The organism is Micromonospora sp. NPDC004551 (genome assembly GCF_040609975.1).
Lineage (GTDB): Bacteria > Actinomycetota > Actinomycetes > Mycobacteriales > Micromonosporaceae > Micromonospora.
This window is the reverse complement of the sequence record NZ_JBEXLM010000024.1, coordinates 1-109,403: the sequence shown is the minus strand read 5'-3', so window position 1 is coordinate 109,403 and position 109,403 is coordinate 1. Positions and strand designations below refer to the sequence as shown.

At 69.2% G+C, this 109,403-nt stretch carries 91 protein-coding genes and 4 pseudogenes; 52 read left to right on the top strand and 43 right to left on the bottom strand.

Translation table 11 applies throughout. The annotated features are described in order from the left end of the window. Window positions 1-1,240 precede the first annotated feature (1,240 nt). The 5 genes and pseudogenes from ABZW14_RS25165 (at window position 1,241) to ABZW14_RS25145 (ending at window position 5,126) form a co-directional block, all read left to right on the top strand. On the top strand, window positions 1,241-1,408 hold the full coding sequence (locus ABZW14_RS25165; RefSeq protein ID WP_355350917.1) for a hypothetical protein: 168 nt from the start codon (window positions 1,241-1,243) through the stop codon (window positions 1,406-1,408). Window positions 1,409-1,748: 340 nt separating this feature from the next. After that, a complete protein-coding gene (locus ABZW14_RS25160) occupies window positions 1,749-2,651 on the top strand; it encodes a hypothetical protein (protein ID WP_355350915.1) in 903 nt (300 codons plus the stop codon). 439 nt (window positions 2,652-3,090) lie between these two features. Then, window positions 3,091-3,493 (top strand): annotated as a pseudogene (locus ABZW14_RS25155) (transposase); the annotation flags it as partial. A 319-nt stretch (window positions 3,494-3,812) separates the two neighbouring features. Next, a complete protein-coding gene (locus ABZW14_RS25150) occupies window positions 3,813-4,322 on the top strand; it encodes a hypothetical protein (protein ID WP_355350913.1) in 510 nt (169 codons plus the stop codon). Between the two features lie 120 nt (window positions 4,323-4,442). Continuing rightward, complete coding sequence (locus tag ABZW14_RS25145) at window positions 4,443-5,126, top strand: hypothetical protein (RefSeq protein ID WP_355350911.1); 684 nt, start codon at window positions 4,443-4,445, stop codon at window positions 5,124-5,126. A gap of 726 nt (window positions 5,127-5,852) precedes the next feature. Here the strand turns inward: ABZW14_RS25145 and ABZW14_RS25140 are convergent. After that, window positions 5,853-7,565, bottom strand: a complete 1,713-nt coding sequence (locus ABZW14_RS25140; RefSeq protein WP_355350909.1) for a hypothetical protein — start codon at window positions 7,563-7,565, stop codon at window positions 5,853-5,855. Window positions 7,566-7,994: 429 nt separating this feature from the next. On the opposite strand from ABZW14_RS25140, the gene ABZW14_RS25135 reads away from it, so the two are divergent. From ABZW14_RS25135 to ABZW14_RS25115, 5 genes are all read left to right on the top strand, one after another. Further along, window positions 7,995-9,197 carry an IS110 family transposase gene (locus ABZW14_RS25135; RefSeq protein ID WP_355350907.1) on the top strand — a complete coding sequence of 401 codons (1,203 nt, stop codon included), beginning with the start codon at window positions 7,995-7,997 and terminating at the stop codon, window positions 9,195-9,197. A gap of 190 nt (window positions 9,198-9,387) precedes the next feature. Continuing rightward, window positions 9,388-10,629: an MFS transporter gene (locus tag ABZW14_RS25130; protein WP_355350905.1), complete on the top strand. Its 1,242-nt coding sequence runs from the start codon at window positions 9,388-9,390 to the stop codon at window positions 10,627-10,629. Between the two features lie 281 nt (window positions 10,630-10,910). Beyond that, complete coding sequence (locus tag ABZW14_RS25125) at window positions 10,911-11,693, top strand: alpha/beta fold hydrolase (RefSeq protein ID WP_355350903.1); 783 nt, start codon at window positions 10,911-10,913, stop codon at window positions 11,691-11,693. A gap of 143 nt (window positions 11,694-11,836) precedes the next feature. Continuing rightward, entirely contained in the window at window positions 11,837-12,016 is a 180-nt protein-coding gene (locus ABZW14_RS25120; protein ID WP_355350901.1) for a hypothetical protein, read from the top strand. Beyond that, a complete protein-coding gene (locus ABZW14_RS25115; protein ID WP_355350899.1) occupies window positions 11,977-12,192 on the top strand; it encodes a YbfB/YjiJ family MFS transporter in 216 nt (71 codons plus the stop codon). Before ABZW14_RS25120 ends, ABZW14_RS25115 begins: the two co-directional genes overlap by 40 nt. A 21-nt stretch (window positions 12,193-12,213) precedes the next feature. Here the strand turns inward: ABZW14_RS25115 and ABZW14_RS25110 are convergent, their stop codons facing one another. Beyond that, complete coding sequence (locus tag ABZW14_RS25110; protein ID WP_355350897.1) at window positions 12,214-12,585, bottom strand: hypothetical protein; 372 nt, start codon at window positions 12,583-12,585, stop codon at window positions 12,214-12,216. Window positions 12,586-13,891: 1,306 nt separating this feature from the next. Then, window positions 13,892-14,797, bottom strand: coding sequence for a hypothetical protein (locus ABZW14_RS25105; protein ID WP_355350895.1), 906 nt, complete (start codon window positions 14,795-14,797; stop codon window positions 13,892-13,894). 440 nt (window positions 14,798-15,237) lie between these two features. Here ABZW14_RS25105 and ABZW14_RS25100 point away from each other — a divergent pair, with 440 nt between their 5' ends. Both ABZW14_RS25100 and ABZW14_RS25095 read left to right on the top strand, forming a co-directional pair. Then, on the top strand, window positions 15,238-15,708 hold the full coding sequence (locus tag ABZW14_RS25100; protein WP_355350893.1) for a MarR family winged helix-turn-helix transcriptional regulator: 471 nt from the start codon (window positions 15,238-15,240) through the stop codon (window positions 15,706-15,708). A 111-nt stretch (window positions 15,709-15,819) separates the two neighbouring features. After that, entirely contained in the window at window positions 15,820-16,113 is a 294-nt protein-coding gene (locus tag ABZW14_RS25095) for a hypothetical protein (RefSeq protein WP_355350891.1), read from the top strand. A gap of 404 nt (window positions 16,114-16,517) precedes the next feature. Here the strand turns inward: ABZW14_RS25095 and ABZW14_RS25090 are convergent, their stop codons facing one another. The 6 genes from ABZW14_RS25090 to ABZW14_RS25065 form a co-directional block, all read right to left on the bottom strand. Continuing rightward, window positions 16,518-16,886, bottom strand: coding sequence for a hypothetical protein (locus ABZW14_RS25090; RefSeq protein ID WP_355350889.1), 369 nt, complete (start codon window positions 16,884-16,886; stop codon window positions 16,518-16,520). A gap of 283 nt (window positions 16,887-17,169) precedes the next feature. Then, window positions 17,170-17,676, bottom strand: a complete 507-nt coding sequence (locus ABZW14_RS25085; protein ID WP_355350887.1) for an NUDIX domain-containing protein — start codon at window positions 17,674-17,676, stop codon at window positions 17,170-17,172. A 287-nt stretch (window positions 17,677-17,963) separates the two neighbouring features. Then, window positions 17,964-18,722 (bottom strand): hypothetical protein, encoded by a 759-nt coding sequence (locus ABZW14_RS25080; RefSeq protein ID WP_355350885.1) that lies wholly within the window; start codon window positions 18,720-18,722, stop codon window positions 17,964-17,966. A 920-nt stretch (window positions 18,723-19,642) separates the two neighbouring features. After that, window positions 19,643-19,951 carry a hypothetical protein gene (locus tag ABZW14_RS25075; protein ID WP_355350883.1) on the bottom strand — a complete coding sequence of 103 codons (309 nt, stop codon included), beginning with the start codon at window positions 19,949-19,951 and terminating at the stop codon, window positions 19,643-19,645. Between the two features lie 46 nt (window positions 19,952-19,997). Further along, entirely contained in the window at window positions 19,998-20,732 is a 735-nt protein-coding gene (locus ABZW14_RS25070; protein ID WP_355350881.1) for a class I SAM-dependent methyltransferase, read from the bottom strand. Between the two features lie 247 nt (window positions 20,733-20,979). Continuing rightward, window positions 20,980-23,397: a beta-galactosidase gene (locus ABZW14_RS25065; protein ID WP_355350879.1), complete on the bottom strand. Its 2,418-nt coding sequence runs from the start codon at window positions 23,395-23,397 to the stop codon at window positions 20,980-20,982. Between the two features lie 119 nt (window positions 23,398-23,516). Here ABZW14_RS25065 and ABZW14_RS25060 point away from each other — a divergent pair, with 119 nt between their 5' ends. The 5 genes from ABZW14_RS25060 to ABZW14_RS25040 all read left to right on the top strand — a co-directional run bounded on the left by ABZW14_RS25060 (window position 23,517) and on the right by ABZW14_RS25040 (window position 29,242). Next, on the top strand, window positions 23,517-24,548 hold the full coding sequence (locus ABZW14_RS25060) for a LacI family DNA-binding transcriptional regulator (RefSeq protein WP_355350877.1): 1,032 nt from the start codon (window positions 23,517-23,519) through the stop codon (window positions 24,546-24,548). A gap of 190 nt (window positions 24,549-24,738) precedes the next feature. Beyond that, window positions 24,739-25,857 (top strand): sugar ABC transporter substrate-binding protein, encoded by a 1,119-nt coding sequence (locus ABZW14_RS25055; protein WP_355350875.1) that lies wholly within the window; start codon window positions 24,739-24,741, stop codon window positions 25,855-25,857. A gap of 1 nt (window position 25,858) precedes the next feature. Beyond that, window positions 25,859-26,821 (top strand): sugar ABC transporter permease, encoded by a 963-nt coding sequence (locus tag ABZW14_RS25050; protein WP_355350873.1) that lies wholly within the window; start codon window positions 25,859-25,861, stop codon window positions 26,819-26,821. A gap of 2 nt (window positions 26,822-26,823) precedes the next feature. Continuing rightward, window positions 26,824-27,672 carry a carbohydrate ABC transporter permease gene (locus tag ABZW14_RS25045; protein WP_355350871.1) on the top strand — a complete coding sequence of 283 codons (849 nt, stop codon included), beginning with the start codon at window positions 26,824-26,826 and terminating at the stop codon, window positions 27,670-27,672. A gap of 28 nt (window positions 27,673-27,700) precedes the next feature. Beyond that, window positions 27,701-29,242, top strand: coding sequence for a glucoamylase family protein (locus ABZW14_RS25040; protein WP_355350869.1), 1,542 nt, complete (start codon window positions 27,701-27,703; stop codon window positions 29,240-29,242). 214 nt (window positions 29,243-29,456) lie between these two features. Here the strand turns inward: ABZW14_RS25040 and ABZW14_RS25035 are convergent, their stop codons facing one another. Beyond that, on the bottom strand, window positions 29,457-31,310 hold the full coding sequence (locus ABZW14_RS25035) for a xylan 1,4-beta-xylosidase (protein WP_355350867.1): 1,854 nt from the start codon (window positions 31,308-31,310) through the stop codon (window positions 29,457-29,459). Between the two features lie 228 nt (window positions 31,311-31,538). Next, on the bottom strand, window positions 31,539-32,150 hold the full coding sequence (locus tag ABZW14_RS25030) for a hypothetical protein (protein WP_355350865.1): 612 nt from the start codon (window positions 32,148-32,150) through the stop codon (window positions 31,539-31,541). Between the two features lie 28 nt (window positions 32,151-32,178). Here ABZW14_RS25030 and ABZW14_RS25025 point away from each other — a divergent pair, with 28 nt between their 5' ends. The 3 genes and pseudogenes from ABZW14_RS25025 (at window position 32,179) to ABZW14_RS25015 (ending at window position 34,029) form a co-directional block, all read left to right on the top strand. After that, the gene (locus ABZW14_RS25025; RefSeq protein ID WP_355350863.1) at window positions 32,179-32,586 is read left to right on the top strand and encodes a helix-turn-helix domain-containing protein; all 408 of its coding nucleotides are present in this window, start codon (window positions 32,179-32,181) and stop codon (window positions 32,584-32,586) included. Window positions 32,587-32,593: 7 nt separating this feature from the next. Continuing rightward, a pseudogene (locus tag ABZW14_RS25020) lies at window positions 32,594-32,746 on the top strand (DUF664 domain-containing protein); the annotation flags it as partial. An 86-nt stretch (window positions 32,747-32,832) separates the two neighbouring features. Next, window positions 32,833-34,029 carry a M20 family metallopeptidase gene (locus tag ABZW14_RS25015; RefSeq protein ID WP_355350861.1) on the top strand — a complete coding sequence of 399 codons (1,197 nt, stop codon included), beginning with the start codon at window positions 32,833-32,835 and terminating at the stop codon, window positions 34,027-34,029. A gap of 271 nt (window positions 34,030-34,300) precedes the next feature. Here the strand turns inward: ABZW14_RS25015 and ABZW14_RS25010 are convergent. Further along, a pseudogene (locus tag ABZW14_RS25010) lies at window positions 34,301-34,372 on the bottom strand (transcriptional regulator); the annotation flags it as partial. A gap of 42 nt (window positions 34,373-34,414) precedes the next feature. Next, window positions 34,415-35,413 carry an EamA family transporter gene (locus ABZW14_RS25005; protein WP_355350859.1) on the bottom strand — a complete coding sequence of 333 codons (999 nt, stop codon included), beginning with the start codon at window positions 35,411-35,413 and terminating at the stop codon, window positions 34,415-34,417. A gap of 81 nt (window positions 35,414-35,494) precedes the next feature. On the opposite strand from ABZW14_RS25005, the gene ABZW14_RS25000 reads away from it, so the two are divergent. Beyond that, window positions 35,495-36,394: a LysR family transcriptional regulator gene (locus ABZW14_RS25000; RefSeq protein ID WP_355350857.1), complete on the top strand. Its 900-nt coding sequence runs from the start codon at window positions 35,495-35,497 to the stop codon at window positions 36,392-36,394. 2,221 nt (window positions 36,395-38,615) lie between these two features. Further along, window positions 38,616-39,059 (top strand): hypothetical protein, encoded by a 444-nt coding sequence (locus ABZW14_RS24995; protein ID WP_355350855.1) that lies wholly within the window; start codon window positions 38,616-38,618, stop codon window positions 39,057-39,059. Between the two features lie 184 nt (window positions 39,060-39,243). On the opposite strand, the gene ABZW14_RS24990 is transcribed toward ABZW14_RS24995, so the two are convergent. After that, a complete protein-coding gene (locus tag ABZW14_RS24990) occupies window positions 39,244-39,570 on the bottom strand; it encodes a DUF6204 family protein (RefSeq protein ID WP_355350853.1) in 327 nt (108 codons plus the stop codon). 515 nt (window positions 39,571-40,085) lie between these two features. Here ABZW14_RS24990 and ABZW14_RS24985 point away from each other — a divergent pair. Together ABZW14_RS24985 and ABZW14_RS24980 are read left to right on the top strand one after the other, a co-directional pair. Continuing rightward, window positions 40,086-41,057 (top strand): hypothetical protein, encoded by a 972-nt coding sequence (locus ABZW14_RS24985; RefSeq protein WP_355350851.1) that lies wholly within the window; start codon window positions 40,086-40,088, stop codon window positions 41,055-41,057. Between the two features lie 604 nt (window positions 41,058-41,661). Beyond that, the gene (locus ABZW14_RS24980) at window positions 41,662-44,151 is read left to right on the top strand and encodes a S8 family serine peptidase (protein ID WP_355350849.1); all 2,490 of its coding nucleotides are present in this window, start codon (window positions 41,662-41,664) and stop codon (window positions 44,149-44,151) included. Window positions 44,152-44,339: 188 nt separating this feature from the next. Here the strand turns inward: ABZW14_RS24980 and prfH are convergent, their stop codons facing one another. Together prfH and ABZW14_RS24970 are read right to left on the bottom strand one after the other, a co-directional pair. Then, a complete protein-coding gene (prfH, locus tag ABZW14_RS24975) occupies window positions 44,340-44,948 on the bottom strand; it encodes a peptide chain release factor H (protein ID WP_355350847.1) in 609 nt (202 codons plus the stop codon). After that, window positions 44,945-46,147 (bottom strand): RNA ligase RtcB family protein, encoded by a 1,203-nt coding sequence (locus ABZW14_RS24970; RefSeq protein ID WP_355350845.1) that lies wholly within the window; start codon window positions 46,145-46,147, stop codon window positions 44,945-44,947. The genes prfH and ABZW14_RS24970 overlap by 4 nt, the downstream gene beginning before the upstream one ends. 267 nt (window positions 46,148-46,414) lie before the next feature. Between ABZW14_RS24970 and ABZW14_RS24965 the strand changes: the two genes are divergently transcribed. Together ABZW14_RS24965 and ABZW14_RS24960 are read left to right on the top strand one after the other, a co-directional pair. Beyond that, window positions 46,415-47,575 (top strand): alkaline phosphatase PhoX, encoded by a 1,161-nt coding sequence (locus ABZW14_RS24965; protein ID WP_355350843.1) that lies wholly within the window; start codon window positions 46,415-46,417, stop codon window positions 47,573-47,575. Between the two features lie 270 nt (window positions 47,576-47,845). Further along, window positions 47,846-48,625, top strand: coding sequence for a methyltransferase domain-containing protein (locus ABZW14_RS24960; protein WP_355350841.1), 780 nt, complete (start codon window positions 47,846-47,848; stop codon window positions 48,623-48,625). A gap of 486 nt (window positions 48,626-49,111) precedes the next feature. Here ABZW14_RS24960 and ABZW14_RS24955 read toward each other — a convergent pair whose 3' ends face one another. Next, complete coding sequence (locus tag ABZW14_RS24955) at window positions 49,112-50,332, bottom strand: transposase (protein ID WP_355350839.1); 1,221 nt, start codon at window positions 50,330-50,332, stop codon at window positions 49,112-49,114. A 349-nt stretch (window positions 50,333-50,681) separates the two neighbouring features. Here ABZW14_RS24955 and ABZW14_RS24950 point away from each other — a divergent pair, with 349 nt between their 5' ends. Then, window positions 50,682-52,142: a S8 family serine peptidase gene (locus ABZW14_RS24950; RefSeq protein WP_355350837.1), complete on the top strand. Its 1,461-nt coding sequence runs from the start codon at window positions 50,682-50,684 to the stop codon at window positions 52,140-52,142. Window positions 52,143-52,555: 413 nt separating this feature from the next. Here the strand turns inward: ABZW14_RS24950 and ABZW14_RS24945 are convergent, their stop codons facing one another. The 3 genes from ABZW14_RS24945 to ABZW14_RS24935 form a co-directional block, all read right to left on the bottom strand. After that, on the bottom strand, window positions 52,556-53,776 hold the full coding sequence (locus ABZW14_RS24945) for a M23 family metallopeptidase (RefSeq protein ID WP_355350835.1): 1,221 nt from the start codon (window positions 53,774-53,776) through the stop codon (window positions 52,556-52,558). A 63-nt stretch (window positions 53,777-53,839) separates the two neighbouring features. Further along, on the bottom strand, window positions 53,840-54,709 hold the full coding sequence (locus ABZW14_RS24940; protein ID WP_355350833.1) for a hypothetical protein: 870 nt from the start codon (window positions 54,707-54,709) through the stop codon (window positions 53,840-53,842). Between the two features lie 201 nt (window positions 54,710-54,910). Next, complete coding sequence (locus ABZW14_RS24935) at window positions 54,911-55,456, bottom strand: heme-binding protein (RefSeq protein WP_355350831.1); 546 nt, start codon at window positions 55,454-55,456, stop codon at window positions 54,911-54,913. 72 nt (window positions 55,457-55,528) lie between these two features. Between ABZW14_RS24935 and ABZW14_RS24930 the strand changes: the two genes are divergently transcribed. The 3 genes from ABZW14_RS24930 to ABZW14_RS24920 all read left to right on the top strand — a co-directional run bounded on the left by ABZW14_RS24930 (window position 55,529) and on the right by ABZW14_RS24920 (window position 58,064). Beyond that, a complete protein-coding gene (locus ABZW14_RS24930) occupies window positions 55,529-56,767 on the top strand; it encodes a sensor histidine kinase (RefSeq protein WP_355350829.1) in 1,239 nt (412 codons plus the stop codon). Beyond that, entirely contained in the window at window positions 56,764-57,396 is a 633-nt protein-coding gene (locus tag ABZW14_RS24925; RefSeq protein WP_355350827.1) for a response regulator transcription factor, read from the top strand. Before ABZW14_RS24930 ends, ABZW14_RS24925 begins: the two co-directional genes overlap by 4 nt. Window positions 57,397-57,473: 77 nt before the next feature. After that, complete coding sequence (locus tag ABZW14_RS24920) at window positions 57,474-58,064, top strand: ankyrin repeat domain-containing protein (protein ID WP_355350825.1); 591 nt, start codon at window positions 57,474-57,476, stop codon at window positions 58,062-58,064. Between the two features lie 271 nt (window positions 58,065-58,335). Here ABZW14_RS24920 and ABZW14_RS24915 read toward each other — a convergent pair whose 3' ends face one another. Continuing rightward, a complete protein-coding gene (locus ABZW14_RS24915; protein WP_355350823.1) occupies window positions 58,336-59,211 on the bottom strand; it encodes an alpha/beta hydrolase in 876 nt (291 codons plus the stop codon). Between the two features lie 518 nt (window positions 59,212-59,729). Between ABZW14_RS24915 and ABZW14_RS24910 the strand changes: the two genes are divergently transcribed. From ABZW14_RS24910 to ABZW14_RS24900, 3 genes are all read left to right on the top strand, one after another. After that, window positions 59,730-60,176 (top strand): hypothetical protein, encoded by a 447-nt coding sequence (locus ABZW14_RS24910; protein ID WP_355350821.1) that lies wholly within the window; start codon window positions 59,730-59,732, stop codon window positions 60,174-60,176. A gap of 227 nt (window positions 60,177-60,403) precedes the next feature. Continuing rightward, the gene (locus tag ABZW14_RS24905; RefSeq protein WP_355350819.1) at window positions 60,404-60,562 is read left to right on the top strand and encodes a hypothetical protein; all 159 of its coding nucleotides are present in this window, start codon (window positions 60,404-60,406) and stop codon (window positions 60,560-60,562) included. A gap of 706 nt (window positions 60,563-61,268) precedes the next feature. Then, a complete protein-coding gene (locus ABZW14_RS24900; protein ID WP_355350817.1) occupies window positions 61,269-62,489 on the top strand; it encodes a low temperature requirement protein A in 1,221 nt (406 codons plus the stop codon). Between the two features lie 309 nt (window positions 62,490-62,798). On the opposite strand, the gene ABZW14_RS24895 is transcribed toward ABZW14_RS24900, so the two are convergent. The 3 genes from ABZW14_RS24895 to ABZW14_RS24885 all read right to left on the bottom strand — a co-directional run bounded on the left by ABZW14_RS24895 (window position 62,799) and on the right by ABZW14_RS24885 (window position 65,801). Further along, window positions 62,799-63,971, bottom strand: a complete 1,173-nt coding sequence (locus ABZW14_RS24895) for a zinc-dependent alcohol dehydrogenase (protein ID WP_355350815.1) — start codon at window positions 63,969-63,971, stop codon at window positions 62,799-62,801. Then, the gene (locus ABZW14_RS24890; protein WP_355350813.1) at window positions 63,968-64,453 is read right to left on the bottom strand and encodes a hypothetical protein; all 486 of its coding nucleotides are present in this window, start codon (window positions 64,451-64,453) and stop codon (window positions 63,968-63,970) included. Before ABZW14_RS24890 ends, ABZW14_RS24895 begins: the two co-directional genes overlap by 4 nt. A gap of 463 nt (window positions 64,454-64,916) precedes the next feature. Beyond that, entirely contained in the window at window positions 64,917-65,801 is an 885-nt protein-coding gene (locus ABZW14_RS24885) for a hypothetical protein (protein ID WP_355350811.1), read from the bottom strand. An 804-nt stretch (window positions 65,802-66,605) separates the two neighbouring features. Between ABZW14_RS24885 and ABZW14_RS24880 the strand changes: the two genes are divergently transcribed. Together ABZW14_RS24880 and ABZW14_RS24875 are read left to right on the top strand one after the other, a co-directional pair. Continuing rightward, a complete protein-coding gene (locus tag ABZW14_RS24880; RefSeq protein ID WP_355350809.1) occupies window positions 66,606-67,289 on the top strand; it encodes a TMEM175 family protein in 684 nt (227 codons plus the stop codon). 73 nt (window positions 67,290-67,362) lie between these two features. Then, on the top strand, window positions 67,363-67,770 hold the full coding sequence (locus tag ABZW14_RS24875) for a DUF2267 domain-containing protein (RefSeq protein ID WP_355350807.1): 408 nt from the start codon (window positions 67,363-67,365) through the stop codon (window positions 67,768-67,770). Between the two features lie 218 nt (window positions 67,771-67,988). On the opposite strand, the gene ABZW14_RS24870 is transcribed toward ABZW14_RS24875, so the two are convergent. Then, on the bottom strand, window positions 67,989-68,831 hold the full coding sequence (locus ABZW14_RS24870) for an aldo/keto reductase (protein ID WP_355350805.1): 843 nt from the start codon (window positions 68,829-68,831) through the stop codon (window positions 67,989-67,991). A 243-nt stretch (window positions 68,832-69,074) separates the two neighbouring features. Between ABZW14_RS24870 and ABZW14_RS24865 the strand changes: the two genes are divergently transcribed. Further along, window positions 69,075-69,656 carry a type 1 glutamine amidotransferase domain-containing protein gene (locus tag ABZW14_RS24865; protein ID WP_355350804.1) on the top strand — a complete coding sequence of 194 codons (582 nt, stop codon included), beginning with the start codon at window positions 69,075-69,077 and terminating at the stop codon, window positions 69,654-69,656. An 824-nt stretch (window positions 69,657-70,480) separates the two neighbouring features. Here the strand turns inward: ABZW14_RS24865 and ABZW14_RS24860 are convergent. Next, window positions 70,481-71,140: a DUF1345 domain-containing protein gene (locus tag ABZW14_RS24860; RefSeq protein WP_355350802.1), complete on the bottom strand. Its 660-nt coding sequence runs from the start codon at window positions 71,138-71,140 to the stop codon at window positions 70,481-70,483. 606 nt (window positions 71,141-71,746) lie between these two features. On the opposite strand from ABZW14_RS24860, the gene ABZW14_RS24855 reads away from it, so the two are divergent. Both ABZW14_RS24855 and ABZW14_RS24850 read left to right on the top strand, forming a co-directional pair. Beyond that, complete coding sequence (locus tag ABZW14_RS24855) at window positions 71,747-72,271, top strand: sigma-70 family RNA polymerase sigma factor (RefSeq protein ID WP_355350800.1); 525 nt, start codon at window positions 71,747-71,749, stop codon at window positions 72,269-72,271. A 42-nt stretch (window positions 72,272-72,313) separates the two neighbouring features. Beyond that, window positions 72,314-72,772 (top strand): peroxiredoxin family protein, encoded by a 459-nt coding sequence (locus tag ABZW14_RS24850; RefSeq protein WP_355350798.1) that lies wholly within the window; start codon window positions 72,314-72,316, stop codon window positions 72,770-72,772. 136 nt (window positions 72,773-72,908) lie between these two features. Here ABZW14_RS24850 and ABZW14_RS24845 read toward each other — a convergent pair whose 3' ends face one another. Both ABZW14_RS24845 and ABZW14_RS24840 read right to left on the bottom strand, forming a co-directional pair. Continuing rightward, the gene (locus ABZW14_RS24845) at window positions 72,909-73,376 is read right to left on the bottom strand and encodes an HPP family protein (protein ID WP_355350796.1); all 468 of its coding nucleotides are present in this window, start codon (window positions 73,374-73,376) and stop codon (window positions 72,909-72,911) included. A gap of 238 nt (window positions 73,377-73,614) precedes the next feature. Further along, window positions 73,615-73,839 (bottom strand): hypothetical protein, encoded by a 225-nt coding sequence (locus ABZW14_RS24840; protein WP_355350794.1) that lies wholly within the window; start codon window positions 73,837-73,839, stop codon window positions 73,615-73,617. A gap of 165 nt (window positions 73,840-74,004) precedes the next feature. On the opposite strand from ABZW14_RS24840, the gene ABZW14_RS24835 reads away from it, so the two are divergent. After that, complete coding sequence (locus tag ABZW14_RS24835) at window positions 74,005-74,499, top strand: GNAT family N-acetyltransferase (protein ID WP_355350792.1); 495 nt, start codon at window positions 74,005-74,007, stop codon at window positions 74,497-74,499. Between the two features lie 181 nt (window positions 74,500-74,680). After that, on the top strand, window positions 74,681-74,830 hold the full coding sequence (locus tag ABZW14_RS24830; protein ID WP_355350790.1) for a hypothetical protein: 150 nt from the start codon (window positions 74,681-74,683) through the stop codon (window positions 74,828-74,830). Between the two features lie 383 nt (window positions 74,831-75,213). On the opposite strand, the gene ABZW14_RS24825 is transcribed toward ABZW14_RS24830, so the two are convergent. From ABZW14_RS24825 to ABZW14_RS24815, 3 genes are all read right to left on the bottom strand, one after another. After that, window positions 75,214-76,173 (bottom strand): CU044_5270 family protein, encoded by a 960-nt coding sequence (locus tag ABZW14_RS24825; RefSeq protein ID WP_355350788.1) that lies wholly within the window; start codon window positions 76,171-76,173, stop codon window positions 75,214-75,216. Further along, complete coding sequence (locus ABZW14_RS24820; RefSeq protein WP_355350786.1) at window positions 76,170-76,811, bottom strand: RNA polymerase sigma factor; 642 nt, start codon at window positions 76,809-76,811, stop codon at window positions 76,170-76,172. The genes ABZW14_RS24825 and ABZW14_RS24820 overlap by 4 nt, the downstream gene beginning before the upstream one ends. A 1,059-nt stretch (window positions 76,812-77,870) precedes the next feature. Next, the gene (locus ABZW14_RS24815; RefSeq protein ID WP_355350919.1) at window positions 77,871-78,056 is read right to left on the bottom strand and encodes a hypothetical protein; all 186 of its coding nucleotides are present in this window, start codon (window positions 78,054-78,056) and stop codon (window positions 77,871-77,873) included. A 493-nt stretch (window positions 78,057-78,549) separates the two neighbouring features. On the opposite strand from ABZW14_RS24815, the gene ABZW14_RS24810 reads away from it, so the two are divergent. The 10 genes from ABZW14_RS24810 to ABZW14_RS24765 all read left to right on the top strand — a co-directional run bounded on the left by ABZW14_RS24810 (window position 78,550) and on the right by ABZW14_RS24765 (window position 89,604). Then, window positions 78,550-78,945, top strand: coding sequence for a phage holin family protein (locus ABZW14_RS24810; protein ID WP_355350784.1), 396 nt, complete (start codon window positions 78,550-78,552; stop codon window positions 78,943-78,945). Window positions 78,946-78,967: 22 nt separating this feature from the next. Next, window positions 78,968-79,564 (top strand): DUF3618 domain-containing protein, encoded by a 597-nt coding sequence (locus ABZW14_RS24805; RefSeq protein WP_355350782.1) that lies wholly within the window; start codon window positions 78,968-78,970, stop codon window positions 79,562-79,564. 560 nt (window positions 79,565-80,124) lie between these two features. Continuing rightward, entirely contained in the window at window positions 80,125-81,435 is a 1,311-nt protein-coding gene (locus ABZW14_RS24800) for an MFS transporter (protein WP_355350780.1), read from the top strand. 269 nt (window positions 81,436-81,704) lie between these two features. Then, entirely contained in the window at window positions 81,705-82,886 is a 1,182-nt protein-coding gene (locus ABZW14_RS24795) for a condensation domain-containing protein (protein ID WP_355350778.1), read from the top strand. Further along, on the top strand, window positions 82,883-84,214 hold the full coding sequence (locus ABZW14_RS24790; protein WP_355350776.1) for an MFS transporter: 1,332 nt from the start codon (window positions 82,883-82,885) through the stop codon (window positions 84,212-84,214). Before ABZW14_RS24795 ends, ABZW14_RS24790 begins: the two co-directional genes overlap by 4 nt. After that, complete coding sequence (locus ABZW14_RS24785; protein ID WP_355350774.1) at window positions 84,207-85,298, top strand: condensation domain-containing protein; 1,092 nt, start codon at window positions 84,207-84,209, stop codon at window positions 85,296-85,298. Before ABZW14_RS24790 ends, ABZW14_RS24785 begins: the two co-directional genes overlap by 8 nt. Next, on the top strand, window positions 85,276-85,506 hold the full coding sequence (locus ABZW14_RS24780) for a phosphopantetheine-binding protein (protein ID WP_355350772.1): 231 nt from the start codon (window positions 85,276-85,278) through the stop codon (window positions 85,504-85,506). The genes ABZW14_RS24785 and ABZW14_RS24780 overlap by 23 nt, the downstream gene beginning before the upstream one ends. Further along, on the top strand, window positions 85,503-86,711 hold the full coding sequence (locus ABZW14_RS24775) for a cytochrome P450 (protein WP_355350770.1): 1,209 nt from the start codon (window positions 85,503-85,505) through the stop codon (window positions 86,709-86,711). Before ABZW14_RS24780 ends, ABZW14_RS24775 begins: the two co-directional genes overlap by 4 nt. Then, complete coding sequence (locus tag ABZW14_RS24770; RefSeq protein ID WP_355350768.1) at window positions 86,708-88,090, top strand: amino acid adenylation domain-containing protein; 1,383 nt, start codon at window positions 86,708-86,710, stop codon at window positions 88,088-88,090. Before ABZW14_RS24775 ends, ABZW14_RS24770 begins: the two co-directional genes overlap by 4 nt. A gap of 44 nt (window positions 88,091-88,134) precedes the next feature. Then, a complete protein-coding gene (locus ABZW14_RS24765) occupies window positions 88,135-89,604 on the top strand; it encodes an aminotransferase class V-fold PLP-dependent enzyme (protein WP_355350766.1) in 1,470 nt (489 codons plus the stop codon). 118 nt (window positions 89,605-89,722) lie between these two features. Here the strand turns inward: ABZW14_RS24765 and ABZW14_RS24760 are convergent, their stop codons facing one another. From ABZW14_RS24760 to ABZW14_RS24750, 3 genes are all read right to left on the bottom strand, one after another. Further along, window positions 89,723-92,335 carry a tetratricopeptide repeat protein gene (locus ABZW14_RS24760; RefSeq protein WP_355350764.1) on the bottom strand — a complete coding sequence of 871 codons (2,613 nt, stop codon included), beginning with the start codon at window positions 92,333-92,335 and terminating at the stop codon, window positions 89,723-89,725. A gap of 411 nt (window positions 92,336-92,746) precedes the next feature. After that, window positions 92,747-94,138 (bottom strand): glycoside hydrolase family 6 protein, encoded by a 1,392-nt coding sequence (locus ABZW14_RS24755; protein WP_355350762.1) that lies wholly within the window; start codon window positions 94,136-94,138, stop codon window positions 92,747-92,749. A 180-nt stretch (window positions 94,139-94,318) separates the two neighbouring features. After that, on the bottom strand, window positions 94,319-95,653 hold the full coding sequence (locus ABZW14_RS24750; RefSeq protein WP_355350760.1) for an MFS transporter: 1,335 nt from the start codon (window positions 95,651-95,653) through the stop codon (window positions 94,319-94,321). A gap of 118 nt (window positions 95,654-95,771) precedes the next feature. On the opposite strand from ABZW14_RS24750, the gene ABZW14_RS24745 reads away from it, so the two are divergent. Next, window positions 95,772-96,863, top strand: a complete 1,092-nt coding sequence (locus ABZW14_RS24745; protein ID WP_355350758.1) for a DUF5937 family protein — start codon at window positions 95,772-95,774, stop codon at window positions 96,861-96,863. An 89-nt stretch (window positions 96,864-96,952) separates the two neighbouring features. Here ABZW14_RS24745 and ABZW14_RS24740 read toward each other — a convergent pair whose 3' ends face one another. The 9 genes from ABZW14_RS24740 to ABZW14_RS24700 all read right to left on the bottom strand — a co-directional run bounded on the left by ABZW14_RS24740 (window position 96,953) and on the right by ABZW14_RS24700 (window position 108,490). Continuing rightward, window positions 96,953-97,468, bottom strand: coding sequence for a DUF3995 domain-containing protein (locus ABZW14_RS24740; protein ID WP_355350757.1), 516 nt, complete (start codon window positions 97,466-97,468; stop codon window positions 96,953-96,955). Next, on the bottom strand, window positions 97,455-97,919 hold the full coding sequence (locus ABZW14_RS24735; RefSeq protein WP_355350755.1) for a hypothetical protein: 465 nt from the start codon (window positions 97,917-97,919) through the stop codon (window positions 97,455-97,457). Before ABZW14_RS24735 ends, ABZW14_RS24740 begins: the two co-directional genes overlap by 14 nt. Window positions 97,920-98,067: 148 nt before the next feature. Beyond that, window positions 98,068-101,361 carry a hypothetical protein gene (locus tag ABZW14_RS24730; RefSeq protein WP_355350753.1) on the bottom strand — a complete coding sequence of 1,098 codons (3,294 nt, stop codon included), beginning with the start codon at window positions 101,359-101,361 and terminating at the stop codon, window positions 98,068-98,070. A gap of 272 nt (window positions 101,362-101,633) precedes the next feature. Further along, the gene (locus tag ABZW14_RS24725; RefSeq protein ID WP_355350751.1) at window positions 101,634-102,515 is read right to left on the bottom strand and encodes a GtrA family protein; all 882 of its coding nucleotides are present in this window, start codon (window positions 102,513-102,515) and stop codon (window positions 101,634-101,636) included. A gap of 339 nt (window positions 102,516-102,854) precedes the next feature. Then, window positions 102,855-103,790, bottom strand: coding sequence for an NAD(P)-dependent oxidoreductase (locus ABZW14_RS24720; protein WP_355350749.1), 936 nt, complete (start codon window positions 103,788-103,790; stop codon window positions 102,855-102,857). Window positions 103,791-103,876: 86 nt separating this feature from the next. Then, window positions 103,877-104,818: an RNA polymerase sigma factor SigJ gene (gene sigJ, locus ABZW14_RS24715; protein ID WP_355350747.1), complete on the bottom strand. Its 942-nt coding sequence runs from the start codon at window positions 104,816-104,818 to the stop codon at window positions 103,877-103,879. Window positions 104,819-104,979: 161 nt separating this feature from the next. Then, a complete protein-coding gene (locus tag ABZW14_RS24710; RefSeq protein WP_355350745.1) occupies window positions 104,980-105,975 on the bottom strand; it encodes a cytochrome d ubiquinol oxidase subunit II in 996 nt (331 codons plus the stop codon). Beyond that, the gene (locus ABZW14_RS24705) at window positions 105,972-107,399 is read right to left on the bottom strand and encodes a cytochrome ubiquinol oxidase subunit I (protein ID WP_355350743.1); all 1,428 of its coding nucleotides are present in this window, start codon (window positions 107,397-107,399) and stop codon (window positions 105,972-105,974) included. Before ABZW14_RS24705 ends, ABZW14_RS24710 begins: the two co-directional genes overlap by 4 nt. Window positions 107,400-107,539: 140 nt before the next feature. Next, window positions 107,540-108,490, bottom strand: coding sequence for an NADP-dependent oxidoreductase (locus ABZW14_RS24700; RefSeq protein ID WP_355350741.1), 951 nt, complete (start codon window positions 108,488-108,490; stop codon window positions 107,540-107,542). Between the two features lie 691 nt (window positions 108,491-109,181). Here ABZW14_RS24700 and ABZW14_RS24695 point away from each other — a divergent pair. Beyond that, window positions 109,182-109,292: pseudogene (locus tag ABZW14_RS24695) on the top strand (nucleoside monophosphate kinase); the annotation flags it as partial. Between the last annotated feature and the right edge of the window lie 111 nt (window positions 109,293-109,403).

The following is a 109,403-nucleotide window of genomic DNA, read 5'->3' as shown; positions in this document are numbered from 1 at the left end:
ACGCGCCTTTTTTCCTCCTGCACGCCGCTTTTTTCGCGCCCCCCCCCCCCCGTCCCCCCCACCCCTCCCCCCCCCACCGCGGGGGCCCCCGGCCCCGGCAGGGCCGGGGCGACGGGTCGGCGCTGCTCGCCCACGCGCACCAAGCGCTGGACGCCGAGAACCTGCCCGCCTACCTGGAGGCCAGCAACCCCCACAACCGCGACCTGTACGTCCAACACGGCTATGAAGCCGGACCGCCGATGCAGCCCACATCGGGCCGGACCACCCTTCTGGCCCATGTGGCGCGGCCAGCTCAACGGCGGCATCCGCGCGTCGTTCCCGCCACCCAACCCGTACTACCGGCCGTTGCGGTGAACCCCGCCATGACCATGCCCGTACGCCGGGCGCGCCCGGCCGACGTCCCCGCCGTCACCGCACTGCTGGTCGACGCCCTGTCCCGGGACCCAGTCGCCGAATGGCTGGTGCCGGACCCTGACAACCGGCGGACGGCCTGCACCGACTCCTCGCCGTCGACATCGACCTCGCCATCGGGACCGGCCACGTCGACGTAGCGGGGGACTGGTCAGCGATCTGCCTGGGTGGTTCAGGTTTGCGGGCCTTGAACCGGGCGATGGGCTTGGTGGTGGTGCGGGGGACTTCGGTGAGGAGCTGGTCGCCGTCGTGGACGCGGAAGGTGGTGTCGGCGGCTTCGACGGTGAGTTGCTCCGGCGTGAGCGCTGCCGACGTGGATGCGTTGACCGGCGATGACCAGGGCTCCTCGGCAGCTGACGCGGCGTCGCACCCGCATGGGTTCCGGCTTCGGGGTGGGTGGTGGTCCAGCGGGGCGGGCGTCAACGACCGCCTCGTTGAGCTATGGGGCCTTCCAGCCAAGCCGCAGACGAAGTCTTAGGGCCGGCGTGCCCGAACCGTGCCCGACGCAGGGGTCAGCAAGGGCCAGCGGTGGGCTGGTCGACGCGGGGCGACGAGAGAACATTTCAACCCGCGCTGACAGACGCCTACCGACAGCAGTCTTGATCTTTGCGAGTCGGCGGTCGGATGGAAGGCTCGTAACGTGACCAGCAGCTACATCGAAGGCACCGAGCTTGACTTGGACGAGATCAACCAGTTGCTTAGATGGATGCTCGTTGCCGACCGTGCCTACGACGCGGCGGTGGACCTCTGAGATGAGTTGGGGCCTCCCGAGCTCGACGACGCGCTGAGAACGAGTCTGTACCTCCAGTGGGCGGCGCTCACTGACTGGGTGGAACTCAAGCCGGAGGAAGAGCAGCAGGCGAGCCTCGAGATGGTTCGTGCGGCACAAGAGTGGCTGGCTTTAGACCTCGCAGACGACGCGGCGTTGGACCGGTATTTCGATCATTGGCTCTACGAGGTTCTTGGGTACGCCCGCAACGAAAACCGGTCGACCTGACATCGGCTGAGCCAGGCGTCGGCCCCGACGTGGCGGTCCGCCTCTACTCCCCATGAGGCGGCGGGTTGCGGGGGAGTGGTGTCAGACGTCGGCAAGTGTTTCCGCTGCTAGACCGCCATGTGCTCACCTTGCCGGTCCCCAGTCTTGATCTATCAGATGAAGGTGGCCCTCACAGCGGGCCGCGCCGGCCTGGCCCCGCCCTGCTGGCGACCTCCGGCCGGCATCGGCCCGCCGGCCAGCCAAGGGCGGTCATCTGTTCCACAACCAGTTCGCAGACAGCCTGCTGTTGGTGGGTCGCCTAGATGAGGATGACTGCGGGTTGACGATTACCCTTGGCCCGGTGGCGTCCACGGTCTGGTTTGTTGGGGTGTCGACAGGCAAGTCGTTGATCCATGAGGCGTTCCCGGTCTGGATGGGCGACCTCGGCCTTGACGTACGTCTGGTCGGTCGCGATGTGCCCTTGGCCGCTCCGGGTGAGGCGTACCGCGCCTTGATGACCGAGTTGGCCGGCAGCGATGACGTGCTCGGCGCTGTCATCACAACGCACAAGGTGGCCGTGCTGCGTGAGGCGGGCGACCTGGTCGACTGGCTCGACCCGTTGGCGGCCGAGTGCGGCGAGGTCAACGCCCTAAGGCGTGAGGCGGGCAGGCTGGCCGGCTTCGCCCGGGACCCGATCTCGATCGGGCGAGTCGTCGATGACATTTGGCCCGACGGAGAACACGTCGTCTGTCTGGGAGCCGGCGGTAGCGCGATCGCGCTCGGCCGTCATCTGCTTGCCCGTCCCGTGCCACCGACCCGCCTGGTGTTCACCGACCGCAGTAGTGCTGCTGGCCGGCATCTGCGGGCCGTGCTCGGTCCGTGGGCCGAGTCCCGGCGAGTGCGCCTCGAGGTACATCTCGGCGCAGGGCCGTGGGATCACCTCGTCGCGTCCGGTCCGCCCGCAACGCTCGTCGTCAACGCCACCGGACTCGGCAAGGACCGTCCTGGCAACCCGGTGTCGCCAGCCGCCAAGTTCCCACCGAACGCCGTGGTGTGGGACCTGAACTACCGGGGCGACCTGGCCATGCTGCGGCAAGCCCGCACTCATGACGGGTTGGCCGTACACGACGGCTGGCAACTGTTCTGCCACGGATGGGCCGCAGCACTCGGCCCCATCCTCGATCTGCCGAACGAGATGAACACGGCCGGCCGGTTCGCCAGCCTCGCAGCACCCCTACGTGCACGGCCTGAAGCTGGCCGCTGATCGGCCACCGGACATGCGGCGCCGAGGTCCCAAACTTGCCGTACCGCTCACCGGCGCGTCTGGCCGCAGGCCAGCCGTGAAGGCCGTACGCCTGGCCGACGCCGCGCACGAGCTGGCCCGCGCTGCGGACGCCGCCGGCCGGGGTGCGGCAGCCGCGAAGCTGCGAGAGGCCTGACGGGGCAGTACGAGTCGGCGCAGGTGCTGGCCCTTGTTGCCTGGTCGGGGTAGGCAGACGCCGCCTGTCTTCCCCGCCCGCAAACCCCAACGGATTTATTGCAAGCGAAGCCACTCTGTGCAACGAGTCGGCCCTGGGCTGTCGCACACGGGGATGCTGATTCTCGTCGGCCCAACCTCGAGCACAGGGAGGGCACCATGGTCCCAACGCAGACGCTGCGGATCAGGAGCACGCTCCGAGCCGCCACCACCCTCGCCGCGATGGCAGCACTGGGACGCCATCGTCAAGGCTCTCAAGCCCGTCTATACAGCGGCGACCGAGGCCGCCGCTCCGGAGCGCGTCGCCGAGTTCGCGCAGGCGTGGGGCACGAAGTATCGGGCAGTCATCCGGTTGTGGGAGCAGGCGTGGGCAGAGTTCGTGCCGTTCCTGGCCTTCGACGCCGAGATCCGCACTGTCATCTGCTCCACCAACGCTATCGAGTCCGTCAACAGCCACATACGTCGAGCCGTACGAGCCCGCGGGCCACTTCCCCAACGAGGGCGCCGCCCTCAAGTGTGTCTACCTCGCGGTGATAAGCCTGGACCCGACCGGGCAGGGCCGCCGGCGGTCAACCATGCGTCGGAAAGCCGCCCTGAACGCCTTCGAGATGGCCTTCGAAGGACGCCTGTCCGCAGGCCGACCGGTCCATAGCGGGGATGAAAGGGATCTGCAACTACAGGTTCAGCGACTGGACGCAGTACGCCAACCTCCATGCTTTAAGCAGGCGAACGCCATGTGTGCGGCGGTGCGGATCGCAAGCAACTGGTCCAGGCTGTGAGCCAATCGACTCCAAACCTCTGCCACGCGGAGACTCGATTCAGCAATCTCCGTGGGGAATATTACATTCGTAGGCAGGCCGATTCCGCGCGAGCTCGATATTTGGCCGCGCCCGTTCGACGCCATCCTTCGTTGCGCACCGGCCCCGGCGGGAACAGAAAGGAACCGAAATGGCTAAAGGTATCGAAATGACAAAAATGGTGGCCGTCAGCCAACAGGAAGAACCAAGCCGGCGACGACGGATCACGAAGCGACGCATTGCGACCATGTTCGCGGCACTTGTAATTGCCGTCGGCGCAATGACGTTCGCGGCGGTCCAACCTGCCGCGGCTGACACGGTCAACGGCTATGCCGGAGCCGGCCTCGTGACCACCGTCAACACGGGCGCGAAGAATTACAACAACCGCACGCAGTATGTCGGCTCAATCTATGTACTCGACACGGCCGGATGGATCTGTGACAACTCTGACCCGACCGAGGCATGGGCGGGAAGCGTCTGGTACACCAGCGCTACGGGCTGCCCTCGCGGTTCGCTGTTCACCATCGATCGCTGGGTCCCTTCCGGCAGCGGTGTGTGCGGTTCGTATTACCGGTGGAAGAGCTTCCCTGGCACCTTCCCTTGGTCACCTCCACGGGTGGAGAGATTTCGATTCGTCGCGTGCATCACGATCTCGGTCTAGCGGCTTCGTGCTAGGGGATGTCCGTCGCACTAGCCCTCACGCGCCAGGGAGGAAGAACGCCAACTTCTGAATGCAGATGTATCCACCACATGGGGTGACCCGTTCACAAGAGGAGATATCATGCAAATCAAAAGGCGAGTCGCGGCCGGCCTGGTGCTGGCTCTTGCGGCCCTCGGCGGAGTGTTCACTGCAGCGCCCGCATACGCCTACCAATCACCGCTCATCTGGGTCGGATCGCCGGTCAACGCGAGATGGGGCGAGAGTCCGTCGAGCCACGTCTGCCTGTTCAAGGCCGCTCCGAAGAACGACTGGTGTACGGATCTCTACACGCCTGACGGCTCATCCGGGCAGCCGGCATACCTATACGTCGCACCGTCGGACTCCGCCTACAACAACGCTGTCACCACCCGGGTCACCCAAATTATCGACGACAGCGCCTGCCGGTACGGCGGGGGCGGCGACCTGGTCACCGTAGAGATCCTCTACAACGGCGCGTCGTACGGGCAAGTCACGTATGCGCATCTTGACCGCAGCGGCTCCCTGTACGTGGGGCAGACGGTCGGCCGCTGGGGAACGTACCTCGGCAACATGGCCAACCTCGCCAACGGCAACGGAGGTGGCCCGGGCCCGGGCGGGGCTTCCTGCTGGACTGGCCCCCACGTCCACACCGAACTGCGAGCCACGACCCAGTACGCCTGTTGGAATAAGGGGTACGTTCCCTACAACTCGAACCTAAGCACCACGAACTTTATTGGCTTCGTCTCCGGTCCCTTGAACTACAACGCGAAATCTCCGTGTCCGTAGCTGGCTAGCCGAACGACCGCCATCGGGTCCCGGATCGTCGTCAACGATTCGGGACCCCATGGGCCAAGAAGGCCCCGACTACCTAAACGGACGGCATCATGCGACACCGGCGCCGTGGGCTTCGGCGATGATGCCGGCGACGGCAAGACGAGGACCACTGACCCGAGCGCCGCCGCCCAGCCGCCAAGCGGCAGCAACCGGCGCGGACGGAGACGGCCAGTAGTAACCGACGTTGGACTGTGGCTGGAGACCAGCGATGCCGACGGACCCCGACGGACGAAGCGCCCAGAACTGTAAGCGAGGCGTCAGGCAGCGAAGCAGCAAAAGCAGCGCGCCTGGCTGCGGGTCGGCCCCGAACGTCAAGCGACGATGCCCGGCACCTGCTCGTCGACGTCGGCCGCCAGCAGCTGGCACCTCTCTCAGGACGGTCAAGAACTGCCGCAGGAGCCGACCAGGAGACGGTGCCGTTCGACGCCGGTGGTGGCTGATGGTGAGCCGGCTGCGCGGGTCGCTGGTCTGCTGGCGCCGGGCGCTCCACGTGTGGTTGAGAGAGATGCGGACCGGCGGGGCTCGCTATCGACACATCTTCCCTGGCGGCCACGCCGCCGACGACGTCGGGGGTGGTGCGGATCGGCTCGGGGAGCAACGGACGGGTGCACCCCGGCGAGTCTCGCCGACCGCCACCGGTCAAGCTGCGGCCCGCTGCGACGGCCCGTTGGGAGAGATTTACTGGTTGGCGCTCTCGTACACGACGGTCGACAGATTGAGCCACCAGGTGGCGGCGGCCCGGACCTGCTCGGGCATCTGGTCGTCGGCGCGAAGCCGGTGCAGCATGGCTCGGTTGCGGGTCATGCCCAGGCCGTAGGTGAGGCTACTCAACGCCGCTGCGTTGGCCGGCCGCCGGGTACGCTGCCAGAGCCCTGCGTGGTATGTGATGGCCTGCCTCCAGAATCGGTCCTCGCTTCGCCCACCGACGTGTCCGATGGCCTGGGCCGAGGCGACTGTGATCCGCGCTGGCACGCCGCTGGCAGTGATCAACCGCTCGATCACCGCGCGTTGCTCTGCTCCGCCGACCAGCCGCAGCGCCTCGATCATGGCGGGTGCGACCGATGCGCCCAGGACCGCGGGGCGGGCAAGCTCCGCGGCGAGAACGGCGGCGAGCGGCTGGCGGTACGGGGTGCCGCTGACCGTGATGGCCGCCAGCAGCCGGACGTCGAACACCGGGTGGAACAACATTTCGTCCAGCAGGACTGGCAGCACGTCGTCGCGGAAGTGTGGGACGTCGCGGGGCATCCCCGCCGTTACCGCCCCGGCGAGCCGGGCCACCAGTCGCTGGCTCGCCTCCTGATCGGCCAGCCGGCCGGCTCGCAGCACTTGTTCCAGGGTCGGATCGGCGGCCAGCGCCTGCAGCCTGGTACGGCTCGCCGCCGAGATCGTGTTCGGCAGACGACGCAGCAGCTCGGCCGCCAGGGGCTGGATGTCGTCCCGCCGGGTCGAATCGAAGGTCAGCTCCTGAATGATCGCCACCAGACGAGGCATCTCGGTGTCGGTGAAGTGCCCGAACCGCAGTTTGCGGACGCTCGCCAGCAGGGCACCGTACTGGGCGCGCTCGTTAGTGGGGTGGACGAGCTGTTGCAGCACGTACCGGTTCGCGTCGGGATGGTCGCTGGCATCCAGCACACTCACCGTCTCGACGAATACCTGGTTCGTGGGGTCCGCCGCGAGACTCGCGCACGCCGCGACCGCCGCCTGCTGACCAACGGGATGTGCCAGGAGCCGGCTCAGCGCCTCGTAGCGCTGCATCCAGGCGATCCCGTCGGCGACGATGGTCTCGCTGAGCAGCCGCTCGGCGATGTCCGCCCACGCCCGGTGCGGCGTGATCACCATCCCCGGTGCGGCCGCCAACCGTCGCGTCAGCTCGTCCCACTCGACACCGGTCAGCAGGTCCGTCGAGGAAGCCGCCCGTTCCACGAGCTCGTCGAGGCGGTCCGACGCGGCCAACCGGTCCGGCGACCGCACAAGCGCCGGCGATACCTTCCTTGTGGACGTCGCGTCCCGGTGAATGGTGTCCACGAGCGCGACGAGGTGGTGCGATGGCAGGTCCAGTAGCTCCTCATACCGGCGGATGGCCAGGTACGGGGCACCCACTGCCGCCGTCTCCCAGCGCGAGATCTGGTAGATGCTGGCTCGCTCGGCCCAGCAGCCGCCCTGGAACGCCTCGGCGAAGGCCGCCGACCGCAGCCACCGTTCACTCCGCCCGTACAACCGGTTGACGCGCAGCAGCCAGCCCACCCGGTGCTGGTGCGCGGGCAGGCGCGGCCGGTCGGCCGGTCCGGCAACCGCCCGGTACGGGCGGCCACGGCGGCCGGTGGTGCTCCTTCCGGCTCCCACGCGGCCATTAATGGCACGACCGACTACGGTACGCAACGCCTCGGCCACTATCAGACAGCTTCGTGGATCCTGGCGGCACAGCGCATCGCCGGAAGGAGCACGAAATGCCTCTCACCATGCCGCCGGTTCGACGCTACCGTCGAGCGGCCGGGCTAGTACTCGCCGTTGGCACCGCCTTCACCAACACTCCGCGGAGCTTCACTCAGGTCCTGATATCGAGGTGTCACGCAGGGCTGCGGACACGATGGTCAGTTTTCCCTACCTTGTTGATCGTCCGGGCTGTCGTACTGTCCGGGCAGCCGGGGGCACCGGGGCATGGCTTTCAGTTTTCTGCCGTTGATGGCTTCGCTTGATTGGCCACCCCGGTGCTCCACGACGCCGTGACCGCTGATTGAGATCTGCGACATCGATCGCTGCGTAGGGAATGGACGGCGAGCGCGTCGACGGCATTCCGATCACGAGCAGGGGGAGGGCCGGATGCAGCAGGTCGAGCAAGCATGGGCCGGGATCGACGCCGGCAAGAGCCACCACCACCTGGTGGTCATCGACAGCGAAGGGCGCCGGCTGCTGTCGCGTCGGCTGTCCAACGATGAACCCGAACTTACTGCGGCGATCACCGCAATCCTCGCCAGAGCGCAGAAGGTGACCTGGGCCATCGACCTGGCCGACGGCCCGGCCGCTCTTGCCATCACGCTCCTGCTCGAGCGCGGCCAGCGGGTCCTCTACCTGCCAGGTGTGGCGGTTAACCGCATCGCCGGTGCCTACCGCGGCGAGGGCAAGACCGACGCCAAGGACGCCGCGGTCATCGCTGACCAGGCCCGCATGCGCCGTGACCTGCGTGAGCTGCACCTCGACGACACCCTGCTCGCTGAACTTCGCATGCTCACCGCCCATCGCGCCGACCTCGCGGCCGATCGCACCCGCACCATCAACCGGCTACGGATACGCCTGCTCGGCATCTTCCCCGCCCTGGAGCGCGCACTCGACTTCACCAACCGCGGACCGCTCGTGCTCATCAGCCAGTTCCAGACACCCGCCGCTCTGGCCGCATTCGGGCGAGAGGAACTGGAGCGCTGGCTCCGCGAGCGCAAAGTCCGCCACGCGAACAAGCTCGCCACGGCAGCGATCGAGGCCGCCGAGGCTCAGCACGTCCGCGTTCCCGGTGAGGCCATGGCCGGCGAGCTCGTCGGCCGGCTCGCGGCCACCGTCATCGACCTCGACCGGCAGCTCACCGAGCTGGACAAGCTCATCGCTGACCGATTCCACCGCCACCACCACGCCAAGGTGATCACCAGCATGGTCGGCATCGGTGAACTCCTCGGCGCGGAGTTCCTCGCCGCCACCGGCGGCAACCTTGACGTATTCGCATCCGCTGACCACCTCGCCGGCTACGCCGGACTGGCACCCACACCACGCGACTCGGGCCGGCGCGTCGGCAACCTCCACCGCCCAAAGCGATACAACCGCCAACTCCAACGCGTCTTCTACACATCCGCGCTGATCAGCATCCAGCGCAGCCCTGCCTCAAAAGCCTTCTACGAGCGCAAACGAGCTCAGGGCAAACGCCACGGCCAAGCCGTCCTCGCCCTCGCCCGGCGCCGCGTAAACGTGCTCTGGGCCATGTTGCGCGACGACCGACCCTACGAAGAAGGGCAACCTCTAACCACCCTCGCCGCTTGACAAACAGCATTGAGAATCAGGCGGAGCCGACACAAGATCCGGCACGGTTTGTAGATGAGTCTTGACATCGGCCGGTCAGATGACGTGATGGGCGTGTCGGTGAGAGTCGACGTCGCTGTGTTTCGGGCAGCGACTCATAAGGTCCCAATCCCGCCAGACCACGAAGCTGCCTCTTCCTACGGTCGGTCGGGTGAATGCTGATCCTGCCGACACTGCCCGGACCCCTCCTCGAATCGGCGGCCTCGTTGTGCTGTTCATGTCGATCGCGGCGGCCCTGGGGACAGCGACCGTCTATCCGATGCAGCCAGCAATAGCCGATGTGGCGGACTCGTTGGGATCGCCGATCACCGCCGTCGGGGTCGCGCTCGCCTGCGGACCGATCGGATACATGGCCGGCCTCTGCCTGCTCGTCCCACTCGTCGATCGATACGCGCCTGGGCGGGTTCTCGCAGCCCAGTTCGGAGTTCTGGCAGCAGCGCTCGCGGCGAGCGCCGCCGTGAGCAGTGTGATGGCGCTGGGCCCGGTGATCACCGTAGTTGGTGCCTGCTCAGCGGTGGGCGCTGGCCTCAGCTCGGTCGCCAGCCGTTTGGCTCCGCCGCATCGGCGCGCGACGATCTTGGGGATCGTGACCGCTGGCATCTCGGCTGGAATCCTTGCCGGCCGGATTGTCGGCGGATGGCTCGCGGATGAGATCGGCTGGCGTCGAATGCTCCTGGTCTTCGCCGTCGCCTCCGCGCTCGTCGCTGTGTGTTGCCTGACGGTGATCCCAGCCGCGCACGGCACAACCGCGCGCGGCTACCTCTCCACCTTGCGCACCCTTCCCGGACTGTTCGTCCGGCACGCGACGCTCCGAGTTGCCGCGCTTCGTGGCGCCCTGTGGTTCTTCGCCTTCTGCGCGGTGTGGGGCGGCCTCGCCGTAGCTCTCTCGCAACCCCCGTACTCGTACCCCGCCGAGCGGATCGGCCTGTATGCCCTGGCCGGCCTTTCGGGCATTTTCGCCACCCAGGTCGCCGGCGCCTGGACAGACCGCGTAGGTGCCCGTCGCGTCATCATCGTGGGCCTGGTGCTGGCTGGGGTAGCTGCGGCCGTAGTGGGCTTCAGCCTTGCGAACACCGTCGTGGCCCTGCTCTGCTTGGCGCTCTTTGACGCCGGCCTGTTCGCCGCTCAGGTGGCCAACCAAAGCACGGTCCTCTCGATCGAGCCCGCAGCGCCGGCACGTTTCAACGGCGCGTACATGTCGGTGTACTTCGTAGGGGGAAGCCTCGGGACCGCCTTCGGCGCTGCCTCAGTCGAGTGGTTCGGCTGGCCGGCCACGGCTGTGATCAGCGTGGCGGCCATCGGGGTTGCCGGGACGATCACGGCGTTCACACCTCAGGCGTCCACGGGCCTGGCCGCGGCCGGCCGGGAAGCGAGCTCGCGATTCGCCCCCTAGCCTCGGTCCTTTCTCAGGCCGCCTGGCTGTCGGTGGGCCGTCTGGCCGCGCTGTTCAGCAGGGCGAGGGCCGCGTCGCGGGCGTCGTCTGCCGCTCGGGTGCGGTCAGGGTCGAGCGTGCTGCCTTTGGGAGAACGGGCATGGCGAGATGGTACCAGTCGGTTCGATGCTCTGCTAACGTCTCATCGAACCGATCGGTTCCATCTACGAAGGAATGCCATGCCCGACCCCCTCGTTACCGATCCGTCCGACACCCAGAAACCTGCCGCGCGCACCGTCCCAATGACCTTTCACAGTGCCGGCACCACTCTGCTGGGCGTCCTGCACCTGCCGGCCGGCCCCGGCCCGCATCCCGTCGTAGTCCTGCTACACGGCTTCCCCGGAAATGAGCGCAACTTCGACCTCGCGCAGGCCTTGCGCCGGGCGGGCTACGCAACGCTGGTCTTCCACTACCGCGGCTCATGGGGGATGGACGGCACCTGGTCGTGGACCCACATGCTGGAGGACGCCGCCCACGCGGTCGCCCACCTACGCCAGCCCAAGGTCGCCACGGCCCACGCCCTCGACCCGGACCGGCTGGCGCTCATCGGCCACAGCGCAGGCGGCTTCGGCGCGTTGATGACCGCGGCCGCCGATCCCAGCGTCGCCGCCGTCGGTTCGGTGGCCGGGTTCGACTTCGCCACGGCCGCCGCCGCCTGCCGCAGCGACCCGGCCACGCGAGCCGCCTACCTCGACGCCTGGGCCGACGAACTACTGCCCCTGCGCGGCACCAGCGCCCAAGCCCTGGTCACGGAGATGGAGGAGGCGGGGGACACGTGGAGCCTGGCCCGTCTCGCACCCCGGCTGGCCACACGCCCCGTGCTGCTGATCGGCACCAGCCGCGACAGCGTCACCCCCGTCGGCGTCCACCACGGCCCACTGGTGGACGCCTACCTCGCCCACCCCGTCCCCAGGCTCGAGCACCACGTCTTCCCCACCGACCACGCCCTGTCCGACCACCGAGTCGCCCTCGCCCGTACGGTGATCGCGTTCCTCAACCGGCACCTGACGGACGCCACCCCGTGAGCCCGATCCCCACCGCTGCCGGAACCACGCGGCCTCTCTCCCGACGAACCCCGAGGTTGCACCAGGCCACCGCGCGACTCGCCCTGGGAACCGCCTCCGCCCTGGGGATCTCCCGATTCGCCTACGGCCTACTCCTGCTGGCCATGCAAACCGATCTGCAATGGAGCCTCGCCCAAGCCGGCGCCCTGACCACCGCCAATAGCGTCGCCTACCTTCTCGGCGCCGCGCTCACCGGCTTCGCGGCACGGCGCTGGGGCGCCCTACCACGACCTTCCGCCTCGGCATGCTGCTCACCGGCGGTGCCCTGGCCGCCACCGCGGTGAGCGGCGCATACCTGGCACTGCTCACCGCACGCGCAGCGGCCGGCGTCGGCGGCGCCCTGGTCTTCGTCGCCGGAGGCTTGATCGCCTCACGCGGCGCCGCCGCCGCAGGCTCACCCGCACCCATCACCATCTACTTTTCTGGCGCCGGGCTGGGCATCGCCGTCAGCGGCGCCTGAACACCTGCGCCCCGCTGCCGGTCACGAAGACCGAACCTGCTTTTGATGTCTTTGATCTACACCGATGCACGTGAGGACTGACGCCGCGTCGGCTGTCAGGAAGAGCTGGAAATAGTAGGGAGGGTGGAGCTGCGTCACACCGCCAAGTCGCACAGGCTGTTCCCCGAGCGCATGGAGCGTCTCGACAGCCGCCGCGAACCCAAGCGTCGGGATGCCTCGATCCCTGGTAATCGCCTCCCGCGCCCTGTACGTGGACGCAAGGTTGTTGGCGGGAACCAAGCCGTCGACGTCGACCCAGATGCGGTAGGACGCTCCCCGCTCAAGGGCCTCAAGACACGCGTTGCTGACCGGGCTCTCGCCGGCGAGCAGAAAGATCAACTCATCGCGCTCCACGCAGCGACGGTACAGCCATCCGTACGGCCAAACTGTCCTGCTGAGGCCGGCCCTGGCCGACCACGAGGGACGGGCTGAACAGGCACGCAGGCACTTGACCAGCCACCCCTGATCCTCTTCGAACCTCCAGGCCCAAGGCGGCCCCCACCGGACAGGCCGTGAGCCGTACCAACCTCGGCGGCGCATACCGCACCCCCCGCCAGGCCTGCCCGAAACAGCTCCAGTACCGACCTCCGAGAACGCCGTGGGGCTTACCGAAAGCCCCACGGCGCAGCACCGTTGCCCGGCGGCCCGGCTCCACCAACACTCGGCGGAGTTTCACAGGTCCTGATACCGATGTGTCACGCAGGTCCCGAGACCGGACAGGCGACTGCGGGCGACTGCCGGCGCCCTCACCAGAGTTCCCGATTCTTACGAGGATCAAGGCGGCCCGCAGGCGGGCCGCGCCGGCCCGGCACCGGTCTGCGGGCGACCTCCGGCCGGCAGCGGCCGGGCCGGCCGGCTCACCAAAGCTTGTCGAGCTCATCAAGCCGCCGACGAAACACCCGGGCATCCCGGGACGGCAGGACGTGAGCCACCACTTCGAGCACATTCCGCGCCTCAGCCGGATCAGGACCGCAGCACTCCCAAATCCCGCAGCCCCATCCGTCCTGCGGGGCATACAGCCGATGGTCCGGGGCCCGGACGAAGTGCTCCCACCCTTTCAGGGCCTCTGCCGTGGCACCCGGCCACAACCGGATCCGTTCCAGCCGCGCAATCGCAGCAAGCCCCTTACCCGAGATCCTGGGGAGGGATGAGAAGCGTGCACCCTGATCCAACCACGGGCTAGGGCGCAGCTGAACAGGCCGCCTACGAGGCATGGCCCTTTCGGTTATCGGACATGACACGATCATGGCACCCCACAACCGGCGGAGTCGAGCGAGGCTCCGCCCCGAACCCCGGCCTACCCTCGGAGATCAGCGGCCGGCATGTGCCGGGCGGGATCTCCTCGGTCAGACACCGCGAGAACCCCGGCCGCGCCAAAGCCACTTCCCGGTCGCCTACGGCGGGCCTTGGCCGGGAATTTGGCGTCCGACCGCTGCGCTTGGTTGAATCCGGCTGTCCTCGCCCAAGGCGTGGTGGCTCCGGATGACCACGCCCGCAAGACGGAGAGGGTGGCAGCCCGTTCAAGCCGGGCCGAGTCCGGGGAGCCCCGCCGGTTGTGGGGCTCCCAAGCCTCGTAACCAGCAGGTCAGCCAACGTCACAAGATTCCGAACATGTGCGCAATGATCAGGCATCTCGCTAACCGTGTGCCACAGGGCCGAGTCAGCCGAGACCCAGTCGGTGCAACGCGATGGCCACGAACCCGCGCACCGACCGGTCCCAGCCGGGCACGTCGGCATCGAAGTCCGAGGTGCGGGCGTCGGTGAGGACGTCGAAAGCGAGGTCGGGTAGCTGGTCACCGAGTCGGTATGCCAGCCCCACCGCGGCGGTAACCCGGACGACCGCAGCGGTTGCGGACAGCATCTCGCGGAGGCAGGCGTCGATCCTCTCGGAGCCGGCCGGACAGTGGGCGAGGGTCAGGTTGGCGCTGGCCCGGGTAGCGGCGCGGGCCCCGTCATCCGGCACTGCGATGAGTCCGGCCACCGCGGCCTGATCGGGTGGGAACCAGGCGAGTAGTTCGGCGGCGTACCCAGCCAGCTGCGGGTCCGCATCGGTGAGCCAGCGAACGTACCGGTCGGTGTGCCGGGCTCCAGCGTGGAAGGCGTCGGCCTCCCACCGGACCGCTACGTTGTCAGCCAGCTCCGCGGCTTCGTCGTGCTCGAACATGTCCTCGGCCTCCAGATGCTGCGCCACCAGCGCTGCCTGATCCTCGGTGATCCCCTCGGCGGCGGCGAAGGTCTCCTGCGGATCAAACGGCAGCTCGTCGTCGCGCCGGTCGCCGAGCACCACCGACCGGAGCAGGTGGGCAACCGCTGCCCGGTCCGGGCTGTCCAGGTCGTCGATGAGCGCTACCAGGAACGGCACCACGTGACAGCTCGCCCCCCACCGCGTGCCTTGGTGGTAGACGTTGCCGAACAGCTCCGACAGAGCACGGCACCGGACCGGCACCTCCGCCGAACGCAACGCGCGCAACTGGTCCGGAACGTCGACGGCCGGACCGTAGGCGTGGTGCAGCGATTCCCACGGAACCTCGTCGACCCCGGCCAGCGGGTCGGACAGCTGATTCATGCCGCGGTTCTACCAGCAACGGGCAGGGAGCAACGATAGAGGCTGACATCGGTCGTTGAAATCAACGATGGCGGCCGGAGCCGGATGAGCGCGGACGGATGTCTCCTCCGACCCCAACCTCAGTGGACGTCCGCGAGCGTTGCGCCCCTTGCCGGAAGCGCCTTACAAACGAGGAATCACGCTTGGCGTTGGCCGCCCGGCGCCGACATCTCAGCTACACCCGCCTCGCCGGCGCGCCCTCCGGAACCGCCGATCTAGAAAGTGCTGTGATACCTGGTCGTGTCCTCCTTGACGCTGTCGATTCGGCAAACACCTGCCCGCGGCACTGCGGTCGGTGCCCGGAAGATCGCACCCTTGCCCTCAACCGCGCTTGAGGTCCTACGGTCTCCGCATGACCTGCACGGCGTGCAGGCCGGCACTCGCATAACCGGAGGAGCTCCTTGACAACGACCCAGCAGATGTCCGATGCCGCACTCGCCGGACAGCCCGCCGCGTACTGGACCGGTGTCGCCTACGAGGCGCTTATCGCGTACACCCGGGCCCAGCAGGCCGCCAAGGGCTACACCCAGCCCCAGTTCTGGCTGCTGCGCAACCTGTCGGTGAACGACATCTCACCCGACGGCGAGGGGATGACACTGCCCGAACTGCGGGAGGCCATGACCTCCTATATCCGGCCCGAGGACGACCTGGCGACGGAAGCCGAGGTGCTCGTGGAGCGCGGCTGGCTCACCCGGGACGCCGCGGACCGGCTGTGGCTCACCGAAAAGGGGGAACAGGCCCGGATCGACCTCGCGCGCAACGCCCCCGCGATCCGCGCGGCCCTCCACAAGGGGATCAACGACACGGACTACGTCACCACAGTCAAGGTGCTCCAGCAACTGATCCGCAACGCCGGCGGGACAGCCGCCTGAAGACCGAGGGGCCGGCGCGCCGCCGGCCCCTCGTGAGTCCGTAACAGGTCCGCCGTCGCGCCGCCCCCCCCCGGGTGGGGTTGCTGCCGGTCGACTCTGAGAGGGCAGTCGATGAGTGAGTTCCAAATCCTGGTGGGCCGCATTGAGGATTGCCTCGACCTCGAGCGGCTGCTCCGTGACGTGCGAGATGCCCTGGGGATGGACCGAGAGATGCCGCAGGGGAGTCGCCGTTTCTGGGGTGAGTTGAGTGACCATCGGATCTACCTGAACGACGAGTTCGCGGTGAACGGTATCGATGACCCCGCGGAGCCGTTCAAGAGTCACCCCTACGAGGTCATCGTCGATGCGGTCGACGATGCAGAGGGAAGGGAAGGGCACTCGCCGACCGTCTCTACGACACTCTGAAGCGGTCCGGTGACTATCGCTGATCCTGCTTGAGGAGGGATCGTTCGTCGGGTCAACACACTTCCCGGAGGGGGAGTGGTGATGCGCCGGCACCGTCTGGCCGATGCTAGGGGCGAGCCGGCGTGATCAATACCCCGGCAACGTAGTGTTTCGCCTCGTTCCTGGGTATGGGGGCCACGCCAGACGTCTCTGGATCGCCGTGCGTCCGAGTCCTACAGATGTACACGGGGAGTGTCACGCACGTCCTGATACCGATGTGTCACGCAGGTCCCGAGACCGGACCGGCTGGCTGCCGGGGTGCCTGGTCTCGCATGATGGTTGACGGAATCGCCTCGCCTGATGCTCTACATGATCACGTCGGGGCTGACTGATCCAAGGGCCGGCACGGACTCCGAACGGGTCCGCTACTCGTACGTGCGCGCGATCAGCAGCAGTCTTGCCATCAGCTTCCAGGTCGGCTCGACCGGTACCGGCTGACCATTGTTCCGCGCCCACGAGTCCAAGGAAGTGGTGAACCTCTGGAGGGAGTCCAGGTAACTCTCCAGCGTTCGGTTCTCCCACGCCTCGGGGTCGTGGTCGAGATTGGTTTCGAGGGCGAATACGAACCCGGCGAGGTCCTCGTGGGTCTCCACCGTCTCGACGAGCGCGTCGAGGTCCTGGAAGTCGTTGAACCTGCCGAAGTCGACCGGTACGGGCATCAGTCGGAACTCATCTGCCAGCGCGGCCCAGTCCGGCTCCTGTCGATCCTGGCCAGCATCGTCCCGCGTCACCATTAGTTCAGTATGCCGACCAACACACCGGCTGACGGAGCACCCGGCGTTCGTCTTCGCGAGGACGGTCGCGTTCCACCACAGCGCTCGATCAAGTACTACGGCACGGAGACCCTACGACCTGTCATGCCGCCGCGCAGACGCGTCGGGCCCACAGTCTGGCCCTTGATCAGTATCTGGATTTGCCCTGAGTCGCGCGGTTGTCGCGATCATGTAAAGCCTCATCCGAGGCCACGGTGTCAACCATTAATCGGAGCCGGACAGCGAATGTCGGCGATGTCTAGTCCTACCGCCTGCTCGACGAATCCGTCGCAGCACATGCAAGACAGTCGGCCTTGGTTTCTCGGTCGTCCTGGTTACAGTCGGTGGCATCTGAGTGTCTGCGGGCGCACTCAAACTCAGGCAGAGAATGAACCATGGCCGCCAAGACGCCATGCACGAGGGGAAGGCCGCCCAGCTCGCTGATCGCGACCCATGCGATGTCGTCATGCTCGTCAGGTGCACGGTTGGTGGGAGAGCCGACCCAGTCTCCGATTTGCCAGACACCCACGTGAACGGCGTCCTCACCACTGCCGGCATGCAAGACGCCCAACCGTGAAGCGGACTCCGCCACGATCTGAACGCCGAGCTCCTCGTGCATCTCACGCGCGAGGGCTTGTAGTTCCGACTCACCCGCTTCGACCTGCCCCCCGGGCAGATCCCAGACATCTGGGTATACCCGTTTGGTCGGCCTGCGGTGTACCAGCAGGACCGCGCCGTTTTCAACGAGTGCGCCCGTGACGACAACATGCATGACGGGAGTAGAGCACAGGGATAGGACAAGCTCGTTCCAGCCAAAGGGGACGCACAGACGTCCGGATCTGCAGCGATCCGATCGCTACGGGCGTGGCAGCCCATCGCCGGGCGGTTCGGCCAGGCCGCGAAGCGCGCCCGTGTCGCGAAACCGTGAAGGCTTCCGCGGTGCCCTGTGAGGGTCATGTCGGGCATCAGGTGGGACGTGAGCGTCAAGCATGTCCCGTGACAGGACACGTGCCTCGTCCCACCACAGGCTTGACGAATCCGTCCCAGGTGACGCTTGGCCTAGAGGTTGCCGTTTGGCTGATTCCCGCCGTGTCGACCGGGCAACGCGGCCAGGAGGCGTTGGTACTCCGCGTGGCTGCCGATGGCGGCCCGGTGATCGGGGTGTCGGACGTAGTGATGGATCGCGGCGGCGAGAAACCGGGGATCGACGTTGTCCGTGCGCAGTGCGTGGCGGCGCCAGGGAATGCCGCGCCGTCGTACCAACTCAGGTTCGGCGTAGGCCAGCCACAGTGCCGCGGCCCGTTCGGCAGGCAGGGTCGTCTGGGCGACCGGTAGTGCCTCCCACGGCACAGTGAGCGAGCCGAGAATCCAGCTCTGTTGTACGCCGTGAGGACGGAGCTGTACCCCGTAGCCTCGCCAAGCCTCCGCAAGAAGCAGGGCGATGAGCAGTAGCCAGGAGATGTCGAGGATCGAGTCGGTTGTCCACGGATTGTCTTGCTTGCTGGAGGGAATCAGTGCGCCGACCTCAGCCGAGGCGGGCAGGAGGAAGCACGCGGCCAGGCATGCCCTCCATGCTGGTGCGGGCGTGCCGAAGGCTGGTATCTGGGGTTGCACCTCGAAGTAGGCCGGACGGTTCTGCAAGCTGAGGAGCCCTAGGACCAGGAGCACCAGGGCAAGGACGACCAGCGGAAGGAACAGGAGCTGTGCCAGGGAGGGGACGAACGCGGTGGCCGCTGCATTCCCGACCGCCAGGAGCACGCTGAGTATCAAGACGCTGTGCTGGTGGCGCACCGTTGCATCGCTAACCTTGCCGATCATTCTCGTGACCTTACGGGCAGAGATCAAACGACCCGTTGGCCGATCGGCTGACACTGAACAACTGAACCGCTGATCATGTCAAGCATCTGGTGGGACGCGAGTGTCAAGGATGTCCCGTGACACGACACACCGGCGCGAAATCCCAGCATGGATCGGGCACCGCTCCGGCCGGCTGCGGGGGTTGGAAACAGGTGATGGCACGGGGGGCGGCCGGTTCTGCCGTCGTGCTGCCACCATGACTGCTCCGGACCAAGATCGGCGCGGTGAGCGAGACGGCGGCAGAGAGGGCGAAGGCAGCACCGAGCGCTGCCGCTATGACGGCCGGTCTCGGCGAACGCCAGTTCACCTGTCAGACAGTACGCGGAACGGCTTGACTCCATGGTCCGACGTTGTCCAGATGGCCATCCGTTGGCTCGCTCTTGCTCAACGCCGTACAAGCGAGAGCTCGGTCGGCCGGGCCGTCTGCGGGCCGTTGGCCGTCGCTGGGCCGTCAAGCGCCGACCAGAGATGACCGTCGACGACCAGCGGCACGCGAAGAAGCACCAGGTCAGCCGCCATGTGACAGCGGCTGACCTGAATGGATGACCGGCAGCCGAACCCGGCCTGCCCCTTCCGATATCCGTCGGAACCTGGCGACGCGACCACACCCCTACAACACCGTCTTTCGGCATCATCACGATGGCGTCCACGGCGTCGGCGTCAAGGCCAAGCCCTACGGGTGGGCCTGCGGCCCAACCTTGACCCCGACGCCGCACACACGCCTGCCCCAAGCCGTCCCGGAAGACGGGCAAAACAACGTCACCAGGTCAAAACCCCGGCCTTGACCGGCCCCGCTCCTTCATGGATGACGGCGGGCCGGGCGCCGGCCCGCTCCCAGGAGGCCGGGTCGAGTAGACGGGATGGCACCGTTGTCACTGCCGTCAGTCGTTTCCACCTCGCCGTGCAGCAATCTTCAGCAGACCTCTGTAAAACTCGACGAGCTCTTTGTTGCTTTGGTCGATCCTCCCCATGCGGCCGACCACTCCCTCGCTGAGAGCAGCGACGATACGATCGGCTCGATCTGGTTCCATGCCCTGCAGGTTCAGCAGACCCATCGCTCGGGCGGGCCGCAGGTGCATCACGAGATCCTCGTCCTGAAGCATCCCGGCGGGCACAGATTCGACAATGTATTCGAAGGCGCTTCCCTGGATGTACCACTCTCGATCATCGTCAAAGACCACGATCATCATTGCCGTTCCCCCGCACCGCATTCCTCTGATACACCTTTGATCCAAACTAGCGCTTCTCCCAGACCGATACGTGCTGTCGGCTTTCGTGGGTAAACGGCTCTCGACTCCAACCGTCCCAGCGATCGCGACGGCGCAGTCCGGCGAGTTGTGCCATCAGGTCCAGTTCGGACGGCCACACGTAACGGAAAGGAATCGAGCGATATGACCCAAGCCCGTTGACGACGCGAACGTAATTGGAGGTGGTGCGCTGGGTGGCGACGTCGTAGACGTCATACGCCCAGCCGGTAGGGCTGACAGTGTAGGGCACGATGTTCTGGCCGTAGGGGAGCCGCCGCAGCTCGGGGACCAGGACCTCGATGACGAAGCAGCCACCCGGCTCCAGGTGATCGGCGACGTTGCGGAAGCAAGCCACCTGCGCTTCCTGGGTGGTCAGGTTCATGATCGTGTTGAAGACCAGAAAGGCCAGCGAAAACGTCCCGCCTACCTTCGTCGTGGCGAAGTCGCCGATCGTAACGTCAATCGCGTCGCCCCCCGGCTTGGCACGCATCCGGTCGACCATCGCGCGGGAAAGGTCAATGCCATGTACGGACACACCCCTGCCGGCGAGCGGCAGCGCGATGCGACCCGTCCCGATGCCCAGCTCCAGTACGCGGCCCCCGCCGGCGATATCGGCCAGTACGTCGACCGTCTCCCCGATGACGGCGAGATCGAACATCTCCGACGTCGGGTCGTCGTACCTGGCCGCCACGTCCTCACCGAAGTATCCATCCGCGTCATGCATCGCTGGACCGTACGGTGACACCCTCCGTAGGTGCCTCCGATTTTCCGACCGATGACTCGCCTCGCCGAAGCATCGCCGTGCCCGATGGTGCCCGATACAGCGGTCAACACCGGCCCACAGCGGGGATCGTTGGGCGAAGCGGCGTCCGTCCAACTGGCCTTCGGAATCCCAGGCGTCGCCTGCCGCGCGCACCTCGGTGCGCCGCTCGCCTCCCGGTCTGTGAGTGGACGGTCATCCGGTACGGCGGTCAGTCGATGCTGACCCGGACCGGCTCGCCATCCGGAGCCTGGACGCTCAGCGTGGTCCGACCGTCAGCTACGGTCACCTCACCCCGGTCGGCGCGTACCGGTCGGTCGGTGGTGAAGACCGCGACATCCTCGGCCTGGGTCGGCCGGAGCAACACCTCCGAGCCGCTCCGGGCCACCAGTTCGCAACTGCTCTCCACCAGGATGGCTGGTCCGACGCGAATTCCGGCGGGCAGCATCAGTCCAGCGCGGGCGCCGATGCGCAGCCGTCGGCCGGACAACACCGGCTTGTCCCGGTGCCACAGGCCGAACTCGATCACCGACGGCGCGACGTTGACCAGATGAAGCAGCCGCTGGCCGGATCGGTCCACGGTCGAGGTGAGCAGCAGCCCGGGGTCGCCCGCGTCGTGCCGGAGCCGGGGCCGCACTCCGAGCCGGTCCAGCGCTGCTCGCCAGAAGCCCAGGTGACACGGGTAGTCGGTGGCAATCACCACGGCCCGGCCCACGCCCACGGTCACCTCGGTGGCGCACGGACGGCCGGAGCCGATCTCGGTGAGCAGCCGTTTACCGGATCCGGCGAGGAGTTGGGCGTAGCCGACCCGGACCTCGGCGGGGCCGGCTGCCCAGTCGTGGCCCACCACCGACGGGAAGTAGTGTGGCCCGCCCTCCAGCCAGCCGTCCGGCCGCAGCCCGAGCGCGTCGGCCAGCAGGGTGCACGGCGTGCCGTCGTGGTCGCGGGTGGGCAGCGGTCCGTGCAGCAGCAACCGGCCGCCGGCCCGCAGATGCTCGACCAGCCGCTGCTGGACGTCTGAACCGAGGGTGGGGGCGGTGGCCAGCACCAGCACCGGCGGTGCGCCGCCCGGCAGCTGTGCTGCGCCGCCCGGGGCCTGCAGGTCCGCCGCGGGGAATGAGTAGCCGGCGAGCAGCAGCGCACGGGCCAGCACGTCTCGCGCGCCCATGCCGCGGAACCGTTCCAGTTCGGCGACCTGCGCCGCCCGCTTGGTGGACGCCGGGTGGTGGTACTCGGTCAGGTAGTGGTCGCGAACGAATCCGAGGGCGAACCCGTCATGTTCCTCGTCGCCGTCGGCGAGCAGGTCGCCTACCGCACGTACGGCGTGCAGTGCCCGCCTTGCCGCCGCGTACGTCGCGTTGAGCCGCCCCTCCGGGTCGACCGGGGCAGCGAAGCCGTGCCGCTCGCCGGTGAACGCGATCCGGTCATTGCCGTCGCCGACCGGCTCCGTCAGCGGCGGGTTGTGGCCGCCGGCGAACAGGTAGAGGTTGAGCAGCCGGTTGCCCTGCGCCACGCAGAGCCGGGTCTTCAGGTCGATCGCCTCCGGCGGGTACAGCGTCGACAGGTCCTCGCCGTAGTCGCCGTTGCCGGCCTCGAACTCCAGGCAGGTCAGCGGCTGGGCGCGGTCGTGCGTGGCGGCCAGGAAGGCGTTGGACACGTACAGGTCGGCGACGTTGCCGACGGTCAGGTCGCCGAGGTAGTAGTCCGAGCCGGAGGTGAGCTGCGGCTGCCCCCGGTACGCCTCGACGAGCTGGCTGATCCCGATGGGGAAGGTGCGGCCTCGCCGGTCGGCGGTGCCGTGCACGTTGACCAGGAACGGCACCCCGGTCACCCCCTGCCGCTCGGCGCTTTGCCGCAGCGCCGCCACGTACCGGCGGTAGCGGTCGCGCATGTAGCGGCCCAGGTCGTCGTGCAGCGCCAGCGACCGCTCTTCCGCCGGGGTACGCAGGGCGGCAGACCATGCCGCCGGATCGGCCGGGTCGGCGCCGATGCGGGCCGCGGCGGTGTCCTTGCCGTACCGCTCGACGGCCCAGCGGGCCAGGTCGGCGCAGAGGCCGTCGGTGAGGTCGGGGGAGTTGGTCACCCAGGACAGCATCCCGATCTCGTTGTCGAGTTGAACCGCCACCACCGGTCCGCCACGCGGCGCGAGGCGTGCCGCCACCAGCGGCATCACCTGGGCGTACCAGCCGTCGGCCGCGGCGAGGAACTCGGGTGCCAGGTAGTCGATGGTGCGGGTGCTGATCGGCGCGCCGTCCCAGGTGGTGGGGAGCAGGTGCGGATGCTCGTCGTACACCCGGTAGGGGATGCCCTCGTTCTTCAGCTCGGCCATCACGAACGGGCCGGGGCGGACCACGGCCCGCAGTCCGCGCTGGTGTGCGAGGTCGAGGAAGCCGGCCAGGTCGCGCTGCTCGTGGGTGCGCCCGGTCAGGTCGACCGAGCCGTCCGGAAGTTCGTGCCACAGCCACGGCACGTAGGTGGCGATGGTGTCAGCGCCGCAGTCGCGGAGCCGGTCGAGTCGGTCCGCCCAGTCGGCGCGGGGGAGACGGAAGTAGTGCACCTCACCGGCGAGCAGCAGCTCGGGCCGGCCGTCAACGAGGATCCGGCGATTGCGGAGCAGTACCTCTGACATGTGGGGCAGGCCCTCCTCGCACGGGAGATTGTGGACCCGAGGGTTGTGAAGTTCGTCGCGGCTGCTTATGGTCGCCCTGAAACCGGTTTCTGTGAGGCACGTTACGGATTGAGGCAGCGATGGGCAACAGCCGCATGACGGTTCGCGAGATCGCCAGGCTCGCCGGCGTCTCCGTGGCCACCGTCTCGCGCGTCTCCAACGGCACCGGCCAGGTCTCCGAGGAGATGCGGCGACGGGTGCTGGAGGCGATCGAGAAGCACGGATACCGCCCCGACCACCTGGGCCGGGCCCTGGCCGCCGGCCGGCACGGCGCCCTCGGTCTGGTCTTCCCCGGCCTGTCCGGCCCCTACTTCACCGAGCTGATCCAGGGCTTCGAGTCCGAGGCGGTGGGGTCGCGGGCCAGCGTGCACATCCTCTGCACGCACCTGCGCTCCGACGCCGACGACCAGGTGCTGGAGATGGGCCGCCGGGTGGACGGCGTCGCCGTCATGGGTGGCACCATCTCCGAGGAGGCGCTGCTCCGTCTCGCCGGGATGGTGCCCGTGGTGGTAGTCGCCGGCAAGGGGCCCGGCGACATCCCCTCGGTGCGCGCCGACAACGCCGGCAGCATGCTGGCGCTCACCCGTCACCTGCTCGCCGACCACGACCTGCGCGATCTGGCCTTCGTCGGCAACCCGGCGGGCTCGCCCGACGTCAGCGAACGCTGGGCCGCCTTCCGCGGGGCGCACCACGACCTCGGCATCGAGCCGCCCAACGAACCGGTCGCTGTCAGCATGCAGCAGGCCGACGGGTTGCTCGCGGCCGAGCAGTTGCTGGGCGGCGACGCGCCCCGGCCCGCCGGGGTGGTCTGCGCCAACGACGAGATCGCCCTCGGCGTGCTGGTCGGCGCGCTCGGCCGGGGCCTGAGCGTGCCGCAGGACCTGGTCATCACCGGCTTCGACGACGTGCCGGCCGCCGCCCTCGTCACCCCGTCCCTGACCACCGTCCGGCAACCCGTACGCGAGCTCACCGCCGAGGCGGCCCGGCTGATCCTGCGTGCCGCCAACCAGCCCGGCAACACTCCCGCGGGCAGTCTCGTGCTGCCCACCGAACTCGTCCTGCGCCGCAGTTGCGGCTGCTCGGCGCCTCCGACCGGAGGTACCGGCAGGTAAGTAGCTCACACCCATCACCACCAACCTCCGGAGGTACGAGATGAGAAGTAGGCGGTTAACCGCCGCGGCCGCGGTCGTCTTGGCCGCGTCGGTCGCGCTGGCGGGTTGTGGCCGTGACTCGGGCGGCGGCCAGGACGAGGCGAAGTCCGTCGGCGCGGGAAAGGCGAGCGGGGATATCACCGTCTGGGCGATGGGCACCGAAGGGGAGAAGCTCGCCGAGTTCGCGAAGGAGTTCTCCACCGAGAACCCCGACGCCAAGGTCTCCGTGACGGCGGTGCCCTGGGACGCGGCGCACCAGAAGATCGCCAGCGCCATCGCCGCGAAGCAGACGCCGGACGTGTCGATGATCGGTACCACCTGGCAGGGCGAGTTCGCCAAGACCGGTGCCCTCGACCCGACCCCGCCGGACCTCATCAAGAAAGACGACTTCTTCCCCGGCGCCTGGGACACCACCATCGTCGACGACACCTCCTACGGCGTCCCGTGGTACGTCGAGACCCGGCTGATCTACTACCGCAAGGACCTGGCCACCAAGGCCGGGTTCCCGGACGGCCCGAAGTCGTGGGACGACCTCAAGGCCATGGCCAAGGGCATGAAGGAGAAGGCCGGCGCCAAGTGGGGCCTCAACCTCCAGCCCGGCAAGACCGGCAGCTGGCAGTCGATCCTGCCGTTCGCCTGGTCCAACGGCGCCGACGTGGCCAGCGCAACCAAGCTGAGCTTCGACACTCCGGAGATGACCGAGGCGCTCGCCTACTACCAGTCCTTCTTCAAGGAGGGCCTGTCCCCGACCGCGCTGCCGGAGGGCTCGCTCGAGCCCGGCTTCGTCAAGGGTGAGATCGGCGCCTTCATCTCCGGCCCATGGCACATGGGCATCGTCGAGGAGCAGGGCGGCGCCGGCTTCAAGGACAAGTACGCGGTCGCACAGATGCCGACGAAGAAGTCGTCGACCTCGTTCATCGGCGGCAGCAATCTCGCGGTCTTCAAGGACGCCAAGAACCGTGACGGTGGCTGGAAGTTCGTGCAGTGGCTGAGCAGGCCCGAGGTGCAGGTCAAGTGGTACCAGGCGGTCAAGGACCTGCCCGCGGTGCAGTCGGCCTGGAACGACCCGACGCTGTCCGGCGACACGTTCCTGACCACGTTCGGCCAGCAGCTCAAGAGCGCCAAGGCGCCGCCGGCGATCACGACCTGGGAGCAGATCGCCGCCGCCTTCGACCTCGAGGCCGAAAAGCTGTGCAAGCAGAACGCGGACCCGGCAGCGACCGCCAAGTCGATCCAGCAGAAGGCAAGCGCGATCGGGACCGGGAGCTGACATGGCCGGCGCCCCCGCGGCGACGGCACCGGCGCGACCGGCCGGGGCGACCAGCCCCGACCGGCCCGCCGGGTCGGTCCGGCGGCGCCAGCGCCTGCGGCGGGCGCTGACCGGCTGGGCCTTCTCCGCGCCCTTCACCGTGTTGTTCCTCGTGTTCATGGCGCTGCCGGTGGTGGTATCGCTGCTCATGAGCTTCACCGACCTGCGCTCCACCGACCTGCGCAACCCGCTGGCCGTCAACGTCGTCGGCATCGACAACTACACCCGCCTGTTCTCCGACCAACTGTTCCTGCGCTCGTCGGTCAACACCCTGGTCTTCGTCGTCATCGGCGTGCCGCTGACGATGGTGCTGGCCCTGGCCGCAGCGACCGGGCTCAACTCCGGGCTCTTACGCTTCCGCGCGCTGTTCCGGGTCGGCTTCTACCTGCCGGTCGTGACCAGCATCGTGGCGATCGCGGTGGTCTGGCGTTTCCTGCTCGACCCCGAGATCGGGCTGGTCAACAACCTGCTGCGCCTGCTCGGGATCGACGGACCGAGTTGGCTGTTCGACACCAGGCTCGCGCTGCCGTCGTTGATCGTCATGGCGGCGTGGCGCAACTTCGGCTTCCTGATGGTCATCTTCCTAGCCGGACTCCAGGCGGTGCCGGCCGACCTCTACGAGGCGGCGACCCTCGACGGCGCGACGCGGTGGCAGCAGTTCCGCAACGTCACCGTGCCGATGCTCCGGCCGACCCTGCTCTTCGGCGGGGTGATCACCGGCATCGGCTACCTCCAGCTCTTCGAGGAGCCGTTCGTCATGACGCAAGGCGGCCCGCTGTCCTCGACGCTGTCGGTGTCCTACCACATCTACAACCAGTTCGGCTTCGGCAACTACGGCTACGCGGCCGCCGCCAGCTACGTGCTGTTCCTGGCGGTCGTGGCGCTGTCGGTCCTGCAGTTCCGCCTGCTGGGGGAGAGGAACTGACGATGGCGACAGAGGACCCCACCCTGCGTACCCGTGACCGGATCGCCAGGACCGTGCTCCACATCGTCCTGGGCCTCGGGCTGCTCGCCGTGGCCGGACCGTTCGTCTGGATGGCCCTCGCGTCGGTCAAGCCGGAACGGGAGATCCGCGCGGTGCCGCCGACCTGGTGGCCCGAGACGTTCACGCTCGACAACTTCCGCGAGCTGTTCTCCCGGCTCGACTTCCCGCTGTACTTTCTCAACTCGGTCCTGGTCGCGACCGCGGTCACGGTCGGCAACCTGCTGTTCTGCTCGCTCGTCGGGTACGCGTTGGCGAAGCTGCGCTACCCCGGCAAACGCATCCTCTTCCTGGCCGTGCTCGGCATGCTCATGGTGCCCGGCATGGTCACCTTCGTCCCGCAGTTCGTGCTGGTCAGCAACATGGGCCTGACCAACACCTACGCCGGCCTGATCCTGCCGTTCCTCGTCGGACCGTTCGGCGTGTTCCTCATGCGCCAGTTCCTCCAGTCGATCCCCGACGAGCTCATCGAGGCCGCCCGGGTCGACGGCGCCGGCGAGTTCCGGATCTTCTGGCGGGTGGTGCTTCCGCTGTGCCGCCCAGCACTGGCCACCCTCGGAATCCTCACGTTTCTCGGGTCCTGGAACAACTTCCTGTGGCCCCTCGTGGTCGCCACCACCGAGGACAAGTACACGCTGCCGGTCGCCCTCGCCCTCTACAGCGTCGGCCAGAACCGCACCGACTACGGACTGCTTCTCTCGGGCGCGGTCGTCGTCGTGCTCCCGGTGCTCATCGTGTTCCTGTTCCTTCAGCGGCACTTCCTGCGCGGCATCGCGACCACCGGAATCAAGTGACCCATCCCCGAACCAGACAAGGAGACCCATGCGACGCCTTCTCGCACCGCTCCTCACGCTGGCGCTCGTGCTGGCAGGTGGCCCGGCCGCCGTCGCGGCACCCGACGAGCGCGGCCCCGACCGGGCCCTGCTCCACTACGCCACGGACACCTGGCGGTCGATGGCTGCCATGACCGACCCCGGCACCGGCCTGGTCGCCGACAACATCACCGGCGACCTCGCCGCCGACGGCCGCGCCACCTACACGTCCCCCACCAACATCGGCGGCTACATGTGGTCCGCGGTGGTCGCCGCCAAGCTCGGCATCATCTCGCGATCCGAAGCCCGCCAACGGATCGCCAGGACTCTCGACACGCTCGCCCGGCTCAAGCACCACACCGCCTCGGGCATGTACTACAACTGGTACGACCCGCGCGACGGCACGGTGGTCACGGTCTGGCCCGACAACGGCAGCACCGTCTACCCCTTCCTGTCCAGCGTGGACAACGGCTGGCTCGCGGCCGCGCTCAACGTGGTCAAGGGCGCCGTGCCGGAGCTGCGCGGCAAGGCCGACGCGATCCTGCGAAAGATGAACTTCGGCTTCTACTACAACCCGACGGCGTCGACTCCGTTCGGGGCCAGCGGCCTGATCGCCGGCGGCTTCTGGGACGCGCCACCCCCGGGGTGCTCGCGGCAACGCGACGGCGTCTGGTTCACCTGCAACCACTACGACATCACCGTCACCGAGCCGCGTATCGCGACCTACCTCGGCATCGCGATGGGCCAGATCCCGCCAAAGGCCTACTACAACACGATGCGCACCCTGCCGGCCACCTGCGACTGGAGCTGGCACGAGATGCAGCCAGTCGGCTTCAACACCACCTACGAGGGCGTTCCGGTGTACGAGGGCGCCTACCGCTACCGCGGCATCCAGTTCGTACCCAGTTGGGGCGGCGACATGTTCGAGGCACTGATGCCCGACCTGTTCGTGCCCGAAGCGCAGTGGGCGCCCAACAGCTGGGGCCGCAACCATCCCGCGACGGTCGCCGGCCAGATCGAGCACGGGATGAACGACGCCGGGTACGGCTACTGGGGCTTCTCCCCGGCGAGTGACCCGGCCGGCGGTTACATGGCTTGGGGTGTCGACGCGATGGGCATGGACACCGACGGCTACCCGTCAGACATGGAGCACTCGAAGTACGACGTGGGGTTCGGCGACTGCCGCCCAGCAGGCCCGGACCCCGACTACGGCGACGGCGTGGTGACCCCGCACGCGGCGTTCCTCGCTCTCCCGTACGCCAAGGCACCGGTCGTCGACAACCTCGCCCGACTCAAGGCCAACTTCGACTCGTATGGCCCCGGCGGCTTCTACGACGCGATCGCGGTCGGCAGCGGCACCGTGGCCAAGCGTTACCTCTCGCTCGATCAAGCCATGATCATGGGTGCGCTCGGCAATGAGCTCGCCAACGACCTCCTGCGCCGCGCGTTCGTCTCGCCACAGTTCGAACACCGGATCCGTCCACTGATCGCCGAGGAGACGTTCAACGTGCCGGCCAACCAGAACCTTCCACAGCTGCGTGGGGCCGCCTGACGGCGCCGCAAAAGGTAACGGGCGACCTGCCCAACCCGTCGACCGCACCGGTGCAGGAAAGTAGGGCCTACGGCCACGCGCCGCAGGCCCTACCTCCGCATCGAGCATGATCTTGCGAGTGGCCGGCACCGCGGGAGCCGAGCCGAGGCCGGCCGGTCCGCGCACATGATCGCCCGATACCGCGGCCGACGACGCTACCCGCGATGGGCAGGGATCAGGCCCCGGGGACCTCCACCAGAACCGCGCCGGGCTGCGGCAGGTCTAGCTCGATCACCGCCGCTCCAGCATGGGTGGAAGGCTGCACCTTCTCCGCCGGGAGCTGGTCGGCGGCCCGCAGCGCGGCCCACTGCTCATCGGTTGGCCACTCGGCGACGCCCAGTCGGTCGGCGAGGGTGGTGATGTCACCGTGCTCCCGGTCGAGCCGGGTAACCAGAGCGGGCCGTCCGGCCGCGCCGTCGATGGCCAACCGGATCCGCCGGGCCAGCGCCGGGTCTCCATCTCGCTTGTCCTGGTCGAGAGTGGACACCCAGACCAGAATTGCCAGGCTGCCGTCGCCGCGCCGGCTGGCCCAGGTCTGCACCAGGCCGTCAGCGCCGTCGCCGGAGGCCCGTACCGGCAGTTCGGTCTCGCCGAGTTGCGCGAGCATCCGCAGCGCGTGGTAGCGCGGCTTGGCGATACCGCCGACGGTGAGCAGGCCGAACCCGCCGTGCAGCAGCCTCGGCGGCCGGCCGAGTTCCTCGAAATGGTCGCTGGCCACCCAGTAGGACAGCGCGTCGACCCTGCCGGCGGCCGACCGCATGCCGGTGAGCAGGAAGGTGGCGGCCGAGGTGCCGTCGTTGACTGGGTGGAAGTGGGTGGGGGTGACGCCCCACTCGGTCCACAGGATCCGCGCGTCGGGGAAGCCGAGGCGGGCCAGGGTGGGCCGCAGGTCCAGCGGCGGGCTGCCATACGTGTGGGTGGACACGAAGTCCACCGGTGCGCCGGACCGTACGGCATGCTCCAGCAGCGCGTCCACCCAGCCGGCGGCCGCCGACGAGGGCCCACCGACCGGGATCCGCGGATCGACGTCCTTGACCGCGCGGGCGGTCACGTCGTACAGGCGCATCCATTCCTCGCGGCTGCCGCTCCAGAAGACCTCCAGGTTGGCCTCGTTCCACACCTCGAAGTCCCAACCGAGCACCTGATCGCCGTACCGGTCCAGCAGATGGGTCACCAGCGCCCGAACGAGCCCGGACCACCGGTCCCAGTCGCGCGGCGGGGAAATGATGCCGCGATAGGTGAAGACGGTGCGGTCCGGGTCACTGGCCAGATCGCGGGGCATGAACCCGATCTCCACCACCGGCGTCATTCCGATGCCCAGGAGTAGATCGTAGATCTGGTCCACGCGGCTGAAGTCGTACACCGGCTCGCCGTCGACCTCGCGATAGACGCCGAGGTCGTCGTGCAGGATCGCGTGCGCCCGCACAGCGGTAACGCCGATCTCCTCCCGTACCCGGCGGAGCGCGGCCAGCAGTTCAATGCCGATCTCCCGGCCGCCGGATTGGTCACGGCAGAGCAGTTGGGACAGCCGCTCGCTGCCGATCATCGGCTGCCAGGGACGGTGCAGGGTGGTGCCCGGGGCGTCCGCGTCGAGGCGCAGCGTGAGGGTGCTCGGTTCGCCGGTGCCGGGCAGGGCGGCCGCCGTGACCGGGTCGCTCAGCGCGCCGGTCACGGTCACCTCGGGTACGGCAGCCACCGCATACGCATACCGCTCGCCCGGCGTGCCGGTGGTGTCGACGTACCAGGTGTCGGGAACGGAGAGCACGTCGCCGCCGAGGTGGTCCAGCGGGGTGAACGGGCCGGACACTTGATCGCCATCCAGCGTTGCACGATGCACCAGGTAGCCGACCGCGCCGTCGACGGGCTGCCAGGAGAGGCGGACGTGTCCGCGGCCGGGGGTGGCGGTGAGGCGGGCCGGTGGTGGCAGGTCGGGTAGCGCGGCCGTGTCGCCTTCGTCGCTGCGGCGGGCGATGCGGGCTTCCCAATCGGTCCGGGCGTCGGACGGCTGGGGTCCGCTGGCGTTCGTCACCGGGTACCTCCTGGCGGTCTTGATTGAACCGGTTCGACGAATGTAACCGGTTACCGTCCGTCCTGCGATCCCGCTACCCGCCGCCGGACTACCCCGCGGCGCTGCATGCCGCCCTCAACGGCGCGATGGTGTTCGTGCCCAGCGATGGCGAGGCCGCGCGGGTGTTCGTCCACCACCACAACGTCCTCGACGCGCCGACGCGGACCGGGGTCGGACACGCGGTGCGGCTCAGCCGACGTTGGCAACTCGATGGTCCACGGCGATCCAGTTCGTCTCCCACGTCTTCCCGCCGTCGTCTGAGAAGGCCTGCTCGAACCTCGCCTTGTCCGGGCCCTGCCGGAAGATGAGGAAGCGCACCTTGATCGCGCGTCCCCCAACCTGGTCGTCGCCGAAGAACTCGCCGACACCGTCGTGGAACCCGCCGTACACCGACGGGGTGAGCAGTCCATCGCGGATGTTCACGAAAGTCAGGCTCCAGCGCCCCGCCAAGGGCTCGTAGAGCCGCAGATTGAGGCCCTCGATCCGTCCGTTCGGCCCCGAGACCTTGAGTTCGACGACATTCGCATGCCGGTCCAGCAGTGGGCGCACGACGCTCGTACCCTCGAAGTGGAGCCATTCATCCTCGGATTCCGAGAGCGGATCGGCGAGCACCCGCACCTTGGTGTGCCAGGCGCCGATCTCCCAGTCGAAGTCACGTTGGCCGTCCTCGACAGCCGCCGAAGTCCTGAGGGGAGCCGCCGCCGCGTCGCCCGACGCCGCCATCGCGGCCAGTATGAGAAGCGACAGGCACGGGACCAGGACCTGCTTGTACCGCACGGTGATCTTGGGGTGAAGGTTCATGATCCGACTATCTGAGCGGAGCACGTCCATGAACAAGAAGGCACCTGCAGGTAACCCCTCACCATCGCGCCCCAATCCTCTACCCGGCTGCCCGATGGCCGCGGCGTTCGCCGCGATCGGTGGAAAGTGGAAGTTGACCCTTCTGTACTGGCTGGCCCATGGCGAGTGCCACTTCGCCGGCCTCCGCCGTCTGGGCGCGCCGATCACGCCCAAAGTGCTGGCCGAGCAGCTGCGCGAACTCGAAGCTGACGGGCTCGTCGAGCGCGTCGTGACCGGACCGGTCCCGGCACCGGTCATCTACCGGCTCACCTCCTACGGCACCACGGTCTTACCTGTCGTGGAAGGCGTCCGGATCTGGGGCGAGGCGCACCTTCAGCGCACCAACGACCAGGCCACGCCCGACGAGTCGATGCGCTGCACGCACGTGATCGCGTAGGACCGCGGCCGAGTCCCTCGACGGCAGCGCCTACCGCGCGCGCTGGGCGGAGCACGTCCCGCTGCGGCTGGTCATGCTGCACATGCTGCAGGAGTACGCCCGGCACAACGGCCACGCCGACTTCCTCCGCGACGCCGTCGACGGCGTCGTCGGAGTCTGAAGACGGGAGATCGCGCCCGCTGTCGGAAGCCCGACCTCGCCGCGCGGGTCCTTGACCGGCCGGTCCGGCGCCGGAATTCTCGACCCATGGCGTCGCCCACCACCGATTGGCCGGAGCTGTTGGCGCACGCAGAACGGCGGCGCGCGTCACTGACCGAGCTGTACCGGCGGCTGCACGGCCATCCGGAGCTGGGGTTGTGGCTGCCGCGTACCCAGGCGGCCGTGCTCGACGCCCTGCGCCCCCTACCGCTGCAGGTGCGCACCGGCACCACCTCCAGCGCCGTGGTCGCCCGGCTCGCCGGCCGGGGCGACGCCCCGCCGGTGCTGCTGCGCGCCGACATGGACGCGCTGCCGCTGACCGAGCGGACCGACCTGCCGTACGCCTCGACGGTGGCCGGCGCCATGCACGCCTGCGGGCACGACGCGCACGTCGCCATGCTGGTGGAGGCCACCCACCTGATCGCGGGGGCCGATCCCGGCCCGCCCGGTGACGTGATCCTCATGTTCCAGCCCGGCGAGGAGGGCCACGACGGCTGCCGCACCGTGCTCGCCGACGGGCTGCTCGACGGCGACTTCGCACCGGCCCGCGCGTACGCCCTGCACCAGTTCCCGGGGCTGCCCGCGGGGACGGTGGGCACCCGGCCCGGCGCGCTGCTGGCCGGTGCGGACGCGCTGACCGTCACCGTGCACGGCGCGGGCGGCCACGTGGCCCTGCCGCATCTCGGCGCCGATCCGGTACCGGTGCTCTGCGCGGTCGTGCTGGCCGTGCAGCAGATGGTGACCCGCCGGTTCGACGTCTTCGACCCGGTGGTGGTCACGATCAACCGGCTGGACGCCGGCGTCTCCGGCGCGGGCGTCATCCCCGACACCGCGACGGCCGAGGGCACCGTGCGAACGTTCAGCGACGCCGCCCGGTCCCGGGTGACCGAGGCGCTCGCCCAGGTCGCCGCGGGCGTTGCCGCCGCACACGGCTGCACCGCCGAGGTGAGCGTGCACCCCGGCTACCCACCGACCGTCAACGACGCGGACGAGGCGCGGTGGGCGCTGGCCACGGTCGCCGGGGCGCTCGGCCCCGACCGGGTGAGCGAGCTGCCCGCCCCGTTCCCGGCCAGCGAGGACTTCGCGTACCTGCTGCACCGCACGCCCGGCGCGATGCTGATCCTGGGCACCCAGCCCGCGGCCGGGCCGGTCGCGCCGGTGCACTCACCGCAGATGCGCCTCGACGAGTCGGCGCTGACCGCTGGAGTCGCCGCGCTCGCCGCGCTCGCCCTCACCCCGCGCTGACCACCGCGGGCGTCATCCCGTATCGCAAGCCCGCCGACGGCACCGCACTGCCGGCCTGAGCGGATGTCGAACAAGAAACTGTCGGGTCCGATGACGGGCGCCATGTCGGCCGTGCACGATACTGCCTGTGCGTAACGAGCGTCTCAGCTTCTTCGTTGGGTCGGTCCAGGCAGTTCGGGAAGGCTGGCGGCTGGAGGGCGAGCCGGGTTGTCACCCACGGCATCGGGGTCGCCCGGGCGACCGCTTCCACCGCGCCTGCTCAGAGCACGGGCGGCGCGGTGAGGTCATTCACGGACGCCTCGCCCTCGGGAGCGGATCGGATCAGGCTGAACAGTCGCAGCCGGCCGCCTCCCAATAGCCGACGACCGGCGCGAGAACATCGACGTCAGCGGCGCGTCGCGAGGACCACGCCGCTCAGGCACAGCGCGCCGCCCAGCAGGGCGAGCGGCGCCGGCACCTCGCCGAGCAGCGTCCACGACAGCAGGACGGTCACCGGCGGCGCCAGGTAGGTCGCGGCGGTGGTGCGACCCGCGGTCCAGCGGGACAGGACGTAGCCCCAGGTGAGGAAGCCGACAGCGGTCGGGAACACGCCCAGGTACAGCATGCCCAGGGTGGCCGACGGTGGGGCCGTGGCGAGCTCTGCGAGGAGCGTGGGGGCGAACGGCAGCAGGGCCACGGTCCCGGCCAGCGCGCCGAGCCAGGTCATCGTCACGGCGTCCACCCGCGCCAGTAGGCGCTTCTGGAGCAGTACGCCGAAGGCGTACAGCAGAGCGGAGAGCACCGCCAGCGCGACGCCGACCTTGTCGGCGTGTCCAGTGAAACCGCTGGCCGCGATCAGAGCGACGCCGGCGAAGGCGATCGCCACCCCGACGCCGAGCCGGCCGGAGAGCCGCTCGTTGAGAACGAGGACCGCAGCGACCGCGACGAGAATGGGCGCGACCGCCACCAGCAGTGCCGCCGTCCCGGCGTCGACCAGCCGCTCGGCAGCGTTGAGCGCCACGTTGTATCCGCCGAACCAGGCCACGCCCCAGACCGCGATCAGCCCCAAGGTTCCGCCACGGGGCAGGGCGGCCCGGCGGGAAGCCGTGGCGTCCGACCCGGGCAGAGCGTGCTGTTGTCGCGTGCTGCGGCGTCGGACGCCGCCGGTGAATGCCATGAACGCGCTCAGCGCGATGGACGCCGCCGCCATACGACCCAACGCCATGGCGCCGGGGGAGTAGTCGTGCCCGGCGAAGCGGATGCCGACGAACGCCGACGCCCACAAGAACACGGTGGTGCCGGCGGCACCGACCGTCGGCCAGGACCGGGGGTACGCTGTGTTCGCGCGGTCGCCCTCGGTGATGGCCGGCTGGCTCGGGGTAGCGGTGAGCTGTGCACTCCTCATGGAGCGATCATCGTGCGCCCGAACATTCAGCACCAGCGACTATTCCTTCACAACGGTTCAGTGGGGCTTTACTGTCGTAGGGTGCTCGACGTCCACCGCCTCCGTGTCTTCCGCTCCGTCGTGGCGTCCGGGTCCGTCCAGGCGGCCGCCGCCAACCTGGGCTACACCCCCTCCGCGATCAGCCAGCACCTCACCGCACTCCAGCGCGAGACAGGCCTGACCCTCCTCACCCGAGCGGGACGCGGCCTGCGGCCCACGGCAGCCGGCCATGCCCTCGCCGCCGAAGCCGACCGGGTGCTCGCCCGGATCGGAGCGGCCGAGTCGCTGATCGCCGACCTGCGCACCGGACGCACCGGCGCACTGTCCATCGCGTACTTCGCGTCAGTGGGCGCCGCGTGGATGCCGCTCGTGGTGCGGCGCATCCTCACCGAGCTCCCAGGAGTCCGGCTCGACCTGCAACTGCGCGAACACCTCCCGGACAGCCGGGAGGAACGCGCCGATGTCCAGGTGGCCGTGGCGGGCAACGGCTTCGACCCCGGTTCGGGTTTCACCACCCATCACCTCCTCGACGACCCCTACGTGGCCGTCCTTCCCACCGGACACCGCCTAGCCGGGCAGGATGAGGTGGACCTCGCCGACCTCGCCGACGAGCGCTGGGTCGACAACGACTTCGCCCGCGGCTGGTGTCGCGCCAACCTCATCGAGGCCTGCACCGCCGCCGGATTCAGCCCCGCCTTCAGCGTCGAGGCGCACGACTACCCGACGGCGCTCGCCTTCGTGGCAGCCGGCATCGGCCTCACGGTGCTCCCCGCGCTCGGCGCAGCACACCTGCCCGACGGCGTGACCCGCGTTCGGGTGGTCCGCCCGACGCCGATCCGGTCTATACACGTGGTGGTGCACGATGCGGTCGAGCACACCCCGGCGGTGCGCACGGCGGTCGCCGCGCTGAGGGGCGCGGCCAGCTCCGGGGGCGAGCAGTAGGACGCCGACACGCAACAATGCCCGCCGCCCTCCGCCGCGGCCACGAGCGACGGGCAGCCGCACCAGGCCCCGGCAGAGGTGGAATTCCATCGTCGGGTAGCCCGTTCACCCAGCGCCTCCTCGGCGGCCATCGAAGTTGTATCGGCACGCGCGCTCCGTCTGCCGAGGCTGGAGGGTCGTAGTGGACGCAGAACCCCCGATGAAGTTGATCTGTGAGAGGACCGCCTTCATACCTGGGGTTCTGCGCCTTCTCGTTGCACCACAACGGATCCAACTACGCAGCGCAACCCACCGTTACGCGGAATAGCTCATTGGCCCTGCATCGGCCGACCGTCACGAAACTTTGAGGCTAAGCGATTGGGTGAATACGTGCCCAAGGCGGATCGCAGCGGCGAAAACGCCGTCAACTCCACCCCTCGGCACCAGTAGCACATGTGTCTGGCTTCGTGCTCGACACCTTGCAAACGATGAGCCAGACCGGGGTTTGCTCCGGAAGGTCACCGGTTTGCCAACCCGTACAATAGGGCGAACTGTGACCGGAGGTGTTGGCGGTGCGAATGAGCTTGCCGGTGTTTCGATTGAACAGCTGCGCCCTTACGCCATACCCATCGGCGTCTAAGTCGCAGGCTTTCAGTGCGTCACCGGGCAAACTCCCGTTCGGATCCGCATGGAACCACCCGTACCCCGCAGTGGCGCAGTACGACATTGGGCACTGCAAAACATGGACGGTAACATCTTGACTTGCATACGCCGGGCTAGCCACCGCGACTGTCGCGAGGGCTGCACCCGCCGCTACCGCCGTCCGGATAAGTCCTTTCCGCTTCATCTTGTCATCTCTCCTCTACTAACCAGGTTTCTTGTAACTGCTTGGGCATCAACCTATATGTACTGAGGCGACCGTCCATCGATCCAGGGAAAACTAGAGCGTTCCTTGAGGATAGTGCCCCAGCACCGAGCCCAGGGCCGTTGCGTGTTCGATGAATGACCACGTGAGCTGGAGTTATGCCGGGTGAGAGGCCATTGTGGAGGCGGCCGAGGCGGGTGAGATCGCCTAGCGGTGACAGCCACTAGGCCGACGGAGCCACCCAGTACGGACCGATTCCGGACGAGTAGCCCGAGGCCAGAGACGTGGACGGACTCGGCCGGACGGTACGCCCAGAACTCAGACGGAAGTACCCCAAGGCGTGCGCGAGATGGGCCGGTATAGGCCACTTCCAGACAGCCGAGGTGACGCGCCAGCGGCATGTTCCTCTTACAAGCGAGGGGCCTACCATGGTGGACGGGCCGGTGGGCTCAGACCAGGGTTGATCCTGGTTTCAGTGCTGCTCTTCATGCTGTCTGCTTTCATCTTCGCCCTGATCCCTACCGCTGTTTTTTATGGAGCCGGACGAGGAAGGAAAGGTGGTCTGGATGAAGGTGATCGTTAGCTCTGCTACGTGTGTCCTCAGCGGTCTCGCGACCAACTTGGCGGCATCAGCACTGGTCTGAGCCCATCGCCCCCTGTGGCCGGGAGCAGCAAAATCCGGAACATGCGCGGAATGGTCATGGCCGCCGCTGGGAGAACGTCAGGTATATGTCCTGCCAGGAGGTCCGCGCAGCTGCCCAGCGCGACTGCCTTCCTAAACCGTGTGTCGCAGGTTCGAATCCTGCCGGGGCACCAGGTCACACCCTTGATCACCGATCACTGTTCGGCCTTCCGGGGCTTCCGTGCCCACTGCGTGCCCGATCGCCTCGGTACCTTCGCTCTGCTCGCGCCCAGGTGTTGGGCGACCTCAGCGTCCCGTCCGTCGACCGCGCCGGGCGTAGTGGCGGGACGCTGGCATTGGCGTGCCCACGTCGGCGAGCGGCCACCAGGACGCCGTGCGAGTCCGCGACCCAGCTCGGATCCGTGGAGAGTCCGCCAACCGATGCCGCCGCATCGAGGTCCGGCCAGCTGTCTGCCGGAACATGGGCGGTTCGATTCTGAGGCAGCCGCGTCCGACGATCACGACCTGTCGGTCAAGGTCAACGCCGACTGGTGGCGCATCGCCAGCGAGTACGGCCTACTCAACGATCAGCGCGAGTTCCTGCTTGGTATCTACCACGACATCCCGGAACACGCCGATCCCGACTATGCCTGGGTGCGGGTCCCGGCTTACCGCCGAGTGGGACCTTGGCCGGCCGGGACCCGAGGAGGGATATTTCTTGACTCTCAACCCGGTCGAGGGCTGACCCTTCCTGGGTGACGTCTGAAGAGCCCGACCAAAAATCAGTCCCTCTCGCGATTGACCTGGAGATGCTGCGGCCGGTACTGCGCAGCGGCTGGGGAGCGGATACCTGCGACCCGCACGATGTGCAGGATTGGCACGCCGGCAACCCAGCCCGTGGTCAATGCGGAGTGACGGCCTTGATCATTCAGGACCTCCTCGGCGGAGAGTTGATCCTCGGCGAGGTCCTCGTCGGGGACGCCAAGGTCGGCTACCACTACTGGAATCGATTGGCCGACGGCCGCGAGGTCGACCTGACAGCTGACCAGTTCCAGCCGCCGGAAGTCGTTGTCGGCGGTCACGTCCAGCAACGCCCGCCGGGCCCACCTGGGCGATGCCGCCAGCAGTACGAGATCCTGCGGCACCGCGTCTTCGCAGCCCTCTACGGCGGCGAACCAACGCAACCCACTCAGCCGTGATGGCCGGCGAACTGGGCGTCACGGTCTTTATTCGGCATGCTCAAGGCCCGTGTAACCCATCAACTGAAGCCATCGTCTAACGCATCAAGCGGAGCACGACACTGGCTGCCGGCCTGTGATCCGACAACTGATGTGCGACACGGGTCCGCCATGTGATGTGCAACAGGGCTACAAGTAGTTGGTGTTACCGTCGACGGATCTTGATGTTGTCGAGGTCGGTCGACACCGACTTAAGGTCGCGATAGTTGGCGCCGAGTCCCCGGACGGCGGCCGCGGCGAGCGCTTCCGCCCTGTCGATCACGACTGCTTCCTCGTCCTCCTCGGTGGCCGGGACCACGCAGCGAAAGGTAAACGCAAGCAGGGATCGCTCGTAGGTCACGGTGCCTTCCTCGGTGAACTTTGCCCGAAACACGTCGTGTTCGTCAGCCATGGCGAGCAAGGTGGCCCGCTGCTCGTCATCGAGTGGCGCGAACTTGCCGCGCACGATGACCTGATATGTCTTGGTGGCCATTGCTGGGGACCTCCGGATCTGGCTGGTGTCGCAACATCGTCGGTCGGCGGGCCGGTGCGGCAGGCAAATCGCCGTCGCCATGCCGCTGGCCAACCGGCACGGCGCAGGCGACCCTATCGGGAGAACCCAGGAACGCAGAGGCATTTTCACAGCGGTCGACCGCCTGCCCGCAAGCGCAACCACGTCCTCTCAGCCGCGTTCCCACGCGCCGACTGTGTCGCGGAACAGTTGGCGGACGAGTGCCGCGCATCAGTCGACGGAGGACAAAACTGGTGGCGAGCCGGCTGCCAGCCGTGTCCGACTCCGGTTGATGCGCTACGTCGTCGCTTCACTTGATGCGTGACACGATGCCCTGGCTCGTTGGCTACCCGCTGTCGCGGGGCGGCCGGAGGCTGGCGCATCCGCTTCTAGCCGATGAGCGGATGGCACTGGGCGCTGTTGCAGACCCTTGTCCCGCCGGACACCGACCGAAAGCATGATCCACAACGCGGCAGTCCTGCCTACTCTGCACCGCTGTGCGGTTCTTCAGGAAGAAGCAGGAGCGTTCGGGCGACGCCGACAAGTTAGCGATCGGCGGCTTCCTCGACGACGAGTCAGAACTTTTGAGCGAGGCGCTGCTGGATCGGGAGTGGGGCGCGGCCCGCAGAATCCTCGCGGCGGCCGATAAAGAGCACTTCATGTACTATGTCCAGGTTGCTGCCGCTACCCGCGGGGTCGAGGAGTGGATCGACGGACCGATACGGGCCCAGCCGGATGATCCGCTGCCGCTACTCATCGGCGGCGCCCGTGCGATCTACTGGGCCGGCGAAGCCCGCGGCGATGGCCGGGCTAGCACCGTGCCCAAGGACGCCTGGCCCGTCTGGTTCCAGCGCTTGGAACTCGCCGAGAATCTCCTCGATCAGGCCCTGGACCGCCATCCGGCGCTGGCCGAGGCGTGGCACTACAAGATCTCCCTGAGCCGCAACCGTCAACTGCCAGCCGAGGAGCGTTGGCGGCGATTCGATCGACTTATCGAGATCGATCCGTCCCACTTGTTTGGGCACTTGACAATGCTCGACAGCCTGTTGCCCAAGTGGGGCGGCAGCTGGGACGAAGCCTTCCGGTTCGCCCGGGAGCGAACCGCGGCCTGCCCCGCCACCAATGTTCCCTTACTGATCATGAAGGTTCATCGCAACTTCCGCTGGGAGAGCGAGAACGGCGAAACCCGGTATTACCAGCGCCCGGACGTCGCCTCAGAGACCTACGACGCGGCCGAGCAGTCGGTCTGGCATGACGACTACGAGACCACAACCCTGACACCCATTCTCTGGAACCATTTCGCTTTTGCGCTGACCTACGGCCGGTACTTCAGGCAGGCCTGCACCCTCTACGACGCCATCGGCAGCGACTTCATCCGCAAGGAACCGTGGCAGACCGTCGAGCGCTACCGCAATATGCGCGACTGGGCCCACGAGGAAGCCGCCGACCCCCACTACCACGACGAGTGAGCCCGCTACCGGAACGTCTTGGCAGCAGTGGTCGGAATCCATGGTCAACATCGCCGATCCAGGCGACAGCAGAGTCGTCGGGGCAGAGGAGGAGGCAGCTTCGCTGCTGAGGGACGTGTGCTGGCGGCGCGGGTTGCGGAAGAACTACCGCAGGCGGTGGTCTGGTTCAAGGACGGCAGCAGCCCCGACGCCGCCGGACCGGACTGAGGCGGGCCCACGGCGGGGCCGTCGGCAGCAACAGGCCGGGACGAGGACGGCCGGCAACGCCGGGCGCCGAAAGTCTCCCGAGTTCACGGATGCGGACGGATACGGGAAGGGATCTGCCCGTCGAGTCAGAGCGCATCGGCTTCGGCCTGACCCGTTAGCGCTGAACCAGGCTCCGGTGGTCGCGAACGCGAATCGGGTCGTTTGGCAGCTCAGCGCCGACGGCGACCGTGCGACAGGCGTAGGAGCCGACGGCGGCCAACTTCCACAGGTGTCCGATGAACTCCCGCACGTCGGTCCGTAGGTTCGGTTCGACCGTTGTGGCGACTGGCCCGTATTTATGCCGGTGAGGGACCTCGAGCCGCTGGTCGACGGATGGTGTGGGGGAAGGAGCACGCAGATGCGAAGAGGGAAGCTTGCCCGGCGCGGCTCGGTGCTGGCCTTGGCGGTCGTGGCCGCCGGCCTGCCGGCGACCGGCGCCCTGGCCGGGCCGGGGGCCGACGAACGCCCGGCCAGCGCGCAGTGGCCACACCCGGAAGACTGCACGCAGTGGTCGTACCCGGAAGACCCAGGCTTTGTCGCCACGAGTCCAGGGGAACTAGCTGCCGCCAAAGCCAGCTGGGAAACGCCGGAATATGGTAATTACACCGGCCATAATCCTTCCACTCCTGGCACAGCAGTCAACTCCCCATGGCAGCTCACCGCGGTGAACGCGTCCACCGCCTACGCGCTGGGGTACTGCGGGCAGGGCGTCACGCTGGGCATGATGGATTCGGGCTACAGGCCTACACACGAAGCATTTCAAACCCCGCTGATCGAGTCGGTGAGAGCGGAGGGTGTCTACGGCACATCCGGCTACGGGTATCGTGGCGCGACCCCGGCGAACCCTTTCACTGCGGGCGAGCCGTTCACGGTGGCCGGTGATCAGGCGAGACCAAGTGACTACTCGCACGGGACCGGCATGCTCGGGGTCACCTCCGGCATCCGCGACGGTAAAGACCAGCACGGCATCGCCTTCGGATCGAAGATGTATGTTGCCAAGACCGGCGGCTCCGATACCCAGTCCCACGGCCCCTTCCACGACTACGTGTACTGGTACACAGCCAACAAGGCCCTGGTCGACGCAGGCGCCCAGGTCATCAACAGCAGTTGGGGCTCTTACGTCCAGACTCTCGACAGAGCCCGCTACGACGGCCTAGGAAACGACCTCGGAGTCAACGGCAACCGCGCCAACGCTTACCAACTGCCTGGCAAAGACAGCGCCAGCGCCACGGCGATGGCGACCATCATCCCCAACGAGTACCTGAAGGATCTGGAGTACCAGTACTTCTTCTTCAAGAAAAGCTACTCGGAAGGCGGCATTCAATACAACCCGAAATACCCCGGACGTTCCTTCATGGACGCCATCTGGGACTCCATCAAGGACAGCGGTACCGTCAACGTACGGTCGGCCGGCAACAACGACTGGAGCAACCCGTACTTCCGCCCCGCGTACCCCCTCTTCAACCCCTGGGCGGAGAATCAATTTGTAGCCGTCGGCGGGGTGCAACCGCCCACTGCGACTAACCCCGAATACACAAAGCAGTTCGGGTACAACGAGGCGGGACTCGCCAAATGGTGGAACGTGTCCACCCCTTCGAACAACGTTCGAACCACCAGCAGCGCCGGTGACACCAACTACTCAAACTCAAACGGCACGTCACCGGCAACGCCCGTTGCGACATCGGTGATGGGCGTCCTGCTCTCCCGCTACCCGGACATGGACGCCAAGCAGGTGCGTGAGTTGATGCTCACCACGGCGAACAACAAGATGTCCGACGGCGTGAGATTCCTCGGCACCGGGCAAACCTCCCCCTCCGGAGCATCCATCGCCTGGACCGCCCCCGACGGCCTTCCGGACGAACGCTGGGGCTGGGGGATTCCCGACCTGGCCAAGGGCATGTACGGCCCCGGCCAGCTCCTGAGCCCCATGACCTACAACATGGACAGAGCGCCCCTGGACGTCTGGTCGAACGACATCAGCCAGATCGCCATCAAGGAGAGGGAAAAGGAAGACCTGGAGTGGCTGGCGGGCTACAAGAAGCAAGGCATCGCCTACGCCGGTGAATTCAGCCCCAACGTGCTGCACCCGGACGGCACCCTTGACGAACACGCCTTCATGCTCCAGGGCATTCTCGGTGATCCCTACATCCAAGCCATCACCAACGGCCATCCCGAGATGTACGACAAGATCACCTATGAGGACGCCGTCAAGTGGCGCAAGGAATGGATGGACCAGCGCGCGTCCTACATTCAGAACAACATCGACAACAACCTCTACACGGCTTCCCTGACCAAGCAAGGCCCCGGAATGCTGATCATGACGGGCGACAACACCTACGAGGGCGGCACGACGGTCGAAGGCGGCAAGCTTTCGATCACCGGCTCGCACGCAAGCTCGATCGACGTCAAGGGCGGCACCCTCGGCGGCAGTGGCAGCGTGGGTGACAGCGTCACCGTCACCAGCGGCGTCCTGCGGCCCGGGCTCGCCTCCGACGAGGCCGCGCACCTCACCGGCACCCCCGCGGGCAACGTCCTGACCGTCGGCGGGAATGTGACCGTCGGCCGGCAGGGTCGCGTCGCCGTCACGATCTCCGGCGACCGGGACTGCACCAGCGTCCGGGCGGCGGGAAACCTGATGCTGGACGGCGAACTGGACCTGGACGTGCAGGGCAAGCTGACCCCCGGCACCGTGTTCACGATCATGAGCGGTAGCTCGATCAACGGCGCCTTCCACGCGCTGCCCGAGAACCGGGCCCTGAACGTGGGCGGCTACCTGTTCCGAGTGTCCTACAAGAACAACAGCATGACGCTGACCGTCATGCAGCCGGTGCCGAACAACGGCAAGTAGACCGTGATCTGGGGCTTGACCATGGTCCAGCCGCAGTGAAGGGACCGTGAGGAAAGGCGGGCCGCGACGCCGACATCGGCGTCGCGGCCCACCAACTCGTCCGGCCCACCCCGTGCCCCTCACTCCGTGACGGCCGGGGGAGCAGGCGCCTACCGGCCGGGCGCCACCGGCTCGGCCACCCGGGCCGGTCAGGGGCGTTCGATACGCACCGGATCGCCCCGCACCAGCTCGTCGTGCACCCGCCAGCGGGCGGCAACGACCGCCCGCCCGGCCGCCTCGTCACCGGCCGCGAGCCGCTGCCGCAGCAGCCGCAGCGCGATGCCCCGGTTGAGGCCGAACTGCCGCTCGGTGTCGACCACCACGACGATGCCGGTCGGGCGGTGGATGGCCCGCACGGCGGTGCTGGCCTTGTTGCGGTGCTGGCCGCCCGGCCCGCCGGTGCGTACCGCCACCACCTCCACGTCCGCCTCGACGAACGGGGTCACCGGAGCGTCGACCTCGCACCGCCGGGCGGCCACGTACCAGTTCTTCCGGCCATGGCCGGAACGGTAGGGGCTGGGCGCCTGCCAGCACAACGTCCCGGTCCAGCCGGCGGCGAACGCCTCCGCACCCGCGCCGGTGAGCCGGATCAGCACCGACCGGTAGGTGCCGGGCCGGTCGCCGGCGACGCTTTCCAGCCGCACCACGCCCACATCGTGCCGGGCGGCGTCGGCGTCCAGCCGGCGCAGCAGCCGGGCCAGAGCCCACGCGCACTCCTGCGGGCCCCGGCCGGCCGACAGCAGCAGGTGCGCGCTCACCGCCGCCCCCGCCGCCGCTGCTCGGCCTGCCGGCGCTCAGGTCGCCGGTCGCCGCGGGCCGCGACCCCCACGTCCGGCGTCTTGTAGGTGACCAGTGGGACCGTGGTCGCCACCGGGGTCGCCAACCCGTGACCGACCAGGTCGGCGATCACCTGCTCGATTCGCTTGTACGCGCTCGGCGCCTCCTCGAACAGCAGCTGCCGGTCGCCGCAGACCACCAGCGAACCCACCGGGGTGCGGCGCAGCTCCTCGACCGTGTGCTTGGCCCGGCCCCGGCGCAACGCGTCGGCCCGGGACATCTTGCGGCCCGCCCCGTGCGCCACCGAGTAGTTGGCCTGCGCGCCCGCATGCCCGGCCACCAGGTACGACGGGGTGCCGCGGGTGCCGGCGACGAGCACGTCTCGGCCGTCGCCCGGCGCCGCGCCCTTGCGGTGCAGGTAGTGCCCGTCGCGTACCTCAACCAGGTTGTGACACTGGTCCACGACCGGCGCCGTCGGCTCGGCACCCAGGGCGATCGCGGTCCGGGCGGCCAGCAGCCGCCGGTTGAGCGAACCCCAGCGCACCGCGTCGTCGTGCCGCGCCAGGTACGCGGCCGGGTCACCGGCGGGCCCGGCGCCTCGCAGCTCGGTGTGCTCACGCAGGATCCGCTCGCCGAGCCCGCGCGACCCGCTGTGCACGACGAGAACCGTGTCGCCGGCGGCGAGCTGAAGCCGCGCGGCGTGGCCCGGGTCGAGGACCTCGCCGACGCGGGCCAGCTCAACGAAATGGTTGCCCCGCCCGACGGTACCGAGACCGTCGAGATGGCCAGCGGGGACCTCGCCGTCCAGCACCGACCAGGCCGGGTCGTCGGCGTCCCGATCCGGGTCGAGCGAGCGATCCAGGTCGGGGAAGCGGGCGGCGAGCCGCTCCGGCACGACCCGCTTCAGCGCGATCGGGAAGACCGCGATGCCGCAGCCGATGTCCGAGCCGACCAGGTGCGGGTAGAGCACGGTCGAGGCCATCGCGGCGCCGATCGGAGCACCCTTGCCGGGGTGCAGGTCCGGCATGCCGGCGACATGGACCATGCCGTCGAGGGTGGCCACCTGGCGGCACTGGTCGACGGCGTCGGACTCGACCCAGCTGGTCGGGGAGGCGAAGACGGTGACGGTGGCAGGGGTGGGTGCCGGCAGGTACTCCTGCCGGAAAGGTACAACGGACAAGGACGCTCGTTTCTCGCCAAGGGTGGAATGGACGGCCGCCGATCGCGATGGCGTGGCGGCGACGAAGGTGCTGCCCTCAGAACGTCATGCCACCCAGCGTCCCGGAGTCCACCGTGGCCGGCAACCGACTTTCGCATCCGCCGTCCAGGCGGGCCACCCCGTTCGCCGATGCGACGGCACACCGAGGCGTCCATCGACGTTCATCCAGCCGATCGCAGTGCGTAAGCTCCGCACGGTCAGATCTGGGGAACTTACCGAGGAGGTTCCATGGATCGTCGAGCAATGTTGCGAGCCACGGTTGTCGGTGCCGGCGCGGTCGCCCTGCCGTTCACGGCGTGGTCGGCGGCGTACGGAGCCCCGGCGCAGAACGCAGCGGGACCCTACGGTGGGCTTCAGCCCGCCGACGCCAACGGCATCCAGTTGCCGGCCGGCTTCACCAGCTCGATCGTCGCGCGATCCCGTCAGACGGTGCCAGGGACGTCGTACACCTGGCACGACGCCCCGGACGGCGGCGCCGTGTTCCCGAACGGCACCGGCTGGATCTACGTGTCGAACTCCGAGGTCGCAGCCAGTGCCGGCGGCGGTGCCTCACGCCTCGTCTTCAACTCCAGCGGCGCCGTGGTCGGGGCGTCACGGATCCTCTCCGGCACCAACAACAACTGCGCCGGCGGCAAGACGCCGTGGAACACCTGGCTCTCCTGCGAGGAAGTATCCCTGGGCCGGGTCTTCGAGACATACCCGCTCGGCGGGACCTCCGTGGCACGTCCCGCGATGGGCCGGTTCAAGCACGAGGCGGCCGCCGCTGACCCGGTCCGCCGGGTCATCTACCTGACCGAGGACGAGACCGACGGCAAGTTCTACCGCTTCGTGCCGACCACCTGGGGCGATCTCTCCGCCGGAACCCTCCAGGTCTTCCGCGCCGGTACGGCCACCTCCGGCACGTTCACCTGGGCCACGGTGCCCGACCCGGACGGCTCACCCACCCCGACCCGGCAGCAGGTGTCCGGCGCGAAGACATTCAACGGTGGCGAGGGCTGCCACTACGCGGACGACACCGTCTGGTTCACCACCAAGGGCGACAACCGCGTGTGGCAGGTCAACCTGGCCGCCGGCACGTACGAGCTCGCCTACGACGACAACCTGGTCAGCCCTGGCACCGCCCCGCTGACCGGCGTCGACAACATCACCGGGTCCACGGCCGGTGACCTGTACATCGCAGAGGACGGCGGGAACATGGAGATCTGCATGATCACGCCGGACGACAAGATCTCCGTCTTCCTGCGGATCACCGGACAGAGCGGCTCGGAGATCACGGGGCCGGCGTTCACCCCGGCAGGGGACCGGCTGTACTTCTCGTCGCAACGCGGCACGACCGGCTCGTCCTCCGGCGGCATCACCTACTGCGTCACCGGGCCGTTCCGCCGATGACCGGCTCCCGGCCGCGCTGACCGACACGGGCCGCCCGGCGAAGGACGCCCGGTCTTCACCCGGCGTCCTTCGCCGACGCGCTCCACCCGGACGCGCCGGGAAGACGGCCTCCGATCGTCCCTCCCGACGAACAAGCCCGTCGGGAGGGACGAGGGCGCCATGCGTAGCCCACACCACCCGTCGTCGACCCAACTGATCTCCGCCGCCGACTGAGAATCGTGATCAGGGCGCCCGCACAGGCACGGCCGGAGCACGAGATAGCTTGGGCGGATGAGTTTTGATCCAGCGGCGCACAACCGCGTGGCCTGGGACCGGCAGGTCGACCAGGGCAACGAGTGGTCGCGGCCGATCTCCGCGGATACGGTCGCCAGGGCGCGTGCCGGTGACTGGTCGGTCGTGCTCATCGGCTACCAACCCGTAGACCGCTCCTGGTTCCCCGCCGACCTGGCCGGCGCGGACGTGCTGTGCCTGGCCTCCGGCGGCGGCCAGCAGGGGCCGACGCTCGCCGCGGCCGGGGCCCGGGTCACCGTGCTGGACAACTCGCCGCGCCAGCTCGAGCAGGACGAGTTGGTCGCCCAGCGGGACAACCTGCCGCTGCGGACGATCCTCGGCGACATGCGCGACCTGTCCGCGTTCGCCGACTCCTCGTTCGACCTCGTCTTCAACCCGGTCTCGAACCTGTTCATCCCCGAGCTCGCCCCGGTGTGGCGGGAGTCCTTCCGAGTGCTGCGGCCAGGCGGGACGCTGCTGTGCGGCTTCCTCAACCCGGACGTCTACTTGTTCGACCACGAGGCGCTGGACCAGCGCGGCGAGCTGGTAGTCCGGCACAAGCTGCCGTACAGCGACATCACTCACGTACCGGCCGAGGAACGCGAGCGGCTCTTCGGCGCGGATGCACCGCTGGAGTACAGCCACACCATGGCCGAGCAACTCGGCGGCCAGCTCGCCGCGGGCTTCGTCATCACCGGATTCGAGGAGGCACCGCACCACTCGGACGCCACCGCGGGCTGGCTGCCCGGCTACTTCGCGACCCGCGCCGTCAAACCATGAGCCACTTTCATCCTGCGTAGCGGTTGGCCTCGATGTGGTGCAGGGCGTGGATGGCCTGCACGACCGCGGTGGCGCAGCGGGGCCAACAACTGCTGGCTCGTTGGTGGTCAGGAGTGCTCAGCAGTCCGGATGTCCTTCTCGTCCCCGGCCCTCATCAGTGCCGTCGATAGCGGTCAGGGACCTGGACGAGGGCGGCAGCCCCCTGCGCAGAGCAGGACCAGGACACCCGCTCCGGCCAGCACACAGACAGGTCCGAAGAGCTACCGTCCTCCTCCGCCGTCGCCGAAGACCCACCACGGGACGTGGCACCAGCCGCTGCCCGATCGGCGAACGCCGGGGCCGGTTCGGGTCGGTCTGGCAGTGCACCCGCTGTCGCGCCGCCTGTCCGTTGTCCAGCCAGCACGTCTCAGGCCGCAGACCGTCGCCGTCCTGCGAGCGGCTGCCTCCGTACTGCATACGCGCCCTTAGGGCCTAGTGCGGTGTCCACTAACGTTCACCGGGTGTCTGGTGTTGGTTGTGGATCCTCGCCTTTTGGGCGAGCGACTTCCCACCGGATGGTGGGGCGGGCCTCCGCGGGCCAACTGATCCTCGCGCCGCCCGGGGGCGGCGGGGGTCACGCCGGGACCGACCGGCACCGGGAAGGTGTCGGCCGGCTCGACGGTGCGTGACCACCTCGGGCGGCACGGGAATGGCCGTCGGGGTGGTGGGTCCGCCGCCCGGGGTGCGGGTGGCGATAGTGGCGGCCGCGACGAGGTCGCGGTGCCCGGAGAACGTGCAGTGTGGGCAGGTCAGGCTCCGGCCGCGGGGTTTCGGTACCCGCCGCCGGCAGCCCGGGCAGGTCGAGGAGGTGCCGCGCTCGTCGACGAGGTGGACGGTGATGCCGGCCAGGACAGCTTTGTCGGTGAGGACCTGGAGGAGCCGGCCGATCTGCCATTGCCGCAGCCGCAGGTTGCGCCGCCGCCCCGCGTCCAGGTCGAGCATCCCACGCGGGTCACCGACGTGCAGCACACCGACCCGCTGACCTACCGCCCAGGACACCACCTGGCGGGCGGCCTCGTGCTGGGCCTGACGCACCCGGCGCCCGTGCCGGCCTTCAACCCGTCGCGCCCGACGCCGGTATCGGCGCCACCGCCGCGACCCCTTCTGACCGGGCTTCGGCGCCCGCCGCGCGACCGCACGGCGGCGAGCTTTCGTATCCGCCAGATGCATGCGGTGCTCAGCGCGGATCGCCCGCCCCGACACCAACAGCCCCGCACCGTCCGGGCCGGCCACCGCATACGGGTGGATGATCCCCAGGTCCACCCCGGCCACCCTGGCCGGGTCCGGACCCTCACCGGCCGGATACGTCGCCACCGGCACTTCAGCGGTGATATCGAGGAACAGCCGGCCGCCTTCACACAGCAGCGTGACCGACCGGACCTGCTCGACCGGATACGGCACCTCCCGCGCCAACCGCACCCACAACGGCCCAGTGCCCCTGGCGGTCGGGATCCGCACCCGCGCACCGTCGAGGGTGAACGTGCCGTGATACCAGCGCACCGGCACCAACCCCCGCCGCCGACGCGGGAACCCCGCCGACACGTCACCGTCCTTGCGGCGTTTCGCCGCCGCGAACCAGGCATCGGAGAACCGGCGCAACACCGACCGAGCACCCGTCGAATCCAACTCCCCGAACGTGCCCGGCCCGACACCGACAGCTCCCGACACAACTCCTGATAGCCGGTCAACGGCGCATCCCGGCGGCGACGCCGCCACGCGTTGACCTCCAACACACACGCCCACACATCACCGGCCGAACGCAACAGCCCGAAACACCGCCGCCGCTGCCCCGACGTCACCCGCAACCCCACACGCGCCGTGCGATGCACCACCCGAGGCGCGGCAGGATCCCGACGACGAGGCACAACCACACCCAACACCACCACTACGACAAAACTCCCCAGCCACCGACCCGGCGAACGTTTCTGGTCACGGCACTAGCCGTGTTGCAAAAGTTCGGTGATCGCCGATGTAGGACATAGACAGGCGCCACACATGCTCCCAGAGGAGTCGCCTCATGCCTCGAACCATTCCGCCCCTGATCGCCGGCACCCTTGCCGCGGCGCTCGTCGCGCCGGTCGCACCGGCACAGGCGAGCAACCCACTCGCCCCGATATCCAGTTCCCTGGCGCGGACGCTGACGACGGCCTCCGGCACGATCCCCGTGTTCGTGCACGGTACGAGCATCGGTGCCGCCCGGCAGGCGGCCGCCGACACCGGCCTCAAGCTCATCACAACCTGGAACAAGATCGGCGTCGCGGTTGCGCGCGGCACCGCCGAGCAGATCGCGGCCGTTCGCGGTCATGCCGGTGTCACGTACGTCGAAGGTGACCAGCCGCTGCGGCCGTACCTGTCGACCTCGAACGTCGCCACCCGAGGCGAGCAGGCACGCGCGGAGCTGCGCGACGGACAGGGGCGGCCGGTCGACGGCCGCGGTGTGTCGGCGGCGATCATCGACACCGGCGTTGACGGCACGCACCCGTTCTTCCGCAACGCGGACGGTACCAGCGCAGTGAAACTCAATCTGAAGAACATCTGCGGCCCGCTCACCGACCTGGGTCTACCTCTCCCGCTACCCAACGACTCGTGCTTCCTCGACCTGACCGCGGCCAACGACACCGACACGCTGTCGGCCGGCGGGCACGGCACGCACGTCGCGGGGATCGTCGCCGGGCGGGACACGACGCTCACCGACGGCACCCGGCTGCACGGCGCTGCCCCTGAGGCCACGCTGATCAGCCTGTCGGTCGGCGCCGGACTGAGCATCTTCGGTGCGGACAGCGCGCTGAACTGGGTGCTCGACCATCACCTGAACCCGTGCGCGGGCTGCCCACCGATCAAGGTGAGCAACAATTCGTACGGCCCGGGTGGCGGCGGGGCGTTCGATCCGAACTCTGCGACCACAAAGTTGCAACGGGCGCTGGCCGCCGAGGGTGTCGTCACCGTGTGGGCGGCCGGCAATGACGGCCCGGACAACAGCGCCACCAACCCTCCGGGTCAGGACCCCACTCCGGGCATCCTCATGGTCGCCTCCTACGACGACCATGGCACCGGCACCCGTGACGGTAGCGTGTCCACGTTCTCCAGCCGTGGGGCGCCGGGACACCCGGAGACCTACCCGGACGTCTCGGCACCCGGATCGAACATCACCTCGGCCTGCCGGCCATACCTGGTGATCTGCTCGACCGGACTGGACCCGCACAACGGCCCCGGGCCCCTGGACCTCGGCACGTTCAACACGATCAGCGGTACCTCCATGGCAACCCCGCATGTCGTGGGCATCGTCACCCAGCTGTTCCAGGTCGCGCCGAACGCGACCCCGGCACAGATCGAGGACGCGCTCAAGGCCACGGCGTACAAATTCACGGACGGCGCTGCCTACCAGACGGTCGGGCCCTACACCAGCGCGGTCGACAAGGGAACCGGACTCGTCGACGTATACGCCTCCGCGGCCCTGCTGGGCGCTACACCTGCCTGACGACCGATCAGCTCAACGGCGCAGTAGCGAGTTCAGTCGGCACCGTCACCGACAACAACAGCGCCACGGAGACGACGATCACCGGCTGGCAACAGCTGGTGGTTGACGCAGTTGCGGAGGCCGTCGGCCTCGCGGACGACGGGTTTGAACACGCGGTGGGTGCCCTCGGAGCCGGCGTTGGTCATACCGGAGCTGCTCGGTTAGCCGACCTCCGGGGGGCGCCCATCGCGGACACCAGAACCGGGTCAGCCGACCAGATCTCCTGTGGGCAGCGGCAGCAGCACAGACGGGACCGGCGCCGACGGCAGGGGAAGCTCTGGCTCGGCAAGGCGCCCCGCCAGGCCCTCGGCCATTCCTTAGCTGGCCCTGGCCCCGGCCGACCATCTCGCGCCCCGCGCAGAGGATGCTGCGGCCTAGATCCAAGGTAGAGGGTCGACTGGACGGCCACCGAGACGTACCTCGAAATGCAGGTGAGGGCCCGTGGAGGCACCAGTCGATCCGACCAGTCCGATGACCTGACCGGCACGGATGCGCTGACCAGGCGACACCATCAGCTTCGACTGATGGCCGTAGCAGGTGGACAGCCGCTGCCCGTCAGCCCTGCCGTGATCGATACAGGTGTAGTTGCCATAGCCGCCGTACCAGCCGGCGCGCGACACACGGCCGTCCGCGGCCGCGAGGACCGGGGTACCAATCGGGGCGGCGAGATCCACGCCCGCGTGCAACTGCCACACGTGGTAGTACGGGTCAAAACGGGTGCCGTACTTGCTGGTGAGCCGACCCGACAGTGGACGCCCAAGCCGACCCTCACCGGCCGTGGCGACGGTGCGGGCCGGTGCCGCCACGGCGGGCACAGCGCGGACGCGACGGTTGATCTCCTGCTGAAGCCGCGCCTCCTCCCTCCGGCGGCGGCTGAGTTCGGCCTGGCCGGAGGTGATCGCGCCGGACAGCGCGACAGCGTGACCGGTGGGGGTGTCCACCACATCCGCGGAGTCCGCCACGGCGAAGGGCGCCGCATCCACATCCCCGCCGGCGGTCAAGGACATCAGCAAGTGCAGCACCGGGTCCGGCCCGCGCTGCACTCTCGTGAGGTCATCGCGGGTCCGAGCGAGAATGTTCTCCAGGTACTGGATCCGGCGCTGGACGTCGCCGAGCGCGGCGACCTGGCGGGCCTGTGGAGTGAGGGCGGCGTCCACCGGCGGCTGCGGATACAGGTCGGCGCCGGGGTCGCCAGCAATCAGCGCAAGGGCCGATCCGGGGTTCACGATCGGCCCGTCGTTGCTCGGCGGGGTCGAGACACCTACCCGCGGTAGCTTGCCTGAGGCCGGCGGAATCGTCGCGGGTGTTGCAGGCGGTCGGGTCGACGCAGTAGCCGACGGGATGGGCGGCGGCTTCACCGTCGGCGGCTTGATGGGCGGCAGCGTCACCTTCGGCGGTTTAACCGGTGGCAGCGACACGGTCAGCGACGGGCTCGGCAGGGTCGGCAGGGTCGGCAGGGTTGGCAGGGGCCCCTGTGCTGATGAGCTTTGCGCCCCGGCGGTCGCCGCCCCAGCGTCCAGGCAGAAGGACGTCACCATCAGCGTCGCCCCGGCGACGGTCGCCAGCGTGGCCTGCCTCCACCACCGTTCGCCCATCATGTGCTCCCGCCGTCGACCTCGTTCCCGTCCCTTGCTACATCGGATCCCGGCGCGTAGTCGTCACAGCCGGCCAGGGGGCAGGCCGTGACGCCGCCGCAGCCGTCGACGCGCAAGCAGGATGCCCGCCGCGACCGCGCTGACCACCACCGCCGCAACGGCCGTCACCCGCAGCGACCCTTCGGGCGGCCGGACCTCACTTGCCACGGCTGGCAACTCCAGCGCTGAATCTGTGGCCGTGGCGGTGGCCGTGGCCGTCGAGCCGGGGAGCAGATAGGCGTTGCTTGCGATTTGGGGACCCGTCGCAGTGGACTCCGCCGACGTGACACTGACCCGGTTGCGGACCAGCGTGCCCGGCGGCACACCCGGGTGGATCCGCCCCGTGATCGTGATACGTGGCACCGCTGCGGCGGCACCCAGGAGCAGGTCACCCAGGTCGCAGACGACGACACGACGGGATGCTGCACACCGACCCGGCTCGGCTCGGGCGATGACCCCGTCGAGATCAGCCGTGGTCGTGAACGTAACCCGCGCCGCCGTGAGGGTGCCCCTACCGGGGAGCGTGACGGTGTGCGTCACCCCCTGCCCGGGCAGCGCGCCGAACGGTGTCGACGTCAGCACCGGCGTGGCCTCCACCGCAGGCGCCGGTGGCGGCGCCGGAGCAGCCGCCGCCACGGCGCCCATCATGCCCGCCACCGACGCGGCGACAGACTCCCACATGCCCACAATGTAAACCGACCGGCGCACGATCGCCCCCCGGCCAGGTGCACCTTCATGCTCAACCCACCCGGAGATCGTGCCAACGGAAGGTCGGCGGAATTGTCCCAGGGTCCCGGCCTTGAAGGTCAGCACGAGATTGTTGCGCCGGTCCAGCGTGCCGCTGGTGTAGTCGACGCTTCGCTCTGGTTCGAGCTGCTCAGCCCAGGCAAACACGCCTCCGGCGGCTAAGCAGTCTGCTCAGTCGGCGGTGAATCCTATGCTCGAGGTACATAGATGCCCAGCGGTGCTGGCCTGCGGGCAGTAGGTCACGTGTGCTGGACACGACAGACCGCGAGGATCGAAGAAGCAGCGGGGGAGAGGCGGCGCAGGGCCGGACTGTCCAACATTCCGAGCCCTGCGCCTGCCGAACCCCGGTCAGCGCAAAGTGGCTGCTCCGGTGGTGGCGTACTGCTCGTCGAGGTCGCCGGAGGGCGCCCCGCCGACTCCAATGGCCCCGACGACCTGACCGTCGACGGTCACCGGTACGCCGCCGGCGAGAAACAACGTTCCAGGGATGTCGCGCAGCGTCGCGCCCTGACCGGTGACTCGGCCGGCGAGCGCAGAGGTCGGCTGGCCGAAGGAGGCGGCCGTGTACGCCTTGCGCTTGGCGGACTCGGCCGTCTGCGGGCCCGCGCCGTCACCCTTGAGCTGTACCTGGACGTTGCCCGATCGGTCGAGAACCACGACGGTAACGCGATGACCGCCCTTCTCGGCCGCCTTCAGTGCCGCTTCGGCCGCGTGCAGCGCCGCGTCGATGTCGAGTACCGGGTTGGCGACGACGCTCCGGTCGGTGGCCGCGGCGGCGCGGGAAGCGACCGCGGACTCCGCGGCGTTGGCGTTGATGGTGACGCCGGTGACGGTGGCCACGCCCACGGCGCCGGCGATCAGGCCGAGGGCGGCCCGGCGGCGGACATTGATCATTGCGCTGCTCCTCTGGTTCGACGTTCGAGGCGAGTGACGTCCCCCAGCCTGGTCGTGACCCGCGGTGCGGGCATGGCCCACCGGATCCAACCGCTATACATCAAATGGTTGATTCACCCACCGGAGACCTGCCGTACGCTGGGCATTTACCAAGATCAGACGGACTGCGTGGGGAGGTGCGCGATGCGGGAGGACCGGTTGGGTGCGGCGATGCGGTGGGGGTTTCTGCTCCTGCTGGCCGCTTCCGCTTCCCGGTATGTGGCGTACCACGGTGGGGGAGCCGCCACCGTCGGCGTGCTGGCGCTGGCCGGCGTGCTCCTGGCCGCGTACGTGTTGAACGAGCTGGGGCGTTTCGCACCGGCTGCCCGCTTCGCGGTAGTGACTGTCCCGTTCCTCGCGCTCGTGTTCCTCGCGCCGAGCTTCGCCTGGTGCGCGATCCCGCTGTTCTTCCTGGGGCTGCGGCAGCTCCCGCGCCGTGCCGTCTGGCCCGTGGTCGCCCTGCTGACCGCAGCGGTGGTGATCGCACAAATCCGGCTGGCCGACCGGTTCGAACCCAGCCTGCTGCTCGGCCCGGCGGGTATCGCCGCCATCACCACCACCGTCTTCCTCGAACTGGATCGGCAGAACCGAGCCCGGCAACACGCACTCGACGACCTGCTGGCGACCCGTGACGAGCTCAGTCGCAGCCAGCACGAAGCCGGAGCGCTGGCAGAACGAGCCCGGCTGTCCCGGGAGATCCACGACACCCTGGCCCAAGGCCTGTCGAGCATGAACCTGCTGCTGCAAGCAGCCGACCAGGAATGGGACGTCGAACCCGCACAGGCACGCGGGCACGTCCGGCAGGCCGCAGCGACCGCCCGGGAGAACCTGGCCGAGGCGCGCCGCTTCGTCCGAGGGCTGGCCTCCCCGGCGCTCGACAACGCCTCGCTGACCGACGCCCTGCGGCGGCTGTGCACGGCCACCGAGCGCGACATCGGCACCGCAGTTCGATTCACCGTGGCCGGCACCGTCGTGCCGCTCGGCGTCGACAACGAGATCGCGCTGCTACGGGTCGCGCAGGGCGCCCTGGCCAACGTTCGCCGCCACGCACACGCACACCAGATCGCGGTGACGCTGACCTACGGCGACAAGGAGGTGATGCTCGACGTGTACGACGACGGGACAGGCTTCGACCCCACGGTCACCACCGGATTCGGGCTCACCGGCATCCGTGAACGGATAACGCACCTACACGGCACCGTCACCATCGAAAGCGCACCCGGTGAGGGCACCGCACTCGCCGTGAGCCTGCCGCTGCGGGAGGCACGGTGACAGACCCACTGCGGCTGATCCTGGTCGACGACCACCCAGTGGTCCGCGCCGGCCTGCGCGCGCTGCTCGGCGCCCGACCGGACATCACCGTCGTCGCCGACACGGCCACGGCTGACGACGCCGTCCGGCAAGCCGCCGCGCTGCACCCCGACGTGGTCCTCATGGACCTGCAACTCGGCAACGGAGCCGACGGGGTCGCGGCCACCGAACACCTCCTGGCCCTGCCGGACCCGCCCCGCGTGCTGGTGCTGACCACCTACGACACCGAGGAGGACATCATGCGCGCGATCGAAGCCGGCGCGACCGGATACCTGCTCAAGGACTGTCCGCCGGACGAACTCTTCCGCGCCGTGCATGCCGCCGCCGCCGGACAGACCGTCCTCTCCCCGCCGGTCGCCGCCCGGCTGATGCACCGGATGCGCGGCCCGCGTACCACCCTCAGCACCCGCGAGGTGGAGATCCTCACGCTGCTTGCCCGCGGCCACGCCAACAAGGAGATCAGCCGACGGCTGTTCATCAGCGAGGCCACAGTCAAGACCCACCTGGTCCACATCTACGCCAAGCTCGGCGTCGACTCCCGCACCGCAGCGGTGCACGCCGCCATCGAACGGAAGCTGATCCGGCTGTGAAGCGTCGTGCACTGCTCATCCTCACCCTCGCACTGGCCGGCTGCACGCAACCGGACACGACACCCCGGGAGGACCACATGACCACACCCGCCGACGAGGCACTGCTCGCCGCGGCGAACACCGGCGACCCGGCAGGCGTACGCGCAGCACTCGCGGCCGGCGCCGACCGCGAGACCCGCGATGCACGGCAGCGCACGGCGCTGCTGCTGGCCGCCGCGAACGACCACGTCGAGGCCGCCCGCGTGCTCGTCGCCGCCGGTGCGGACCCGAACGCGCTCGACGACCGGCACGACACCCCATGGCTGGTGACGGGCGTGACCGGCAGCGTGGAGATGCTCGAGGTCCTGCTGCCCGCGGGGCCGGACCTCAACGTGGTGAACCGATTCGGCGGAATCTCGATCATCCCAGCGAGCGAACGCGGCCACGTCGCGTACGTCCGGCGCGTCGTCGATACCGGCATCAACGTCAACCACGTCAACAATCTCGGCTGGACCGCCCTGCTGGAATGCGTCATCCTCGGCGACGGAACGAAGCCGTACCACCAGATCGCGGAGATCCTCGTGGCCGCCGGCGCGGACGTCCACCAGCCCGACAAGGACGGCGTTGACGCGCTGCAACACGCACGCAACCGCGGATACGACCAGATCGTCGCCATTCTGTCCCGCTGAGCACCGTCCAGGACGCAGACTTGCTCCGCACCGAGCCCGGTCGCCCATCCAGATACTTCGATGACTCGTCGACTCGGCCGCCCGGGAGGACACCGGGGAACGACTACTGACTCCAGCGTGACCAACTTGCATCCCCAAAGCCGGCGCTTCCGAGGAGTCACTTCCCGGATCCGTCGCCACCCAGCTTAGAACCCGGCTCCCGGCCGCGACTTGACGCAGAGGGGAGCCAGAAGCGGATGCCCCACGGGCGTCTTGGCGGGCCATGTTCGGCTCAGGGCTGTTGGAGAAATTGCATGAGCTGTGCAGTGAGCTCGGCAGGCTGTTCCTCGAAGATCCAGTGGCCAGAGTCCTCGATGACGCCACCGGTTACCGTCGTGGCGTACTGCGCGACCTGGGTCGCTACCGCCTCCCCGAGGCTGGCTCGGGCGCCGAGTGCGAGAACCGGCATTGTCAGCTTCGTCTTGCCGTACTCGGCGTTGTCGGCGACATCCTGAGGCAGTGCGCGGAAGTAGTCGAAGCTGGCCCGCAGATGAGCATCGTCTTGCAGGTACCGGGCGTACTCGCGAACATCGTCATCGCCGATGGCGGTCTTCTGGACTTCCATCGACTCGGTGAACCGATCCACCCATAGGGCCTCGCGGCCGTCCACGATCTGTTCTGGCAGGCCGTTGGGGAGGCTGAAGAATCCGAAGTTCCAGAAACCCGGTCCCTTCGGAGTCAGTGAGGGGAACCGGTAAAGGCTCTGATCAGGGATCGGGGCTTCCGTGAGCACGAGCTTGCGCACGTCATCGCGGTGAGCGGCGGCATACGCGTACGCGACCATGGTCCCAATGTCGTGTCCGATCATGCTGACGTCGCGATCAAGGCCGAGTTGGGTGAGCAGGCCGTACACGTCGCCGGCGAGAGTCTTCTTGTCGTAACCTCCTGCCGGGGCGTCGCTGCCGCCGGCTCCCCGAAGGTCAGGCGCGATGACCGTGTAGTGCTTGGCAAGCTCCGGCAGAACCTTGCGCCACATGTACCACGTCTGGGGATAGCCGTGCAGAAGGACCAGGGTGCTGCCCCGACCGCCCCGAACATAGTTGATCGTGACGTCGCCGACCTGCATCGTCTGCTCCGTGAAGGAACCCGGGATCCGCTCGCCGCCCATTGCCACCCCCTCTGATGACACACGCGGTTCGCGGGCTACCCGACCCCGGGGCTCGTACACCTCACAAGCGCCGGCGCCTACCAGGGCCGTGCCCGACGGGCTGGGCAACCCGACGCTGCGCAAGCGATGCCGCGGGGCAAACAACAGCGGACGCATCCACGGTAGTTCGCGGACGTCCTGAACGATGATGGGCTCAGTGACCATCGACGGGCGCGCCTTACGAGGGGTCGCAGGTTCGAAACCTGCCCCACCACCATTCACCAGCGAAAGCCGCCCCGTGAAGATCAGTCCCAGGACGACGGCGGGACGCCCAGCTCCATTAGCAGGGACACGACTGCCGCAGGTCGCGTGGCCAAGCGTCCGGGCAGCCGTTAGTCCTCGCTATCTTGCCTCCTGCAGCATGCGCCCGTGCGACCGGAGCGGAACCCGACCCGAACGCGAGCGCATGCGTGCCCTGGCATCTGTGCCAAGGACAAGGGAGAAGCATCGACCTTGACCCCGGTGACTACCCTTCCCGAGTGGACCGCGACCCTGATCAGCCCTTTGATGACCTCCGCCCGGAGCTGTCACTCGAACAGGTTCCCTACGACGAAGCAGATCTTCCTCCTACTGCGATACCGGAATTCGTGTTCTGGCTCTGCAGCGCAGTCGGAGGCGGCATCCTCGGGAACGCCACCTACGACGCCCTCAAGGCGGCACTCGGCGCTCTCCGCCGCATCGAGGATGGGCCTGCTCTGAACGGGACGGAGGTGGTGGGGTTCGCGAGAGAGGCTGCCGGGCTCTGGTCCCGCCGAGAGGGCCAGGACGGGAACGGTGACTTCGAGGTCACCGCAGTTGAGCCGACGGATGGTGGCTGGAGCGTCGAACTCACGGGATCAACGACAACGCTCCGGGTGAGGCTGCCGCAGCGGCGTGACCGCAACGGAATCGTGCAGGCCAGGGTCCGAGACAGTGGGTTTGGGTGAAGTGAGCAGGCCGTCCGTGAGCCTGGTGGGCGACGGATGAGTTGACCTGTTGGCCGGATCTTGTGAAGTGGTTACCCGGATCGCGGGTGCAACTCGGGCCGTTGATCAGCGCTTGGCTTCGCGCTTGGCATCTGCGGCTGCTCGCCCCTGTTGACTTTGGCTACGGCCGCGCGCAGCTCTTCCTCACTCATCCTGGCGCTGCCTTTGATGCCCATTGAATGGGCCTGGTGACGCAGCTCTTCCAACCGATCGCCGTCTTCCATGTCAACCTCGTAGTTCCGGGCTCGGGCAGGGACGAAAACGCGCTTGCCTTCCCGCGTCTGCCCGCGACAAACCACCACAACGGTTCCCGCCAAGGGGGCGAGGCGGACTTCAAGGGTGCGTGACGGGTGAGATTGACATCAGCGGTCGACATCACGGTGGCATTCATTGCCGCACATGCCCATACGGATCTCACCTCCGGGCTGAGCCAGCGAACGTCCGCAGATGCTACGACTCTTGCCGGAGCCGCCTTGCAAGCGAGAAGTCCGCGACGGGCCGGTCAGGCCGCTTGCAGGCGTCGCGCGATGTCGATGAGAGCGTTGAAGGTGTTCTCGGTCTTCGGCGGTTGGACGTGGAAGCGGCGTAGCGACCTGATGGTGACAACGGAGGTAGTCGGCCGCAGCGGCGGTCACTCCACTTGCCCCCGCCCATGGGCCCGATCCGCAACGAAGTACTGCTGTAGGGCTTCGGTGGCATCGGGGCCGGCCAGAACAACGGCGGCTGTCGTGAGCGGTTCCGCATCGAGCGAACCCCGCGATGTGGCTAGAGCTTGGAGGACCGCCGCAGTCACGTCTGCACCGCCGACCCCTACTGCGTACCAGGCGCCCATGACGCGAGTGCGCCAGCCATCTCCCAGGAGTGCGATTACATCGGTTGCGATTGTGGCCCGGTTCGCCTCTGCCACGGCCGCTAGCAAGGGTATCTGAGGGCGTTGGTTCCCATCATGTCGAGGAACGGTACGACGTAACTGGGCAACCAGACCCTGGCTACTCCCTTGATCCACCGGGCGAAATCGGTGCGCCGACGACAGTCCTCCGACAACCTTGGGGGATGGGGCGATCATTGGAGCCGGCTCCGACCGGGAGCATCCTGCGGGGGGAGGAGGACTCCCGGCAGGCGAACTTCCTGGAGCTGTTCTTCGACCTGACGCTGGTTTTCGCCCTGACCGGGGTCGTCAGCCGAATTGTGCCGGACCTCGTCTCCGACAGCGTGGTCATGCGCTGGCAGGCGCTGCTGGAGACGGTCGTCCTTGCCCTGCCGCTGCTCTGGCTGTGGACGACCACCGCGTACATCACCAGCCGGTTCGACCACCGCAACCGCTGGATCCAGCTGGTGGTCCTGGTCAGCGCGTTCGGCCTACTGATCATGGCGACGTCCCTGCCGAAGGAATTCCAGGCACGCGGCGCCGCCTTCGCCGTGGTGTACGTGGTGCTGCACGTCGGACGCCCCTTGCTCCTCCGGCCCCTGTTACGGCAGCACGAGGCGATACAGGCGCTCTACACCCGCCTGGCCATCTGGGCCGGTGTCTCCGGCGTGATCTGGCTCGCCGGGGCGGTGGCGCGCGGCAACTACCGGATTGCCCTGTGGTTGATAGCCATCACTGTGGACCTGGTCGCGGCGCAGGTCAGGTGGCCGATACCCGGCAGGCAGCGACCACAGACGAGCGCGTGGGCGATGGCGAGCAGCCGACACCTTCCCGAGCGCTACCAGCAACTGTTGCTGATCGCGCTCGGCGAGACGGTGCTGTCCATCGGCGTCACCTACGCCAAGGATCCCGCCACGCTCGCCGCAACGACCGCCCTGGTGGTCACGTTCCTGACGTCCGTGCTGATGTGGCGGATCTACTTCTACCGCGCGGGAGAGGTGTTGGCCGAGGCCGTCGAGATGGCCTCGAACCGGGCAGTTGCCGGCGGGATCGTCGGCGTGTCCCATCTACTCATGGTGCTCGGCATCACCGCCACTGCGGCCGGCTCGGAGGTCGTGCTGGCGCATCCCTCCGGGCACTCCGTGCCGGCCTGGCTCGTCGTCATCCTCGGCGGGCCGGCGATCTTCCTGTTCGGCCGCAGTCGGCTGGAACGGGTCGTCTTCAACCGGCTCGCCGTGCGCCGGTTCGTCGGCATCGCCGCCCTGATCCTGCTCGCCCTGCCGCTGTTCTTCGCCCCGCCGCTGCTCGCCGCCATCGCCGCCGCCGTCGTACTGCTCGGAGTCGCCGTCGCGGACGCTCGACGCGCCGCCGGCCATCCACCGGAGGCCCCGTCCCCGTCCGCCTAGCGGAGTGGTCCGCATCCAGTCCGCTTGAGCCCGACGGTGTCGTGTTGCAACCGGCGGGTGCGCTGCCGGATCTAATCGGCGGTCAAACCGGCCACGAACACAGTGAACGCCATGAGGCAGGACCCGCCCTAACCGCCGTCGCTCGACATGCCGCCCGGGCGGTCGTCGTGCTCGGCCGGGTGGAATCTCGGCGCAGACGACGGGCCGTCGGCTCGAACCGACGGGCGCGCACGCTCGGCCAACAGATATGCCACATACGCGCTGTTCGCCGTCAAGGGTCGTGGCGCTGCCGACCTCGCCCACCGGCCATCAGGCGGGCTCGAAGACGGCGCGTACGCAGCCGTCGAGCTTGTTTTTGAACATGTTGTATCCCTGTGGCGCCTCGTCAAGCGGCATGGTGTGTGTCGCGAGGTGTTCGGTGACCAGCTCGCCGCGTGCCATCCGTTCGAGCAACATCGGAATGTAGCGGTGTCCGTGCTGTTGGGCTCCACGCAGGGTGAGACCCTTATTCATGACCGCCCCGAGCGGGAACTTGTCGACAAGGTTGGCGTAGACGCCGAGCAGGAACACGCTTCCGCCCTTACGGCAGTGGTAGATGGCCTCGCGGGCGGCGATCGGACGGTCCGACTCCAGGCGCAACTGCTGTTTCAACTGGTCGTACAGGTATTGCGGGCCGGTGCTATGGGACTCCATCCCCACCGCCTCGATGCACACGTCAGGCCCGCGCCCACCGCTGCGTTCCAGCAGCTCACCACCGACGTCCTGAGTCTGGTAGTTGAGCGCCTCCACACCCAGGTACTTCTCCGCCATCTGCAGCCGATTGGCGAAACGGTCGATGATGATCACCCGCTCCGCGCCGAGCAGGACGGCCGCGCGTGCGGCCATCTGGCCCACCCCGCCCGCGCCCCACACCGCGACCACGTCGCCGGCCTTGACCCCACCGAGGTCGGCGCCCATCCAGCCGGTCGGGGCGGCATCGGAGGCGAAGAGAGCACGCTCGTCGCTCACCCCATCTGGGACGGTAAAGGCCCCCTGGTCGGCGTACGGAACCCGGATGTACTCGGCGTGGCTGCCCGCGAAGCCTCCGAGCGCGTGGGAGTAGCCGTAGCAGCCGCCGGGTGCGAAGCCCCAGAGGTTCTCGGTGATCGCGGGATTGGTATTGCCGTTGTCGCACAAGGAGTACTGCTGCTGCTGGCAGTACCAGCAGCGGCCGCAGGAGACGAACGAGCAGACCACCACCCGGTCGCCCACCTTGTGCTTACGCACCTGCGGGCCGACCTCGACCACCTCGCCCAGGAACTCGTGCCCGAGGACGTCGCCCCGCTCCATGAACGGAATGTACCCACCCAACAGGTGCAGGTCGGAGCCACACGTCACCGTCTTGCGCACCCGGATGATGGCGTCCTGCTCGTTGCGCATCGTCGGGTCCGGAACCTCGGCCACCGACAGCTCGTTGACGCCTTGCCACAACAGTGCCTTCACAGCCGCCCCTCCCTGCGCCCCTGCCGCGTCGCCATCTGCAGTGGCTTGTTGACCACCGTCGTCTGGGTGGTGGGCGGAAAGTCCGGGTGCAGGACCTCGCCGGTCTCCAGTAACTGCTTCGCCTCCCGCAGCGCGGCGCGAATCGCCTGGTTGGGATCGCGACCCGCGAGTCGTCTGGCTCCCTCGGTCACCGGCGACTGAGCGCCGTCACGCAGCCGCACCGCCAGCTCGATGCCTCGGTCACCCGCGGCGCGGCGGATCCGCACGTCCACGGCGTCACCGAGACCGGCCAGTGGCTCCGGCAGTGGCGAATCCGGGGTCAGCTCGTCGCGGGCTGGGTTCACGGTCACCACGTGCCACCGCGGCTCGCGCCGCATCAAAGGAGCCTGCTGCCAGGGCCCCTGATGGCCCGACGGAAGCAGGAACCTGCGGAGGGCCAGCCCTCCGATCGCGATGACCGCCGCCTTGACCAACGCCTTCATGTACGCCCCCGAGTCGACCCCACCCGTCGCCACATCTGCCTGGACCGACGGCTCCGTCCCCGACAAACCTGTCATATCGGTTCACCGTCACGCTGGCAAATCCCGCACCCCGAGGGGCAGTGGGGGCGCGACACCGCGACGGTGAAGTCGGGACAAAGGAGGACTGGGACCGTGGCCCACCGACACGCCAGGCGGGTGTAGACGACGTCCCCGGGCCACGCAGTCCGCGCCACTCGGCGAAGACCGTGACCGCGGGCATGCCGACTCCGAACGCCGCGATCACGATGTGCCAACCGAGGACAGCGCCATCTGCAGCCGCGCGGCCACCAGGTGGCGGCAGCGGCGTCCTGCGCCAGAGCAACCGATGCCGCCAGCCGCATCGGTACCCACATCCCGGAGCAACTCGGAAGCGGCCGAGCGAGAGGGGACATATTTGGCACACAGGGCGGCGGCGGGGCGTCGATCAGCTCTGCCGCTGCTGGCCCTGCGGTCCTACCAGCCACGCCGTAACCTGCCTCAGCGGCTGGCTGCTGTTGACCACCTTCATCATCCGCTGCCACGCCGCTGCGGCTGGAGATCCGCCCAGCACGCCGCCCAGACCACCACCACCAGCCGCCGCTGCGCGATTCTGATCCAGTTGCTGGGTGGTCTGCCCGAGCTGTTGACCGACCTGCTGGGTAGTCTGCTGCAGCGTCTGCGACAGCGGCCCATCAGGCCCCAGCGCCTCCTGCGCCGTCTGCCCGACGTGGTCGAGCGTCCGCGCTAGCGGCCCCTGCGGCCCCAGCATCTGCTGAGCCGTCTGCCCGACCTGGTTCACAGCGCTATCCACGGTCTTCACCAACGACTCGATGATCTGAGGGTTGCGCTCGATGGTGCCGAGGGCGCTGTCGAGAATGCCGCGGAGTTCCTCGAGCCGAACCTCGAGCATCGCCTCGGCCTCAACGCCCCTGATGTCGATCTTCACCGTACCGAGGTGCGCCTGGACGCCCACGTCCAGCTGGAGCAGGCTACCCAGCCGGGCTCGCAGTGAGACGGAGGCGTCCAGGTTGTCGACCTCGACGTAGATCTGTTCGACCTTGACTTGCGGGAGCTGGAGGACGACGTCCGGATCTGACATCGTCTTGCTGCTGTGCCCGCCAGCCGGCTCGGGTAGGCCCTGCTCACCACGCTGCGAGACGGCCGGGCGTTTGCTCCGGCCCGCATCCGTCGAGGCGTCGGCAGGACCGCGGCTCTCACCCCGACCGGCGACTTGCGCTCCCTCCCCGGCGTCGCGCTGCCGATCGACCTGCTCGCGGGGTTGCGCGGGCGACCCCCGTGCGCCCGTGTCCCGGCTCTCCGGTTCGGCCATCCCGCACTCCTCGGGCCTCGCCTAACATGCGGACCGGACGGAGCCCGTATGTGGCTCCGATCCTCGGCCCACCCCCTCGGACCGCGGGCGGTCTACCCGTGTGCCTATGCATCAAACCGTTCGGGGGTGCGGCCGAGGAGACAGCGGATCAGCTGCGCCTGAGAGCAAGGCGCAAGCCAGGCGAGCAGCCACTCCCACCCGTGCCCGCGCTCACGACGATCCCAACGACAAGGTCGGCGTGCCAGTAGCGACCGGTGTCGTCGTTGCTGGCCATGACGATCATGCCCGTCGCGCTGGTGACGCCTGCTTGGCGGCCGTCATGTTGTTGAGGTCGGGCGCACAGCTGTCCCGGATGACCGGCGCACCACGTCCGCCGGATAAGGCCGAGCTGCGCCACCAGGTTGTACAGGCCGTGTGCGCCGGGGCCGGCCGACTATCAGGCGATCCACGGGGTGGGCACGCGTTCGGCGCCTCCGCTGGCACCTACGCCGCCGGACTGGTCGGCGCCTTCTTCGCGGCCGCCGATGCTGGTCGCGGCAGTGACGTCCCAGATCTGGCCGCTGCCCGAGCTCGGGGTGAACAAGGACGCGTACCTGCCGCGCCTGGAACTCGCGCACGAGCCAGACCCCCCGGCTGGGCCCCGTGCTGATGGTGGCGCCGGCTTCTCCGAGACGCCAAGAACCCCTGGCACCCAGATTGTGGTCCTCCGCTACGCCGCCTAAGTCATGATCCGCACTATTGCTTCACATCTGGGGCGGCCATGGCTGGCTGTTTGCCCCAGACGACCCTGGGTAGGCACGCTCGGTGAGCGGGCCAGAAACGGACCTCGGCACGAGGTCGGACACCAGCCGTGCCGTGGCGTTCAGCGACGCCATCTTCGCCATCATCATCACGCTGCTGGTCCTGGACCTCCGGGTGCCGGACGTCCCGCCCGGCCACCTCCTGTCCGGACTGCTCAGCCAGTGGCCGGCATACGTCGCGTACCTCGCGTCCTACTCGTACGTGGCCGTCGTCTGGCTCAACCACAAGGCGGCATTCAACCGCATCCAGCAGAGCGACCGCGGCCTGCACTGGATGAACCTGTTGGTGCTGTTCACCACGGCGCTGCTGCCCTTTCCGACCATCGTCGTGTCACACGCCCTGCAGGAGCACGACAACGCGGACCAGCGGGTGGGCATCGCCTTCTACGCGCTGATCGGCGCGTCGCTGTGCGCGGCTTGGCTGGCGTTCTACCACTACCTGGCCCGGCACCCCGACCTGCTGAAGGAGCAGGCCAGGGACCACTTCTTCCACGTCGAGCGGTTGCGGGCCCTCGCCGGCGTCGTTCTGTACGTCCTGGCGGGGGTGCTCGGCTACCTGGTGACGCCCCTGGTCGGCCTCGTCATCTTCCTCCTCCTGCCCGCCTTCTACGCCGTCACCAGCGCTGGCCTGTACCAGTTCCGGGCGACTCGCAAGATCACTAATCGCCCTCGGCCACCCCGTGGCTGAGGGAGGCCAGACCGCCGTTTCACCCCGGCGGGCGCGGGTACCCGCCGCATTCCGGTTCGAGAGGGGATCCGAGGTGGACTACACCGAGTTCATCCAATCCGTGGCAGCGAGACCGAAGGTTCCGCCGGGGCAGGCGGAACCCATCACCCGCGCCGCGCTCGAGACGTTGGCAGAACGGATCACTGGTGGCCAGGCGAGGGACCTGGCCTCCCAGCTTCCTGAGGAGCTACGGGGCCTGGTGTGTAGGCCCACCGAAGATCCGGAACGGTTCGGGCTTGCCGAATTCCTCGAACGGGTGCAGTCACGGGCCGGGGTGGATCGCCAGGTGGCCACCGACGGAGCACAGGCCGTGCTGAATACCCTTCGTGAGTCGGCCAGCGCGAAGGAGTACGGGGACCTTGTCGACCAGTTGCCGCAGGAGTTCTGGCAGTTGACCGGGCCGGGGACGGGACAGCTCCAGCCCCGCCGGGTCGGCACCTAGCTCGGGCGCGCGGACCTGCCAGAAAGCTCCGGCGGTAACGGCAGAAGGGCCGCCACTCACTCTATCGAGGTGCGGGCCCTTACTCCGCCGCGTACAAGCTGGTGGCATCGGTCGGCCCGCAGGCTGACCGACCGACGCCACGTCACCGCCCTCCGCCCACCACCGCCGGGCGGAGGGCACCGCTTCTTTACCACGCGCCCTCCGCGGAAACGGTGGCGCTACAACATCTCCAGCGGTTGCGGGCCGGTCGGCGGCGGGAACGCCGTGTCGAGTGCCGCCACGTCCTCCTCACTCAGATACAGGTCGTGCGCTTCCGCGTTCTCCCGGGTGTGCTCGGGATTGGACGATCGGGGGATGGCCGCAATCCTCTCCTGCCGCAGTAGCCAGGCCAGCGCAACCTGGGCGGGCGTGGCTTCGTGCCGGGCGGCGACCTCCGCGACCTGGGGGTGGCCGAGCAGCCGGCCCTGCTCGATCGGCGAGTACGCCATCACCGGGATTCGGTGCTCGCCTAGCCACGGCAGCAGGTCGTACTCGGGACCGCGGCGGGTGAGGTTGTACAGGATCTGGTTGGCCGCGCAGGAGTTCCCGCCCGCCTCGAGTAGCTCCGTCATGTCGGAAAGATCGAAGTTGCTCACGCCCCACTGCCCGATGTCACCGGCGTCGACGAGTTCGGTGAACGCCTCGATCGTCTCCGCGAGTGGATGCGAGCCGCGCCAGTGCAGGAGGTAGAGGTCGATGTGGTCGACGCCGAGTCGTTGCAGGCTGCGGCGGCAGGCCTGCACTGTTCCCCGTCGGCTGGCGTTGGAGGGCAGCACCTTGTCGACCAGAAAGACGTCGGCGCGCCGTCCGGTAATCGCCTCACCGACGAGTTCCTCGGAGGCGCCGTCACCGTACATCTCCGCGGTGTCGATCATGGTCATGCCCAGGTCCAGCCCGGCGCGTAGGGCGGCTATCTCGTCCCGCCGCCTTCCGGGGCGCTCGCCCAGGTACCACGTTCCCTGGCCGAGCACGGGCATGGTCTGGCCGGATGGTAGCTCGATCGCGGCAGCAGCGAGAGTCATGGCGGCCCTTTCCGGGAGCCTCAGTACCAATGGGTTGGATGCGTTACCCGCTGCTACAGGCGGCACGCTCTCGTAGCGCGACCTTTCTCCGCGCATGCCCTGTCTGAGCAGCGGGCATACGGGTGGATTGTCCGTCCCCGAGCGGCCTTCGCTGGCCTGTTTTCCGGTGGTCGCACCGGGAAGGCGACCGCGAGCGAACGATGCGCCGCCGACGGGGTGGCGCCGCGAAGGGGAGGCCGCAAAATGGCGCAGAGCCAGCAGCCACTGACCGGCAAGCGAGTCGCTTGTCTCGCCGCCGACGGGGTGGAGGACGTGGAGTACACGCAATCCCGGGCCGCCGCGGAGCAGGCGGGGGCCGAGGTGCACCTGATCTCCTTGAATTCCGGCGAGATCCAGGCAATGAACCAGGACATCAACCCTGCCAACCGCTATCGGGTGGACCGGACCGTGAACGAGGCCAATGCGGCCGACTACGACGCCCTGCTGCTGCCCGGCGGGACGGTCAACCCCGACCGGCTCCGGATGAACCCGCAGGCGATGGACTTCGTCCGGGCGTTCTTCCAGCAACAGAAGCCGGTGGCAGCGATCTGCCACGGCCCCTGGTCCTTGGTTGAAACCGGGATGGTCAACGGCCGGACCGTCACTTCGTTCCCCAGTCTGCGCACGGACATCCGCAACGCGGGCGGGAACTGGGTGGACCAACAGGTGCAGGTCGACAACGGCCTGGTCACCAGCCGCAGCCCCAGCGACCTTCCGGCCTTCTGCGCCAAGATGGTCGAGGAGTTTGCCGAGGGCAGACACGTCCGCCAGATGGCGACAGCCTGACTCAGGTGGGGGCTCCAGGCCGGGAGGATCAGCCGCCTTGGAGCCCCCCACCCGGCGGTATCCCCGCCAACCGGACCTGGCGCCAATTCGGATGCTTCCCGCCGGCTACTGCCACCTGCTGATCCAGGAGTACGGCTGCGCTTGGGCCCTGCCGTGCGGCGTCGAGGCCGATCAACATGGGAATCAAGGAAGGTCGCCGGCCGTTGCCGCCTACCAGAGTTGATCAAGATGCTGGTCGGTCAGCCGTTACCTCTCAGTGCACTCTAGAGAGCACACGATCGGTAGTTCCGCCCTTGCGGTGGGACGGTCCCGGTCCGACCCGCTGTGGCGGTTCCGGGTTCACGCTTCACTGCCACCTGCCCGCCTATGCGGGTCTTCTGGTCGGCTCCACGTGCTGCCACCGGGCCACTCCCGGCGGTGTCGTACTCGGCCGCCAGGGCGGCCAGCTTGAGTGCGGCGTTACGGTCGCGGTCAATGGCCAGGCCGCACGTCGTCGCAATCCCCGCGTACTCCGGCGGCGGGACACCTCATCGGCCGGCGGGTCGTCGTGGTGCTGCGAGCCGTCGGCCAGACGGTGGTTGGTGGCAATGGAGTGGGTTGCAGATGCGTCGTGCTGCCGCTTCCCGTCGCCGCGAGAGGAGGTAACGCGGACTTCTCGGTGCAGGCATGCAGTACGGGAAGGCCGCGTCTGGAACGCGGTCCTTCCTGCTGGGCCTAGGTCGTGATCAGGTTGGCGGCCCCGAGGATGGTGCCGAGCCGGACAGCATCAAGCCAATGATCCAGACTTCCCGCCCCTCACGGCGGGCTCAGGCACAGCGGAAAGGTCATGACTGGCCCAGGTTGGTGACCAGATTGACGGCGACGGCCAGGATGCCGGTTCCGAAGGCGTACGAGAGCAGCGCGTGCCCGAGCGCGACCCTGCGCATGCGGTTGCTGGTCGGTTCGTTCTCTCCCGGGGCGAAGGACATGCCAACCGTGAAGGCGACGTATGCGAAGTCGGCGTACGCGGGACCGTCTTCCCGCTTGAAGTCGAAGCCGCCGTCTTCGTCGAGGTAGTACAGCCGGGCGTACTTGAATGCGAAGACGGTGTTCACCAGCGCCCATGCCAGGACCACCGCGACCACGCTGAGGATCACCAGAGCGACAGCCGTAATGTCCTGCTCGTCCGAGGCGCGGATGAGCGCCTCGGCCACTGCGGCGACACTGATACCGGACGCGATGATGACCGCCGTATCGGTGGAACGTGAGTGCCGCTCCGCTTCGGCGAGTTCCTCGGTGCGCTTGGAGCTCGCCGACCAGCAGTACCGCCATACCCAGACGAGGATCGTGCCCGCCGCGATCGTCCAAGTTAGCAACGGCGTCAGCTCCGGCGCCCCGGCCAGCGCGGTGGCCGTCCCGGCGATGGCACCGGCGGCTAGCGCCCACAGGACGCGCCTGACGGACAGCAGACGTCCCAGCGCCGGCTGTCGCGATCGGTGCTCCATCTCTTCAGCGTCCCGACTCGACCTGGTAGCGCCGGCGAAACCTTCGCGATCACCGGATCGGGGTGCATTCAGGATGGCGGGAGGCCGGCGATCGGTTTGGACCGGGCTGGGCCGCTGAACGACCACTTCAGTCAGCAAGAACCTCTGGCGTCTCGTATCAGCTGGCCAGCACCGTGCCGCAAGCAGGGGCTGGCGTGATCGGAACGAAGCGGCAAGTGCATCGCCGCGGTGAGCGAGGCGCACACGAAGGCCTCGCCTGCCGCCGGGGCCAGGCGAGACTGCCGAAATCAGGTCGACACTGCTCATGGCCTGGCGGAGATCGACAATTCCTCAGCTGACAGGGCGGATGTGCGTTGACTGCGGGGTATCGCCATCCCCGCCGACTGCAGGCGCTACGTCCTGCGTCCTCACATAAGGTGGCCGCGGAGCGGGCCGGGCACCGAGCCCGGCCCCAGGCTGTACACCGGTGAAGCCGCCGGCACACGGGTAAACCGTCGATAGCCGCCAGCTCCAGGGTCAGCTTGTACCCGGTCCGCGAATCCTTTTCGCCGTGGGCCCACTCTTATGGGGGTGTCGAACGCATCGAGCCGGACGGGAGGGCGGGGCATGAGCGGTGCCGAGTGGGCCAGCGCACAACTGGTCGCCGCCGCCCGGGACGGCCACGTCGAGTCGCTGACCGCGTTGGTCGCCAACACCCATCCGCACGTTCTGCGCTTCGCTCACACCCTGTGTGCGTCGCCGCAGGACGCCGAGGACGCCGCGCAGGAGGCCCTGCTCATCCTGTTCCGCAAGGTCGGCACGCTGCGATCGATCACCGCGTTGTCGTCGTGGATGTTTCGCATCGTGCGCAACGAGTGCCTGCGCCGCCTGCGCCCCCAGGGGTGGGACGACCTCGGCGGTGTCGGCGCGGTGGAATCGCCCGAGGACGAGGTTATCCGGCGTCTGGAGGCCGAGCGGGTGGCCCGGGCGATCGCGGCGCTGCCTGACGTGCAGCGCCGCGTCCTCATCCTGCGTGATGTGCAGGGATACCCGGGCCGCGCCGTCGCAGACAGCCTCGGGCTGAGCCTCGCCGCGATGAAGTCCCAACTGCACCGGGCGCGCACGAACGTCAAGGCCGCGCTGCAGCACTGACTGCCTTTCCTGTGCTCCTTCTGCCTCTTCCGGGAGTTCACCATGCTCGAAATCAACACCACCGTGCCCGATCTGGACCTGGTTGACGCGACCGGCGCCTCCGTCCGGCTGCACGACTACCTGGACCGGATGCATGTGCTGCTGTACTTCATGCGGGCCACCACCTGCCCGGTCTGTGTTCGGCACGTGCGCGATCTGGCGCGGCACGTCGACGAGTACGCCGCCCTCGGGGCGCGGATCGTGGTGGTCGTACCGGAGGGGCCGACGACCGCTCGCGCGTGGGCGGCCAGGCAGGGGCTGCCGTTCCCGGTCGTGACCGGTGCGCACGGCAGCCCGCACGAGGCGTTCGGCCTAATGCGCACGGTGTTCGGGGCCGTGCAGCAGTCCGGCACGGTCCTCGTCGACCCGGCCGGCCTCGTCCGGCACATCAAAGCGGCGACGATACCGACGGCCAGCTACGAACACGCGGCCGTGCTGCGCACCCTGACCGCACTGCGTTGACTACACCTCTCGGTTTCAGCCTGGAGGACGTGACGGGATCTGGTATGAGGCGGCCTACGTCGATCCCCTGCCGAGGGCCGCCTGGACGAACTCACGCCCCGCCGGCCCCGGGCCTACCGATTCGGCTTCATCCATGTCACCTGCCGGCGCGAGCCGGAGTTGGCCGCCGACCGGCCCGTTCAGTGCCAGGACGGCCGGTAGTCGTCGTGGGGAGGAGCCGCGCGCTGACCAGCGCCGCCCCGAGCACGATCGACACGGCGGGCAGCACCGTGTGGAGGGGATAGCCGGGGCTGGTGCCGGTCAGCCCGATGAACGCGGCGCAGACGGCCGCCGGTGCGTGCGGCGCTTCCAGCAGCAGCATGGCGACCACCGAGGACACCGTTGCCGCGGTCGCGGTCCACACCGAAGGGCCCGCGGCGGCCGTGATCGCCACCGCGATCGGGGCGCAGGATGCATAGCTGATCAGCAATGCGGCGGGTGGGGCCAGCGGCGCGCGGGGCGCCATGGCCAGGACCGCCGCCGTCGCGAGGAAGGGCAACGCGAAGACGTCCAGACCGGTCGGATGTTCGGTGACGGCGAGCAGGGCCGCCGCGTCGAGCAGCATGCTGCCCGCGCTCAGCGCGACGACCCTGGCCTCCCGCCGGCTGGTTCGTGACCGCAGGGTGACGGCAGGCACGGCTCTACCGCGTCCGCCGCAGGAAGGCGCGCATCAGTCCGGCGATCTCGTCGCCGTGGGTTTCCAGCGCGAAGTGGCCGGTGTCCAGCAAATGGCTCTCGGTGTCGGGCAGGTCCCGGGCGTACGCCTCGGTGCCGCCGGGGCCGAAGATCTCGTCGTGCCGACCCTAGGTGACGAGCGTGGGCGGCTGGTGCTGACGAAGGTACCGCTGGAAGTCCGGGTAGACGTCCAGGTTGAACTGGTAGTCCCAGAAGAGTTGCAGCTGGATCTCCTTGTTGCCGGGCCGGTCCAGGCCGGCCTGGTCGAGCCACCCGCCGGGGATGGTGCAGGAGGAACACGGGACAGGACCTGCACTTGCTCCTGGCTCATCCGAGCAGGATCCCAGTATCACTCGAACCGGACACACCCTTCCCAGCATTGTCTGGCTCCAGTTGACACGTTACGCATCTGTTCCAGTTGATGGGTGACAGGTCGTCGGTCAATAGCGCCTGGTCGTCACACCCCGTCACCGGATACCGGGTTGCCTGCTCGCGACACCTGCGGCACCCTTCCCCGCATGATTGAGACGCGTGTGCTCAGCGAGGGCGATTGGAAGATGTGGCGGGAGCTGCGGCTTGCTGCGCTGGCGGAGGCGGCGTACGCGTTCGGTTCTCAGCTGGCGGACTGGCAGGGCGAGGGCGACCGTGAGGAACGCTGGCGCGGTCGGCTGGCAATCCCTGGCGCGTACAACATCATGGCAATGCTCGACGGGCAGCCGGTCGGGATGGCCAGCGGGGTGCCGACCGATCACGACGGCGTCGTCGAGCTGATTTCCATGTACGTGGCGCCACTGGGACGTGGCCGGGGCGTGGGCGACCACCTTTTGCAGGCGGTCGAGCAGTGGGCTCGGCTCGTGGGCGCGGAGACGCTGCGCCTGGCCGTGGTGGAGGGCAACCAGAACGCCTGGGCGCTGTACGAGCGGAACGGCTTTCGTGACACGGGTGAACTCGGCGACCTCATGCCCGACGGCGTGCGGCGGGAGCACATCATGGCCAAGAGTCTCGTGGCTTAGCGGCCGGCCATCGATTGAGGGCCTTCGACCAGGGCTTCACAGAAGGTAGCCAGCGGGTCGGGCATCGTGTGACGCTCCAACCGGAGTACGACGCACCCTCACCAGAATGCCTGGTCTCGCATGATGGTTGACGAAGCGGCTTCGCAAGACGCTTGAGCCAGGCCTTGATCGAATAGGTCTGGTGCCCGCTGTCGATGGTAAGACTGGTCAGCGCCGGGAGGCAGAAGGGCTACGTTTGCGTGTGCCTGAGGAACCTGACGAAGACCTTCTGATGCACGAGGAGTCGGTGTTGGCCGGTTTGGTCGAGCTGTCCGGCGTCGAGATTCTGTGATGCGACGACTTCTACGACGGAGCGATCGACGGGCTGGCCCGGTGGGATGGGCGGGAGTTCTGGTTCGCTGGGGTCTATCCACTCGACCATCGTCCCCGGCGGTATGTCCTGCATGAGATCAGCGCAGGGGATGTCGAGGCGGCGTCAGCGCTGCACCGTTTGCTGAGCGAGAACGCTGACGCCGCCCGGCACGGACGTCTCGGCTCGACGCAGGAGCGAGCGTGGAGCCAGGTGTGGGCGAGTCGGCCGGATTACCGCCGCGCCCCGGCCGTGGGGTGGTTCTCCGCCTAACCGCCCCGCGGCGACGATGCTGTTCGGGTCACCAGCGCCTGAGGGGCGATCCGGGTGCGGATGCCGCGGGCGGCAAACGCACCCGGTGACCGCTAGCCGGGCAGCCGGTTGGTCCACTCCGCGGTCAGTGTGAACATGGCGTCCCCCGGAGTCGAGATTCGGGCCCCGTCCGCCGTGACAAAGAAGTTGGTCTTCCGGATCCGGGCGGTGGCCGGATCAACGACCATCCGGGCCACCGGCTCGCCGTTCAGGTGGATCAGCAGGCCCTGCCCGCCGTCGGTCGCGCCGGTGCTCGTCACGTCAGGGTACGCGGCGACGGCCTGGAAGGCAGCGGCCCGGACCTTGGGCGGGGCGGGCATCTGGGCGAGCAGGGACAGCAGGCCGTCGAAGACCATCTGCTCCTGCATGGCCGAGTCCGGTCGGCCGGCGCTCGTCCGGATGTCGCTGCTACGCACCGACTCGGTGATCCAGCGCTTGAGCGCGGCCGGTTCGGTCGGCAACTGCTGGAGCTGCGCGAAGCTCACCTCGGGGCCGCCCAGCCGGAACGACGCGGCCCCGGGAAGCGCCATCAGGTCGCCGCCGGTCTTGGCACCCCGAACCCAGATTCCCCCATCGCGCCCGATCCAGGTCTCCCACTCGTAGTCGGTGGCCGTCGTCCGCAGGTGCCAGTAGGCGCCGGAGGTGGCGGCCTGCTTCCCGGCGGTCGTGGCGGCGGCGAGCAGGATCTGCTGGCCGGAGGGGCCGGCCGCGACCGGCGCCCGGCCGTCACCCGGGGCGGTGGCGCCACCGGCATCCGGGGCACCGCCGGTGCCGTCCGACGGCCCGAGGCCGACCACCACCACGACGGCGGTCGCCGTAGCGGCGGTGAGTGCCGAGGCGAGGATGAGCCGGCGGCGCGGTGCCCGACGCGGCGGCATGGGCTGGGCGGGATGGATCTGGGTCATCACGAACTCCTGGATCAACCGGTGGCGGTCGCTCGGCAGGTCCCGCTCCACCGGCGCCGGCAGCAAACCGGCCAGGTCGGCACGTACGTCTTGCGGGTCAGTGCTCATCGGGAGTCCCCCTCGGCGAACCGGACCGCGATCGCGCGGTCGACTGGTATCTGTCCACGGCCGCCGGCCGGTTCCGCGTCTTTCCCGACCTGTCGCAGCTTCCCCGCAGTGACGAGCTTGTGCAGCTTGGTGCGCGCCCGGGACAGCCGGGAGCGCACCGTGCCGACCAGCACCCCCAACGCGGCCGCCGCCTCGGCATAGTCGAGCCCGGACCAGACGCACAACGCCAGCACCTCACGCTCCGGCTGTCGCAACGCGGCAAGGGCGGTTCGGACCAGGGCCAGCCGTTCTCGATCGCGGATCCGGGAGGCGACCTCCTCGGCGAAGTCCGGCACCACCTCGGCACGGGGCAGCCGGGAGGAGGCCGCAGCGTGCCGGCGGGCGGCCCGGCGTACGTTGCGGGCCACATTGGTGGCGATACCAAGCAGCCAAGAACGCAAGGACCCGGCTTCGGCGCCGGCGACGACCCGGTCCCGCAGCCGCCACGCCTCCAGGAAGGTCAGCGACACCACCTCCTCCGCCACCGACCAGTCCCCGGTCAGCCGGAAGCCGTGGTTGTACACCGACCGGGCATGGTCGTCGAACAGGTCCCGGAACGCGTCCGGATCCCCGGCCCGGATCCGGGCCCGCACAGTCATCTCCACATGCGGTACCTGTCCGCTCGGGCGGGCGGGTTCCCGGTGCTCCGGGTGGCTTCGTGGTCGCCCAGGTGAGCAGAAACGCATGCGAAACCCGTCGACTCGGCCGTCCGGTCGACGGCGGCGTGATCCACCCGTCGAGTCTGGGACAGCCGACAAAGCGGCACCAACAAGGTTCCGGAAGTTCTTCCCCGGCGGATGGAGCCGCGGAGGTGGCTCTACCTGGGGGTGGATGTACCGAGAACCGGTGCACGGACGTGAGGGTTACATGCTGCTGATGCAGTTCAGCCCCGCCTGGGCCGATTTCCCGTCGATCGACATCTGGACGCCGGAGTGGGTCCAAGCGTGATCTGCAAAATCTGGGCGCGGATCGCGGCAAAGCGGTTGGCTGGCTGTTTGGCGGCGATCTCAGCTGGCTGTGTCCGGGCCTACGACGTGGCGGGATCGGTTGGGTTTGGCTTCGAAGTGGCGTTCCGGCGCTTGGTGCGGGAGGTGACCGGCCTGAGCGTGAACGCCGTGCATACCGTGAGCAGCGCGGGAAGCCGTTACGGGAACTGACCTCTGCGGCTCACCTCGAAGGCAGATAGGCGGGGCGTCTGCGGGTAAGACGTCGATGAGGCAAGGCCCTACTACCGCAGGCAGCAGAGAACTGAAAGGTGGCAGGTCATGACATCGGTCGGTCAACGGATCAAGGGCCTCCTGAACAGCCCACAGGGGCGCAAGGTGATTGACCGTGGGCGGCGCGAGGCGGCCAAGCCCAGCACGCAGGCGAAGCTACGGCAATTCGCAGCGCGGATGACGGGCGGGTCATCCGGCCGCCGCTGACGGCGGGGCCCGCTGTCATGCGGGCGTCAAACCGGCGGTCAGCCGGGAGCCGGTCGATTCCGGCGGGACTGCGCCACACCCAGCCACTCGCCGAGCCGACCGCGGACCCGGATGCGGCGGTATCCGCCGTGCACGGCGCCGCTTGGTGGTGGATCAAACAGCGATCCCGATCCGATCCCGATCCGGGAGCGGCTGCGGCCGGCTTGGTCAAGAACGTCGAGTTCCACCTGGCGACTAGCGACTCGGTGACACGCGGTGCCATCCGGTGGGCGAGCAGCGCGGCACCGCCAGCCGGGCCAGCCGATCTACGGCGGCGGGATCGGCAATGTCGGTCGGAACAACGAGCACCTGCCCGCCTCGTGCTCGGCAGTCTTGCTCCACCTCCACAAGCGCTTCCTGGCTGCGTAAGGCGAGGACCAACCTTGCCCCTTCGGCAGCGAACGCCAACGCAGTCGCCCGGCCGACGCCAGTCGGCGCCCCCCGTGATCACCACCACTGCGCCACGGGATGTTCCACGCCTGACCATCACACCTCCCGCGATGCAGCAGAACGGGATCAACCATCTACCAATGGGCGTGGCAATCACTCCCAGGCGCATCACGCCGTCTGCCGAGCGCGGCGGCGGCATCCGCGGGAAGGCCAGGAGACGCGGTGCCGGCAGCTCGCGACGGGCTTTCAATGCTGCAAAGAGATGGGCAAGGTCGGCCGGCTCACCCGGAACCTGACCGCCTCCGACGGGGCGGGTCCCGCCGCCCCGCCGGCCCAGCCCACGCAGCCGACACCGGCGCCGTCGTCCGGTCAGACCGTTAAGGGCCCCGTACGTGGCAGAGGGGCCGTACACCGGGGCGGCCCGGGCGCAGAACGTTTCGCCAGCCGGCCGGCCGGAGCCGGATATCCCGGGCGGGGTGGCGCCGTGAGCGCCCCGGAGAAGGAGCGGACGCAGCCGTCCGTCGGCGAGTTGCTGGGCGACGTGACCCGGGATCTGTCCACGTTGGTCCGCCAGGAAGTGGAGCTCGCCAAGGCGGAGCTGCGCGAGGAGGCGAGCCAGGCCGGCAAGGCCGGCGGAATGTTCGGCGGGGCGGCGGTGGCCGGTTTCCTGGCCGTGCTGTTCGTGTCCTACGCGGTGTGGTGGGGCCTGTCGAACGTGATGGACGAGGGCTGGGCCGCGCTGATCGTAGCGGTTGTCTGGGCGGTCGCCTCCGCTGTCCTGCTCGCCAACGCCCGAACGAACATGCGGCGGCTCCGTGCGGTCCTGCCACGGACGAAACAAACCGCGCGGGAGATGCCACACGCCATGCGAGGCCGCTGACCGAGCCAGGAGGGAGCGGATCATGTCCAGTGAACCGGATCGGATCCGATCAGAGATCGAGAACACCTGCGGCGAGTTGAGCAGCGACGTGGATGCCTTGACCGACAAGGTGAACCCCCGCCGGATCGCCGGCGACCGGGCCGCCCAGGCACGCGGCGCGCTGACCCGGGCGAAGGAGAAGGTGATGGGCGCACAGACGGACGGGCACGGCGCCGGCCAGCGCATGTCCTACGCCGCCGGTTCGGTCCGGGACGAGGCGCGGTCGCTCGGGCAGCAGTCCCGGGCGCAGGCCCAGGGCAATCCACTCGCGGCTGGCCTGATCGCCTTCGGCGCCGGGCTGCTCGTCTCCTCCCTGATCCCGCCCAGCCGCCCCGAGCGGCACTGGGCTGGGCAGGCTCGGGGCATGGTGGGTGAGCACTCCGCAGGGCTTCGCCAGCAGGCGAGCCAGGTCGGCAACCAGCTCCGGGACACCATGCGCGAGCCCGCGCAGCAGGCGGCCGAGTCGGTGGAGTCCACCGCCGCCCAGGGCGCCTCCGCCGTCCGCGACCAGGGCCGGTCCGCGGCCCACCAGGTAAGGGCAGAGACGCAGGACGCTGCCGACGAAGTCCGGCACCGCTAGGCCGGAAACCGCCGCAGCGGGCTCTAACGCCGCCGCGTGAGCATGGTCTGCCGTCCACCGGGCTGCATACCGTGCTCACTGTGCTGCGGAAAGGTTTCCGACCGCGCGCTCTTGGAGGCGGACCTGGGCCGCGACGGGAATGGCGTGGTGTGACGCTGCCGGGCGGATCTCGTCCTCGCACTTTCTATCATGACGGTGAGCGGGTCGCAGGGTTCATATGCCTCGCCGACCTCGATCCCGCGCCCCCGGATGTCGTCGCCGACACCGGCCTGGTCCACCATCCCGTGAATGGTCGCCGTCAGGGCCTGAGACTCGCTGGGCGATGAATGGGCCAGCATCAGCGGCAGGGCGTTGACGGCGCGATGCATCCACTTTCCAGCCGTGAACAGCCGGGGCCGCCCACGCGACACGTTGCGACAGGGACTTCGGCTCAGGCGCGGCCCCGCCGACAGTCTCGCCCACTCGAACGGAATCGAACGGCCTCGAACGCCTGGTCCCGGGCCGGCAGGCGCCGCCGCGGATAGCGTCTCGACCGAGCGGCGCCGTGATGGCAGCCGGCGGTGGGGCAGGACGGGGGCGGGGTGACCGAGCGGGCCGCGACGTACGCCGAGGTGTTCGCAGTGCGCGAGTACCGCTACCTGTTCGCGGCGTACCTGCTATCCCTGGCAGGTGATCAGCTCACCGCCGTGACCGTGGCGTACCTCGTCTACACCCGCACCGGCTCGGCCGCACTGTCGGCGGCCGCCTACGCCAGTTCCTACCTGGCCTGGCTAACGGGCGGGCCACTGCTCTCCGGCCTTGCCGACCGGTTCCCCCGGCGGCGGATCCTGGTGACGTGCGATGTTGCCCGCGCGGCGCTCATCCCGGCCGCGGCGCTGCTGGACCTCGCCGCACCTGCCCTGGTGGTGGTGCTCTTCGCGGTCAACCTGATGCGGCCGCCGTTCGTGGCCGCGCGGGCGGCGTTGATGCCCGAGGTCCTCGACGGCGACCGTTACGCGGTGGCAAACGGCGTGGACAACATCTGCGCCCAGGCCATGCAGGTGGTCGGCTTCGCCGTCGGGGGGAGCCTGGTGGCGTTGCTGTCGCTACGCGGTGCGCTGCTGGTGGACGCCGGCACGTTCCTGGTCTCGGCGATACTGATCATGATCGGCGTCCGCCCCCGCCCCGCGCCCCGCCCGTCGCGGAGCCTGGACCCGCCCGGCCGGGCCGCCGGCCTGCGGGTGATCTGCACCGACACCCGCCTGCGCGCCTACGTCCTCGTCCTCTGGACGGCCAGCGCTTTCACCTACGCCGCCGAGGGACTGATGGTGCCGCTGGCCCGCCAGTACGGCGGCGGCGCCGCCACCGTCGGACTGTTGCTGGCGGCAGCACCGTCGGGAATGGCCCTCGGCGGGGTGGCCCTCACCCGGCTCTGCCCGCCGGCGGTGCGGTCGCGGCTGATCCTGCCGCTGGCCGCTCTGTCCGCCGGGGTGCTGGCGGCAACCTGGCTCATCCCCCCAGTGTGGCTGATGCTCCTGTTGTTGATGCTGGCCGGCGCCGCGAGTGCGTTCGCCATCCCGCTGAACGCGTTGTTCGGCCGGGCCGTGCCGACGCAGTACCGGGGACGCGCGTTCGGCGTGGCCATCACCGGTCTGAGTGGGCTCCAGGGGACGGCGATGGTCATGGCGGGTCTGGCCGCGGATCGCTGGTCGGCCACCACGGTGATCGGATTCAGCGGGCTGTCGGGCGCGGTGGCGGTCCTCGCTCTCGCGCCGCTGTGGCCACGGCGGCACGTTCCCGCGCCGGTGACGTTCGAGGTCCCGCTCGAACAAGCTCGAACGGCCTCGACCAACGACAGGCCTACCGCCGAAACGGGCGGCGGCCGACGCTGAGATGACCGGGCGGGCACGGGGCCGCCACGTCGGGAGAGGAGAAGCGCATGCGCAGCGTCGGCAAGCGTGGCGTCAGCTGGACCTGATCCAGAAGCTTCATCCCTCGGGCGATGTGCCTCCGGATCCCACCTGATCCGGAGGAAGTCGACCGCTTCGACGAGAGGAGGTGCGGGCGATGCGGAAGGACGACTGCGCCGGCTGAGACACGTAAACGATGGTGGGTGGTCGCCGCGAGGCGACCACCCACCCCCCCGCGACATGGAGGAGTCATGCGCAGTCACGGTAGCTACCCACTCACCATCGGCCAGCTCTCCATGTGGCGAGCCCTCTCGGTGCGCCCCGCCGCACAGTTGTGGGAGTCCAATCAGGACCCGGCGTGGTCAGTTCCGGCCGGCACCACCGAGAGGCAGGTGCGGGACGCCCTCACCGCGCTGGCGGCACGGCACGAGTCACTACGCACCGTCTACCGCCCGGCCGAAGATCCCGGCGGCGTGCGGCAGGTGGTCCTACGCGACCCGCTCGTGCAGCTCACCGAAGCGTCCGTGCGGGAGCCGTTCGACCTCGCCGCCCAGCCGGCATGGCGAGCCTGGCTGCGCACTCCCGACGACGGCGGGCCACCGCAGGTCCAGCTGGTTATCCACCACATCGCCGCCGACGGCGCGGCGATGCGGATCCTGGAATCGGACTTTCACACCCTGTTGCGTGGTGGCCGCCCCGACGACGCCCCCGCGCCCCGGGAGGTAGCCGAACGCCAGCGCGCTGACGCCTTCCGGGCCCGGTTGGCCGCGGCCGGAGAGTACCGCCGGCGGATCGTCGCCGCTGCGCCACGGCCTCCGGTGTCCCGGGGTCCCCTGGTGCGGGCCTGCGCACACACCGGTATCCCGTACGACGCGGTTCGCCAGGCGGCACGGCACCTGCAGGTCACCCTGCCCACCGTGCTGCTCACGGTCTACGCGCAGGCGCTGGCACTGACGACGGGTCTGACCGATCAGTTGCTGTGGCAGTTGGCCGCGAACCGGCTGGATCCCACGGTGCGGCGCCTGGTGTCGTCCATGACCCAGTGGGTGCCCATGCTGGCATCCGGCGATCCCGACGGACCGCTGCGCCCGATGGCCCGTGAGGTCAACGTCGCGGCGGTGCGTGCCATGCAGCACGGCGTGTACGACCCGTTCGCCGTGACACCCATGGACTTCGACCACGGCAGCTTCTTCACCTTCATCCCGGCGCCGGCCGACACCGACCCCGCGCCGTCCGAGGCGGCTCCCGGGCGTATCGAATTCCTCCCGCCCCGCGCGTACAGCGGGGCCAGCTTCTACCTGATGGCCCGAGTGCACCCCTACGTGCAACTCACCCTGCGGGTGATGCGCAGCGGGTACGGGCGCGCCGAGGTGGAACGCTTCCTGACCACCATGACCGACCTCCTTCAGCGCGCGGTCAAGGACGCGGCATGAGCGACAGCCTCTGGCGCCACCGCGACTTCATGGTGCTGTGGTCGGGCCGAACCCTCAGCGAGGTCGGCGACGCCGTCTCGATGCTGGCCATCCCGCTGCTGGCCGTCACCGTCCTGGACGCCTCCGCCGTGGAGGTCGGCGTGCTCAGCGCCACCCGGATGGCCGCCTACCTGTTCCTCTCCCTACCCGCCGGGGTGTGGGTGGACCGGATGCGCAAACGCCGCGTCATGGTGACCTGTCACCTCGTGCGGGCCGCGCTGGTGGCCACCGTCGCCGCCGGCGCGTGGGCCGGCTGGGTCACGATGGCGCAACTGTGGATCGTGGCGCTGCTGTCCAGCGTCTGCACCGTGCTGTACGAGACCGCGCACCACAGCTTCCTGCCGTCGGTCGTCACCGGGAACCAACTGCTCGACGCCAACGGCAAGCTGGCCACCACGTACTCCGTCTCGCGGATCGCCGGATACGGCGCGGGCGGCGCACTGGTGTCGGCGCTGGGCGTGGCGCGTACCGCGGGCATAGACGCCCTCGCCTACCTGGCGAACGCGGTGTCCCTGATGCTGATCCGAAGCCGGGAGGAACCCCCCGCCGCGGCGCAGCAGCGGAACTTCCGCCGCGAGCTGGTCGCCGGGCTGACCTTCGTGTTCCGCCACCCGCTCATGCCCAGACTGGTGGCGGCCTCGGCGTCACTCAACCTGTTCAGCCAGATGATCTTCGCGTTGGCGATTCTCTACCTGGTACGCGACCTACGCCTGAGCGAGCACATGGTCGGTGTGGTGCTGGCGTTGACAACGCTGGGTGGGATCGGCGGTGGCGCCGTGTCCGCGCGGCTGGCGCGGCTGGTCGGCACCGCGCGGATCATCTGGATCGCCCCGCTGGGCCTCGGCTGGACGGTGCTGCTCGTACCGGCCGCACAACCCGGATGGGGTGCGGCCGCCTACACAGCCGGCATGGCGGGCCTGGGGGCGGTGTTCGCCGTCTACAACGCAGCCGCGATCAGCTACCGGCAGCGGGTCTGCCCGCCGGATTTGTTGGGCAGGATGACCGCCTCGGTCCGATGGGTCATCTTCGGGGTGATGCCGGTGGGTGCCCTGGCGGGCGGGCTGCTGGGCAGCTGGCTCGGGGTCCGCCCGACGCTCTGGATCGCCGCCGCCGGGGTGTGGGCGTCCGGCCTGTTGCTCTATTTCTCACCGCTGCGGCGGTGGCGTGACCTACCGGACGAAGCCGCCGCCCCCGACACCGGGCAGTCACCGACGAGATTCCCGGCACCGCACGGGCGGGTGCCAGCCGACACGGCCGGCAAGACCATGGGAGGTGTACGAGGTGGATGACCAGCCGTTCGGGCAGCGGATCCTGTCCTGGGCGGGCGGGCCGGCCGACATCGACCGGTTCGTTGCGCTCGGCGGCATCCGGCTGCCCGCCGAACCCGACCCGGCCGACCTGCGGCAGGCGCTGGACGCGGTCGTGGCCCGGCATCCCGTACTGGGCCAGGCGCCGGTTCCGCTGCGCACCGTAGACGACGTGTGGGCGGCGGCCGCAGCCGGCCAGTACCCACCCGATGCACGCTGCCTGCTCTGGGCATACCTGGCCGGCCGCGAGCTGCTGCTCGTGGCGCACCACACCGTCTCCGACCCGTGGTCGATGCGGCTGCTGCTCCGCGAGGTGCTCAAACCGCAGACCGGCCCGGCGCCTTCCTACCACGACAGCCGATCCACCTACCCCACCGCGAGGGTGAACCGGTCGTTGCCGTTCTGGCAGCAGACGCTCGCCGACGTGCCGGCGCTTAACCCGTCTACGGGCAGCGAAACCGGCACAGCCGAGATCAGGACTCCGAGCGGCATCACCCAGGAGCAGTCCGCAGCGGTCGCCCGCACCATGCGCAGCACACCGTTCGTCGTCCTGCTCACCGCGTTCGCGCAGGCCCTCAGCCCGCTGTGCTCCGGCGAGGCCGTCATACCGGTGCTGACCCACGGCCGGCAGCGCTCCGACTGGGACACCGTGGGGCTGTACATGAATGTGCTGCCGGTGCGGCTCGGCACCCCGACGGTGCAAGCGGTGCACCGCGCGTTCGCCGAAGCCTACGCGCACGAGATCCCGTTCCCGGTGCTGCTGAACGCGGTGCCGCAGACAGGTGCGCTGTTCACCGACGGCGGACCGGGCCTGGCCCAGTTCGAGGTCATCCAGGTGCCCGACGGCGCCGGCATCGAACCGTTGACGATCCCCGCCGGGCTCGGCCTGGGCGGCCCGGTGCTGCCCGTCAACGGGCTGACGTTCTGGCTCGAGCCGGGCGCGGGCGGCGCCTACACCACCTGCCTGCGGTACCGCCGCACGTACCGCGAGGACGAGATGCGTGCCCTGACAAGGCGGTTCATCGACAGTTGGGAGAAAATCCGTGCCGACACGAACCGAGCTTGAGTCGATGCTGACCCGCCTCTGGAGCGAGAAGCTGAACATCACGCCAGTAGGCGTCGAAGACGACTTCTTCGCCCTCGGCGGCGACTCGCTGCTCGCCGCCGACCTGCTGATGGACCTCTACGAGCAGCTCGGCGTCGAGATCGACGCCGCGGTGCTGTTCCTCAAGCCGACGATCGCCGAGCTGGTCGACGAGGTACTGGCCGCATGAGAACGCCACCGTGCGGCCACACCCGGCCCCCAGGCAGCACCGATCTCGCCGACCCCGCCCTGCACGGCACCGGCGACCCGCACGACGTGTGGCGGGCGCTGCGCCGGCACGAACCCGTCCGCTGGCAGCCGGTCGAGGGCAGGCCGGGCTTCTGGGCGATCACCCGCTACGCCGACGCCAGAACGGTGCTGGCCGACCACGCCAGGTTCACCTCCACCGGCGGGGTGGTGCTCAACATGCTGGGCCGGCCGGAACCGGCGCAGAATCAGCAGTTCTCGGCGTCCGACCCGCCGCGGCACGGCCTCATCCGGGGACCGCTGCAACGCGAGATGACCACACGCGCGGTGGCACGGCACGCGCCGGCAATCCGTTCCTTCATACGGCAGATGCTTCACCCCGCCAGCGGGGCCGTGGACTTCGCCGAGCTCACCAGCGCTCTGCCGCTGGCCATCCTGGGGCCGCTGATGGGCATCCCGGCCGAGGAATGGCCCGCCCTGGCCCGGTGGGTATCGATGTCGGTGGCCGAACACGACCCGGAGGTCATGCTGCCCGGTGGCCCCTCCGCCACCCTCGACCGCGGGCACCGGGAACTGTTCGCATACCTGCTCAACCTGGTGCTCGAACACCGGCGGCGCCCGCGCGGGGACCTGGTCGACCTGCTGGCAGCCATGCCCCTGCGCCCCGGCGCGGTCGTGGCCAACTGCTACAGCCTCCTCCTCGGCGGCAGCGCCGCCATCCCGCACGTTCCCCGTGCGGCCCTGGCCGAGCTGATCCGCACCGGCCGATACGAGCACTGGGCCCAGCGACCCGAGCAGATCGGCCGCGCGGTGGAGGAGGCGCTGCGGTTCAGCTCGCCGGCCGGGCACTTCATGCGCTTGGCGACGCAGGACACCACACTCGGCGGCGTACCCGTCGCGGCGGGCGACGCCGTCGTGGTCTGGCTCGGATCGGCCAACCGAGACGAAAGGCTCTTCCCCCACGCCGACACCCTGGACCTGGATCGCCACCCGAACCGGCACCTGGCCTTCGGCGACGGCCGGCACTACTGCCTGGGGGCGGCCGTCGCCAGACTGACGTTGCGCACCTTCTTCGAGGAACTGTTCGCCACCTTCGCGTCCTTCGAACCCGACGGCGACGTCGAGCGCGTACGGTCGACGTGGCTGGCCGGCATCAAGCGGATGCCCGTCGTGGCCAGACGCCGATGATCCTCGAAGCGCTGGCCGCGCAACTACGCACCCGCCCGGAGGCGCCGGCCGTGGTGGATCCCGAGCAGACCCTGACGTACGCGGACCTGGACGGCCTGAGCGGCGCGGTCGCCGCCCATCTCGCGCAGCGGGGAGTGGCTGTCGGGGAGCCGGTGATCGTGCACACCCGGCTGTCACGCTGGGCCATCGTGGCCATGCTCGGCGTCCTGCGGGCCGGCGCGCGCTACGTCCCCATCGACGCGGCCTTCCCGGCGGCCCGCCGCGAACTGATGGCCGCGGGCAGCGGCGCCGCCGTCGTGCTCACCGAGAGCCTGCTGGCGTCGCTGGGTCCAGCTTCTTGCGGCTGGCAGGACGGGCCCGACGCGTACACGCTGTTCACCAGCGGCTCCACCGGCGTGCCGCAGGCGGTCACGGTGACGCGGGCGGCGCTGAGCTACTCCACCGGTGCCCGGCTGGAGTACTACGGTCTCCCGCCGAAGCGGTTCCTGCTGTGCTCATCGATCTCGTTCGACAGTTCGGTGGCGGGCATCTACTGGACGCTGTGCACGGGAGGCACCCTGGTCATCCCGAGTGACCGGCCGTTCGACGTGCGGGCGCTGATCCGGGCCGGCGCCGCGCACCGGCCCACCCACACCCTGATGGTGCCGTCGCTGTACCGGCTGGTGCTGCGTTCGCCGCCGCCCAGCCTTACCACCGTCATCGTGGCCGGGGAGAGCTGCCCGCCCGACCTGGTCGACCTGCACCACGAGCGGATGCCCCACGCGACGCTCTACAACGAGTACGGGCCCACCGAGTGCACCGTCTGGAGCACCGTGCACAAATGCGCGGCGGGCGAAAACCCGGTGCCCATCGGCCGTCCGATCCCCGGCACCACGACCTCGATCGACGACGGCGAACTGTGCATCTCCTCCCCGGGCGTGGTGTCCGCAGGGCCGGTGTACCGCACCGGCGACCGGGTCAGCATGGACGCCGACGGCTTGCTCTACTACCACGGACGCGTCGACGAGCAGCTCAAGGTCGGCGGCATGCGCATCGAACCGGCCGAGATCGAACACGCCCTGACGTCCCACCCGGCGGTGCTCCTCGCCGGTGTGGCCGTTCCCTACCAAGGTGTCGCGTTCGTTGTCTGCGCCGAACCGGTGGATCAGAAAACCCTGCGCGCACACCTGCTCGAACGGCTGCCCGCCGTGGCCGTTCCCACCGCGTTCGAGCAGGTGCAGCGGTTGCCCACCCTGCCCAACGGCAAACTCGACCGGCGTGCCCTGAGCCGCCCCGGCCGACCGGGACACGGCCACGACGCACCGGCCCCTCGTGCCGCAGCCTCCCGCCTGAGTCGCGGCGGCGACAGCACCTCGACAGCAGGCGAGGTAAGCAAGTAGCAGGCCGGCGACTCGACCCACCCATTGGATTGGCCGCACTCCCCATGACCTTCGAGAAGCGATCCTCCCCGACACAGGCCGGCGCCGGTGTCGCTGCGACGGCCGCGTACGCGAGCACCGCCCGAATCGACGAGCTGCGCGCCACCGAGTACCGGCACCTCGACCGCGACGGCCGGGTCTACCTCGACTACGCAGGCGCCGGTGTGGCCGCACGGACACAGGTCCTCGCCCACCACGACCGGTTACTCCAAGGCCTGTACAGCAACCCGCACTCGGAGAACCCCACCTCGGAGGCCGCCGGCTCGCTCGTCGAATCGGCCCGGCGCGCGGTGCTCGACTTCTTCCACGCCGACCCGACCGAGTACGTGGTCATCTTCACCCCGAACGCCAGCGGCGCCTGCCGCTTGGTGGGCGAGGCCTACCGCTTCGGCCGCGACCGCCCGCTCGTGCTGACCTGGGACAACCACAACTCCGTCAACGGCATCCGGGAGTACGCCCGTGCCGCCCGCGCACCGGTCCGCTACGTGCCGCTGGCCGCGCCCGACCTGCGGGTGGCCGAATCCGACGTGATCGCCGAGCTGACCGCCGGCCGTGCCCGGCCGGCCGGCTCCGGCGCATCGGGGCTCTTCGCGTACCCGGCACAGAGCAACTTCACCGGGGTACAGCATCCGCTGGGATGGGTGGACCTGGCCCAGCAGCACGGGTACGACGTGCTGCTCGACGCCGCCGCGTTCGCCCCAACGAACCGGCTGGACCTCAGCGTCGTCCACCCGGACTTCGTCTGCCTGAGCTGGTACAAGCTCTTCGGCTACCCCACCGGCGTGGGGGCGCTGCTCGCCCGGCGTGACGCGCTGACCCGGCTGCGCCGTCCCTGGTTCGCCGGTGGCACCATCCGAGCGGTCAGCGTCCAGGGCGACTGGCACCAACCGATGGGGGACGAGTCGGGCTTCGAGGACGGCACCCTCAACTTCCTCAGCATCCCCGACGTGGAGTTCGGGCTGCGCTGGCTGGACTCGATCGGCGTCGACCTCGTCCACACCCGGGTCAGCCTGCTCACCGGTTGGCTGCTGAAGCAGCTGACCGCATTGCGGCACCGCAACGGGCGGCCGCTGGTTCGCCTCTACGGGCCACCGATGGGCACCGCCCGCGGTGGCACCGCAGCGTTCAACTTCCGCTACCCCGACGGCTCACTCGTCGACGAGCGGCTCGTCGCGCTCGAATCGTCAGCAGCCGGCTTCGCCCTGCGCACCGGGTGCTTCTGCAACCCGGGCGCGGCCGAGGCCGCCTTCGACATCAGCCAGGGCTCCCTGCGCCGCACCAATCTCGCGCACACCGAGACGATCGACCAGCACCTCGCCGCGCTGGGGCTGCCGACCGGCGGGGCCGTACGCGTCTCCTTCGGGCTGGCCTCGACCGCGGCCGACGCAGAAAGCTTCCTGGCCTTCGCCGAGTCGACCTACCTGGACCGCAACGGCCCCACCGACATCCGACTGACCCCACGGATACGCTGCTGACCAGGCGAGCGCCGGCCCAGCAGCCGTACCAAGCACGCTGCGCTGGCCGGCCGCATCGAGGCCGAACGCCCTGAGTGGCTTCGGACATCGCAGCAACGGCGCCGACCGTCGGCGCGGCTCAACGGGTGGCCGCAGCCCGCGCCAGAGCGGCACGGAGCCGGGCACACGCCTGCGGGTCCAGCCCGTCGAGCCGCTCCAGGGCCTCCCGCCAGTGCCCGCGAGCCACGGCCCAGCGTCCGAGGCCCGCGTGCGCGTCGCCCAGCATCTGCAACGCCAAGCCGATGCCCCGCTGGTGCTCGTGGCGCCGGCAGATCTCCAGCGACTCGGCTGCGCGGCCGATCGCCGCCCGGTGATCACCGGAGGCCTGCAGCGTCTCGGCGAAGTTGACCAGCGCCTGGGCCTCGCGCAGGGGGTCGGTGCCGCTGTCAGCTACGGCGCGTCCCGCCTCATGACAGGCGATGGCGCGCGAGTAGTCGCCCTGGCGCTGGTACACCAGGGCCAGGTTGTCGAGCACCGACCCCTCCTTGTGTCGATGACCGAGCTGCCGCCGGATGACCAGGGCCGCCCGCAGGTGGTGCAGGGCGCCGGTGAGGTCGCCCCGGTCGCGCAGGGCATTTCCGAGGTTGTTCAGGATGGCGGCCTCCCGGCTCCGGTCGCCGAGTTCGCGCTGGACGGCCAGGCACCGCTCCAGGATCGGGATCGCCTCGTCGAGCCGGCCCTGGCGCAGCAGCGCGACCGCGATGATGTTGAGCCCGGACGCCTCGCCCGAGCGGTCGTCGCATCGGCTCGCCGCCGTGAACGCCAGGTCGCCGAACTGCTGCTGTTCGGCGATGTAGCCGGCGTAGTCGAGGAACTTGGCCGCCACGAGGGCCAGATCGCGGACCTCGGCGAGTGTCCGTCCGGCCGCCATCTGCTGGCGGGCTATCAGCAACAGGTTGGTGTGCTCCCGATCGAGCCAGGCCCACGCGTCGGCGGTGCTGCCCAGTGGCGGCCCGGGACGCCCCGGGCCGGTCGGCTCCGCGATGCCGAACCGGTCATCCGGGTACAGCAGCCGGGCAGCGCGCGCGGTGGTCGTGAGCAGCCAACCGGTCAGGCGGCAGAGGACCTCCTCCCGCTGCGGCGGGTCGTCCACGGCCTCCGCCCGCTCCCGGGCGCAGAGCCGGACGACGTCATGGAAACGGTAGGTGCCGCCCCCGGCCGACTCGATCAGGTGCGCGTCCACCAACGCGTCCAGCGCCGGCTCCGCGGCGGCGACAGGCAGATCGGCCAGCGCCGCACAGCCGTACGGCGTGAGGTGCGTCCAGTCCGGCAGCGCAGCGAGCCGGAAGAGCCGGGCCGCTTGCCGGCGTTCGTCCTGCCGCGCGTCCTCGAATGCCTGGTAGCCCAAGTGCAGGCTGGCCCGCACGGACAGGTCACCGACCTCCAGGACGTCCAGCCGCGTGCCCTCGTCGTCCATCCGCTCGGCGAGGCCGGTGAGCGAGGCGTCCGGCCGGGCCGCGGCGCGGGCGCCGACGATGCGCAACGCCAGCGGCAACCCGCCGCACCGGCGCACGATCGTCGCGGCCGCGGCCGGCTCCGCCCGCAGGCGTTCGGCGCTGGTGAGTCCGGCGAGCAGGCCGTGCGCCGCGTCGTCGGGTAACGGATCGAGGCGGATCCGGGCTGTCGTGTCCAGGTCGGGAAGCATCCACCGGCTCGTGATGATCGTGGTGCACTCAGGCCCGCTGGCCAGCAGCGGCCGGACCTGCGCCGCCGACGCGGCGTTGTCCAACACCACGAGCACGCCCCGTTCGGCGGTCCAGGTGCGCAGCAGCGCCGACGCCTCGTCGAGCGAGGCGGGGACGGCGGGCACGCCCAGCGCCCGCAGAAACCGGCCCAGCACGTCCGCGGGCTCGGCCGCCGCGATGCCGTCGGTGGCCCCGCGCAGGTCAGCGTAGAGGCAGCCGCCGCCGTAGCGCCCGACGATCCGATGCGCGACGTGCAGGGCGAGCGCGGACTTGCCGACACCGCCGGCGCCCTCGACCAGGCACACTGCGGCGCCGGCCGCCGTGGACGCGAGCAGCCGGTCGATCTCCGCCGAGCGGCCGATCATCAACGGTGGCGCCGGTGGCAGTTGATACGGAACCGGTGCTCCTGACCCGCCTTCCACCGGTCGCGCCTCGTCGGCTGTCGGCCACGGCAACCCACGCAACACGGTCCGGTCCCGCCTCCCGCCGGACGCGGCGGCCCGCCCCCCGTCCGGGCCGACCGTCCCGCCCCCGTCGCCTGCGGGGATCAGGCGTAGGGCGGCGGAGCGCTGCGGATGGGAGATCAGCCCGCTACCTCCGGCGCCCAGCGCGGCGACGGGACCGCCCGGTCCGGTGGTGCGGGCGGCCCGACCCACGGGGGAGTGCCCGGGTCGGCTCGACGGGGTTCCGGGTGCGGCCGCCGGCGACCTCGCCGCCGTACGGTCGGCCGCCAGCTGGCCCCACACGGCCAGCCACGCCGCCGCGCGGTCGTCCGGCACGCCGCAGGCCCGCAGCAGGGCCGTCACCAGATCGCGGCGGGGCAGCGTCGACCGGCCCAACATCGTCGCCAGGGTGCTCGCCGGCAGCACGTCCCCGTTGCGCTGCGCGCGGCGGGCAATCTCCCGGTAGGCGAGGCCGGACTGGTCGCGGATGCGACGCAGCAGCATGACGTACTGCTCCGGGCTGGTCGCGGTGGTCGGGTTGACGCCGAAGTCGGCGGCCGTCATGCGCGCCCTCACGTCCGATGTCACGTGCCCGGGGCCGAGGGCGCCGGGCAGTTCTGCCAGAGTGCACTACACGCTACCGTGCCCGCGCCAGGCGTAGCCGCCCGCGACTCCATAATGGACAGATGTGCCCCGATGCCTACGCGTCATCCGAAGTGATGGGGGGTCGACTGCGCTGGCACCTCCCCGTTCATAGGGCCCGGTGCAGTGCAGCTTCCCGGCCGGACCGGAATCATATATAGGCCATAACGCGATCGCCGCCTTGGCCGCTGACGGCGATGCAGGACCCGACGTAGGTGACGTTCGCTCATCCGTCAATCCGGCGCCGGCCGCTCCGGCCCGTGCCGCAGGACGGGGGACAGGCCCCGGCGCGAAGAGCGGTCCTCCGCGCCGGGGCCGCCGGATCGGGTGGGGTCAGCCAGCCGCGCAGGTGGCCGTCGCTCCCGGGCCGGTCCCGGTGCCCTGGAAGCCGAAGTTGGTCGACTGCCTGGCGCCGACGCGTCCGTTGTAGCTCACGTTGGTAAACCGGACGGTGCCGCTGGTGCCGCTGGCCTGGGCGTTCCAAGCGCCGGTGACTGCGGCGCCGCCGGGCAGCGTGATGGTCACGGTCCAGCCGTTGATGTCCGCAGAGCCGGCGGTGACCGTCACAGTCGCGGTGAAGCCGCCGGACCACTGGTTGACCGCCACCGACGCGGAGCAGCCGTTACCGGTCGGCGGCGGCGTGGTGGGGGGAACGGTGGTGGGCGGCGCGGTCGTCGGCGGGGTCGTGGTCGGGGGAGCGGTGGTGGGCGGCGTGGTCGTCGGCGGCGCGGTGGTGGGCGGATTGGGCGCACCGTTGGCCAGGCTGTAGGCGAGGTCGGGCTGGAACGATCCGGCCGTGTAGCGGCAGCCGTCCGCCTCCCCTGGCGGCTTCACCCACAGGTACGCGTCGATGTTGCCGTCGCCGGTGCTGGTCGTCGGGTACAGCCCGATACGCCGGTCAGTGTTGTCGTCGGCGCACCAGTCCCCGCTGGCACCCCCGTTGCGGCTGGTGTCGATGACCTGGCGCTTGCCCGGGATGCCCATGCCGGCGAGGGCGGAGATGATCGCCCGGCCGAAGTTCGCCTCGCCGGAGGTGGAATTGAAGTTCGACACGTTGGTGAAGAAACCGTCGGCGTACTGTACGCCGGCCGCCCGGAGCCGGTTGGCCTGCTCGCCCGCGCTGTTCCAGGTGGAGTGGCCCCCGTCGAGGTATACCTTGGCGTTGGGGTTGGCCGACTTGATGGTCTGGGTCGCCGTCGTGAGCGCCTGGTTACGCGCGCTGATCTCGCCGCCGCTCAGGCACGTCTGCAGGGCGAGCGAGTCGGTTTCCAAAATGATCATGACGGTCTGGTTGCCGAGTCCTCTGGCGAAGTTGGACACCCACGTCTGGTACTGGTTGAGGTCCGGCGCCCCGCCTGCGCTGGCCCCGCCGCAGTCCCGGTTGGTGATCTCGTACACCGACAGCACCGGGATCTGCTGCGCCGCGTTGGCGGCACCGATGAACCCGGAGACCTCGGACTGCACGGTCGACGGGTTGAAGTTGGCGAACCAGCGGGCCTGCGGCTGACTCGCGATCTTGTCCCGGATGACGGCGGCACGCGAGTCGCCGGGGTTGGCGGCGACCCAGCGGACAACTGCCGAACTCGGGTCACGGTAGAGCGATCCGGACACGGTGCCGGCGGACGCGCCGCCGACGGCGAGGCAGACGCCGGCGGCGGCGGTGCCCGCGATTGCCGCCACACTGATGGCTGCCGATCTGCGGCGTCGGGGGGAGAGGATAGCCACGACGTGTTTCCTCCTGATCGCATAGATGTATCTAAGTTAATGGGAGCGTTCCCATGGACGGTAGCGGAGGCGAGCGCCGCTGCCAAGATGTGAAGACCCGTCGCCCCGGCAGCGGCCGCCTTGGTGTGCCAAGGCTCGCGCAGGGTCGGTGCGACGGGACCGGCCGCCGCCGGGAGAGGTCTAACCTCCGGTTTTCACAGACCTGTACGTACGAGTCTCACCGTGAACGCTCCTTGCCCGTGGGCCATCGACGGCCGGCGTCCCGCCATCTGCCACGGCATCACCCATGGACCGCCCACGCCGACGGTGTAGACGATGCGGTCGAGCGCCCAGGCGCACCGCCACCGCACCCAGCAGGGTCACGCCGGCCAGCGGCAGCCACAGCGCCGCCGCACCCAGGCCGAGCAGACCGGTGATGATGATCGGGTCGACGGCCCGGGCCAGGCCGTAGCTGAGCTGCCAGCGGGCGAGCGCGCGCCCCATCAGGTGTGGCGGTGCTGACTCGATCACCAACGGCACGCTGCTGCCGGTGTAGAGAATTTCACCCAGCGTGTAAGGCACGATGACCAGCGCGACGAGCACCGTGCCGGCGCCGCCCCCGCTCGCCCCGGCCAGCCAGAAGGCGAGGTAGGAGGCGGCGAGCAACAGGCCGGACCAGAACAGCACGGTGCGGTGCGGCCATTTCGCCAGGCGCACCACCACGACAAGTTGCAGCGCGATCACCATGACGGTGTTGACGACGAAGATGCCCGAGGACCACGCCAGGGACGCGTGCAGGCCCTGCACCAGCAACAGTGGCAGGGCGATCTCGAGGATGTCGGCGTGAAACGCGTACGGAATGCCGGCCACGGCCAGGATGGTCACGGCGCGTAGGCCGGCACCGCGCGCTTCCTTCGGTGCCGCAGGCGCGGCAGGGGCCGGAACATCCTGATCGGGCAACGGCACCCGGGCGATCACCGCCGCCCCGAACGTGCACCCCAGCGCCGTCGCCAACGCGAGCCAGCGCAGCGCCTCCGGCCCGGCCGCGACCAGAACCGTGCCAAGCAGGGCGCCGGCGCCCAGCCCGGCGTTGCGCAGTGAGCGGCCGGCCGCCAGTGCCGCCGTACGCCGGGCCGGGCCGGCGAGCGCGGCGACCAGCGCCGAATTGGTGGGTGCAGCGATCTGCGTGCCGGCGCCGATGAGCACCGCACCGACCGCGAATCCGGCGATGCCGGGCACCAGCGCAAGCAGCAGCGACCCCACCGCCCGCACCAGTAGCGCGGCGACGGCGGGGGCCCGCCGCGCCCCGCGGTCGATCCACCACCCGGCCAGCGGGACGGCGCCGAGGCCGGCCAGCATGCCGGCGGTCAGCGCCGTACCGGCCTGCGGTGCGCTGAGCCCGATCAGCACGGCGTAGATCACGATGAACGGCCGCAGCATCCCGGAGGTCGCTGCCTCGACTGTGGCGCTGAGCGCGTAGCGGCCGCCGCCCGGGATGCGGACCAGCTCACGAAGCGTCGTACGGGTGGTCGTCACGGCGACGATCGTCCGGCCCCCCGGCCGGAAACAAACCCGGGTTGGCCAGCGTCGTCAATCCATGCCTCGCCGATTGACAAACGACGTCAATCGGCCTGCCCGGGCGCGGACCCCTGCCATGATCGGTACCGTGGTCACCTCGGTCGACATCGCCGGCGTACCAGCCGATCGGATCCGGATAACACCCTCACCACTCGCGGAGCTCGGCGCCGTGCTGCACGTACTCGCGGAGCCGCAGCATCATCCCGACACCGCCGCGGCCGTGGCGATGATGGCGGCTGCCCTTCCCGCAGAGCTGGCCCCAGACCTCGAGGAATTCGGTCTGCTCTGGCACTCCGGCCGGGCCGATTTTCTGTTCCCGTCCGATCCACGGCCGAGCCTGCGCGAGGAACTGGACGACGTCGACCGCCTGGACGACGAACGCTGGGTCGCCGCCGCGCTCGCCGCCCATCGGGCCGTCTCACCGGCGCCGCGAATCTGGTCGCCGCTGCGTGACCCGATCGTGCGCCAGCGGGCGCTGGCCGCCGCCCGCGCCCGAGGCCCTCGGCAGGCGGCGTGGGCCGAGCGGGTCCTCGCCGATCCGGCCACCGAGCGCGAGCGGCTACGACGCTTCCTGCTCGCCTGCGAGTCCGCCTTCTTCGGCACCGTCTGGAAACGCCTCCGCCCAGCCCTCACCGAGGAAGCCGACCGTCGACGCTTCGACCTGGCCCGCGAGGGCATCGGCGCCCTCAGCCGGATCTCGCACGCAATCAGGGTCGACACCGAGCGCGGCACCCTGACGATCGACAAGCTGCAGGACCAGACCGCAGACGGTCGCGGCAGCGGGATGACGCTCATCCCGAGCGCGTACGGCGCACCGCATATGACCGTCGTGTACGCGCCCGGCTGGCTGCCCGTGCTGCAATACCCGGCACCGGACTGGAACCCGCGCCCGGTGTTGCGCGTCGACGATCTTGACGCACGCCTGACCGCGCTCGCGCACGCGCTGCGGCTACGCCTCTGCCGCACGCTCGCCCGAGGCCCGCACACGACCGGCGAGCTGGCCGACCTCTGGAGGGTCACCGCGCCGGAGGTGTCCAGGCATCTCGCGGTGCTGAAGGCGGCCGGGCTGCTGATCTCTGCGCGCCGCGGCCGCTACGTCACGTACCGCCTGGACATGGATGCCTGCACCGGCCTGGGGCAGCAACTGGTGGACGTCCTCGGGCGCTGAACAGCCAGGATGAAAGCAGGCTGCGCCACGCAGCACCTGGTTACCCTCGCGCCGCTTCACCACTGAGCTAAGAGGCAACGCACGGCAGGTCAACGGCGAGCGGGGCCGGACCCACCCAACCGCCGCGCCGCGATCGCCCACGACGTACCCCAGATCAGGAAGAACGGCGACCAGAGCAGCAGGTCCCAGCGCGCCAGGGTGCGCGCCAACGCCGCGTGCTCGACTGGTGGCGGGCGTACGCCGGTCAGCAGCAACGCGTCGCCGACGAAGCCGAACCCCAGTACCCCGACCGCCCGGGCGATCATGAAGCCGCCCAGCGCCCAGGCGACGGCGAGCAGCAGCCGACGCGGAACGGTCGCACCCCACGGCCGCACGGTGGCCAGCGCGACCAGGACGCCAACCACCGCGCCGCCGGCCAGCACCCAGTGGCTCGCGACGAAGAACGGATCCCGCGCGAGCAGCCGCTCACGCAGCTCCGGCGGGAGCGGATCCCGGTCGGCCAACGCATTCGCCCCCAGCGCCTGGGCGAGCTTCATCGACCCGTACGCGGCGGCACCAGCCGCCGCCAGGTAACCACCGATCCGCGCCCGGTCAGTTCGTGCCACGTCGTCTCGTCGCCATCGCGTAGGAGCGGATCATCGCCAGCTGAAGCCCGATCACCACGAGTCCGAGCAGGCCGTGGTACCACCGCCAGCCGACCCCCATACCAACGAAGCCGTCCGCGATCATGATCCCGGCACCGCCCGCCACGGCCAGGAACATCCCAGCCAGCACCAGCAGCATCAGGGCTCGCGGCACCCGTCGCCCCAGCGGCGTGACGGTGGCGAGGGCGAGGCACGCACCGGCCACACCGGTCGCGGTCGCGAGCCACTGCGCGGTGGCCGGGGCCATGAAGTCGCGAGCGTAGCGTTCGGCCTCGGCGGCAGACACCGGCGGGCCGCCTGGAAACCCGAGCCGGGCGTGCAGGGCGAAGATCGCCTTCCCGGCGGCGTAGCCGAGAAACAGCACGGCCATGGTGTACGCGGGCCAGCGGCGCGGGCGCTCGGAACAATCCATGGCCGCAACGGTAGGCACTGTGGACCGGGCACCGGCTCCCGAAGACGGGCTAAGCCCATCCCCCGCTGTAGGGAACCCAACATGCTGCCCAGGGGATGCGGTAGCTCTCGGCCTGTCGCGCCGACCTTTTGCAGGCGGCAGGGCTCGATCATGTGCGTAGCCAGAGCGCCGGCTCGCGGGTGAAGCGGCCGGTGGCGATGTCGCGCAGCAGCGCGATGCCGTCGACAGTCACCGGCCCGTCCGACCCGCCGCCCTCGCCGTTCATGCCATCCGCAGCGCCGCCTCGCCGCGCGGCGGCCGGATCATTCGCGTCGCCGCTCACTCGTCCCGCAGCCTCGGGGACCGGCCGCAGCAGGTGGCGAGTGGGAAACCCGCGAAGTGCGGTCTGGTGTACGGCGCAGCTCACCTCGATGTTGTCGCCTGCGGTGAGCCGTGGCAATCGGCTGGCGCGTGGACCCAGCACCACCGGCTCGACCGTGGCGCCGTCCTTGCCCGTAATGGTCGCCCGTCCGCCGGCGAGCGGCTCGACCCGCACCCCCTCGGCCTGAAGCCACTTCGTAAGAGCCAGTACGCAGTAGCGCTCCAGCGCCTGGTCGGTCGGCTCGCCGTTCGGATGGAGATCGTCCGGCTGCACCACCACCTGGGTCCATACCCGTGGCGGAGCTTCCGGCGCCCCGGGCCGATCTTCGGCCGCCGCCGCTTCCGAGCGGACCAGCAGCCGCTCGACGTTCTCGGCCGTGCAGTGCGCCGATAGTTCCAACTCGTGGAGAAGATCGAGAAGTCGGCGAGCGTACTGGGCAGGGACGGCGCCTCCGACAGATTCGGCGCTGCCCTGCGTCTCGGCGATCTGGCGCTTCTGCCATCTGTGCAAGTGCCTGTCGAACTCCAATGCCTGGTCGCGCTGAAAGCCGAGCCACTGCATGGCCCGCACGAACTCGCTGTCCGGCACGAGGCTCTTCGGGCGGTTCTGCCGGCCCACCTTCTCGATGAACGAGTCCGGCCACTGGATACAGAACCGGTAGAGGCAGATGAGCCGGGGCAGCACGTACTCATGTAGTTGGCGAGGGCGCTCGGTGAGTAACAGGCCGTGGATTCCCCAGTGCTCGATCCGCCGGGCCAGTGCCTTGATGTCGGAACGGACGCGGCCCTGCCGCCGCACCCCCATCGGAGCTGCCCGATCCCACAGGTCGGCGAAGCGTCCGGCCAGCGCGTCATCGAGCTCCGCCCAACGCTGCCGATTTTGTCGGGCGTCCTCGGGCTTGGCTGGCTGGCGCCGCGCGCTGCCGAGGAAATCCTCGAGACTGTCGGTCGAGGCGTCCCTCAGGAAGTGCCACACCCCGTGGCCGTTGCGCATGACGAGCCGGCCGCGTGACCCGTCATAGAGCCGGCGAAACTGCCGCGAGCTCAGCCGACCCGAGGACCTGAACCTGACCCAGACATACAGCGCGACGCCGAGCACGGCGACTCCGCAGGCAAGGCTGAACAGGGCCGCCTCGTTGGCGTGCCGGGACAGCCACCCCAGTGCCTGGTCATGCAGCCAGCGCAGCCAGGTGGCATCCGCCGGCGCGCCGGGCGTCGGCGTGACCCCCAGCTTGGTCTTCATGTCCGTCGTCGCGTCCAGGACCGTCACGAGGCTGACGAATCCCACCGCGAGGCTGATCACCACACCACCCTTCTGGATCACATCCGCCTCACGGACCCGCCGCTCGTCGAAGGCGGAGGTGATCGCGGCCACGAGGTCGTCGTACCGAGACTTGACCCAGGAGGACTGCTCGACGATCTCCGCGCCGTGCTGGCGTACCCGGGCGAACAATCCGGTCTCGGTGATCGCGCCACGCAGTCCGCGCACACTGCGCCCGTGCAACTCGGTGAGTTTCGCGTCGAAGTCGTCCTGCAACCGCTCGGCCGCCGCGTCGATGCTGGCACTGGAGGCCCGCGTCAGCGCGCGCAGGTGGCCGAGGTCGGCTACCCCTTGGAGCAGGATCTGGTGCAGCAACTGCACGGCGCGGTGCGCTTCGTTGAGCGCCCGACCACGTCGCATCGGCAGGTGGGTCGAGAGCGCGTCCCACAGAAACGCGCCGCGCTCGGCCATCGCGGTGTAGACCTGAAGATGGTTCTTCCAGATTTCCAGGTCACGCTCCACCGTGTACAACTCACTACCGCTGGTCGCCTCAAGTTCACTGAGGGCGATGACAATCCCCGCCGCGTCCTCCTCCTGACGGCGGATCGCGGCCGCCCGCCCCTCCGGGTCCCGCCGGCCGTCGCCGTCACGAGCCGGGTAGCCATTGCGGGACGGCAAGATCAGGTAGTGCGGAGTGTAGGTCTCACCCTCCAGCCGAAACCGGCGCAACACCATGAAGTCACCACTGAGCACAGCGCGACTCACCACGGAGTCCCGAGCGGTGCCGGTCAGTAACAGCTCCCGCGCGAGCCGATCACCGACCCGCTCGCTCCGCTGCAGATAGCGGTAGGCGTCGCTGCGCAGAGACGCCGGAACGGCAACCCAGAACGTCGGGAGGTCGTACTGCCAGTCGAAAATCCGGAACTGGACCGGCAGCAGTTGCGCGGCGAGCAACCGCTGCAGGCTCTCGCCGACCCGCAGCAGACAGCTGCGGTAGGCGGGCACCTGCTCGGCCGGGATACGCAGGTCCTGCCCGCCGCTCACCGCCGGGACCAGCAGTTCCTCGGGGGCGTGCCGACGACTGCGAGGCAGCGACGTCCACACCGAGATGCTGGCTCGGCACAGCGGCCGCTCCACAAGGTAGGAGAAAGAAATGTCGACCACCGCATACAGGGGCAGCTCCGGATCCGACGGATCGCGCAGTGACCGCATTCGTCGCGGCTCCAGGAAGATCTGATGCCGCAGTTCCGCTAGTTGACGCCAGGCCTCTCGATCCTTGTCCAACGCGGCCAGGCACCCCTGCCGCACCTCATCTACCAGCTCGGCCATGAGCGACCGACCCGCATCACTGTCGGCACGCTTGTAGTCGACCGCGTCGGCTCCATGGCGGACCCGTCCCAGCCAGGCCGCGCCGTCCAACACCCCATCCGGCCGGAGCAGGGCGTCGAGTAGGCGACGATGCGCGGCGAATTCCACACCGCCTGGTTCGGCTGCGAGACCGTCCGGCGAGCAGTCCGGATCCCGCCGCAACAGCTCGACCTCAGGGATGCGCCAGGCCGAGGTACGGACCATGATCAGGCGGTTGAGCGCACCGTCCCGGTCGCGGTCCGTCCGCGGCTTCGAGTCTTCCTGCCCCCGCGAGCCGCCGCCCACGGCCCCCGAGGCCTCCGCCGTCACAGGGGCGGACGCGTCCGCAGGTGTGCCCGTCGGCGCCGGCTCGGGTGCCGGCGGTGACGACGAGGCCTCGCCCAGCAACACCGGATCGGTGGGGGCAGCTTGGGCCGGCTCGACGATTTCCTTTTGCTGGCGAGGCTTCCCCACGTCACCCTCCGCATCGTCACCTACTCCCACGGTAAGCGGCTCCACCCACGTGGACGAGATCCGCTCGGACGAGTGGCGGGGGACCGTCTGGCGGCGTGCGCACGACCGTTCTCGTGAACAGCCGGGCAAGTTCAGACGGCAGCGGAAGCGCCTCGTCGTCGCGAACCCACGCCGGGCCACGCGGAATGCGCCCGTCCACGTGGGATGAAGCGGGTGGCTTCGGCGTTGTCGCCGCGGGCAGCGATTGTGCCGCCGGTGGCACCGCAGGCCACTCAGCGTGGGCCCGTGCCAACGGCGAGATGAGGCCGTCGAAGAGGTCGGGCGAGGGCGGTCACCCCGCTTGCCGCCGTCGCGCGGTCCGCCGCCCGTCGCCGGTGGTGAGGGACAGGTGGCCGCCGACTGGGCCGAAGACGGGCCGGTGCGGCGCCGGTACGTACCCGCCGCACCCCGTCGAGGCCGGTGCCGGGGGAGGGCCGGTGGGCGAAGACGTACAGGCGTAGCACCAGAAACCGCCCGGCACCGGCGAGTCCGGAGGCGCTGAGGTAGACGGCCTGCTCCCAGCGGATGCTGGCGGACGGCTGCACTGCGTGCAGGATGAGAATGGCAGCTGAGGTGACCAGATAGGCGGCGATGGCCGACCCGGCGGACTGTAGATGCTGGTGCCATCGCGCGCGCCGGCCCGCGCCGAAGGTGAACCGGGCGTGCAGTTCCGTGCCGAGCAGCGTGGATATCACAGTGACCAGCGCGTTCGCGGCCGCCCATGGCATGAGCGTGGCCACCACTGGCACCGCGATACCGGAGGCGAGCCCGACACCGCCGCCGAACAGAACGAACCTGGCAAACGAGCCCAGATTGCTTCGGTCCACCGGTCGAGCCCCCGATGCTCCGGGCGGCTTCGGCGACAGCAGCGACGTGATCTGCCCACCTTCCCGCACTCGTGCAGAGCAGCGGCGAACAGGTCTCAACATCGACGGGACGGTCGAACCGGAGCAACGCCCTCTTCTACCGGCCAGCCAGGGCCGCTGCGGCAGGCATCCCGCGCCGGTGGCGGTCATCCGCACCATGCCGGCCATCCGCCTGCTCATCACGGTCATCCTCGGCCGGACCGTGGAGATCGGGACCGGGGTGTCGAACTTCGGCATCATGTTCTCCATCGGGCGGTCGTCACATGGCGCTCGGCGGCTCGTACGTCCGCCGTGCACACCGAGCATCGCTACTGCCGCTGACACCGCCCGATCAGCGCGCTGACACGGACGCTCACCCGCATTGACGCGATGTCAGCAGCGGGCAGCGGCCGAGGCTTCACCTAGCCCGCGTACGACCACAACCTCCACGCAGCCCCGCCGCAACACCCGAGGACAGCCGACACCGCGACGGGCAGCGATACCCCGGGCGCGGTCGAAGAGCAGCCATCCTTGCCGGATGGTCACCCTTCGACGCGCGTTCGGCTCCCCGAATAACCACCGGCGCGGGAAAGAACGACGCTCAGCAGGTCACGGCACAACCTGGAAGCCTTCGCGCCATGTGGGGTGCGTCGGGTGCCAGCCCAGCTCGCGCTTGGCCTTGGCGTTGGAGGCGCCGCGCAGTTCGGTCATGAGCACGACGCCGGCCTCTCCGGCGGCCAGCCGTCCGATGAACCGCGGTACGCGCATCGGCTTCCTGGCACCCAGCATCGCCGCCAACTCCGGCAGCCATTCCGCGACCGGAGCGGGATCGTCATCGACGATGTTGTAAACACCGCGACCGCCGTTCTCCACGGCTGCGACGGTAGCCTCGGCGGCGTCGGCGATGTGGACGAACGACCAGACCCCGCCACCGTCGCCGACGACCGGGAACTTGCCTTTGCGGATCATCTCGAGCTGCGCCGAGCCGGGCGCCATGGAGGTGCCAGGTCCGTAGAACGCGCCGTAGCGCAGCACGATCCCCTCGAGCCAGGCGGCGCCCAGCACGGCCTTCTCCAGATGTTCGATCGCGGCGATCATGGAAGCCATCTGGCCGACCGGTGCGCGATCCAGGGGATCGTGTTCGGTCTTGACCGGCCCGCCGGTCCGCGCGTAGGTGAACGCGCCATTGCTCTGGGCGACGAACCGTCGTACGCCTGCGGCGCGTGCGGCCGCGAGCAGGTTATCGGTGCCCTCGATGCGCAGCCGGTCGGTGGCAGCGAAGCTGCGGTCGAAGTGGCGCGTGTCGACGTGCCCGATGGCGGTCAGCTGGTTGACGATCACCTCCGGGGCCGCCTGGCGCACGGCCGCCTCGACCTGGGCGCGATCCAGCGCATCGGCGACGACCGGTACCGCGCCCAGCTCTGCCGCCCTGGCCCTGCTGGACTCGCTGCGGATCATGGCGAACACCTCGTGGCCCGCATCGACCAGGCGCGGCACCAGTTCCCTGCCCAGCGCTCCGGTCGCTCCTGCCACCAGCACTCTCATCGTCGGCTCCCTTGCTGTCCGGTTCGGATCTGTCACTTGAACCGGATGGCCCGCCCATTGCTGACAGCAGACGACGGTGACACCAGTCACAGAATGAGCAGGGGCTCCCCATGGTGGGCCGCCGCCCACCGCTCGGTCGCGCGTTCGAGCTTGTCGGGGTTCGCCTGCGTACGGCAGGCACTGATGCCCTCGGCGGTGACCTCCAGGCACATGATGGCGACGACCCGGCCTTCCACGACCGCCACAACGGCGGGTTCGCCATTGGCGGCCCACGCGTAGATCTCGGGCGACCCGCCGACGACGGCGCGCTTGGCCTCGGCGGGCTTGAACAGGCCCCACAGGAACTTCGCGACCGCGACCGCCCCCTCGAACGCCCTGGTGCGTGCCGGAACCTTGCCACCACCGTCGCCGACGGAGGTTGCGTCCCCGGTGAGCAGCCGTACGAGCTCATCGGTCCGTCCACTGGTGGCGGCCGCGAGGAATTCCTCGACGACCCGCCGAGCGGCGGCCTGGTCGATCTCGGTGCGGGCTCTGCCTGCCGCGACATGCTTCTTGGCCCGGTGAAAGACCTGCTGGCTGGCGGCCTCAGTGATGTCGAGAATCTCGGCGATCTCCCGGTGCGAGTAGTCGAAAGCCTCCCGCAGCACGTACACGGCCCGTTCGTTGGGGGATAGGCGCTCCATGAGGGTGAGGACCGCGTACGAGACCGACTCGCGCTGCTCAGCGGTGTCGGCCGGGCCGAGCATCGGGTCCCCCGCGAGCAGCGGCTCGGGAAGCCAACGGCCCACGTACGTCTCGCGGCGTGCCCGCGCGGAGGTGAGCTGGTTGAGGCACAGGTTGGTGAGCACCTTCGTCAGCCACGCCTCGGGGACCTCGACGCGGTCGACGTCGGCGGCCTGCCAGCGCAGGAACGTCTCCTGCACGACGTCCTCCGCCTCATCCGCGGAGCCGAGGAGACGGTAGGCGATGGCCTCCAGACGATGCCTCGACAGCTCGAACCGGTCGACGTCTTCCACCGTCAAAGGCATGACCCGATCATATTTCCCGCAACGCCTCCAGCCGATCACGGCCCCACCGGTGGATCGAGGCCGTCCGGACAGCGAACACGCTGTTCCTCACGAGGATTGACGCACCTGCCACCTGAGGTGGTGAGCCGGAGCCACACTGCTGTGCCTCACGGTGACGAGGATCAGGTGGTGTCCAGATGACCGCGCTGGTGCAGGACGAACAGCAGCGCCATGGCCGGCACGACGAGCAGGAGCGCCGCAGCGGCGACAAGCGTCAGCGACGCCAGGGTGGCCTCGGGAGCCGCGGCCTCGCCGATGCGTAGGTGAGTGCCCAGCAGGTACGGGTACTGCGCGACGCCCCAGCCCACCACCACCGCGCCGGCCGCGCCGACGGCGAGCGCCTGCAGCACCCGCGGCGCCGCCCGGTGCAGCAGCGCGATGCTGGCCAGCCCGCATGCCGCGGAGACCAACACCAACGGCAGGCCGCGGCCGGTCAGCCCGTCGAACAGGCGCCCGGCGTCGGCGTGCAGGATGACGACCCCCGCCAGCGCCACAGTGCCGGTCGCCACAGCGCTGGCCCGGGCCCGACGGCGGAACCAGACCTCCAGACGGGCGTCAGCGCGCGTACGGGCTTCGGCGGTGAGGAACACCGCGGCGACGAACGCGCACACTCCGACCGCGAGCACTCCGCCGAGCAGCGACGTCGGGTTGACCCAGCTCGTCACGGGATCGCCGCGCCCGCCGGCGGGCACCCGACCGGAGGCGATTCCACCGGCGACCGTGCCGAAGAAGAACGGCGTGATCACCGACGAGGTGGCGAACGCCGCCCCGGTCGCCCGTTGCTGGTCGGTCTTCACGACCACCTTCCGGAACGCGAACCCGCTGCCGCGGACCACGATGCCCAGGGCGGCGAGGCCCAGCGGAATGTAGAGCGTAGTCATGATCGCGGCGAACGCGGACGGGAAACCCGTCCAGAGCATCACCAGGCAGAAGATCAACCACACGTGGTTGGCCTCCCACACCGGCGCCAACGTCTGATCGATCAGGTGCCGTGAGTCTCGCCCACGGCGCGCACCACCGGCGGTGAGATCCCAGAACCCGGCACCGTAGTCCGCGCCGCCGAGCACGGCGTAGGCGGTGACGCCGATGAACAACACGACGGCGGCGAACGTACTCATGCCTGACCTGCCGCCGGCGTGGCCTCCGAGCCCTGGGCCGGGCCGTAGGGCACGTCCGTCTCGGTAGCCCCGCCCTGGTCACGCCAACGACGGCGCAGCAGCCGCAGGACGTACACGGTGGTGGCGCCGACCGCGACATACAGCGCGACGATGGCGGCGAAGAACAGCCACAGATTGCCGGACGTGGTGACCGCGTCCCGGGTGAGGAGGTGACCCACGACCGTCCACGGCTGCCGGCCGACCTCGGTGACCACCCAGCCCGCCTCCAGCGCCACCACCGCGAGCACCCCACTGATCGTGGTCGCCCGCAGGAACCACCTGCTGCGCGGCAGGTCACGGCGGCGCCACCAGGCCAGGGCGTACCAGGCGGACAGGCCCAGCAGCGCCGTGCCGATGCCGACCATGACGTCGAAGCTCAGGTGGACGATCGCGACCAGCCGGTCCGGTGGCCGCACCTCGGCGGGGATGGCATCCAAACCCCGGATGCGGGTGGACGGCGAGTAGCCGGACAACAGCGACGCCCCCGACGGAATCTTGATGCCGCCGTGCACCTCCCCGTTCGCGTAGTAGCCGCCCAGCACCTCCGGCACGTGGGTGCCCGTGGTCGAAACGGCCTCGATCGCGGCGAACTTCGCCGGTTCGTTCCGGAAGACCTCCCGCGCGACGATGTCGCCGACGAAGACCTGCAGCGGGGTGGCCAGCGCTGCGACGGTCAGCGGTATCACCAGGCCGAGCCGGTGGTACCGGTCGCGGCGGCCGCGCAGCATCCCGGCGGCGTACACGCCGGCCACGACGAACCCGGCGACCATGTACGCGGCCAGCAGCATGTGGATGGCCTCGAACCAGAATGCCCCGTTGAAGATCACCTCCAACGGGCGGACCTCCACGATCTCGCCGTCCCGCATGGTGAACCCGCCCGGCTGATTCATCCACGCGTTCGCCGCGACCACCGACAGCGTGCCGCCGACCCCGGACAGCACCACCGGCACACCGGTCCAGAAGTGCGGCCATGGTCGCATCCGCTGCCACCCGAAGACGTAGATGGCGACGAAGATCGCCTCCAGGAAGAAGAACAGACCCTCGATCGCGAACGGGATGCCGAACGCCGCGCCGTAGGTGCCCATCAGCCGCGGCCAGAGCAGCCCGAGCTCGAACGACAGCACCGTCCCGGACACCGCGCCGACGGCGAACAGCACCGCCGCCACCTGCGACCAGCGCCGGGCCAGCAGCAGCGCGGTCTCGTCGTTCCGACGAATACCCCGGGCGTTCGCGATCAGCATCAGGAAGGTGAAGGCCACCCCGAACGGCACCAGGATGATGTGGAAGCCGAGGGTGAAGGCCATCTGCTCGCGCGCCGGCAGCAGCTGCGCCGGATCGACCGGTACCAGACTGGCGCCGGCCGTCACTAGTGACAGTCCAGGCATGGCCCGTGCTACCCGGTCACGGCCGCCGGAAACGTACCGATCGGGTGAGGATCAGGCAGAGTGCAAGGTAACGGGCGGCCACCCGTCGCGCCGCTGCCGGCAGCGGGTCGCAGGTGCCTGAAGGGCACCGGCGGCAGTGACTAGTCAGCGACGTGGATGACGATCTTGCCGCGGCGTTTGGCCGTCTCGAGTGCCTCGTAACCTGAGCGGGTCTCGGTAAGGGGCAGCACGCGGTCCAGCACCGGTCTCAACCGGCCGTCATCGACGAGCTCGGCGATGGAACGCAACGCGTTCTGGTCAGGCTCGACGATGAAATACATCCCACGGACGCCGTGCCGGGCTGCTTCCTGCTGGTCGGGTGGGGTGACGAGGGAGACCAGGACACCGCCGGGTTTCAGGACCGACCAGGACCGCGACTGCGTGGCTCCTCCGACAAGATCAACGACGACGTCCACGTCGCGGACGTGATCCTCGAAGCGGTCGTGCGCGTAGTCGATGACCTGCTCGGCACCCAGACCCTTGACGAATTCCAGGTCTCCTGCCGCCGCCGTGGCGCTCACGCGAGCACCCAGACCTGCCGCGAGCTGTACCACGTAGCTCCCCACGCCGCCGGCGCCGCCCTGCACCAGCACGTGCTGGCCGGCCCGCAGATCGGCGTGGTCCACCAGTGCCTGCCAGGCACTCAGCGCGGCCAGGGGGAGTGCTGCGGCGTGATCGTGGTCGACGCTGGCGGGTTTGGCCGCCACGACGGCTGCGGGCAGGGCGACGAACTCGGCGGCCGCGCCATCGCGGGTGAAGGGGATCAACCCGTAGACGGCTTCCCCCTCGGCAGGGCTCGCCACGCCCGCGCCGCACGCCGTGACGACTCCGGAGAACTCATGCGACGGGATGATCGGTGTGCGCTCAGGTCCTGAGCCGTCCGAGCTGTGCGTCCACGTCTGCGGCCAGGTGAGCTCGGTGGGTGTCATGGAAGCGGCCTTCACGGCCACCAGCACCTCGCCAGGCCCCGGCTCGGGCCGCGGCGCCTCCTCGTACACGAGCTGCTCCGGCCCGCCTCTGGTGTGAGCTCTCACGGCGTACATCGTGCTCATCCGGCGACTGCCCCTTCCCGGCCACATGTCGATCGGCCCGCCGGCCGCCGCTGGGGACAAGCCGGAGGCCAACTCCCGCATTATCGGGCGGTTGGGCAGCGCGCCGACGGGACTTCCGTAACCCATGCCCCTTCGGTTCGAAGGACGGAGTCAGGGGCTCCGTACGCGACCTCGCCTTCCGCCCCGGCCTGCGGGACGTCAGCGCGGTGGTGTGCGCCCGCCCACGATGCGTGTGGCGCCCGACGTCAGAGACGTACGCAGACCGCCACGAACGGACCGCGCGGAACCTACAAGCGAGGGATCTACCGCCGGGCTGTCAGGGCCAGTGCCTGTCGTCTCGTTCCCGGTCGGGGACGGCGGTAGGACACCAGCGGGCCTCGTCGCGTTGTTCGCTTCGCAGCTTGAGCGCAGTCAGGCAGATGTCGGGCAGGGGAGGGTGGCGTCGGACGCCTGGGTGTTGGTGTCGCGGTGCAGGAACTGCCCGCGTACGCGTTGGAGCTGGCGGCCGACGGTCAGCTCTCCGGCGTCGAGGTCGACGTCTGCCCAGGTGACCCCAGGGCGCTGCTAGCTTGGCTCCTCGGCGTCCCCAAACATGGGAGTACACATGCCCAACGTGGTTCTCACCGCCGGGCCGGTGGTCGACCTGGCTTCCGCTGGGTGGGCTCTGGCAGACGCCATCGGCCTACAGGTCGTCAGCGCAGGCAACGTCTTCCGCGAGCACGTGCAGCAGCAGACTCCGCTGGGCGAAGAGGCGAAGCGGTATATGCAGGCGGGACATCTTGTCCCGGATGAACTAATGGTCATAGCCATCGCCGACGCCCTAGGGAGTGTCTTCAAAGGATCTTGGTGTCGGATGATGTAGGGCGTGGGTCGTCGCTACGAGTTGTCTGACGTCGAGTGGGAAGCGCTGTCG

What these genes read in the sequence shown, in the direction of transcription:
- ABZW14_RS25055 (WP_355350875.1), top strand. Translation starts at nt 24,739, where the DNA reads ATGGGCACCGAAGGGGAGAAGCTCGCCGAGTTCGCGAAGGAGTTCTCC.
- ABZW14_RS24770 (WP_355350768.1), top strand. Translation starts at nt 86,708, where the DNA reads ATGATCCTCGAAGCGCTGGCCGCGCAACTACGCACCCGCCCGGAGGCG.
- ABZW14_RS24775 (WP_355350770.1), top strand. Translation starts at nt 85,503, where the DNA reads ATGAGAACGCCACCGTGCGGCCACACCCGGCCCCCAGGCAGCACCGAT.
- ABZW14_RS24960 (WP_355350841.1), top strand. Translation starts at nt 47,846, where the DNA reads ATGAGTTTTGATCCAGCGGCGCACAACCGCGTGGCCTGGGACCGGCAG.
- ABZW14_RS24765 (WP_355350766.1), top strand. Translation starts at nt 88,135, where the DNA reads ATGACCTTCGAGAAGCGATCCTCCCCGACACAGGCCGGCGCCGGTGTC.
- ABZW14_RS25050 (WP_355350873.1), top strand. Translation starts at nt 25,859, where the DNA reads ATGGCCGGCGCCCCCGCGGCGACGGCACCGGCGCGACCGGCCGGGGCG.
- ABZW14_RS24825 (WP_355350788.1), bottom strand. Translation starts at nt 76,173, where the DNA reads ATGAGCACTGACCCGCAAGACGTACGTGCCGACCTGGCCGGTTTGCTG.
- ABZW14_RS24915 (WP_355350823.1), bottom strand. Translation starts at nt 59,211, where the DNA reads ATGGGCGGCGAGCGGATCCCGGGTTCCTTCACGGAGCAGACGATGCAG.
- ABZW14_RS24920 (WP_355350825.1), top strand. Translation starts at nt 57,474, where the DNA reads ATGACCACACCCGCCGACGAGGCACTGCTCGCCGCGGCGAACACCGGC.
- ABZW14_RS24745 (WP_355350758.1), top strand. Translation starts at nt 95,772, where the DNA reads ATGATCGGTACCGTGGTCACCTCGGTCGACATCGCCGGCGTACCAGCC.
- ABZW14_RS24935 (WP_355350831.1), bottom strand. Translation starts at nt 55,456, where the DNA reads ATGATCAATGTCCGCCGCCGGGCCGCCCTCGGCCTGATCGCCGGCGCC.
- ABZW14_RS25060 (WP_355350877.1), top strand. Translation starts at nt 23,517, where the DNA reads ATGGGCAACAGCCGCATGACGGTTCGCGAGATCGCCAGGCTCGCCGGC.
- ABZW14_RS24890 (WP_355350813.1), bottom strand. Translation starts at nt 64,453, where the DNA reads ATGAAGGCGTTGGTCAAGGCGGCGGTCATCGCGATCGGAGGGCTGGCC.
- ABZW14_RS24980 (WP_355350849.1), top strand. Translation starts at nt 41,662, where the DNA reads ATGCGAAGAGGGAAGCTTGCCCGGCGCGGCTCGGTGCTGGCCTTGGCG.
- ABZW14_RS25125 (WP_355350903.1), top strand. Translation starts at nt 10,911, where the DNA reads ATGACCTTTCACAGTGCCGGCACCACTCTGCTGGGCGTCCTGCACCTG.
- ABZW14_RS25095 (WP_355350891.1), top strand. Translation starts at nt 15,820, where the DNA reads ATGAGTGAGTTCCAAATCCTGGTGGGCCGCATTGAGGATTGCCTCGAC.
- sigJ (WP_355350747.1), bottom strand. Translation starts at nt 104,818, where the DNA reads ATGCCTTTGACGGTGGAAGACGTCGACCGGTTCGAGCTGTCGAGGCAT.
- ABZW14_RS24930 (WP_355350829.1), top strand. Translation starts at nt 55,529, where the DNA reads ATGGCCCACCGGATCCAACCGCTATACATCAAATGGTTGATTCACCCA.
- ABZW14_RS25090 (WP_355350889.1), bottom strand. Translation starts at nt 16,886, where the DNA reads ATGGTGACGCGGGACGATGCTGGCCAGGATCGACAGGAGCCGGACTGG.
- ABZW14_RS24900 (WP_355350817.1), top strand. Translation starts at nt 61,269, where the DNA reads ATGGGGCGATCATTGGAGCCGGCTCCGACCGGGAGCATCCTGCGGGGG.
- ABZW14_RS24950 (WP_355350837.1), top strand. Translation starts at nt 50,682, where the DNA reads ATGCCTCGAACCATTCCGCCCCTGATCGCCGGCACCCTTGCCGCGGCG.
- ABZW14_RS25005 (WP_355350859.1), bottom strand. Translation starts at nt 35,413, where the DNA reads ATGAGGAGTGCACAGCTCACCGCTACCCCGAGCCAGCCGGCCATCACC.
- ABZW14_RS24790 (WP_355350776.1), top strand. Translation starts at nt 82,883, where the DNA reads ATGAGCGACAGCCTCTGGCGCCACCGCGACTTCATGGTGCTGTGGTCG.
- ABZW14_RS25115 (WP_355350899.1), top strand. Translation starts at nt 11,977, where the DNA reads ATGCTGCTCACCGGCGGTGCCCTGGCCGCCACCGCGGTGAGCGGCGCA.
- ABZW14_RS24735 (WP_355350755.1), bottom strand. Translation starts at nt 97,919, where the DNA reads ATGGATTGTTCCGAGCGCCCGCGCCGCTGGCCCGCGTACACCATGGCC.
- ABZW14_RS25105 (WP_355350895.1), bottom strand. Translation starts at nt 14,797, where the DNA reads ATGAATCAGCTGTCCGACCCGCTGGCCGGGGTCGACGAGGTTCCGTGG.
- ABZW14_RS25075 (WP_355350883.1), bottom strand. Translation starts at nt 19,951, where the DNA reads ATGATGATCGTGGTCTTTGACGATGATCGAGAGTGGTACATCCAGGGA.
- ABZW14_RS25025 (WP_355350863.1), top strand. Translation starts at nt 32,179, where the DNA reads ATGAACAAGAAGGCACCTGCAGGTAACCCCTCACCATCGCGCCCCAAT.
- ABZW14_RS25080 (WP_355350885.1), bottom strand. Translation starts at nt 18,722, where the DNA reads ATGATCGGCAAGGTTAGCGATGCAACGGTGCGCCACCAGCACAGCGTC.
- ABZW14_RS24860 (WP_355350802.1), bottom strand. Translation starts at nt 71,140, where the DNA reads ATGGAGCACCGATCGCGACAGCCGGCGCTGGGACGTCTGCTGTCCGTC.
- ABZW14_RS24845 (WP_355350796.1), bottom strand. Translation starts at nt 73,376, where the DNA reads ATGCTGCTCGACGCGGCGGCCCTGCTCGCCGTCACCGAACATCCGACC.
- ABZW14_RS24965 (WP_355350843.1), top strand. Translation starts at nt 46,415, where the DNA reads ATGGATCGTCGAGCAATGTTGCGAGCCACGGTTGTCGGTGCCGGCGCG.
- ABZW14_RS25030 (WP_355350865.1), bottom strand. Translation starts at nt 32,150, where the DNA reads ATGAACCTTCACCCCAAGATCACCGTGCGGTACAAGCAGGTCCTGGTC.
- ABZW14_RS24805 (WP_355350782.1), top strand. Translation starts at nt 78,968, where the DNA reads ATGTCCAGTGAACCGGATCGGATCCGATCAGAGATCGAGAACACCTGC.
- ABZW14_RS24865 (WP_355350804.1), top strand. Translation starts at nt 69,075, where the DNA reads ATGGCGCAGAGCCAGCAGCCACTGACCGGCAAGCGAGTCGCTTGTCTC.
- ABZW14_RS24945 (WP_355350835.1), bottom strand. Translation starts at nt 53,776, where the DNA reads ATGGGCGAACGGTGGTGGAGGCAGGCCACGCTGGCGACCGTCGCCGGG.
- ABZW14_RS24885 (WP_355350811.1), bottom strand. Translation starts at nt 65,801, where the DNA reads ATGGCCGAACCGGAGAGCCGGGACACGGGCGCACGGGGGTCGCCCGCG.
- ABZW14_RS25040 (WP_355350869.1), top strand. Translation starts at nt 27,701, where the DNA reads ATGCGACGCCTTCTCGCACCGCTCCTCACGCTGGCGCTCGTGCTGGCA.
- ABZW14_RS24725 (WP_355350751.1), bottom strand. Translation starts at nt 102,515, where the DNA reads ATGGAGAACATGATGCCGAAGTTCGACACCCCGGTCCCGATCTCCACG.
- ABZW14_RS25085 (WP_355350887.1), bottom strand. Translation starts at nt 17,676, where the DNA reads ATGCATGTTGTCGTCACGGGCGCACTCGTTGAAAACGGCGCGGTCCTG.
- ABZW14_RS24710 (WP_355350745.1), bottom strand. Translation starts at nt 105,975, where the DNA reads ATGAGTACGTTCGCCGCCGTCGTGTTGTTCATCGGCGTCACCGCCTAC.
- ABZW14_RS24850 (WP_355350798.1), top strand. Translation starts at nt 72,314, where the DNA reads ATGCTCGAAATCAACACCACCGTGCCCGATCTGGACCTGGTTGACGCG.
- ABZW14_RS24870 (WP_355350805.1), bottom strand. Translation starts at nt 68,831, where the DNA reads ATGACTCTCGCTGCTGCCGCGATCGAGCTACCATCCGGCCAGACCATG.
- ABZW14_RS25150 (WP_355350913.1), top strand. Translation starts at nt 3,813, where the DNA reads ATGGCTAAAGGTATCGAAATGACAAAAATGGTGGCCGTCAGCCAACAG.
- ABZW14_RS25145 (WP_355350911.1), top strand. Translation starts at nt 4,443, where the DNA reads ATGCAAATCAAAAGGCGAGTCGCGGCCGGCCTGGTGCTGGCTCTTGCG.
- ABZW14_RS24990 (WP_355350853.1), bottom strand. Translation starts at nt 39,570, where the DNA reads ATGGCCACCAAGACATATCAGGTCATCGTGCGCGGCAAGTTCGCGCCA.
- ABZW14_RS25135 (WP_355350907.1), top strand. Translation starts at nt 7,995, where the DNA reads ATGCAGCAGGTCGAGCAAGCATGGGCCGGGATCGACGCCGGCAAGAGC.
- ABZW14_RS25065 (WP_355350879.1), bottom strand. Translation starts at nt 23,397, where the DNA reads ATGTCAGAGGTACTGCTCCGCAATCGCCGGATCCTCGTTGACGGCCGG.
- ABZW14_RS24720 (WP_355350749.1), bottom strand. Translation starts at nt 103,790, where the DNA reads ATGAGAGTGCTGGTGGCAGGAGCGACCGGAGCGCTGGGCAGGGAACTG.
- ABZW14_RS24835 (WP_355350792.1), top strand. Translation starts at nt 74,005, where the DNA reads ATGATTGAGACGCGTGTGCTCAGCGAGGGCGATTGGAAGATGTGGCGG.
- ABZW14_RS25120 (WP_355350901.1), top strand. Translation starts at nt 11,837, where the DNA reads ATGCAAACCGATCTGCAATGGAGCCTCGCCCAAGCCGGCGCCCTGACC.
- ABZW14_RS24795 (WP_355350778.1), top strand. Translation starts at nt 81,705, where the DNA reads ATGCGCAGTCACGGTAGCTACCCACTCACCATCGGCCAGCTCTCCATG.
- ABZW14_RS24705 (WP_355350743.1), bottom strand. Translation starts at nt 107,399, where the DNA reads ATGCCTGGACTGTCACTAGTGACGGCCGGCGCCAGTCTGGTACCGGTC.
- ABZW14_RS25045 (WP_355350871.1), top strand. Translation starts at nt 26,824, where the DNA reads ATGGCGACAGAGGACCCCACCCTGCGTACCCGTGACCGGATCGCCAGG.
- ABZW14_RS24760 (WP_355350764.1), bottom strand. Translation starts at nt 92,335, where the DNA reads ATGACGGCCGCCGACTTCGGCGTCAACCCGACCACCGCGACCAGCCCG.
- ABZW14_RS24855 (WP_355350800.1), top strand. Translation starts at nt 71,747, where the DNA reads ATGAGCGGTGCCGAGTGGGCCAGCGCACAACTGGTCGCCGCCGCCCGG.
- ABZW14_RS24700 (WP_355350741.1), bottom strand. Translation starts at nt 108,490, where the DNA reads ATGAGCACGATGTACGCCGTGAGAGCTCACACCAGAGGCGGGCCGGAG.
- ABZW14_RS25070 (WP_355350881.1), bottom strand. Translation starts at nt 20,732, where the DNA reads ATGCATGACGCGGATGGATACTTCGGTGAGGACGTGGCGGCCAGGTAC.
- ABZW14_RS25015 (WP_355350861.1), top strand. Translation starts at nt 32,833, where the DNA reads ATGGCGTCGCCCACCACCGATTGGCCGGAGCTGTTGGCGCACGCAGAA.
- ABZW14_RS24820 (WP_355350786.1), bottom strand. Translation starts at nt 76,811, where the DNA reads ATGACTGTGCGGGCCCGGATCCGGGCCGGGGATCCGGACGCGTTCCGG.